Consider the following 104,841-nt stretch of genomic DNA (forward strand, 5'->3'; position numbering starts at 1 on the left):
CGTGGTCAAGCAGGCGGTGCGTTTCCCGATCACCGTCATCCTGCTCACCGTCGGCCTTCTGGTCGGCGTCGGCTTCGACTATTCGAAATATGGCGCCGGCGTCGAGTTCTTCCCAAGCGTCGAGCCTGACTACGGCCTGCTCTATGTGCATGCCCGCGGCAACCTTTCGCTGGCCGAAATGGACGCGGCGACGAAGACGGCGGAAAACCGGCTGCTCGGCTGGCCGGGCGTGAAATCGGTCTATACGCGCGTCGGCAAGACCCAAGGCGGCGGCCAGGACATCCCGGAAGACGTGGTCGGCGTCATCCAGTACGAGTTCGTCGACTGGCGCGAGCGCAAGTCCGCCAACCAGATCCTCGACGACCTGCGCGGCGTCATGGCCGGCATTCCCGGCGTCGATGTCGAGGTGCGTGTGCCGGAAGCCGGTCCGCCGACCGGCAAGCCGATCCAGATCAGGCTGTCGGCCGCCGATCCGGCCGGGCTCGACGACAAGGCGCGCGCGGTGGCGGCACGCATCGCCAAGGTGCCCGGCGTCATCGACATTTCCGACGGCCTGCCGCCGCCCGGCGTCGACTGGGCGATCGAGGTCGATCGCGCCAAGGCGGCGCAATACGGCATCAGCCCGACCTCGGTCGGCACGGTGGTGCAACTGGTGACCAACGGCCTCAAGCTCTCCGAATACCGGCCGGCCGGCGCCGACGACGCGGTCGATATTCGTCTGCGCCTGCCCGAAGACCGGCGCACGCTGTCGACGCTCGACGAGCTCAGGGTGCAGACCTCGCAAGGGTCGGTGCCGATCTCGAACTTCGTCGTGCGCAAACCCGAGCCGACCGTTGGTATCCTGAACCGCATCGACGGCGCGCGCACCGTGGTCGTGCAGGCCAATGTCAGCGCCGGCGCGCAGGTCGCGGCGGTGCAGGAGCAGGTCACCAAGGCGGTCACCGACATGGATCTTGGCAGCGGCATCCGCTGGAAGCTTGCCGGCTCCAACGAGGACAGCGCGGAAGCCAGCGCCTTCCTCGGCAAGGCCTTCGGCGCCGCGATCTTCCTGATCTTCCTGGTGCTGCTTGCGCAGTTCAACAAGTTCACCAGCGTGTGGCTGGTCTTGTCCTGCGTGGTCATGGCGACGATCGGCGTGTTCCTCGGATTGCTTTTGACCGGCGAAGCCTTCGGCATCGTCATGTCCGGCATCGGCGTCATCGCGCTCGCCGGCGTGGTGGTGAACAACAACATCGTGCTCATCGATACCTATGACCGGCTGCGCGAAGAAGGCTGGGACAAGATGGATGCGGTGCTGCAGACCTGCCGCGAGCGCGCCCGCCCGGTGGTGCTGACGGCGGTGTCGGCGATCCTTGGCGTGCTGCCGATCGCCTTCGGCCTCGGCCTCGAAATCTTCCATCACGAGACGACGATCAACGCGCCGTCGACGCAATGGTGGATCTCGCTGTCCTCGGCGATCGTGTTCGGCCTGTCCTTCGCCACCTTGCTGACGCTGGTGGTGACGCCCTCGATGCTGATGGTGTTCACGCGTGGTAAGAACAGCCGCTTCTATGCATTCTTCCGTCGGGTCTTCCGGCGCGGCAAGACCGTCGGTGCCACTGTAGAGGCCTCCGTGAGGCCGGGGTTGCTCGACGAGCTGGCGATCGCCTTCCCGAAGGCCGCAGAATAGGTCAACCTTGCTTGGAGCGCCGCGCGTATTCTAGTAGCGCGAAGAAACAAGGCTGCCCGGGACAATCCAGCGGCCTTTTGTATTGTCCTGTCATGCAACACCTCAAAGCGGCGAGTTTCTCATGACGCTCAGCCAAAAAATATCAGAAAACAAAGTTGCAGTCATGAACCCCACCCCCTGCCACTTAGCTTCATCCTAGAACAATACACGCCCGGATCAAGTCTTTCGGCCGCGCGTTCAAGCACATAAGCCCAGCAGCTCTTGCCACTCGATGGCGAAGACAGAGGCATCCTACCTGCCAAAACGGCACATGGCATGGCGACAAGTAGATCGTTCCACAACGTGTCGGTGTAAGACTTCTCAGTGCCGATCACGCGAAGGCAGCAAAGAAACATCGACTGACGCCGATCGACCACATCGTTGGCGGCGCGACGGCTGGCGTCGCGCCGCACATCATGGGCGTCGGCCCGGCGCCGGCGGAAACTCTGCGCTCGCCTTGCCCTCGCCAGGATCTATTCAATGTCGTCGAATCGAATGAAGCCTTCACCTCGCAAGTCATGGCGGTGCTCCGCCAACTCGGCACCGCCGAGGATGCCGCGCACGTCAACTCGAACGGTGGCGCGATTGTGCGCGGCCACCCGCTCGGCATGTCCGCCGCGCATCACCGGCACGGCAGCGCTCGAGCTGAGCGAAGGCGGTGGCAAACTCACGCTCGCCACCATGTGCATCGGTGTCGACCAGGGTATTGCGATCGAGCTGGAACGGGTTTCACGCTCGAGAGGACCGGATTTATCGTATTCGATCCGCATGAAAGGCAACGAAGTTCGCGGACCAAGTTTGTAAAGCGCCGACCAACACCGTCGCTTCGAGCTGGTACAGTCCCTGGCTAGTCATCCGTGGCGGTTTTGACAACCGCTTTGAGCCGTTCTGTCGAGGCCTTTGCAGCTTTTAGCAGCGCATTGAAATCGTCAGGAGGATTGCCGCTGCTTAGCATGCTTTTGAAAGTCGCGTAGGCATCTGTCTTGCTACCATAGGCTCGCAATGTCTCGTCATCGTTCACCCAGGCCAGCACGATGATTTTGCTGGCGCTATCAAACCGGAAAAACAAACGATACTGCTGAAAAAACTTCGCTCGGAACCAGTGCTTGCGGTTGCTGCCCAGGGTTTCACCCTGTCGATATTGCGCCGCGCCGGGTTCGCTCGGAATATCTGTCGTCACCAGTCTGGCAATTGCGGCCAGCCGCTTGGTGCAATTCTTTTTCCGATAATTTGCCGGATCGCGCGCCTTACGGTTCTCGACTTCCTCGATCAACTCTTCGAGTTGATCGAGGAAGAGCGAATGCGCATAGATCGACCACCCATTTATGACGAGGGGACCACTCGCTGGGGCGCCTGGTCTTGTCATTCGTCATCGGCAGACAGTGCTGCGTCGAGATCAACATCGACATCCCCGACCAACGCCTTTAACCGATCATAGAGCCCCCCCTCGAACGTCTTCAGCCGCTCGGGGTGAGCTTTTATATCCGCCTCAAGGGTATCCAGGAAGGCGCCGAGCGCCGGGTCGGCAATCTCACGCACTGCCTCGATATAGACCCGACCGCTCGGTTCTGTGAAATACCGGATCTGATCGCCCTTCCTAAGCCGCAACTGCTTTCGCACGCCGCTCGGTACGGTCGTCTGATAGCGATCGGTGAGCTTCGAAACATCCTCAGCGAGTGCAACCATGTCAGCCTCCTGAGTTCTGACTTTCACGATTCTGATGACAGGTAATGCAAATGCATTGTCTCGTCAAGAGCAGCCAAGTCGCGAAGATTCAGTCGGGCCCATCCTCCACTAGATCGCTGCTTCGGCACGAGGCGCTGCCACCCCCCGGCGGGCCGCTCTTGGAGCAGGTTCTGTCACCGACAGCTGCCTCGTTGCCGTCGCCTTATGGGCCAATCGAGCACGGCCGGAAGGTTCAAATCATGGGCCTTCGAAACGCATGATTCTAACATCCACAGGGTGGATGCTCGCGATCTAAACAATCAATTTTACCAATCTGGGCGCGTCGTCCATAGACCGCTCACATGACATGCACCGCCGCCGCACCACCGCGTCAGGTGCACAAAAGAACCCGAAAAGAGGAAGTCTTCCCATGCGCTCTGACGTGCAGTGGAGGTTGTGCTGGGAAAATGAGTTGCGGCTTTCCGATCACCTCGAACTCTCTGAGTTCTTCCGGAAGGTCTATGAGCCTGTCGGAGCCTTTAGTGCAAAGCAATTCGCAGGCGGTCGAAGTTGGGCCGGTGCAAGGCCAGAGGTCCGCGCCATTGGCTATGATGTGCACGGGGTGGCGGCTCACCTGGGCGTGCTGCGCCGATACATCAAAGTTGGCGACGCTGATCTGCTTGTCGCTGAACTCGGTCTATACGGGGTGCGTGCGGATCTTGAGGGGCTGGGAATCGCCCATTCGATCAGCGCGATGTATCCGGTGCTGCAGCAGCTTGGCGTTCCATTCGCTTTCGGCACGGTTCGGCACGCCCTCCGGAATCATGTTGGCAGGTTCTGCCGTAAAGGCTTGGCGAGCATTGTGTCGGGCGTTCGCGTGCGTTCAACCCACCCGGACGTGTACCCCGATCTGCCTCCCACCCGAGTCGACGACGACGTACTCGTCATGGTGCTCCCAATTGGACGCTCAATGAGCGAGTGGCCAGCCGGCACTTTGATCGATCGGAACGGTCCAGAGCTATGAAGAACTCCCGCAATCATATCAGCCAGCGCGACCCGCCCCTCATCGCTGATCGGCCCGAATCCAGCATTGGCCGCGGATTTGTTGTCCGCTCGCTTCCTCAAATTCACTGAAGAACCTGACATCTCATGAACCTATTTGCCTCTGCCAGTACTGTTGCCATCTGCTCTTACGCGCTGCTGTCGACCGTCTATAAGACCGCGCAGGTGCTTTATACCCTGCCTGCAAACGTACCGCCGACCGCGGACGAACCGGCCGACTGTGAGCCTTGGCCGAGCGTCGATGTCATTATCCCGTGCTACAACGAGGCACCTCGCACCCTCTCGGACTGCCTGGCTTCCATTGCCAGTCAGGATTATGACGGAGAACTGCAGGTCTATGTTGTTGATGACGGTTCTGGAAACCGCGATGCCCTCGTAGGTGTACACGAGGAATACGCGCACGACCCGAGGTTCAACTTCATTGCGCTCCCAAAGAATGTCGGAAAGCGCAAGGCACAGATTGCGGCGGTTCGCCGATCGTCCGGAGATTTGGTGCTCAATGTAGATTCGGACACGATACTTGCGCCGGACGTCGTCACAAGGCTTGCGCTAAAGATGCAAGATCAAGCGATCGGTGCCGCCATGGGCCAGTTGGCTGCTAGCAATCGCAGTGAAACTTGGCTGACGCGGTTGATTGACATGGAATACTGGCTCGCCTGCAACGAAGAGCGGGCAGCGCAGGCTCGGTTCGGTGCCGTCATGTGTTGCTGCGGTCCGTGTGCCATGTACCGGCGATCCGCGCTTGTTTCGCTGCTGGATCAGTACGAGACGCAGCGCTTTCGAGGCAAGCCGAGCGACTTCGGTGAGGACCGCCACCTTACGATCCTGATGCTGAAAGCAGGCTTTCGAACAGAGTATGTCCCGGAGGCCATCGCGGCAACAGTCGTTCCCAACAGCATGGGTCCCTATCTGCGCCAACAGCTTCGCTGGGCCCGGAGCACGTTCCGTGACACGTTGCTGGCGCTCAACCTGCTGCGCGGCCTTAATATTTATCTCACATTGGACGTGATTGGGCAGAATCTTGGCCCATTGTTGCTCTCTTTGTCGCTCCTGGCGGGACTCGCGCAATTCGTAACGACAGGTACTGTGCCTTGGACGGCATGCCTGACGATTGCGGTCATGACTATGGTTCGCTGCAGCGTGGCAGCGTTTCGTGCGCGCCAAGTTCGATTTCTCGGATTCTCGCTCCACACACTCATCAACATCTTTCTCTTGCTCCCATTGAAAGCATACGCGCTGTGTACATTGAGCAATAGCGATTGGTTGTCGCGAAGCTCTGCGGCCAATGTGCCAAACACCGGCGGCGCCATTTCAAAGCCCGCCTTGGTGGGATCTGACGCAACTTACAGCGAACAGCGATAGTCACGTGATCGCAGGTGGAAGAGTCTTGAGCCAGGACCAGAAAGATCAAGTGTTGAGTCGGAAGTTGGACCCAGAGGATTTGCGGCGCATCGAGACTCCTCCGATCGAACGGGAGTCTCACGGGCAAACAAGCGCGAAGAGCGCCGTGCCTGACTCTCTGTCGACCGCGGCAGTCGATTTCGCCGGCGTAACCAAGTCGTATGGGAACAAGGTCGTTGTCGACGAACTGTCGTTCACCGTTGCGTCGGGAGAGTGTTTCGGCCTCCTCGGACCAAACGGGGCGGGCAAAAGCACGATTGCGCGTATGCTCCTCGGCATGACATGCCCTGACGCCGGCGCGATCACGGTGCTCGGCGTCCCGGTGCCGGCGCGCGCTCGGCTGGCACGTAGGGGCATCGGCGTGGTCCCGCAATTCGACAATCTCGACCAGGAATTCACCGTACGCGAGAACCTGCTGGTGTTCGGCCGCTACTTCGGCATGAGCACACGCCAGAGCGAAGCGGTCATCCCGTCGCTTCTCGAGTTCGCTCGCCTCGAGCGCAAGGCGGATGCGCGCGTCTCGGAACTGTCCGGCGGCATGAAGCGATGCCTGACGATGGCGCGGGCGTTGATCAACGACCCCCAGCTCATCGTGATGGACGAGCCGACCACCGGCCTCGACCCGCATGCGCGCCACTTGATCTGGGAGCGGCTGCGCGCCCTGTTGGCGCGCGGCAAGACGATTATCCTGACGACGCATTTCATGGAAGAGGCTGAGCGATTATGCGATCGGCTGTGCGTGCTCGAAAGGGGTCGCTACATCGCCGAAGGCCGCCCGCAGGCGCTGATCGACGAGCATATCGGATGCCAGGTCATGGAGATTTACGGCGGCGATCCGCATGAGTTGCATTCGCTGGTCAAGCCACATTCTCAGCGCATCGAGATCAGCGGCGAAACCCTCTATTGCTATGCGCCAGACCCTGATCAGGTGCGCACACAACTCCAGGGGCGACCAAATCTGCGCCTTCTTCTGCGTCCAGCCAATCTCGAGGATGTTTTCTTGCGGCTGACCGGTCGCGAGATGGAGGAGTGAACGATGATTGAAGGTCTTGCGGCGGTGCTGCCCGCCAATGCGTGGAACTGGGTTGCGGTGTGGCGCCGCAACTATCTGGCATGGAAGAAGGTCGCGTTCGTCGCGATTCTCGGTAACCTCGCCGATCCAATGATCTACCTTTTCGGCCTCGGTGCCGGCCTCGGCATAATGGTCGGCCGCGTCGACGGTGCGCCCTACATCGCCTTTTTGGCGGCCGGCATGGTCGGGGTCGGTGCGATGACCGCCTCTACCCTCGAAACACTGTACGCGGCTTTCGCTCGCATGCATTCTCAACGCACATGGGAAGCCATGCTATATACGCACGTTACCCTCGGCGACATCGTTCTGGGTGAACTGGCGTGGGCAGCCACCAAGGCCTTCCTGGCCGGTATGGCAATTACCATTGTCACCGCAGGGTTGGGCTATACAGCCTGGCCGTCCGTCCTCTATGCGCTGCCATTCATTGCTCTGACAGGGTTCGTATTTGCCAGCATCGCGATGGTCGTCACCGCACTTTCGCCCAGCTACGATTACTTCGTATTCTACCAGACGCTTATCCTTACACCCATGCTGTTCCTGTCGGGCGCCGTCTTCCCATTGAACCAGCTGCCTGCCACCTTTCAGCAGATAGCGCGATGCATGCCGCTGGCACATGCGATCGAGCTTATTCGTCCGGTAATGCTTGATCGCCCGATCAGCGGCATGGCCCTGCACATCGGTGTGCTCGGCCTGTACGCTCTGTTGCCATTCTTCCTCTCGATGGCGCTGTTGCGCCGCCGACTGATGCGCTGACGCGAGAGAGAAGGAGATAAACTATGCGCTATGGACGCAAATAAAAACGACATCGCCAGCATGCGCCGCGAAGGTTTTTGGCTGGCGTCGATTCGATCTCACAACGCTATGGAACGCCCGGGGTATCGAGCACAGGGTCTTATGTTGATCCCGGCGGACCCAAGAGAATTTCCTTGTGGTCAGTAATGTCTGAGTGGCGTTCGCCGGGCGAACGACAACGCGGCCTTCTTTCTGACCGAGCGGCCTCGAGATAGGCCAATTTAGTATTCCTGTACGACAAATGGAGAGCGAGATGCTGTGTCTAGGATTGAACGGCGGATTGGACAAAGTCTATGAAAACAGGTTTCAGATTCCAAACTCGTTCATGCACGATGGCGCTGCGGTGCTCGTCCGGGACGGACAGGTCATTGCGGCCGTAGAAGAGGAGCGCCTCAATCGGATCAAACATTCCAACAAGCTCCCAATTAGTGCGGCTCAATACTGTCTTTCAGCAGCTGGGGTTCAGCTCAGCGAAATCGATCGTGTAGCGTTCTACGCCAGCGAAGATTATAGCAACGCCATGCTCGAAAACATGCTTGCTTCCCAGCCGGACGCCTCCATTCCGTTGGATGCCAGACTGTTGATGCAGAGGCTGCTGGCGCAGGAGTTCGGTACCGAGATCGACCCTTCGCGTATCTCATTCGTAAGTCATCATCAGGCGCACGCCGTGAGTGCTTTCGCAATGTCGGGCTTCGAGCAAAGTCTGATCTTCGCGGTTGATGGCTCTGGTGATTTCCTGTCGGGCCTTGTGGCGGTAGGATCTGGTACTGAAATTACGCAACTCGCGACTTTCCCGGAGAACAATTCTCTGGGGCAATTTTATCTCGAGACGATCCGGTATCTCGGCTACGGCTTGTTCGACGAATACAAGGTAATGGGGCTTGCCCCCTACGGCGATCCCGCTCCCTATCGCGAGCTTTTCGAGCAGTTCTATGAACTCTCCGCAAACGGCGCGTATCGCGTCCACCTGGACCGCATCGGTCCGACTTTGCTCCGCAGCATTCAGGTCCGGCAAAAGGGAATGCCATTCACTCAGCAGCATAAGGACGTGAGTGCGTCGTTACAGGAAGCGCTCGAACGCATCGTGTTTCACATTCTTCGCCATTATCGTGAGGCCACCGGGATGACTCGGTTGTGCCTGGCCGGCGGAGTTGCGCACAATTGCTCCATGAACGGCAAGCTGCTCTATTCAGGACTTTTCGAAGACATCTTCGTGCAGCCAGCATCGCATGACGCCGGGTGCGCATTAGGCGCAGCACTAATCGTGTCTAACGAGCTGGGCCGCCCCGCGCCGCGTGCGCGATTGCAGGAGGTTTATTGGGGGCCGGAACTCGCGAGCGATCACGCCGTCGAAGAGGAACTAAAGGCATGGGCGGGGCACCTGGAGTTTGAACGCACCGAGGAGGTGGCGGATAGGGCAGCCGAGTGGATGGTCGGTGGCGCCGTGATCGGCTGGGTGCAAGGTCGTTCGGAGTTCGGGCCGCGAGCGCTCGGAAATCGCAGCATTCTTGCCGACCCCAGGCCCGCTTCAAACAAAGACCGGATCAACGCTATGGTCAAGAAGCGGGAAGGATATCGCCCGTTCGCCCCATCCGTGTTGGAGGAGGATGCGCGCGAATTTTTCGATCTCCCGGGTAGTGCGTGCGAATTTCCCTTCATGAATTTCGTGGTTCGTGTGCACGATTCCAAGCGTGATTTGCTCGGCGCCATCACGCATGTCGACGGTACGGCTCGGCTGCAAACAGTCTCGCGCAAAGCCAGTCCGGCCTACTGGGACGTCATCAATGCCTTCAAGCAGCGGACAGGCATCCCAATTCTGCTCAATACGTCCTTTAACAACAATGCCGAGCCGATCGTAGATTCAGTTGCAGACTCGATTGCCACGTTCCTGACGACAGAGCTGGATGGACTTGTGGTCGGGCCGTACCTCGTCAAAAAACGGGCCGCAACGCTGCAGGATTGGACTGCGCTCGCGGTTTCATTGCCGCCTTATGTATCCCTGCATAAAGTCCGCGAATACACGGCGCAGGATCGCCACGAGACCGTCTGCGAAATCCGAACGGATCACCGTGACTGTGCGCGTATTTCACATGACTTGTTCGATCTGCTGACGCGGATCGAAGGCGAAGCCGTCCTCGCGGATCTCCTCGACACAATTACGCAGGATCAAGCCCAGCGCGACGCTCTCACAGGAGAGCTGCGACGATTGTGGGAGCAGCGCCACGTTCGGATGCATCCCTCGCAAGCTGCTCGCGCCCACCAAAACTGATGCCAAGCCTGCACGACCGATAACGGCTGCCGAAATACCGGCGTGTCAAGCACCATATGACATGCCGCTGCTGCGGAGATCCGGAGCAATTGGCCGAACACCCGGATCCTGATCCAGGCCGGCAGGCATTTATTGCAGTCAGCAGGTCATCGACTGGTGCCGAGCCGGCAGTTGGAGCCGCGTCGAGCGCGTCATCGCCCGTGTCGAGGAAAGCGAATGAGGGGGTGGCCAAGCGAGCTGTTCGATTCGTCAGGCGCATTGGACGTCGAGGTTAAAACCATTGATGTCGAGAGGGATTTGGTCGGTGAGGCTGTGAAGCGAACAGTTTGGGTTAAAGCGATCCGTGGCGGCATAAAGCCAGGCGATAAGGCGGCGCAGACTCCGATGTCTGGCGGACGCGGGCCAAGCCGGCCGAGTGATTGATCAGACTGTCGGCATCGCCAAGCCTAAGGCGCGCACGACGGGGCGCCTCGCCGTTGGTCGATCTTGTCGCCACTTACCGGTTTCGTTCCGGTGATGCGATTGGTTTCCTGAAAAAACCAGCCGCATCGTAGCAATGATGGATCGCGCGGGTAGCCGAATTGGCCGTTCGCAAACTGTGCCAGTTTATCAGTCTTGGATCGGTGGACGGGCCTCGGAGTGTGCTCTTGGCTTTCGGAAAGAGTGGCTGCAAACTGATTCAGTTGCAGGAAAAGAAATGGTCCAGTCTCCAGGTCCCGATGGCTCAACCCGTTCGTACGGCATGGGTGCGCGCCAGATCTACGAAGCGCTTCGCGAACAGATACTGAGAGGCATCTACGACAGCGGCAGCCTACTGCCGTCCTCACGTGGTCTCGCCGAGGAACTTGGGGTCTCGCGAACGACCGTTACCGCTGCCTACGAGCAGCTGGCTGCGGAAGGTTTCATCGACGTCCGTCAAGGCGCACGCCATCGTGTCACATCCTCACTGCTGGGACATGAGCTAACCGCCAATGCCCCAAAACGGGTCGGCCCGGATCACTTGTCAAGCTATGGCGAGCGGCTGCGTGGCAGTCCGCCCTGGCCGGATTACCTGCCGAACACGCTGAAGGTCGATTTCCGATATGGCGACCTGGCGCCCTCAGATTTCCCTGCATCGGTTTGGAAGCGCGCTATGAACGCGGCGATGGCGCAGCGGCCGGCACGGCTCGCCTACGACCATCCGTGCGGTTCGCGCCGGCTTCGCCAGGCGCTTCAGGGCTATCTCTGGCGCGCCCGCACTGTGCGCTGCGACCCTGAGCAGATCGTCATCGTCAATGGTTCCCAGCAGGGGCTCGATCTCTGCGCGCGCCTGCTGCTCGACCCAGGGGACAGCTTCGTCATCGAGGACCCCTGCTATAGGATGGCGCGCCAGGTCTTTGCCAGTACAGGTGCCACGCCCGTTCCCGTCGAGGTTGACGAGCACGGCATGCAGACGGAGCGACTGGCGGGGGTCGCGGCCCGGCTGGCCTATGCGACGCCGTCGCATCAGTTTCCGCTCGGCGGCGTCATGCCGATCGCGCGGCGGCATCAGCTTCTGGAATGGGCGCGCCACGAGAGCGCCTACGTCATCGAGGACGACTACGACAGCGAATACCGCTACGATATCAGCCCCGTTCCCCCGCTGCACAGCCTGCAGGATCATGGGGCCGTCATCTACCTTGGGACCATCTCCAAGACGCTCTCACCGATGCTGCGCATCGGCTATCTCGTCGTCCCGGTGGAATTGCAGCAGGTTTTCGAAACCGCCAAGCAGTTTGCCGACCGGCATTCTCCGGCGGCGGAGCAGGAGTCATTGGCCTCCCTGATCGAGAGCGGCAGCTATGAAAACCATGTGCGCCGCGTGCGCCGCCTTAACGGCGAGCGCCGGGAGGTGTTGCTAACCACCATGAAACGGAGGTTTCTAGATAGGATTGCCGTCCAAGGGGCAGAAGCTGGACTGCACGTCGTCATATGGTTCAACGACCTGCCGCGATCGCGCGAAACGGCGTTGGTCGAAGCCGCGCAATCCGCGGGTCTGGGTCTGCACCCCATTTCCCCGCTTTATTATCGGCAGTCGAGAGCCGGCGAGGCCGATCGCGTCGGGCTTGTCATGGGCTATTCCGCCTTGAGCATCCGGCAGATCGAAAGAGGCGTCGACATGCTGCGGGACGTCGTCGCTCAACTCTGAGACGCTGACGGTTCCCGCACGCGGGGGTAGGGCACGTTCGCGGGGTGCTCATCGTAAACAGTTCATCGCCGAAACAATTGTGCAACGGCCGCGCTCATGGCCGGCTTACTTGGGTTGATGCTACTTGCCCCTTGACGTTGCGCTCGGCCGGTGCGTCGCACTACCAGGAGGTTCAGATCAAGGCCTTTGCCTCATGTATCCGCAACGTGAATGCTTGTCATCGAAACAATCGATTTTGCGGATTGGAAAGGACGTCGCATAGGAAGAATTCAAGGATGCAGCCCTAAGGTGTTTGTCGATGCATGCGTTGGCCCCGAGGAGCATGTCGGCTCTTCGCGACAAGCTCCCTCAGGGAGCGTAGGCGCCTACCTCAGGGATCAACAACAAGTCGAGGTTTTCCATGCGCTCTCAAATGCGGTGGAGGTTGTGCTGGGAAAATCAATTGCAAGCAGCCGATCATGTCAAACGCTCCGACTTCTTCCAAAAAACCTATCAAGGACTAGCCTTTTAGTTCAAAGCTGTTCGAAGCCAATCGAGGTTGGCCTGGTGCTTCGGGCGATCGGCTACGACACGCCGGGCGTGTACCCGGCGTGTCCGCATCTTGATCGACTCGGAACCAGCAATTCATTTTGCGTTCCATATCCGCTGCGTTCGCCACGGCGGGGCACGCGCTGCGCAACCAATTTGAGGGGCCTGCAGAGACGGCGGGGCGGCGATTGCGTCGACGTTCGCGTACGGTCCACTCAGGAGTGCCGAACCTCGAACTGCCGTCTCGCGCATTGACCACGTGCTCCTCGTGCCTAGGCCGATTGCGAGGCCGATGAGCGAATGGCCGGCCGGTACAACAATTGACCGTAAGGATCCGGAGCTATGAAACACCGTGATGAAAGATGGGAGGTGCAGAGTGAATGCGCTGATGGAACCGGCCGTCGGAGCGTTTATCTGACCTTTGACGACGGTCCCGATCCATTTTTCACGCCACAGATACTCGATGTGCTGGCGCAAAATCGGGTGCCCGCGACTTTCTTCGTCATCGGTGCCTACGCCGCAGAGCACCCGGATCTCATCCAGCGAATGATCGCGGAAGGGCATGTGGTAGGCAATCACACGATGTCTCATCCGGATTTGTCCAAATGCGACTTGGGTGAAGTGCAACGTGAGGTATTTGAAGCCAACCGTGCCATTATGGCAGCATGCCCGCAGGCCTCGATCCGCTACATTCGCGCGCCATACGGCGCCTGGAGCGAAGAAGTGTTCACTGCGTCAGAGATCGCCGGGCTGGCCGCCCTTCATTGGTCGATAGACCCGAAAGACTGGTCGCGCCCCGGCGCCGACGCGATCGTCGATGCAGTGCTCGCCGCGGTCCGGCCCGGCGCAATCGTGCTCCTGCACGACGGTTGCCCTCCCGACGAGTCGAGACGGAGCACTCAAGCCAGTCTGCGCCACCAGACCGTTATGGCGCTGTCTAATCTGATTCCGGCATTAGATGCCTGCGGATATGAAATTCGCCCCCTTCCAGAACATCACTGAAATCCGGGACCTGTATGGTCTAGCTTATGAAGGCTTACAGGCCGGTTTACGCACTGCGGACAAGCGCTTTGTCGACTTCGGACGAACTGGTCGGCTCCGCTGTTGGCTGAACGGCTGCTGCCACCTGCTACAACCGAGATCAAGGTGATCGCAGCGGCGCAAGTCGCTAATCCAGAGCTGGTTCCGCAAGGATGGGGCGGCCCGCTGCTATCTCCGGCGACCATACCGTGCCGGCTATGCGCTTTTGGGCCTACACGAGAGCCTTTCCCGCTGGGAAAAGAATTGGAGATCGCTCGGGCGCGCCACCGCGCCTCCGTGAACGGCTGGTCGGCATTGCAAGGGCTCGGCGTACTCTTCGCTTTAGCCAAGGAGCACTGACCGCCGCAGTTGAATAGGGTTGCATCCCGTAGCCTTCGGCGAGAGCTGGGGTCCTAGGCAGCCGTCACCGTTTGCGGGATTACGCCCCACCACTCGGCTGCGAAGACCGCAGCCCCTCGGCTCGCACACCCCCCGTGGATATGCTCCTTGATCGTCACGACGATCCGGCGCGCAGTGCCATCCTTCACCAACTGGACCACTTCGATAGCTTCTGACTGGCGGTGTCCAACGGGCCAGATTGCCAGTATTTGACTTGGCTACGCAAGAAGTTTCGCGATGTACACCCCTCCCGCTTTCCGCGGCGGAAGGATTGCCTGCGCGCTTGATTGGCGGATTACTATGAGGAAGCAGATGAATGGCTGCGAGGCAGCTTCGGTCATGCACGTATTCCGGTCATTTCTCAGAAGTCGCGGCAACACCCGTCGCGTGAAAGTCGGCTCATAAGTGAGAGAAAAACATAGCGTGACAGAGACGACTTCGACTGACTCGCTTCCCGCATGACCATCATTTCCGCCCTCGTGAATTAACGCACCATAGAAGCCAGTCAGCCGAGAATGACGGCCGCTTCATTGAAGGAAAGCCAAGCCATGCGCCAAGCAGCGCCCCGCTTTGCACTCGACCACATGGCGACGCCAGGACTCGACGTTAGGGCACTTTTCGCTTTTGCCCGTGACCAGGGGCTGACCGACGTCCAGATCCGCAGCCAACCGCGTAGCAATGCTATTGCACTCGGCATCCCGGCGGCGGTCGTCCGGTCTGCCGCCGCCGAAGCAGGCGTTGGGATTATTTCCGTCAATGCCTTGCAGCGCTTCAATGAGTGGACACCCGCCCGCAAGGCCGAGGCGAGCAAGCTCGCCGATTATGCGGCGGCCTGCGGAGCCAAGATGCTCATGCTGGTGCCGGTCAACGACGGCTCCTGGCCAGCCAATGGCGAGCGCCGCGGCGATCTCCACGTCGCCTTGAAGGCGCTCAAGCCGATCCTCCAGTCGCGCGGTCTGATCGGTCTCATCGAGCCGCTGGGCTTCCAGACCTGCTCGCTTCGATCGAAGAACGAAGCGGCTAAGGCCATTGCCGCTGTTGATGGCCAGTCGGTCTTCCGCCTCGTGCACGACACGTTCCACCACACGCTCGCCGGGGAGGCCTTCTTCTCCTGCGACCTGACCGGTCTCGTGCACATTTCAAGAGTGAACGATCCAATCCACTGGATCTACCCGGATCGCGTCCTGGCAGGTTCCGACAATGGCAGCCAGATCCGGGCGCTGCTTGATGGCGGTTATGGTGGCCCCTTCTCATTCGCACCGTTTGTCGATGCAGCCCACCCGCTCGACGACTTCGCAGGCGCACTTGCCGCGAGCATCGATCTGGTCCGACACGGCCTATTGACGCGACTGGCGGCGTGAGACGCGGGAGCAAATCAGGGGCGCCTGCGACGCCCTTTGGCGTCCCGGGGAGAAATCATTCGAGACGCCTCCTGTAACAACACCTCTCGCATCCAGAGGCTTGCCGGATCGCTGTTGTGAAGGGCGGGCCATTGGACGGCCTCGGTGAATGCGGGAAGCGGCAGCGGAAGTTGATATCGACCGAAATTTCTTCGATCAGCGCTCTCTCTGCCCGCCGACGAGCAATCGAGCGGCCCGCGAGCCCTACTCGCTCGACCGTCTCGGTCATCGGAAGCAGGGAACCGTGTTCCCGAAAGGACGCCGCGATGGCTTCGCAATCCCGACGCTATCGCCGGATATTGTTGCCGCTCGAGTCGCAGCCAGTAGCGCCGCTTGACGGTCCTCCCCGTCACGCTCTTTGTATCCAGATAATCATCGAGCGCGCGGCGTGGTCGCGACGGGCTTCTTCACGGCGCGCATAGAGCGCGAACGTTCCGAGGTCGGCGCAGACCTGATCGGCAACATACTTTAGCATTGCGCGAGGCGGAGCCCCTCCGGCGGCGAGCACTCTACCTGGGGGCCATCAGACAGCGGAGCACCCTGGCCAGCCATCGTGCTCCAATCCGTGCTCATTCCTTGCTTTTGCAGCAGCATGCAGCGCCCTTCCAGCATCGTAGGCGACCTCAAGGCGAACGGACCCTACGAGCTGTCAACGAGATCCGCCGATGATTGCGTCTGACTGACCCCTCGTTTTTGTTTTTGCTCCACCTTTCCTAAGCCCGCTGCAGTTCTCGCACCGGCTCTGGTCTTGCCGGCTGAGGCCGTGAATGCGCCTCAGACGCCACCGTCATAAAAGCCTGAAGTGCCGCGGAGAGATACTCGTCGCTACGCGTCACAAAAACAGTCGGCGCCGACCGCAGGTTGTGAGGTAGCTGGTGTATGATGACCTGTCCGTCCGCTGCCGCATCCTGAACGACCCCCCGAGGTAGCATGGCCACCCCAACCCCGGCGGCGACGCAGCCGATGATCCCGTCCATTGTTCCGAGTTCCATCCAGCGGCCATGCGTTACCCCAGACGCCGCCAGGAACATGTCCATGCGCCGGCGGTAGGAACAGCCCGATCGAAAGGCGAGGACCTTCAGAGCCGGTGATGCGGCCAAGGCCTTCAGATCCGAAAGCTCGCGAAAGCGCGGCGAGGAGATCACAACGAGCTCCTCTTCGACGATCGATAGGCTTTTCAGTCCGGGATGAGCGATGGGGCCGGAGACGAACGCGCCATCCAGGTTACGTGCGACGACCTCGCTGACGAGCTTTTCCGTCGGGGCAGCCTCCACCAGTACGTCGACCTCTGGATAGTCTGCAGCGTAGCGGATCAGGATCGGCGGAAGGCGAAGCGCTGCAGTAGTCTCCATCGTGCCGATCCTGAGTAAACCGCACGGCGTACCGCGGTCTGTGACGACGCGCTTGGCTTCATCCAGAAGCTCTCCGACGCGCTCGGCATAGGGAACGAGCTGAATGCCGGTGGCTGTCAGTGTAACCCCTCGCCTGGAGCGATGAAAAAGCGGAGCACCGATTTCCTCCTCAAGCGATTTTATTCGCGCGGTGACGTTGGACTGCACCGTGTTGAGTACACCGGCAGCCCCTCCGATACTGTTTGCTCTCACAACCGCCTGGAAAAACCTGAGGTCAGCGCTGTTCATCAGCCATCTCCTTTTCAGATGAAAAACATCTGATCTAATCGTTTGTCTTAAGTCAAGTGTCGCAATAGCGTCAAAAAAATTTCCGGGAACATTGAAGGAAAGCCAAGCCATGCGCCAAGCAGCGCCCCGCTTTGCACTCGACCACATGGCGACGCCAGGACTCGACGTTAGGGCACTTTTCGCTTTTGCCCGTGACCAGGGGCTGACCGACGTCCAGATCCGCAGCCAACCGCGTAGCAATGCTATTGCACTCGGCATCCCGGCGGCGGTCGTCCGGTCTGCCGCCGCCGAAGCAGGCGTTGGGATTATTTCCGTCAATGCCTTGCAGCGCTTCAATGAGTGGACACCCGCCCGCAAGGCCGAGGCGAGCAAGCTCGCCGATTATGCGGCGGCCTGCGGAGCCAAGATGCTCATGCTGGTGCCGGTCAACGACGGCTCCTGGCCAGCCAATGGCGAGCGCCGCGGCGATCTCCACGTCGCCTTGAAGGCGCTCAAGCCGATCCTCCAGTCGCGCGGTCTGATCGGTCTCATCGAGCCGCTGGGCTTCCAGACCTGCTCGCTTCGATCGAAGAACGAAGCGGCTAAGGCCATTGCCGCTGTTGATGGCCAGTCGGTCTTCCGCCTCGTGCACGACACGTTCCACCACACGCTCGCCGGGGAGGCCTTCTTCTCCTGCGACCTGACCGGTCTCGTGCACATTTCAAGAGTGAACGATCCAATCCACTGGATCTACCCGGATCGCGTCCTGGCAGGTTCCGACAATGGCAGCCAGATCCGGGCGCTGCTTGATGGCGGTTATGGTGGCCCCTTCTCATTCGCACCGTTTGTCGATGCAGCCCACCCGCTCGACGACTTCGCAGGCGCACTTGCCGCGAGCATCGATCTGGTCCGACACGGCCTATTGACGCGACTGGCGGCGTGAGACGCGGGAGCAAATCAGGGGCGCCTGCGACGCCCTTTGGCGTCCCGGGGAGAAATCATTCGAGACGCCTCCTGTAACAACACCTCTCGCATCCAGAGGCTTGCCGGATCGCTGTTGTGAAGGGCGGGCCATTGGACGGCCTCGGTGAATGCGGGAAGCGGCAGCGGAAGTTCGACGATCCGCAGGGGCAAGATTTTTTCGAAATATTTAACCAGCCGGAACGGCATGCTCGCTATACGCGATGTGCCTGAGACCATCGGCGGGATCATGCTAAAAGCCTGTACGACGATCTCGACACGTCTCTTGAGACCATGCTCAAGCAAAAACCGTTCCTCCATGGATGGCGTCTGCGCACGGCCGAACTTGACTGCAACGTGCCTCATGGACATGTAGCTCTCGAATGTAAGCTGCCCTGGCAGCTGCTTGTTCGTGGGGCAGCATACGCACACCAGTCTCTCGTCGAACAGCGCCACTCTTGGATGCGCGCTCGACATGAACAATTCCGGACAAATCAGGAAATCGACGTCGCCGCGCCGGAGAAGCTCATCGGGCTCGTCGTCGAGCGGCAGCAATTCGAAGCTGACGGCGGGTGCTTCGCGTGCAACACGCTCCACGATCTTTTCAAAAAACACGAGTGTGACGAAATCGGAAAGCATGATCCTGAAGCGGCGATCGGATAGAGCCGGGCTAAACGGATCCCAAGAAATAATCGAGGACTGGATTTTCAGGAGTGCGCCGCGAACTGCGGGAGCGAGTGTCTCCGCACGCTGCGTTAGAATCCGTTCGCGGCCGCTCATCGTAAACAGTTCATCGTTGAAATAATCGCGCAGCCGGCCGACGGCCGCGCTCATGGCCGGCTGACTTAGGTTGATGCTGTTTGCCGCCGCCGTGAGGTTGCGCTCGCTCAGCAGTGCGTCGAGCACGACGAGAAGGTTCAGATCAAGGCCCTTGAAGCGCATAGCTTTCACTTATCCATAGCATGGATGCTCGCGATCTAAACAATCGATTTTACCAAACTTCCAGGGGGCTGCATAGACGACTGACATGCACCCGATCACGACACAGCACGGCGTAGCGGCTCACTTGGACCTGCCCCCCGTTTCCTCACGGTTGGCGAGGTTGATTTCTTGGTAGGCGAACTCGGACTGAACAGGGCGCATTCGGATCTTGAGAGACTCGGAATGAGCCATTCTATCCGCGTCATGCGTCTGGTGCCGCGGCAGCTTGGCATTCCATTCGCTTTTGGCACGGTTCGGCACACGCTGTGGAACCATCTTGGGAGGTTCTGCAGAGACGGCCTAGCGGCCATGGTGCCGGGCGTTCGCGCCGCCACACATGATCGCGACCGCCACTGCGATCGAGGTAGCGGTCAGGCGCTGAGATTTTGTCCGCCCGGTTGCAGCCAGTCGCCCGACGATATTATGCCGCGATCCGCGCCCGGAAACAGCAAGTAGCAACCGCGACAGATAGGCTGAGTCTGATGCTTGAACACATAACAGTCGGAGCGAAGGCACGCGGCTCGCGCCCGGCAGGCACAAAAAACCGAGACCTAAGCCTTGATTTCGCCAAAGGTATACTCATTATCTTGGTGATAATTGGGCACCTACTACAATATTGTATTTATCGAGGCACTGACGCTTTCTGGATGTCGCCGTATTACAAGTCGATATACATATTTCATATGCCTCTCTTTATGGCGATAAGCGGATACCTTTCTTCTGGGGCAATTTGGCGAAAACCGTTCATTCAAGGGGTCGGCAATCGAGCAACCCAGTTACTCCTACCAATGCTTTTTTGGTGTGCGTTGATTTGGACGCTAAAGTCCGCCGTGATAGTTCCGGCGAAAAGTTTAACTGGTGGATTGTCGGATCTGTCGACCGAGGTCATTGGAACATACTGGTTCATATGGGCGGCATTTATTTCGTTCGTCCTAGTTAAGTTTTTTACAACTTTCAATCGTCTATCGATGTGGATCATAAGCGCATCTGCAATTGCGGTCGCATTCGCGCCCATCACATCATCGATAATCCCGTCGTTAAGATACACATATCCATTTTATTGTCTGGGGTTCTTTTTCGCCCAATCGAAAGGATGGCAAGAAAGTATCATATGGACTCACAAATCGATTGTGTTGGTTTTACTTTCGATAACAGCTCTCCTATGCTTCCTCTGGTGGGACAAGCAGACCTACGCCTTCAACAATCTTGTGCTAATCAACGATGAAGGGTCAGCTAAACAAGTATTGCTGATGTTCGCCGGCTCTGCAGCGGCTTCTGCAGTGGCAATGCAGTTCATGTTCCAGTGCTGGAGAGTTGTCGCTTCGACCAGAATGGCTCACTTTGTCGCGGTCGAACTCGGTCAGAGCACGCTGCTGCTTTATCTGGTTCAGGGTGCCGTGTTTCGCCTCACGGATTTTATACAGTTTGGAGAAGCCTGGAATCTCACGACCAGAATCGCGTTCGCAAGTGTTCTTGGAGTGGCCATTGTCGTCACAGCGATGGCAATTCGCAAGATTGCGCGGGACCTTGGATATATGTCGCAGATCGTTGTCGGAGCCCCGCCACGCCAAAGTCTGCTCAAATCTCAATCTGTAATCAATTAGCCAGTGCAAAATTCATTTCATAGCTCCGGAGCCATCCGCTCAACTGTTGTGCCCGTCGGCCATTCGCTCATCGACAGCGCAATCGACATAAGCACGACGCGCACGTCCTTCATGGGCGGCAGGGCGAGATACAACACCTCTGAGTGGGACCGTACGCAAATGATCGCGATGACAAGCAATCACGTTACGGATGGATGAGGCATGCGTTTCAAAGGCCTTGATCTGAACCTTCTCGTCGTGCTCGATGCACTGCTGACTGAGCGCAACCTCACGGCGGCGGCAAACAGCATCAACCTAAGTCAGCCGGCCATGAGCGCGGCCGTCCGCCGGCTGCGCGATTATTTCAACGATGAGCTGTTTACGATGAGCGGCCGCGAACGTGTTCTAACCCCACGTGCGGAAACACTCGCTCCCGCAGTTCGCGGCGCGCTCCTGCATATCCAGTGCTCGATTATTTCTTGGGAGCCGTTTAGCCCGGCTCAATCCGACCGCCGCTTCAGGATCATGGTTTCGGATTTCGTCACACTCGTGTTTTTTGAAAAGGTCGTGGAGCGTGTTGCACGCGAAGCACCCGCCGTCAGCTTCGAATTGCTGCCGCTCGACGACGACTCCGATGAGCTTCTCCGGCGCGGTGACGTCGATTTTCTGATCCTTCCGGAATTGTTCATCTCGAGCGCCCATCCAAGAGCGGCGCTGTTCGACGAGACATTCGTGTGCGTAGGCTGCCCCACGAACAAGCAGCTGCCAGGCCGGCTTACATTCGAGAGGTACGTGTCCATGAAGCACATTGCGTTCAGGCGCGGCCGTGCGCAGATGCCATCCATCGAGGAACAGTTTTTGCTTGAGCATGGCCTCAAGAGACGTGTCGAGATTATCGTTCAGGCCTTTAGCATGATCCCGCCGATGGTCTCAGGCACATCGCGTATAGCGACCATGCCCTTCCGGCTGGTTCAACATTTCAAAAAAAGCTTCCCCTTGCGGATCATCGAACTTCCGCGGCCACTACCCACGTTCACCGAGGCCGTTCAATGGCCCACCCTTCACAACAGCGATCCGGCAAGCACCTGGATGCGGCAGATAATGTTGCAGGAGGCATCCCGTATGTGAAGTCGCGGCGCTCCTGGGTAAGGTCAGGCGGCGATTGAGATCCCGCCGCTCGCGATCCGAAGCCTGCAACCGACAAAAAATCGTGCGCAGGATCGGACCGCCCGGCGGTCTAGGGTTCGCGCTTCGGGCCGAGCAAGACCACTGTCAGGGCAGCGACGAACGAGGAAACGGCGCTGTAGGCAAAAACACTGGCCACGCCGGCATTGTCCACGAGTAGTCCGCCGAAAATCGCGCCGGCTGCGATGGCCACTTGGAACGTTGCGGCCATCAGCCCACCGGCGTTTTCGGCATGCTCGGGAGCGGCGCGCAGCACCATCCATGTCTGCAGTCCCACCGGCACCGCCCCGAAGGCAAAGCCCCATACGGCAACAGCAATCACCGCGGCCCAGGCCGATGTTCCCAGCGTCAGCAGCGAGACAGCGGCCAGCGCTATGATCAGGGGCGGCAGGGCCGCGACTGCCTTGAGGCTGTGCTCGGTCAAGAATCCGCCGGCCAGATTGCCGAAGAAGCCTCCGATGCCAAAGGCGAGCAACACGAGCGAGATCGTCTCGATATTGAGCGCGGGAACATCCTCGAGGAAGGCGCGCATATAGGTGTAGCCGGCGAAGTGCCCGGAAGCGGCCAACAGGACCACCAAAATCGCGACTTTGATCGTCGGATTCCTGGCCACATCCAGCAGACTGCGAAAGCTGGCCGCTCCAATCGGAGGCAGCCTCGGAAGGGCCACGATTTGCACTAGCAGTGTAACGGCGCCTACGACCGCAGCGATCATGAAGGCGGTTCGCCATCCCCAGATGTCGCCGACATACGCGCCGATTGGAGCCGCGCAAACGGTAGCGACGGTAACGCCTGTGAGGATGATCGACATGGCGCGCTGCAGGAGGTGACCTGGAACGAGCCGCATCGCCAGCGCTGCCGAAATCGACCAGAAGCCTCCGATCGCTATTCCGAGCACGACGCGGGCGGTCAGAAGAACCGGCAGGGACCCCGCGGCGGCCGACAAAACGTTCGACAGAATCAGCAGCAGCGTCATCGCCCACATGACGATCCTTCGGTCCAGGCGATTTGTGATGATGGCCATCGTCGGCGCCGCGATAGCACCGACGATTGCAGTCGCTGTCAGCGCCTGTCCAGCTGTACCCTCGGTGATACCGAGATCATGCGCGAGCGGCGTCAGCACGCTGGCAGGCAAAAACTCTGCCGTCACAAGCCCGAAGGTGCCTAAGGCAAGCGAAATGACCGCACCCCATGCGGGACGCGACCGTTGATCTGGCTGTTCTGGGTCATGCAGAACTCCGTCCATGAAGCCAGTCGCGGATTCGGTCATGAACCGGGTCTCCAGTTTCGATGCGCCGCAACGTCGGCGAGGCTGCGCTGACCCGCATGAACCCCAGAAGCGCCTTCCCCTGCGGCGTTGCACTAAGTTGGGGATGTTCATCGTTTCGCGATATGTTTCGACGCTGCGGCGCTCGATATCGACGGCCCTTTCCTTGAGCCGGACGATGTCATCGTGAGAAAGCACGTCATCTGGCTATTCTCCGGCGGCGATTGTCGACTTGATCCGAGGGCGGACAGCTTCGACGCAGTGCGTGTCGCCACCTTGTGAGGAGGCGATCGCGACGGTGAAAAAATGACTCCAGTTTGACCAGGCCGCGGGTAGTCATGTATTTGCTCGACGCTTGGCTTGCCGTCGACTGATGCACCTTGATCGCATCCGCGACAGTCCTGAGATTGAGAGGCCGCAGGTGGGCGACGCCGTATTCCAAAACGACATCCTGCTCGCGGAGACGTGTGAACGACAATTGGGCGAGCGCCACGCCTTGGTTCGTCAGTCTCGAACCAGTCATGCGCAAAGCAGCTACCGAGCAGGAACGTCCGGAGGAAACGTTCGGCGCAAATGTGCACGGTCTCCTTGGGCGCTCGCGTTTTGCCATGGTTCTGTTTTGTAGCTTTCTACGTGCTTTGATGGGCTCTAACCGATGACAGCAAGCGCCATACCATTCGGTTGCAGGCGCCGAACCTGACCATGTTTTGCCGAAGCCCTGTTGGCTTGAGCAGGGCCGCCGTGCCTTGACCAGACCGAGCGCCGCACAATTGCTTGGGCACCCGAACCGACCAAAAGTGCTGTATTGTCCGGGGCAATCGCCACTTGCGTCCCGGCTCGGGAAGACGAAAACCTTTCCGGCCGCGCCGAGCCCGATGCATTGCCGCACGCCGGCGGGCCCTGCATCGACCGCGTTCTTCAGTGGGTGATTGCGTGCGCAGGCCGGCGATCTGGGAGACGCGGCCGTCGCACCTGTGTCATCGCGCTGTTGCCGCTCCCCAGTCGAGCAAGATCTTTGGGTCCGAAGGCGGACAAGAATGTCACAAGCGCGACCAAAAGATCGCCACGGCCCGTCTGCCCGTACTGGGCAACGGTGCAAGGCAAACGGCACGGTGATCGGCGCGCAACTTGCTCCGACAATTTGGTCAGTGGGAGGCGTCAGCAGTGCTGCATGGAGCTCAGCGGTGATTGACCAACGACTAGCGGCGTGGGGGTTGTCGAATCCTGACGCGAAATACCGTGAGGAGAGCCTTGATGCCCTATCCTTCGACGAACATGGGCATGGAACGCAGGCTGCTCTGCCTGATGCTGCCGCGTGCACGCGCCAAACCAGGCGTGATCGACCCTATCACACACAGCCAGCCTTATGATGACCGGAGCGGCGACTAGTCCGTCTTGGTCAACAGCAACCCATTGCACCAAACGTGGTCCACGCACCCCCACTCACACGCTGCCGACGCATCCGGAAAGAATCCCCGTCCGTTTAGGTTGGCACTCGTGTTGCAGAGCAGCGGAATGCCAGTGAGTTGTTCGTATTCGACCAGGAGCTCCGCAATTGGGTGATCGGATTTTCTGGAAACCGTCTGTAATCGTGCAGTCCCGTCGAGATGAATGACTGCAGGGATTTTCTCTTTCCACTCCGAACGTGTTCGGTGATCGAACAGCATGTAAGGATCCGGCGTGCCAGGTTCGAATATCTCAACTGCGCGATCCTCCAAGCATATTGGCGCTACCGGCCGGAAGTGCTCTCGACGTTTTACTTTGTTGAGGTGGTCCTTCATTTGGGGCGAAGTCGCGGCCGCCAGGATGCTTCTGCCTCCCAAGGCACGTGGACCAAGCTCTGCACGGCCTGTGAGGAAAACGACCGGCTTGCCGTCGGCGAGCACGCTGGCAAGTTCTGCCACGCTGCATGGAGCAGCCTGCCATCCCGGCGACACGGCGCCATCCTTCATGTTTGGTCCGCTGTAGACCGACCAATCGAGGTCGACGAAGCCTTTGCCGGCAGCCAGCGCGCAGCAGGCGGCACCGATCGCCGACCCGCTGTCGTTTGGGAACGGAGGCACCCAGACTGCATCGAACAAACCGCTCGCGCGAAGTGCACTGTTCCATTTTATATTCAGCCCGCATCCGCCCGCGATGCACAGGTTTCGCGTTCCGGCAACCGAGAGCCCACGCAGCGCGACTGTCATCTCGCGAACGAGAAGACGCTCGAGAAAGGCATGAAACGAGGCGAGTATGTCCTCGGGTGTCTGGGCGACCAGCCGTGACTCGGCTACATCGAAGAAATCATGCACCGCCGTGAGTAACGCGTCTTCGGAGCGGCTGTTGTGTCTGTATTCAATAGCAAGCTTCGTGTCGCCGGAGAAATGTTGGTCGTAAAGCTCCTCAAACACTGTCACGATCTTTTCGTTGACATCTCCGAGCGCGATATAGGCCATCAGCTTGCCGGCTATATCCAGGTTCCAGCCCGTCCTCGTTTCCTGCCTATAAGGACCGAAGTGTTGGCCCGCGGCGGCATAGGCATGACCCATCAGCGGAAACAGGCATTCGATAAACCGCACTCCGCTTGGCTCCACGTGGTAAAGCCGCGGGAAAATGAAGCCGTCCCATACCAGGCAAAGGGCAGGTTCTTTGGCTTTGGCGAATGAACTGGTGCAGTATGCGGAAGCTACGTGGCCAAGGACATGCGGATAGCTTTCATAAGAAAATGTCGCGCCGCCCAGCACGAGGCCTGAGCCGTGATAAGCTGCCAGGGGATTTTTAGGATCCCGCTCCACATATGGTGCCCCGTTGAGAGTGACCGGCGTGCCCTCACTGACAACGTGGAATTCCGACTCGATCTCACCGTCCCAGCCATCGATGACGAACCGGTCAACATCGCGCGGATCCAGGCCATTTTCCGCCAAGGCGGCAACAATCGTTTCAAGACGATCAATGGATTGATATCGTGGATTATTGTCGAGTTTCTCCTGCTCGATGCAAAAGACCAATCGGCCGTCCTCGACGACAGCGATCGCTCCGTCGTGCGTTAGCTTGATACCGCAAATTCGCATAATAGATCCGTGTCAAGGTTAGCTGTGGAGCAACTGTAGAAGAATTGAGGAAACGTGGGCTGGAAAGCACGGGGTATGGGCTTTTAAGCAATGCGCTATGCAATATGATGACGAATCGGTAAACTTGTTTGTTTGGATATACTGTATCCATGGCATGGATATGCGGCCCGTGCCCACAGGCGTCATGCAGGCGAAGGTGCGTCCGACGAGCCAACGGCGCGGAATGACTTCGACGCCCTTCGCCGCGTCTGAGCGCCTGACGATCTCGACGGTGAGTCGAGGAAGGGCTGCCTTGTCCGTGAGCTTAGTGCGGTCATAGCCGCCGTCGGCGAACATGCTTCAGCCAGGCCCAGCGCTGCAGACGCTGTCGAGGATCATCTGCACTCCGGCACGTCGGAAATGTCGGCGGGCGTCACATTGACCGTTAACAAGCGGCCGTCGGTGTGGACCGCGATGTGACGCTTGCGTCGCACGATCTTCTTGCCCGCGTCGTAACCCCTTGTCTTTGCTTCCCGAGCTTTGACCGACCGACTGTCGAGGATGCCTCGAACCCCGCCAATCCGCTGCCCGCATTGCAGCACACCCTTCTTCGGCCGGCAGTTGATCCTGCTTGGTCTGAAATTCGCTACGAGAACGCGATATCATTGCGACGACCAACCTGGATTGACCACTAAGTGGCCGATATCGCCATCGAACACGACGACAAGGCGCGCGGCCATTCCGAACCTCCGGGCCGGCCGCCGCACAATCGTGCGGTGATGAAGCACTCCGATGTCCTTGGCGGGCTCGATTACCTGGCGGCGGATTATCACCGGCAGGATTTCTCCAAGCATGTCCACCACGAGTATCTGATCGGGTTGATCGAGCGGGGCGTCCACGATGTCTGGTGCCGGGGCGAGATTTGGCACGCCGGTAGCGGCACCATCGCGACTTTCGCTCCCGGCGAACCGCATTTCGGGGGTGCCGGTGACGACCTTGGCTGGAGCCAGAAAATCTTCTACCTGCCCGAACGCCTTGTCCGGCAAGTTCTTGAGGACAGCGGCCAGACCGAACCCGGAACGATCGACTTCAAAAGCCCGTTCCAGGAGAATGCCCTCGTTGCGCAAGGCCTCGGCGCGCTTTGGCGCCTGCTCGAACATGAGCATAGCTCAGCACTGGAGATCGAGGAGCATCTGATCCGTTTCCTGCCCCGTGCCTTCGCGCAAGTGGGCAGGTCGCGCGTCGCCGAGAAAAAATTGGTGCCGCCGAGGTTCCGCGACGTGCGTGACTTCATCCATGCCCACTCGGACGAAGCCCTGCAGCTCGCCGCTCTCGCCGCCCTCGCTGGATGCTCCAAGGCGACGTTGATCGACGGCTTCAAGGCGCATTTCGGGGTGCCCCCCACCCGCTACCTGATCCAGGTTCGCATCGACGAGGCGCGACAGCTGCTGAGGCGAGGTCAGCACGTCGCCGAGGTCGCCGTGGCGGTCGGGTTCGCGGACCAGAGCCATCTGACCCGACACTTCAAGGCCGTGTTGGGAGTGACGCCGGCACGTTATCTCTTAGCTTGAATATCGTTCAATAAAGCGCGCAGCGAACCGTCTAGCCTGGACGCTCAACGGATGAAACGAGCGTCCAGACCATGAGCGACAGCAAGCAGACCCGCCCCCGCGGCTTCACCAGCGACAACATCGCCGGCGCCTCTCCCGAGGTGATCGCAGCCATCACGGCGTGCGCTTCGGGTCAGGCGCTTCCCTACGGCAACGATGAGCTGACCCACACCGTCGAGCGCCGGCTTGCCGAGGTGTTCGAGCATGAGGTCGACGTGTTCCTCGTCTCGACCGGGTCGGCGGCGAACGCGTTGGCGCTCGCGGCGATGACGCCGCCATGGGGCAGCATCCTTTCGCATGCCGAAGCACACATCAACCGCGATGAGTGCGGGGCGCCGGAATTCTACACCGCCGGTGCGAAGTTGGTGCAGCTCCCGGGCGAGGCCGGCAAGATCGACATCGACGCCTTGGCGGCCAATGCCAAGCGCATGGTGGGCGACGTCCACTCGGTCCAGCCCTCCAGCGTCAGCATCACGCAGGCGACCGAGGTGGGATCGGTCTACGCGCTCGATGAGATCAAGGCGATCGGCGATATCTGCCGATCGGCGGACCTGCCGCTCCACATGGACGGCGCCCGCTTTGCCAATGCCCTCGTCACTCTCGGCTGCTCGCCGGCCGAGATGACGTGGAAGGCCGGCGTCGACCTTGTGTCGTTTGGCGCCACGAAGAACGGAACGTTGGGGGTCGATGCGGTCGTCTCATTTCGCAGGGATCTCGCGAGCACGATCGCCTTTCGCCGCAAGCGGGCCGGCCAGTTGAGTTCCAAGATGCGCTTCATGGCGGCGCAGATGGACGGCTATTTGCGAGACGGCGTCTGGCTTCGTAACGCGGCCCATGCCAATGCGATGGCGTCGGCGCTCGCACAAGGTTTGGCCGCCGTGCCGCGTGTGGAGATCCAGCAGCGTCCCGAGGCCAATATCCTGTTCTGCCGACTTCCCACGCCCCTGATCCGGGGGCTGCTCGACATGGGATTCCACTTCTACCATGATCGCTGGGAGCCCGGGATCGTGAGGTTCGTTACCTCGTTCGCGACGACCGAGGCCGACGTGTCCGACTTGATCGGCGCAGCGGCCGGCCTCTCCACACCGATCGCCTCGGCTCGTGTTCCGGCTGGCGCAGAATGAGTGTGGCGATCGTCAAGCGCTCTCGCCGCGCGTCGTCATTTTCAAACGGTGTCTCAGCCAATCGGACCTCGCGAAGGCCACTGGAAGTGAGAGGTCTAGTCCGTCGAACGGAGCGTTGGCCCGAGTTCCACGAATAAGGAAAACATGGCTCTGTTCCTGCGGCCACCCGGCCACGTCGCGGGCGCGAAAATCGCGGGTGAAAGTCTTCTCGCCGGTAGCAATTTTCTGTGCAGCCGAGCTCGCGCCCATGCTCGACACGGGGGACCGATCCTGTCCCGGGTCGTGAACTGTTCGACCCCGCCGGGATGCCTGGTGACTTTGTGATGTCGGTTTTCGGCATTCGAAACGGGCATCGTCAAGGCTTGCGGGCCTTGAACAGCGTCGCGGACCTGCCCCGGCGTTGGATACTCCCCAAAGTCGGTGTCCTATGAACCACCTTACGGGCACCGCTGAGTCCCCAAGGGGCGCCTGCCATCTGCAAACGCGATGGTCTCTTCCGAAATATTATATTAGCGAAACGGACACCACATCGCGCATGCTAGCAGCTAGCGGGACAAGCGCCCATGCGCCCTGCAGATATGCTTGGGCGCCTGCACTAAGCGCATACGCAGTTATCTTCGATCTCGAGAGGCCTGGTGACCGGGGCCTGCTTGTCTGCGGTGACGAGGACGCGGCGACTTGTCTTTCGGCTGCAGTACCCGGCTGAGGCTCCGGAAAAAACTGCTCGCTGCCGGGGAAGCCCGTATGGTGGATCGAGCGATCTTGCATGATGAGGCGTCGCGAGGAGGGGGGTTCAACTTTGTCACGAAAAGGTCGCGCCTGCTCACCTGGCCAATGTGGTGCGCAATAGTGAAGCATGTATGCGCCACTGAAGGGCATAAGGTCGCAATAAATGTGCAAAATGTTCGATTTGTGCAGAAGTAAAGTGTCAAAATAGTTGCATAAAAGCAACGTCTGAATCATATGACGCTGAAGATAAACTTTGCGCTTGCGCAAATTGGCGCCACGGATACCGTCGCGCTGCGCATAATGCATTGCGATGTGCATCCGTTTGGTCGTGGGGGCAAAGATGGTCGTCAATCGACTTCGCCCCCTTTTCGTTGAGAGGCACAGGTTGAGACCTGAGACGGCTGCTAGGTCGCAAGCATGCGAAGACGCAATACATCGCCGTCCCTCCAAAATCCATGTCTTCAACGCTCTTTCGGCGGCCTGCTGAAGGAATGCTATTGGGAAACCGACATATGTCTGGAGCGAGTGATCTTGCGGATGAAAAGCGCCAGAGCGAGCTTTCAAGCTTTGTCATGAGCGAGGTGCGGCGCATTCTCGCCCAATGCGACGAGGCGAGGCAGGGTGACAAGGCTGCTGTTGCGCCTTCGTATTCTGCTGCCGAGGATTCGACGGCCGTGGCTGCCGAATTTCTCTGTAGACTTGAGGCCGAAGCGGCGCGACGACTAAACGCCCAGGCCGTTGAGATCGCTTCACGACCGCGGGCAGCCGACCATCCGCTCGGTCATCCGGTTCTGAAAGATTTTCCGAGAGAAGGCGCACGCATTGCGGAGTGGGCCGGTCCAGTTGCGGGGTCGACGCATCTCGAGAGACGTTTTGGAATACCGCGGTCAACGCTGCATTGGTGGCAGCGGCACAACGATGTGGTTGCCTTTCGCAGAGGCTCCCGCAAGCATGTATTTCCCCTGGCTCAGTTCATCGACGGCAGGCCAATGCCAGGAATACGGCAGGTCCTTTCCTCGATTTCCGATCCCAGATTGGCTTGGCTATGGCTGATCAGTCCCTCGCCTCTTCTCAAGGATCGGCTTCCTATCGAATTGCTCAGAGACGGCATGAACACAGAAGCCGTTGGATCGGCCGCCCAGGCTATTTCTCTGATTGGATCTGTCTGACCATCGGTCCGACGTCCGTGGCTGTTTGCCTGCATCTGGATGCCTATGCAAACAGTCGATGTACCAGTTGTGCGATTTGTACAAATGTATAGTTGTTCAATTTGTACAAGTAATATTGGAAATTTAGTGGTAAAAATGCCACTAATACTGGTACATGTAGCTGACAAACGGATTTTTACCTTGCACTATTCCATCCGGTGAATAGCTTCCCAGCCGGGAAGGATGCTTCGCGACGCGCATCTTTTTCGATCGTGGGGACAGGGAGCGGTTCGTTCATCGACGTCCTCGCCCTTTTCAAATCATCAAGGAGATCAAGTATGAACATCAAGAGCCTTCTTCTCGGCTCAGCTGCGGCCCTGATCGCAGTGTCCGGCGCCCGCGCCGCCGACGCGGTGACCGTCGCCGAGCCGGAACCGGCCGAATACGTAAAGATCTGCGACCTGTACGGCTCGAGCTACTTCTATATCCCCGGCACCGAAACCTGCCTGCGCATCGGCGGCTATGTCCGTTATGATATCAGCGCCGGCGACGTCGGCAGCTTCGATGGCGCTCGGTCGACGGACGTGCTCAACCGCAAGGACCAGGGCACCTGGCACAAGAACGCCCGCTTCAACCTCAAGACCTGGACCGGCCAGGAAACCGAGCTAGGCACGCTGAAGACCTACACCGAGACCCGCTTCAACTTCGGCAACAGCGCCTACTATGCTGGCGAAGACGGCAATCAAGCCCACAACAAGGGCGCTTCGCTGAATTTTGCCTGGATTCAGCTCGGTGGGCTCCGCGTCGGTTTGGACGATTCGGCCTTCGATACGTTCATCGGCTATGCCGGAAACGTTATCAACGACACCATCGTTCCCTACGGTGATTTCTCCACCAACCTCATCCAGTACAACTTCGATGCGGGCAACGGTTTCTCGGCTATCGTGTCGCTCGAAGAAGGCTCGCTGGACACCAACAATGTCTTCTACGTGGGCACGATCGACAGCTATGTTCCGCATGTCGTCGGCGGTCTGAAGTACACGCAGGGCTGGGGCGCCATCACCGGCGTCGTCGCCTATGACAGCAACTACGAAGAATGGGCCGGCAAGGTTCGTGCTGACTTCAACGTGACCAGCGAGCTGTCGCTGTTCGCCATGTTCGGCTACGGCACCGATAAGAATACGCTCGATTTTGCCAGCGGTCGTGACTTCTACAAGCAGTGGGGCGGTCACTGGGCCTGGTGGGCCGGCGGCACCTACAAGTTCAACGAAAAGACTTCCTTTAACCTGCAGGTATCGGGTGATGCAGACAAGAATTATGGCGTGGCGGCTAACGTCGCTTACGACATCGTGCCCGGCCTCACGGTCACCGGCGAAGTTGACTACGATCACTTCGGCCACTTCAACGACGGCACGCCGTTCGGCAACTGGACCGCTGCCGACAAGAAGAACAACGTTGGCGGTTTCCTTCGCTTCCAGCGCTCGTTCTGAGAATTGATGGGCCCGGCCGCCGCGTTCGAAGCGCTAACTCCTAGCCTCCAATCTGCGGCTGAACCACTGACAATAGGTTGCCGGCGAATTGCTTGATCACGGACCTCCAATCCGAGCATTTCGTCGCTGAGAAGGGCGCCCTGTTCCCGGGGCGCCCTTTTTAGTGAATCATCATCGGACTCGCGCAAGCGAGGTAGATCGGCAGCATTCCGCCAGCCGCAAACCGGGCGATCAAGATAGCGCATCGCATGATTGCCTGACGGTATCGCGTGCGGCTCAACGTCTGGGAATAGGGGGCCCATCTGTTCCCGCTCTTCGCGTCAGATGGGTAGTGCTTGGTTTTCTTGGCAATCCTGGCCGTCCACCAAGCATTCGGCGTTCATCCCTGCGAGCTTACGCAAAGCTCGGCATTCGCGATCAGCCTCGGCAGGGAACCCAGGCGGCTCCTTAATGGCGCCCGCGCGCCTGAAGGCGCGCGCCGGGTGCTCGTGAACCGAGCCCGCTTTTTCTTCGCCAGGCTCAGGCGGTCTCGGCCATCCGGCTTCGCCCCCTGGCGCGGGGCAGCCTGTCGGCTGCTGACGGTCGCCGGCCTGTCGGCCGGCGTGGTTTCTTGTCGTGGCCTTCCCCGGTGGCGCGCGGTGGGCGGCACTCCCTTCTAGGCCCGCCGCGGCGTCCCGAAACCCTTCGCTTCGCTTCGGGTCCTCCTCTTCGTTCCGGTCCTGCGGATGCGGTCCGCCTTGGACGTCGGGCCTTTCCGGTCGCTTTCGCCGCCCACCCCGCTTCCGGGGAGGGCGCGGGATTAAAAGAGCGGAGGACCAGACGATGGGTGCAAAATACAAGCGTTCCGGTAGCCGAAAGGCTGGCGCGGGCAGGGGCGGGCGCACGGGCGCCAGCCTTTATCAGGAAATCACGGATCGCATCATCGCCGAGCTCGAGCGCGGCACCGTGCCTTGGGTCAAGCCGTGGGGCAGCGCCAAGGCCGGCCTCGGCCTGCCCAGCAACGCGGCCACCCGTCGCGTCTATTCCGGCATCAACATCCTGATCCTTTGGGGCGCTGTCTTCGAGCGCGGGTATGCCAGCCAGAACTGGCTGACCTTCCGGCAGGCGCTTGCGCTTGGCGGCAATGTCAGGAAAGGCGAGCACGGCACGACCATCGTGCATGCCGACCGCTTCGTTCCCAAGGACGAAAGGGAACGCGCAAAGGCCGATGGCGATGAGCCGAACGCCGTGCCTTATTTGAAGCGCTTCACCGTCTTCAACGTCGCACAATGCGACAACCTGCCCGAACATCTCTATGCCGCCGCCGAACCGCTGCCCGAGCGTCAGATCGTTCCGCAGGCCGAGGCGCTGATTCACAGCTGCGGCGCTGACTTCCGCATCGGCGGCGATCGCGCTTTCTACATGCCGGGCAGCGACTTCATCCAGGTGCCGCCGCAGCCGGCATTCTTTCACCAGATCGACTATTACCGCACCTGCTTCCACGAGCTTGGCCACTGGACCGGCCATCCAACCCGGCTTGCGCGCGACCTTTCCGGCTCCTTCGGCTCGAAGGCCTATGCGCGCGAGGAACTGGTCGCAGAAATCTGCGCAGCCTTCGTCTGCAGCAGCCTCGCTATCGAGCCGACCGTGCGCCATGCCGATTACATCGGCTCATGGCTGACCGTGCTGCGCGAGGACAACCGCGCCATTTTCCGCGCCGCCAGCCAAGCCTCGAAAGCCGCCGATCTGCTGCTCGGCTCTATCCCCAGCGCTGAAGGCTCCGACCGTGCGGAGATCGCGGCGTGAGGCGCGCGTGATCCCCACGCGCTGCCGACTGAGACGACACCGGAAAGCGAGCAGACGCTCATTCCCGGTGTCCGGCCCCTCACCACGCGCGACCGGCTTGCGCTCCTCATGGACGCGCCGATGCGGCCGCGCAAGGCGCAGAAGCCCGCTCGACATCGGCCTCTTTGATGAGTGCGCGCGCAACCAACTCGACCTGTTTTGACAAGGAGTTTCCCCATGATCCTGATCACCGACGAATTGCGCGTCCGGCTGCTCGCCAATGGCGCTGCCGACACCGAAACCGACCATGTCCCGGTGGTAAAACTGTTCGATCCGACCGGGCCGGCAACCTGGCTTCTCACCGAGCTCGATGCGGACGGCGACACGCTGTTCGGCCTTTGCGATCTCGGCTTCGGCTTTCCCGAACTCGGCAGCGTCAGCCTTGCCGAACTGCAAAGCGTCAAGGGCCGGCTTGGCCTCGGCATCGAGCGCGACCGCTATTTCAAAGCCGAGTTCTCGCTCTCCGTCTACGCCGAAGCCGCTCGGCTGTGTTGCCACATCACCGAGGACGAGCGGCTGCTGCGACAGGCGGCAGAGGCGCTTGCCCCATCCCATTCCGAGCTTCCGCCGGACACGGCGGAACAACCGCGCCGCTAGGCGCGAAAACCGTCCCGCCGCGCCGGCCTTCTAGGCCTTTGCGGCGGGAGAACCTCAACCAAACCGAAGGAGACAAATCATGCAGCTTGCTCATATTCCGCTTGATAGGCTCAACATTTCCGCCGCCAACATGCGCCACGGCAAACGCGCGCCGGATATCTCCGATATCCTGCCGTCCGTTCGCGCGCGCGGCGTTCTCGTGCCGCTTCTGGTGCAGCCCAACGGGACGCCGGAAAGCTTCGAAATCGTCGCCGGACGGCGACGCTATTTCGCCGCCAAGTCGCTCGCCGACGAGCGCGGCGAGGGCGAGCCCTTGCCCTGCGCCATCATGGAGGACGGCGACGACGCCGATGCGCTCGAAGCCTCGCTGATTGAAAACATCGCCCGCCTCGACCCCGACGAGGTCTCGCAATGGGAAACCTTCTCGCGGCTGATCAGGCAAGGCCGCTCCATTGCCGACATCGCCGCCACCTTCGGCATCACGGAGTTGATGGTGAAGCGCTCTCTGGCGCTCGGCGAGCTTTTGCCCAAGATCCGCGAAGCTTACCGCCGCGAGGAGATCGACGCCGAAACCGTGCGCTATCTCACCATGGCATCGAAAGCGCAGCAGAAGGACTGGCTGGCGCTCTACGCCGATCCCGAGCAATACGCGCCGCACGGCTTCCAGCTGAAGCAATGGCTGTTCGGCGGCCAGTCGATTTCCACCAAAGTGGCGCTGTTCGCCGTCGAGGACTATCCCGACCTCATCGTCTCCGACCTGTTCGGCGAGGACAGCTATTTCGCCGATGCCGACCTGTTCTGGCTCAAGCAGAACGAGGCGATCGCCGCCAAGCGCGACGCATATCTAGAAGCCGGTTGGAGCGAAGTGACCGTGCTCGAACCGGGGCAATATTTCCACTCATGGGACCACGAGAAAACCCCGAAGAAGAAGGGCGGCAAGGTCGTCATCACCGTCTCGCATCGCGGCGAGGTCGAGTGTCACGAGGGCTGGCTGTCGCGCAAGGAAGCGCGCCGCGTCCGCGCCGATGAACAGGGCGGCGAGCAGGAAGAAACGCCGGCCAAGCCGTCGCGGCCTGAACTCACCGGCCCGATGCAGAACTATGTCGATCTGCACCGCCACGGTGCCGTGCGCACCGCCTTGCTCGATCATCCCGCCATTGCCCTGCGCCTCATGCTGGCGCATGCGATTGCCGGGTCAAGCCTGTGGCAGGTGCGCCGCGAGCCGCAACGCGCTGCCAACGAGACGGTCGCCGCCAGCCTCGCCGCCTGCAAGGCCGAAGCCACCTTCGCCGAAAAGCGACGCGAAATTTTGGCATTGATTGGGCAAGCGGACGAGGACGGCAACGTCGCCGCCGGCCATGGCGACGCCTTTGGCACGGCAAGCGTCTTTGCCCGTTTGCTGGCGCTCTCCGACGATGATGTCCTGCGCGTACTCAGCCTTGTCATGGCCGAGACGCTTGAAGCCGGCAGCGCCGTCATCGAGGCGCTTGGGCATAATCTGGACGTCGACATGGCTGCTTTCTGGCAGGCGGACGAGGCATTTTTCGAGCTTTTGCGCGACAAGGAAATCGCCAATGCCATGCTCGCCGATATCGGCGGCAAGCATGTCGCCGACGGCAATGTTTCGGAGAAGGTCAAGACGCAAAAGAAGATTATTCGCGACTTCCTCTCCGGCGAGAACGGCCGCGAAAAGGTGGAAAGCTGGCTGCCGCGCTGGATGAAATTCCCGGTCGAAAGCTACACAGCACGCGGCGGCTTCCGCACCGCCGATCAGTGGGCCAAGGTCCGGCACCTGTTCGTGTCGGAATAATAGAAGGCGCAGGACCGGCTGGTCGCCGGATATGGACACGGCCCCGGTCGGGGCCGTGGGCTATCTCTCTCTGACTGCCCATTGTAGCACCGCCTCTCCGGCGTCAAGGACGTGCGGTCCTCCCAATTTTGCCGCCGGACGCTGAAGCGCCCGACAACAAAATCGGCTCCCCCGCACGCCGCGTAGCGGTCGCTAAAGCGATCCTTGACCCCTCGATGCGTCGGTGCGGGCTCCTTCCGTCAGAGAGCGAAAGGAGACTTCCATGACACATCGCAACATCCTCACCATCGACGGCGGCAGCGCAGAATACTGGCGGCAGCGCAAGCTTGGCTTCCGCCTCATCCGCGAGGCGGAGTGGGCGCTTTCGCGCCTGGAGCGGGCGCCGATGTATCTCCACGGCGGCTATGACGAGTACGGCGACGTCATTCCCATCGAAAACCTCCGGCCGTATGCCGACATGGAGGACGCGATCCTGGCGATCGAGGCGAACGAGACGGCCGTCAGCATCCTGGTTGCGCAACGCCGCACCAAGATCGGCGACTATCAGGTCAAAGCGGTGATCCGGCAGCTTAAGGATCTGGACCGCGACTAACGTCGAAACGAGAGGCGGCATCCGCCGCCTCTCGTCCTTATGTCGCTACCGCAGAACGCAGATCGCGCGGCCGCATCTCAGCGCGCGTTGCCCGCCGTAAACCTCATGCGGCGACACGCTCGCGAAGATCAGGACTTCATCGACGCCGTGTCGGATTGGAACGAATGAGGCGCGGCAAGGTCTGGACCGGCCTCAGGCGCTAAGGACTATACGGGCAAAGCCGCGTCCCGAAATGGCGCGGGGACATTTGGGACGGCGCCGCTCGTCCGCCGCCGCGGCGCATCGAGGGCTCGGCAGGTGCCTGCGATGGCGGCGCGGCGTTCCAGTTTTAGCGCGCGCACCACCCATCGACCTGCAACGACACCCGGCCGCTGGAAGTGGTTTGGCGCTTGTCGCGTAGGCACGATTGGCGTTGGCAGGGCACCGGAGCATCCGCGATCCTGACGCCGCCTTGACCCCCTGCTTGGCGTAGCCACCGCGTCTCCAGGTTGTCTCCTGTTTTGCTGTCGCCGGGGACCATTCCCCTGCGGCTGGCTTGATGACCTATGGGCGGATCCGGCCCGCCCGAAACCCTCGTCCGACTGCTTTTTTCCCCGCCGCCTGCGGCGGCTTCCTCGCGCCGCTTCGCTTCAAAAAAGCCGTCCGCTCGGGTCCTCCGCTGTCGCTGCGGCCCTGTCGGGTTCAGGCGGGCCGGACGCGCCCATCACGGTCCGCCATCGCAGGGGAATGGTCCCCGGCGAGAGCAAAACAGGAGACTAACATGACCGCGATCGGATACGTCACCAAGCAGGAAAACGGCGGCTACAAGGGCCAGCTCAAGACGCTCAGCGTCCGCGCCGACATCGACATCGTGCCCAACCAGGGCAAGAGCGCCGACAACCATCCAGACTTCCGGGTGCTGACGCAAGGCGTCGAGGTCGGCGCCGGCTGGATCCGCACCGGCGAGGCTTCCGGCAAGGACTATGTGAGCCTGTCGATCGCCGCCCCCGAGTTCGGCCCTCGCAAGCTCTACGCCAATCTCGGCCGCGCCGCCGGCCAGGACGATGACGACACCTACGCCATCATCTGGAACCCCGTCGACTGAGCGGCGGAGCTCGAGCCCCGCGCCTTAACCGGCGCGGGGCTCATCTGACAAGAGCGGCGAAAACTCGCCCCCGACTCTTCGCCCGTCCCCAGAGCGACCTCGCTCGCCCATCCTCGCCGTCGCTTCTCCTTAAGCGACACGAGGACAATCATGGACGACGAAAACGAACGCGCCGCCCGCGCCAAGAAGGGCAGCCCGTTTCTCAACACCGCGCAAGCCGCCTTCTATGTCGGGCTCTCCCAGCGCACGCTCGAAAAGATGCGGCTCAACGGCGGCGGCCCGAAATTCCGCAAGCACGGCCGCTATGTCCGCTACCACATTGACGAGCTCGACGAATGGTCGAAAGGCCATCCGCAGCGCGGCGCTCCCGAAGCCGGTTCCACGCCGGCAGACGAGGGAGGCCGCTCATGAGCCGGCGTCCTTTTCTCGGCATGATCGGCTCCGGCCTGCGCTGCGTTCGCGCCCTCAAGACGATCGCCATTGCCGCGGTTGGCCTGAGCCTTTTGGGCTTCACGGCACTCGCAAAACCCACGCCCTGGCTGGTCTGGAACGCGTCGGCCAGCGCGCCGATCGGCCTCTACCGCATCGCTGCGGGCACGCCGGCGCGTGACGATCTGGTGCTCGTCCGCCCGCCTGATTACGTGGCATATCTCGCCGCCGAACGCGGCTATCTGCCTCGCAATGTGGCGCTGGTGAAGCGGATCGCGGCGCTGCCAACCAAGCATGTCTGCGCCTTCCACGACGCCATCATCATCGGCGGCGACATCGTGGCGCGCCGGCTCAAGATCGACACCGAAGGCCGGCCCTTGCCATGGTGGAACGGCTGCCGGGCGCTCACCAAGGACGAGGTGTTCCTGCTCGGCAGCGAGACCAATCGCTCCTTCGACAGCCGCTATTTCGGGCCGGTGCCGGCCGCCAATGTCATTGGGAGGCTCGTGCCGCTATGGACCGAGTGACCCTCCTGCTATTCGGCATGATCGCCATTGCGCCATGCGCCTGTTCCGCCTCGACCGGCGCCGAGCCGGTCGCCATCTCCTTGACTCCGCAGCTTCGAAACTGGCAGCAGTTCGTAGCGGAAGCGAGCGGTCGTTTTCGTGTTCCACAGGCCTGGATCTACGCCGTCATGGATGCCGAAAGCGGCGGCAAAACGATGCGCGATGGCCGCCCCATCACCTCGCGCGCCGGTGCCATCGGCCTCATGCAGGTGATGCCCGGCACCTATGATGAGATGCGGGTCGAATATGGTCTCGGCCCAAATCCGCATGATCCGCGCGACAACATTCTGGCTGGCACCGCCTATCTCCGCGCCATGTATGACCGCTTCGGATTCCCCGGCCTGTTCGCCGCCTACAATGCAGGCCCCGAGCGCTACGAAGGGCATTTGAAGCACGGCAAGCCGCTGCCGAAAGAAACCGTCGATTACCTCGAGCAGCTCAGGGCGGCCGGGATTTCGGCCACCGACATGAAACAATTCAAGGGCAAATCTGTCGCTCCGGAGAGGCGAAAGGCACGCTTTGGGCGCTCGCTATTCTTCCTCCACGACGGTGCTCGCGCCGGCGCGCGAAACGGCGATCTGTTCGTGCCGCTTGGTAAGGATGACATGCGGCCGAAGGAGCCGGATGGCTAGGAGTTCGGGGGCCGTACGCGCGCGACATGGGCAGGGCGCGTAAGGCAAGATAAAGGCACCGCCTCCGAGAGGCGGTTAAGTATCTGTCTGCACATCGTTTTTCCAGGAGGCTGCCAGCAGCACCAGGAGGCTGGGGCGCGCAAGCGGCTGATTCTGCTGCAGTTATCCGGGAGGCTGGAGTGAAAGACGACGAGTTCAGGCCAAAGCTTGGCAAAATCGGATCGCGGGGCTCGAAGGCAGGGAAGCGGTTCACCGGTCAGCTTCGGGCCGCGATCAACCGAGCCGGTGGCCGGCCGCAGCGCGGTCGTCGCTTCGCGGGGAGCCGGACAGGGCAGGGCGGGGCGGCGGCTGCGCTGCTGAAATCGCGCGGCCGGTACGCCGCCTTCCGCCAGCGCCGGGTCGTCGTCAAGGCCCGGATCGTCAAGCTCGCCGGCAAGGGTGTGAAGGGAGCGCGTGCGCATCTGCGCTATATCCAGCGCGACGGCGTCACCCGCGAAGGCGAACCTGGCGAGCTCTATGGCGCCGACAGCGACCGCGTCGACGGCAAGGCGTTTGCCGATCGCGCTGATGGCGACCGGCATCAGTTCCGCTTCATCGTCGCAGCGGAAGACGGCATCGAGTACGAGGACCTCAAGCCGCTGACTCGACGCCTCATGGCGCAGATGCAAGAAGACCTCGGCACGAGGCTCGACTGGGTTGCTGTCGATCATTTCAACACCGGCCATCCGCACAGCCACATCATCGTGCGCGGCAAGGACGATCGCGGCGAGAATCTCGTCATCGCGAGGGACTATATCTCGAGCGGCATCCGCGAGCGGGCGGCTGAACTGGTCAGCCTCGATCTCGGTCCGCGCACCGATCGCGAGATCGAGCAGCGCCTGCGCCAGGAAATGGAGCAGGAACGCTTTACCAGCGTCGACCGTCGGCTGCTCAGCATGCGCGACCATGACGGGCTTGTTTCGCCGGACGGTCGCGACGCGTTTCGGCAGACGCTGCACCAGGGTCGCTTGCGAAAGCTCGAGCGCATGGGTCTGGCCGAGGAGGTCGGTGCTGGCTCCTGGCGCCTCGATGATGACCTCGAAACGTCGCTGCGCCGCATCGGCGAGCGCGGCGACATCATCAAGACCATGCATCGCGAGCTGGCCGGCAAGGGGCTCGCGCGCAGTGCCGCCGACTGCGTGATCCACGATCGATCCGGCGAGCCGGCCCAGCCCGTCGTCGGCCGCGTCATCGCGCGCGGGCTCGCCGACGAAATCAATGACCGGCAATACCTTGTCGTCGACGGAGTTGACGGTAAAAGCCATTGGATCGATATCGGCAAAGGTGAGGCCACCGAACCGACGCCCGAAGGCTGCATCGTGCGTGCCACCCCGAAGAGCACCGAGCCGAGGCAGGTCGACCGTACTGTCGCCGAGATCGCCGCCGCCCATGGCGGCCGCTATGACGCCGATATCCACCTGAAGCATGAGCCATCCGCCACCGAGAGCTTTGCGCAAACGCATGTCCGGCGGCTGGAGGCGATCCGCCGGGAGACCGGCGGCGTCGAGCGAGAGCCGAACGGGACCTGGCTCGTCGCGCCGGACCATCTCGATCGTGTCGCGGAATACGAGCGCCAGCGGGCCAGAGCCGAGCCTGTGATCGTCGAGAAGCTCTCCTCATTGTCACTGGAAGGGCAGGTGAGCTTTGAAGGTGCCACCTGGCTCGACCGGGAACTGGTTGCCGACGGACCAGTGCGGTTGCGCAACTCAGGCTTCGGGCATGAGGTCCGGGAGGCGCAAGCCCGCCGGCGGCAGTGGCTGATCGCGCAAGGCCTCGCGCGCGAAGAGCAGGATCGGATCGTCTACCGCGCCAACATGCTTTCGATCCTGCGCCAGCGCGAGTTGAACCGTGTGGCTGGCCAACTTTCGGACGAACTTGGACTGTCGTATTCCGAAGCCAAGCCTGGGGTTGGGATAGAAGGCACGCTGCGCCGAAAAGTGGAGCTTGCCAGCGGCAAATATGCCGTCATCGAGAAATCGCGCGAGTTCACGCTGGTGCCATGGCGGCCTGTGCTCGATCGGCATCTCGGCAAGGAGGTGTCCGGGATCATGCGCGGGGAGGGGATTTCCTGGACCTTCGGCCGGCAGAGGAGCGGGCCAAGCGTTTCGTAAAAAACCTACAAATTCCTCGACCATGTGTTGGGATAGTTGCTCTGTGGAAAGGTGTACACACGCTAGCCGGGCGCGAGAGCTAAACGGCTGATAATGCAACATTATCGTTCATTATATCTGCACGACAGGCTGTGCGTTTCGGCGCGAAATTCATGGCGCAAAGCGCACGGGCGTTTTACCCTCCAAATGATGATTCGCCTCGATCCCGCGACCGCCAGCTCCTCTGCGCCGACCGTGCCGACCTGGGCGCTGGCGTCCGGCCGTGACGCCAGCGAGATCGACGCCGCTTTCCAGGCCGGGGCCGCCTTGGCGTCGCTGGACGCACTTGCCCGGGCGCAGCCCGCCTGGGCCGGCGCCTGGCGGCAGCGGCTGGCGCTTCGCTGCGCCGCCGCCAGCATGCGGCTCGCCGGCCGCGCCGAGGACGCGGCCGCCCTGCGCGATGCCTGGCACTTCTGCCCGGCCGGCGCCGATCCCGGTCCCGCCGGCGCTATTTTGGGCGCCTGGCGGCAGCTGGCGCTGCAGCCGCCGGCAGCCAGCGCTGATCGGCTCGAAAAGATCGTCGACCAACTAGGGCTCCATTGGGACGGCGCGGCTCTCGCCGACCTTTGCACGGAGATCGAAAAACTGGCGGGATTGCAGCGGCCGGCGCCGTTCGCCGCGGCGGCGATCGCCGCCCGCGTCGTCGCCATGCGCCCCGACTCCGAGCTTTTTGCCTGGTGGCTCGCCGACCTGATGCTGGCAAAAAGCCTGCGCTGGCCGCGGTCGCTGCCGCTGCCGATGGTTCAGGCCTTCGGTCCGGCTTTTCGCGATGAGGCCGGCGGCAAGCGCATCCGACCCGGCGAAAAAGGTTTTGAGCGCGCGGTCTGCGTCGCGCTGGTTCCAGCGGCAGCGGAAGCCTGCCGGCTGGCCGCCGAGCTGTCGCGTCGCGCGGAGCGGCTTATCGCCGTCGCACCGAAGCTCAGGGCAAAGGGCGCCGGCGATGTGATTTTTTTGCTCCTCAATGAAGACGCCGTGCCTGGCTCGCTGACGACCAAAAACCTGTCGCGCTTTGCGGCGCGGCGCCTGTTCGACCGGCTGCAACAATTGGATGCCGTGCGCGAGCTTTCGGGCCGCACCACCTTCCGGCTGTTTGGGCTGTAGCGATGAGTGAAGCGTTCGCCCGCCGCAAGGCCAACGATCAGCCGGGCCTGCTGGACACCGAACTGGACCACCTGCCGCCAGAACTGCGCTGGCGCGAGTGGATGGGCCGCGTCGAAGCGGTGATCTTCGCGGCAAATGAACCGGTGACCCGTAGTGTGCAGGCGCGGGTGGTGGGAAGAAACTGCAATATCGAGCTGATCATCGACGACATCCGCGCCGAGCTCGCCGGCCGCGCTTACGAGCTGGTCGCAGTCGCCGGCGGCTGGCAGCACCGAACCAAAAAAGTTTTTGGCGACGTCATCCGCGCCGCCTTCGGTATGGCCGCAGGGGAGGGGACAAAAGAGCTGTCGCAGTCGGAGGCTCTCGTTTTGATGTGCATTGCCTATTTCCAGCCGATCACCCGCGCCGAACTATCGTCCTTCTTCGGCAAGGAGGTGTCGCGCGACCTGATCGGCGTGCTGCGCGCGCAAGAGCTGATCGCCTCGGGGCCGCGCAGCCCGCAGCGGGGGGCGCCCTACACCTATGTGACGACCAAAAACTTTCTCTCGCAGTTCGGGCTCGACACGCTGCGCCAGCTGCCGGATTTCGAGGCGCTCGAGGACGCCGGGCTGCTGTCGAAGGAGAAGCTGCTGGCAGGGGTCATCCCGCTCGCAACAGAAATGACCTCGCTCGATGACGACGATATGGTGTGAGCCATCTCGTGTCGCTGCTTGCCGCCACGAGTCCTCTGTCGACTGATTGCGCACGTGTGATGCAGAGCGGGGGCGAGGGAACTTGTATCTCGGGTGGGTGGATATCCTCCTCAGGCCAATCCGGCGGTGCCAAACAGAACGATGTCATGAGCTTCGCGCAGCACCAGCCTACGATGCTGTAGTGCTCTAATATCCAAATTGACGACGGTGGGGCGAACGCCATCGGCGACCATCCGGATCGTTTGCGAAATCAGGACGGTAGCAGCAATCATACCGACAAAGGGAGCGCCCACCGCCACTTGTCCCAACCGCGTCAGGCCGCATTCGTCGAGATCGCCGCGATCATGAAGATCCTTATAAGCAGGCGGGCGCCCCGCCAGGGCAACGGGCGCGTTTCCTTGATGCCCCGCTTCGTCCATCTCCGGGTCGTCGGCCCAGATATCGAGCGCCTTGTTTGGTGCCGGGAAGCTATGGGTTCTGATCAGGCGGAAATCCTCTACGCCGCTACCGAGGCCGGCCTCGAAAACCGTCGCAAAGCCCGCGCCTTCGAGGATAGCCCGCGCTTGGGGGTTGTCCACCCCGCAAAGCGCCAGCAGGGGTTCGTCGTGGCCAACACGCAGGTCGGAAGCGAACCTCCGCTCGACCAGCCTGGACTGGAAGCCGCGGGCCTCAACCCAGTCAGCGCAGACGCGGGTCTTCAGCCGCCCGGCGTCTGTAGCGAAAGTGAGAACGGATGTACTCTCGGTCGACGGTCCGGCCCGGTCGACGTCCTGAAGGAAGATGCGGACATTTGACGGATCGGCAAAAGGCAGGAGCCCGATCGTCCATAGAAAAGCCTGGCCGAGATGGCCAAGCCCTATCACCCAGAAATCCGATGGGACCTTTGCCACGGCGGGTCCATCAGACGTCGGCGATCTCCAATCGGCGGACCCTTTGAGGTCCCACAGCGACATCCCAATCGGTCGGTGTCCCGCCATCGGCTCGCCATCGAAATGGGCGAAGACTTCCGACACGGCCAGCGCCCCAGCAACCACGCCAGAGGGAGCAAACTCGGCACAGTCGGCGAGGGCAGGGGCGCCGAAGGGCACTAGGCCGGCTCGCCAGCCTTCGAATGTTGTTCTGATAGCAAAACCCGCGCGATCGACCGCCGGCGGAGCTCCGATGCTGACAAGCGGAACGTCTTGCGGGATGTTCTCGACGACGATGCCCTGCAGGTGTCCTACTGCGTCAGCCAGGGTCGCACCGGCAACGATCGGCACCGTCAAAGGCGCGTGCAGGAAGCCCGACACCGTAACGCCGCCAAGGAAGGTGCGGCGAGCGCAATTGAGAGCGGTAAGCAGCGCCGCCAGATGGGTCGGGCTCGACGCTGCGCTCTCGCCGATGAAAAGATGCATCCGGAAAGAATGCAACCGCTGCTCGGCTTCCTCCGCGGTAGCGGCCGTGCCGCGGTCCATGAACAGCTTGGCGGACCTGTTCAGGGTGTCAATGATATCTTCAGCCATGGATTGTTCCTTCAATGCGCAGTGTGGGCCGCAGAAGCGACCGTTTGAGTGCGGTCCAGCGAAAACGGCCCAGGTAGCGATAGAGCCCGATCTCCTCGAACCTGATCGGCTCGGCGGCAAAGCGAGGCAGGATCATCGCGATGTGACCCGGCTCGGCGATCATTGGGTGCAGCCGATCAGATTCGCTTTGCCCGGCACTGCCGGGGTGGGTGTGAACGTCGGCCGCGACAACCTCGCCACGTTCACGGCAGATGTTCCACAAATCCGCCATCGAGCCGCCGTCGATCTCGATGATGCCGGTATCGAACGCGTGAGGATCGATCTCGTCGTAGAACACGATAGAGGTGATCCTGCGGTGCGCAGTATTCGGTCCCAGAAGGAAAGCGCCGCTTTCCCGGTGGTTGCCGCCACGCGCTCGCAGTCCGTGAAGAAGTTCGAGCCACAACTCGACCGGGATCGAGAGATCAGGCGGCTGGCCGAACAGGCGCGAAATAAGCGAACGAAGCCAAAAGGTCATGAATGATCTCCACATAATGAACAATTCCGCGGGCGGGCTTCCAGATCAGTTCTGGATGCTCCACGATCCATTGCTCGTGCCCGGGCAACGCCATTCGGTCACACGGCAAATAAAGGGCCGCAGCGTTCCAGTTTGGATTGAACGCCGCCGCCACCCGGCCCGAACCCTTCGGCCAATATTCTGCGGCAAGCGGCACGCCGGTCTCCATGTCGCAAGGCCTGGCGTTCGGCAGTTGCGCTGGATAGCCGTCCAGAAGAAAACGGAACCCCCACTCGCTGCCGTCGCGCGCTCTTATCGCGAAGTCGGCAGTCGGCCACGCCACGCGCAGCAAGCGCCATTGTTGTTTGATCGTGCCGAGCTGGAAATCAGGGCGCTCCAGGTGTTCCTGGAACGCCCTTTCCTCGGCTGTCGGCAAGGCCGCCATCAGCCCTGCACCAGCTTCTTGCGGACCAGGTCGAACACAACGGCGCAGGTTTCGCCGGTGAAGCTGCCCAGATGTGCATTCTGCGGCGGCTGGACGCGGCTACCATGGATCTGGAGGACGTGCTCCTCGGCCTCCTCCTTGCCAAGGCCAGCCTTTTCCACGGCCCAGCGCGTCACCTTGGCGATCGTCGCCGAGGGCGCGAACTTGTGCTTGAAGGCTTCCATCTTGTAGTGGACCGTGACGTCGACCTTGCGGCAGCGGTGGGCATGGAACACCGGGTGGTCATGGCCATGGAGCGGGTGGTGGTGCTCCAGGGGCTCGTCGTCGTCCTCTTTGAAAATCAGGAGCTCGGCGACATCGATACCGCGCTCCTTCACCAAGGCAAGGAGATCCCCGACGACGGCAGCCCCTTCCAGTTCGAGGCGATCGGGAGGCTCGGCTCCGGCCGTGAAAAAGATTACAGTCTTCATCTATCAGTTTCCTCTGTTCCGGCACGGCAACAGGCCGCCCTTGAACATTGGATCGGCTGAGCTCAATGAAAGCGGAAAGGCCGCTGCCAAGATTTTTAGAGGATTGATTTCGCCGCCGGTGCTTCGGCCGCCAAACGGTGCTCGCGAGGAAAGGTCCCGGTCAGGCTTCGGCGTTCGGCGCGGCGCAAATGAAGAGGTAAGGACAGCGCGGGCAGCGGAAATCGTCCTTCCTTGGCTCGTAGAGCCCGTCCCGAATATCTGCGATCGCCGCCTCGCAGTCGTCCAGACGCTTGTCGAACTTCGCCTTTGTCTGGCCAATCTCAAGGACGGAGCCCAGGAGCAGGTAATGGTTCTCGACACGCGTCTGTGGGCCGAGCGTCTCTTCGACGGCTTTGAGAAGAAGGGTCGCTGACAGCCGATCCGCATCACCGGTCGATTGCCGCCCCGAACGGATTGTCTTGACAACGTGGTTGTCGCCGTCGCGAACGACGCGGTCCACCTCCAGGCCGACGATCTCGCCACCAATGGCCGTGGAGAGGCGGCCATTGGTGGCGGCCGCTCCAGCCGCCGAAGCGTGCAACCGATCAAGCATCGACATGGTCAGCTTGCGATATGCAGCGCCAAACATGTGCTCTTCGAGCTCGCTTTCACGCCACGCCTGGTCAAAAATTGCAGCGGCTTCGGCGCGATCATATTCGACGCCTTCGCCGAGTTGGCGAACGAAGGCGATCACCTTTTGCACGCAGCCATGCGCGGCAAGATATGCGCCCGCCTTGGATCGCTGTGACAAGCCCAGGACGCGGGCGTAGAAGAAGCGGCGCGGACATTGGGCGTAGCGCTCCACATCATCTGCTGTCAGCTCATCAGGGGCAGTCGGAAGACGAATAGGGTGGTAGCTCGGCGGGGGCAATTTGCGGATCACACCGGCGAGAGAATGACCCGGGCCGACGGGAACCCGCTCGAGAAATTTTGATGGATTGGCCTTCCGGCCGTTTCGCATGGTCGGCCGATAGAGTCTGAGGTGCCTCTTTGCCCTCGACATGGCAACAAAGAGGACGCATTCCTCCTCCGCCTCGTGAGCGTCCTCCTCCTCGGGGCCTAGCATTCCGACCGGCGCGGGGCAGGCCGGCGGTCGGTTTGGCGCGGGAACCGCTCCAGCGTAAAGCCCCGGCAGGTGGACGGCCTCGAACTCCAGGCCCTTGGATGCGTGAACGGTCATAAGGCGCACCCCGTCCAGCCCGCTCAGTTCAGGTGGAAGCTGTCTGAGGTCGCGCTCGTCGGCAAGCATGATCATGTGGCGGATGCGATCAAGGGCGCGGCGGATCGGTGTTCCCTTACCGTGGAGGGGCATGGCGCGCAGCGCATCGAGGAGTTGGCGCACAGCGACCCGACGCAGGTCATCGGACGGCGACTGACCCGACAGAACCGTCCTTACATAGTCGCTTGTGTCAAAAAGAAACCGGCTAAGCGCTAGCCAGGGTGTCGTGCCTTGGGTGGTCCCTTGCAGGTGGCGGGCCAACATCATCAGTCCGGCAAGCCCGGCCGGTGAAATTTCCTTAAAGCTCTCGATTTTTCTGAGAAGATCGAAAATCCGTTGCTCGGTAGTGCGTGCGGCCCCAACGACCTTCAGGACGTCCTCTAGGGGAATGCGATACTCCGGAAGACCAGCGATTCGCACCAGGCCGGTGCCTGCGCTGTCGGAAATGATCGAAAGTAGGGAAAGCAGATCGCGAACCTCTGCGCGCTCAAAAAGTGGTCCGAGATAAAGAACGGGTACTCCCCGTGCCTCGAGCTCTTCGGCAACAGTGGCAAGCAAGCCGTTGCTTCTGGCAAGAACAGTCTGGGAGCGAAGCGAAACGCCTCTTGCCTCGAGCTCGCGGATTGACCCGGCAAGGACGTCCATCTCGGCCTGGGTGTCGGCGCATGGAAAAATGGATGGGCTCTCACCGATCGAACCGATTGCGGCGTGCAGCGTGCTGGTGCCTGCGACGGCGCTGACTTTCATGGTGGCGCCAAAGGCGGTGTAAGCCTCGACGATCTCTTCGCTTGAGCGATAGTTTTCGTCCAGGCCATCCCTTGTTCCCGCAAAGTAGTCAGCTTCAAACCTGGCTATGTTTGCCGCGGATGCGCCACGGAACCGGTAGATGGACTGACGGGCGTCGCCTACGACCCACAGATTGCTGCCTTCTGCAACGATTTCCTTGACAAGCATCGCGCTAGCGCGGTTCACGTCCTGGTATTCATCTATGTGGACATGAGTGAAGCGCTTGCGCATTCCCTCCCGGAAATCCTGGTCCGAGCGCATCAACAGTGTCGGTCGCATGATCAGATCGCCGTAGTCGACCGCCCGGTCCTTGATGAGCTGGTTCTGATAGTGCTCGTAGACCAGCGCTACTTCGCGAGCTTTCTCGGCAGCCACCACCTCGTCATCAGACTGTGCCCTCGCGCGCATCTGTTCGGCAGCCCGCGCGTAGTCTTTCCAGCTCCACAATTCGTCCTTGGCGCGTGCGATCGCTCGCAGTATGTCGCGAAGCACCAGCGCCGGCTCGAAGAGATTGAGGTAGTGCTTCAGATCCAGCGCTGGCAGGACCTCCTCAAGCATTGCGACGCCTTCACTGGCGTCGACGATCTTTGGATCGTCCGAGACGCCGAAGAGCGCATGGTGCTTGCGGATCGTGTCCAATCCGAAAGCATGAAATGTTCCGGTCCAGACATTGACGGCACTTGAGCCCGCTACGCGCTGGACCCGTTCGGCCAGTTCTAGTGCCGCTCTGTTCGAAAACGTGAGAGCCAGGATCTTCTCTGGCGGGACCTTGTCCTCAATCAGGGAGACGATCCTGGCGGTGAGGGTCTTGGTCTTTCCGGTTCCAGGCCCGGCCCCAAGCAGGAATGGCGACCCGCGATGATCGACTGCGCGGGCCTGTGACTCATTGCAATTGTCGTTTGCGGGACTGGACGTCTCGGCCGTGGGCTGTACATCAGGCAGAAGCAGGCCGTCGGCAAGTTGCTGCAGCGTGGTGTCATAGCGCACCTTGAGGTTTTCAGAGATGCGGCTCGCGTTCATTCCTTGCAGAAATAGTTGCTTGGCAAGCGGCCGCGGCAAAACCAGCTCTCGTCCGAAACTGTTGGCCTGGGCCTCCCGGCGCTCCTTGATGCCATAAGTCTCAATGCGCTGGTTGGGATCCCCGCCATTCGCTTCCGAGCGGGGATAGTAGCCCTTCTCCACGCCATCATGGACTTTGAAGTGACCAATCTCATGGGCGAGCACCTCGGCCAGTTCGTCATCGGCCAGGTCATTGCGCACGAAGATGTATTTGAACTGACGGTCGAGCGCGCCATGGGCACCGTCCAGCTCATGGTAGTCCGGATCATGTGGTCGGATGGTGAGCCGGAGATGTTTTGCCGCCCCGCGAGCAACCTCGATCGCAGTCAGAGAATCCGACAGTGCGGCTTCATTCCTGAGCGCCCGAGCAAGTGCGCGAATTGCTGCAAACTGGTCCAATCAAGCTTCCAAGTGCGCGAGCCAAAACTGTTTGTCATCTGCACTGAGGTCCGAACTTCGAATCGCTTCTGCGAAGCTTACCTTTGTGCCCGTGCGCCTGCCGGAAGGCGCGAAATAATCGGCCGCGGCGTTGATCTGACTCGATGCCAGATGTGACCAGACGTCTGCCATACTCGCGCCGGTGGCGTCTGCAAGCCAGGCAATCAACTTTCCCGGAATGGTGGTCTCGTCAATGCGGCCCCTGACAAGCTGACGCAGGATAATCAGGTCGACGCGGCATCGTTCAGCCAATGCTTGCAGGTCATCAGTTGACAGTTTCTCGAACGGGTCGATCGCAGCAGGCATCGTCAGCTGCCAAAACCGCTCCAACAATATTGTATGCTCCGAAACCGTCTGTTGAACGGTAAGGATGTCGTCCGACAAATCACTTCCATCCGAAGCGAACCATTCGGCGGCAAACGCCAGAATCTCGGCGCGCAGTTGCGGGTTCTCGTTTGCGATCTGATTGATGCGGTCGGCGGTGGCGCCATCCTCGAGCTCGAGATGCACGCCGGCCAGTATATCGTCAAGCTGATCCATAGGGATTGGGTTGCTATTCATGGCCTCACTCTTTCCCGCGCCTTTGGCGTGGCGCGCTCTCCTCGCTCGCCCGGGCCTTCCGGCTCGCGCTCTTGATCAAATATCGGACGTTGCGGTCGGTGCAGCCCATCTGCTCGCCTGCTTCCTTCTCGGTCAGGCCAGCTTGATGAACGTAGAATATGGCCAGTCGCTCCTTTTCGGTGAGCAACTCGTAGATCTGGTTCAACATAGCCTTGGCTTCCGCCAAAGGCATCGACCCACCTTTGGCCAGACTCAGCGAATCCGCAGCCTCCTCGCCGGTCAGGTCCGAGCCCGGTTCGATCAGGTCCTCGCGCGAGACCTCGGTTCTCGTGCGAAGCCGAACGGCGGCCCTTGCAGTCAGATAGAGCCGTTCCGCACCGAGCTTGAAACTCATCTCGAAAATGTCCAGGCGGTCGGTTTCTATCAACTTCAATGCCTTGTCCTTGACCAGATCGTCCACGCGTTCCCTGTCCAGGTCCGACATATCCCTTGTCATTGGAGCGCCGGCCCGCTGCAGCCTTGAGAAGAACGCAACGATCAGGGCATCATACTGCGCAGTAGGTCGGTTCGGCCTGCAGTTTCGCATCAGGTAGACGAGCGTCTGAGGCCGCAGCTTGCCCGCCGCAGCCAGAGCGAACGCCTTTGGCAGCGGCCATTCAAGGACCGCCTCTATCTCGGCCGCCACCACGTCCGGCCGGACGTAGCGCTCGCCTTGTTTGTTCGATCCCGCCAGTGGCTTCACCGGGTTCTCCCTTGGCAATCCAGTCATCTGGTACTCTTTGATCTGACGAAGAGCGAAAAAGCGGAAAGAGGAATTTTCACTTTTTTCAAACCCACGTTTCCGCCCCGGCCAACTTGAGTTCCGCCAAGGCCTGCCATCTTCGGTGATGCAGGCCCAGAAACAGGCTGTCTGAAACGATTCGACCTTGCAGCCAATTTTCACGAAATGAAGTTATTGAAAATGCACTCGTTTCGCCGGATCAATATTTTCCACGGAATATTTCAAAACTATAGCGCCGAATAACAGGCGGGACATTGTTTTCAACCAAAAATCGGACCACGATCCGGTCAGCTGCTTGCTATTGCGAATTCTGAAGGGAGTCGGACCAGGCCTTTGCTCCGTGGGTGTGAGCGACATATGTTCCACGAGAAGATGGGGTGCGACAGGAGTGCAGCGCTTGCATCCCCGCACAATGCCAGAATGGATAGCGACTTTCCTAATCGACGCATCGAAACTGTTGCTCAAGGCAGACGGACTTTGCTACCGAAAACCAAGGGGCTTTCGCCGCTTGCCAAAGCGGTTCTGCAAAAATTTGACTTGGCGTCGGCTTTCGCTTGAGCTTCCGTTCGCCAGGGGAGCATTTCGAATGGCATTTCGATTTATCCACACGGCGGACATCCATCTCGATTCGCCTCTGCGCTCGCTTGCGCTGCGCAATCCCGAGGTCGCCGAACTCGTCGGAGATGCCAGCCGACAGGCATTCGCTGCAATAATGGACATTTGCCTGGCGGAGCGCGTCGACGCTCTCGTGATCGCCGGCGATCTTTACGATGGCGACCAGACTTCGATGAAGACGGCACGCTTTCTGGGATCCCAGATGACGCGTCTCCATCAAGCTGGGGTCAGGGTCTACATGATCCGCGGCAACCACGACGCCATGTCGCGGATTACGAAGCAGCTCGTGTTGCCCGACACGGTGAGCATTTTTGGCGGCCGCTGCCAATCCGTGATCCAGTCTGGCGCTGGGCTAGATGTCGTGTTCCATGGCCTCAGCTTCGCCAGTCCCAGGGCTGCCGAAAGCCTGCTGCCGAAATATGCAGGCCCGCAAGAGGGAGCTGCGAACATCGGCATCATGCACACCAGCCTGGCTGGCTCCCCCGGCCATGATGTTTATGCACCTTGCAGCGTCGCCGACCTGCATGGCCACGGCTTTGACTATTGGGCGCTTGGCCACATTCACGTTCGCCAAGTGTATTCCGGTGCAAGCACGCTCGTGATGCCGGGAATACCTCAGGGGAGGGACATCAATGAGGCGGGCGAGAAATCGATCACGCTGGTCACCATTCGCGACGATCGCTCGGTCGAGATCGAGGAGAGGCTCACCAGTGTCGCGCAGTTCGAGCGGGTGAGCGTCGATCTGACCGGGGCATCGGAATGGAGTGAGGCCACCGTCCGTATCCGAGCAGGACTGGAGCAATCCAGGGAGAGTGCCAGATCGCGCTACCTTGTTGCTCGCCTTTGCTTGCTCGGCACTTCTGCCCTTTCGTGGTCGCTGATGCGCGACCGAGACTTGGCCGTCGCAGAAGCCGAGCAGGCAGCCGAGCTGGTGGGCGACACCTGGGTGGAGAAGCTGGAGCTCGATCTTTCGGCTCCCGCTGTCGGAGATTCGGGAAGTGTTGCCGATCCCACCCTGGAGCTCGCACAGTCTATGCACGCCAATGCGGGCTCGGAAGCGTTTCGGTCCGAAGCGCGGGAATTCGTGTTGAAGACGATCGCGGACTTGCCGCCCGATGCCCGTGGTTTCGCCGGCAGGGACGAAGCGGGGCTCGAACAGTTTCTCGACGATGTGCTTGCCGGAAGCGTCGACCTGGTCACGGCAAGGCTCAAGGCCGGTGCAACGCGATGAGATTGCGGCGCCTTGATCTGACCCGCTACGGCAAGTTCACCAACAAGGCGATCGACTTCGGACAGAAACCGGCTTCAAGTCCCGATCTGCATATCGTTTTCGGGCTGAATGAGGCCGGTAAGTCGACGGCGCTTTCCGCGTATCTTGATCTGCTGTTTGGCATCGAGGAGCGCAGCCGCTACAATTTCCTGCACGAGTACAGCTCGATGCGCATCGGCGGACTGCTCGAATTCGAGGGGAGGGCACTTGCCGTTTCCCGCACCAAAAGCCGCGGCAACTCGCTGCACGATGCTGAAGGCCGGCCCCTGAGCGAGATTGCCATCTCGGCGCACCTCGCGGGCTTGTCTCGCGATGCCTACAGCAGCATGTTCTCGCTGGATGACGAGACGCTGGAAGCAGGAGGCAAGGCGATCCTTGAATCGCGCGGCGATCTCGGTAAGCTTCTCTTCACTGCCAGCGCCGGACTCGGGCACGCCAGCGATGTCTTAGCCGCATTGGAGTCGGAGGCAGACGGGCTTCACCGAAAACAGGCCCAGACCACAGAAATCGCGCTGCTGAAGAAGCGGTTCGCGGAGCTCAAGTCACGCAAGGAGACGATCGACACCTTGGCCTCGACATTCGAGGCCCTCGAGGCGGAACGGGTGGAAGCCCAGGAGAACTATGATCGCAGCCTCGCTGAACGATCGGTGTTGTCGGCGCGACTGGCTACAATCGACCGATATGTGCGCGCGGCTCCGCTCCTGGCAGAAATCAGACGCAAGGCGAGCAGATTGGCTGAGTTGCCCGACATCCCGTCACCTCCCAGAACATGGAATGGCAGCATCGCGGAATTGATCGATCAGGACGCGGGCTTAAGAACTCGTCTTCACGCAAACACCGATGAGATCGATCGGGCGAAGGCAAAGATCCAAGCAATTGCTGTCGACGACGCCGTGCTGGCGATTTCCGAACAGGTGCGCGGACTCGCCGATCGCAAGGCTCGCTATGTGTCCGCGGCCATGGATTTACCGACCCGCAAGATGGAAGTTCAGATGCTTGACCAAATCGTGGCGAACTGTCTCGCCGCGCTCGGAAGATCGGCCGAACAGGATCCGTCCCGACTCATCCTCCCTGCCTTTGTGGTCGGCACGCTTCGCAACATAGTTGAGCAACGCTCCGGCATCACGACGAGCTTGCGGATGGCCCGCGATGAGGCCACTGCCGCGCTCGACGGGCTCAACGCTGCGCGAGGTCGCGTTGGCGAGGAGAGGGCGGTGCCCGAGCCTGCAAGAGCCAGGTTGATGGCAGCGGTGTCGGAGGCGAAGGGCAGTAGCTACACACGGGAGATAAGAGAGGCGCGCGCCTTGGAGGACGAGCGTCAAACAAAGCTGGTGGATGCGATGCGGCGCCTCCAGCCGTGGTCCGGAGATGCGGACGCACTTTCGAAAATATCGGTTCCGTCATCAACGCAGGTGGCTGCCTGGAAAACACTGACCGCGGAGCTTGAAAGGGACAAGGCAGTCTTCTCTGAGCGCCTGGCTGAGCATGAACAAAGCCTGGTATCTACTTCATTGCGCCTGGCTGCTGTCCGCGCCTCAGTCGATCTAGCCGACGATGACACAGCGGCAGCTATACGACGTGAGAGAGATGAGGCGTGGCGAAATCACCGGGCCGACCTCAAGGCCGAAACGGCAGATGCCTTTTCCGCAGCATTGGCCAGGGACGATGATGCCGACGCGGCTCGATTGGCCCATGCGGGCGAGCTGGCGGATCTGCGCGCAATCAAGCAAAAGGCTGCCGAGACCGAGGCGGCAATAGAGCGCGTAAGCTGCCAACTCGCGGGGGTAGCCCAGCGCGCAGAAATGGCGTTCGCTGAAATCAAGCGAATGGCCAGCGCCTTGCTTGAGGATTGCCAGGGGCAGTCGCTCGACCTGCTGATCGGACTTCTCGAGGAGCGCCTTTCCGCGCGCGCTGACGCATTTGCCGCTTGGGACGAAACCCTCCTCGCTCGCGCAACGATTGAACGCGAAACAGCCGAAGGCGAGCGGATCCATCTCGGATTGGCCTTGTCTCTTCAAAGCGTTGGAATTCAGCCGGAAGCTGGTGAGGTTCTGGAGGCAATGGTGGTCGCCGCCGACCGCTTTCTCGATAGGCAGGCGAAGGTCGACGCGGAACGTGCGGAAGCGCTGAGGAGCGTCACCGCGAAGGAAGAGGAGCTGGCCGCCAGGCGGCTCGCTGTTGAAATTGCCGAGCGGCGAGAGGGTGCATGGCAGGCCGAGGTCAAGGAAACGCTGAAGGGCACCTGGCTCGAAGAAGGCACCGCCGGGACTGGCCTCGGCAGCGTGCTCGATCAGTTGGCGGAGCTGTCAAAAGCCCTGCAGGATCGTGAGGCCATGCGTATCCGCATCCGCAAGATGGAGGCGGACAGGACTGCATTTTCTGAAGAGGTGGCCCGACTTGGCGAGCAGGCCAGCGAGCATGCGAGCGATGAGGCGCCGGAACAAGTGAGCGTCAGGCTAACAGAACGTCTAGAGCAAGCCGAGCGTGCCCGTCAGGCGAGGATAAATCTCCTCCTTGATGTTCAGAAGTTACAAGAGGTTCGAGAGACACTGAACGCTGATGTCGCTGCACACGAGACCACAAAGCAGGAAGTGCTCGATGCCTTTGGCGTGAAAACTCTGCCGCAGGTTGCAGAGCGCGATCAACAGCTTCGTGAGCGAGATGGCCTGCAGAGCACCATGGGCGAACTTGAGGAACGACTGACGAGCGAGATCGCCGTCGCCGGCTTTACCCAAGCGCGGTCCTTGCTGGAGGGCCTTGATCTCGATGGGCTCGCAATTGAAAAGGCCGAAGTCGAGCGGCGCCTCGCCGACCTCGATGACTCACTGCAACAGCAGCTCGTCCGGCGAACCCGGGCGACCGACAAGCTCGATGCAATCGGCGCCGACAGCCAAGTTGCCAGGATCGATGCCGAGCGCCGCACTGTTCTTCTCGAAATCGAGGAGAAGGCAGCCCGCTACATCGAGTTGAAGCTCGGGGTGATGTCGGCGGCGAGCGCGCTCCGGGCTTATCGCGAACGTCACCGCTCTGGAATGATGAGCGAGGCGTCCGACGCCTTCGCACTGATAACGCGCGGCCAGTACACAGGCTTGACGACCCAACCGGTAAAGGGCGGCGAGGTCCTCATCGCGACACAGCGGGATGGCCAATCGAAGGTCGCAGACGCTTTGTCGAAAGGCGCGCGTTTTCAGCTCTACTTGGCTCTACGCCTCGCCGGATATTACGAGTTTGCCATGCTCAGGCCGTCTGTTCCGTTCATTGCCGACGACATCATGGAGACTTTCGACCATCTCCGGTCGGAGGAAGTTTTCCGATTGTTCGGCGAGATGGCTAGTGTGGGCCAGGTGATTTACCTCACGCATCATCAACACCTGTGTCAGATTGCGAAGTCGGTTGTCCCTAACGTGGCCATCCACGAGCTCGGGTAATTCAAACGGCATTGTTGCCGGCGCGTTATCGAGATAACTGGCATCGCCAATGACCGCTTCGCGTCTGATGTCGGTCATTGGGCGTTTGTGCTGGCGGAAATCGATAGGAAACATGCTGCAGTAGCGGCAAATCCTTGCGAGATCGATGATGTCATTCAAATTCGAGGACTTTGGGGCGCGTAGATGTTCCCGTGATCCACTACACGTACGAATTCGTTCCCGCTCCTTTCGGCAACGCCCACAGGGGTCGCAGAACATTCCTTGAGCAACTTTGTTTGACTGTAGATTGGCGATGTGGTCAAAAGCCGAAAACCTTACAACGGCAGGCGAGAGTTTTCTGAATGGCGAAGATTGGGTTTCAAAAACGAGTATGAGCCAGAATGCCGCTTCAACTGACAACCTGACGCATATTACTGATCTGATAGAGTGGTCATCCACGCGGGATCACAATGAGGCAGATACGCGCCACAAGGTAATTGATACCATCCTGCATGAATTCCTAACCTGGCCAAAGAACCGGGTGGCAGCAGAGGAATACATCCGGCCTGGATTCGCGGACTACATCCTCAAAAAGGCCAACGGCGACGATCTGATATTTATCGAGGCAAAGAAGGATGGCGTGTTCTTTGAACTTCCGGCTGCGACCAATGCCGGCGAGGTATCAAGCTACATATCGATTCAAAAGCTGCTTTCCGACCCGAACATAAATGACGCGATGGGACAGGTTCGCAGATACTGCTTTGACACAGGCTGCGAATATGCCTGTATCACGAACGGCATTCAGTGGGTGTTTTTCAAGACGTTCGAGAAGGGAAAGCGCTGGGAGACACTCTCGGCCTTTGTTGTCAGGGACCTTACATTTTTCGCGAAAGAGTACACGCGCGCGGTGAACGCGCTCTCATTCAAAGCGATAACGGAAAACTCATCCCTCGTTTCCCTGTTAACAAGTTCTCCTCCTAAGGACCGGCAACTCTATTTCCCCAAAGACGATATTCCGGCCTATTCGCACACAATTACCGCCAATCGGCTTGCCGCTACCCTCCGCCCCATCATCAATCACTACTTCGGCATCATCGGAGACGACGACACAGAATTCATGGAGCGGTGCTACGTTTCACAGAGGGATTCGCAGGCGTCCTATGACGGGATGCGCACGCTTATTCACGACTCCCTTTCTCCCTACTTTCAGTCGTATGGCGTTCAGCAATTGGATGAGACCGGCAAAGGCGGACAACTTGGCGGCCGGTTGACCAAGAACATTAAGAAGGGCCGCAAAGGCGAGGTGCTGGTTCTCTTCGGCGGTAAGGGGTCAGGCAAGTCCACCTTTATCAAACGCCTATTGCACCACAACCCGCCGCGGTGGCTGAAGGACCACTCTGTGGTCGCGATAGTGGATCTCCTAAAAATACCAGAAAACATAGAGGGCATACGCGTCGCCATTTGGGATATCCTTGTACAAAGCCTCGACGTTGACCGCATACTGGAATCGGATCGCTCGGCTCTCATCGGGAAGCTGTTTTCCGATCGGTTCCTAACTGCCTCAAAACAAGAGCTATCCGGCCTGCCAAAGACCTCCGAAGCATACAATCTGCGACTCAACAACCTGATCAGCCAATGGAAGGCGGATAAGACATACTGCGCGCGTCAGTTGGTGGATTACTGGAAAGACCGGGCTAAAGGTATAATCGTCGTTGTCGACAATACTGACCAGTATGCTGGTCCAACTCAGGATTTCTGCTTCGCATCAGCGCAGCAAATCGCGGACGAGCTTGGCTGCGTCACGCTGATTTCGATGCGTGAGGAGAGATTTTACAACTCCAAAATCCACGGTGTTTTGGACGCGTTTCAGAATGCTGGGTTCCATATCAGCTCACCCAAGCCCGCAGAGGTCTTCAAGAAGCGTCTTGCCTACACGGTCGGCCTTCTGGAGAATGAGGCGCGGCGAAGCGACTTTGTCCATGGCGCTGACAAAGCGACGGTCGACGACTGTGGCAAATACCTCAACATTCTCTGTCGAGAGTTTATGGGTTCGACCTCGCCCCTGAACAGCTTCCTTACCGCCTGTGCGCATGGGGATATCCGCCTGTCACTTGACCTGTTCCGAAGCTTCCTTCTGTCTGGCTACACCAATGTTGAAGAAATGCTCGCAGCCGGCACCTGGAATTTCTTAATTCACCAGGTCATCAAGCCGGTGATGATACCGACTCGGTACTTCTACGACGAGGGGCTGAGCGATATCCCGAACATCTATCAGATTCGATACGCTCGCCACGGCTCCCATTTCACCGGGCTGCGGATCCTTCGCAAGCTGTCAAAGAACATTGACGGCTCTGCGCCGTCGTATATGTCGGTTGCCGAGTTGAAATCGTACTTCGCCGAGACATTCAACATGTTGGACGATTTCGTGAAGAATACCGACATGCTGCTCAAGCATGGGTTCGTGGAATCTAACAACAGGGTAGATGCCTATTCGGATGACGTGGACTCGATCAAGATCACGAACTACGGGCTCTACATGTATGAAGAGCTCGCCTACGATTTCACCTATCTCGACCTGATTTGCACTGACAGTGCCGTCTTCAATGAAACTGTGAACAACTATCTCGCTGAAGCCGCTCGGCGTGAGTACGGCCTTTTCCTCAAGGGAGACCGGCTGGATCGGGTAAAGGTTCGATTGGAGCGCGTCGGCGAATACATCAACTACCTCAGATCCGAAGAGGATCGCGAGCGATCGCTCTATTCGCTGGGCATGCCTGAAGCCGAAATGTTTGCGCACAAGTCCCAGCAGACGTTCAAGGTCGCCAAGCCGCGCGTGCTTGCCAGCGCGAAGCGGCAGTCCGATATCCGCGGAAGGCGCCCTCGGGCAGGTCGATAGCCAGACTGGGGCGCGCACTGCTTGCAGACTCCTAAATCGTCGAGCTCAAATAGCGTCTAAGATCCGTGATGCTGGAATGGGACGGCTACGGGTCAGAGAATTATGGCTGCTCGGCAAATAGTTGGTAGCATTGCTTGGTAGTGAGATGGCAACGTTCGGTCCACAATTCGGCGATGACGATAAGGGCAGGCTCGAGGTCGAGCCGCACGGTCCGGGACGGGTCGACGTGTTCTTCACGCCATCCGAAGCGCGCCTGCGCGCGGCCGGCCGCTTCGGTGATCCTACCGCCCGGGTCCAGCTTCTGCGGTTCGATGCCAAGAAGGAATCGACGACCCTCTTTCCGGTAAACACGATGCCTACATCGGGGAACTTTCTAGGGCCGAAGCACGACCCGATCATCTCCATCGAGCTCGTTGAAGCAAATGGCCTGGCTAGCATCGTCGACGATTTCGACGACAGCGAACACTTTGTCCTGCCGACGACCATCGAAGACGTCGAGATGTATCTGAACGAGTGCATGCCTTCCGGCTTCACCAAGGATCCGAATTTCGGGCTCGGGCTCGATCGAACCCTCACCTTCATCATCCAGGCCTTGGCGCAAATCGATGACATCGAGCATCTGCGCCTCACCGGCGCAAAGACACTCGAGGTGTCCCGCTCCGAGGACGGTAAGACGTATGAGATGGGCTTTCAGCTGTTCGATGAGCTGCGCCGCGGAGCGGGCCGCTTCGACGACAAGGCGCGCATCTCCAGCCGCAAGAAGAAGAAGCAGCTTGCCTACTCAAACTTGCTGCACCGGCTCGACAAGGACACCTTCCCGCTGAAGCTCTTCGAGCGCGAGCCCGATGAAATTGCCGAAACGATCGGCCGCACGATCGTCGATGCGAAACTGTCGGAAAATGACCGCGCGGCCGTGGTCGGACTGGCGAAAGTCGCGGTACGCAGCTCGCTAAACACTCAGCGCGGCGCGATCATCAAGCTTCATGATGAGATCGAACTCGCGTCCATCGACGAGCTTATCGCCCATGTTGAAGCGAAGCTCGCGGTGAAGACGAGCGAGCCACAATGGCAAAAGCTTTTCGAGGCGAATCCCTTCATCCTCGATATGGCGTTCAACGTCCCTGTCCTAATGCTGCAGGGACAGGCGCATGTCGGCGGAAAAAAGCTCACGGGTGCCGGCGAGAAGATCACGGATTTCCTCTTCGCCAACCAACTCACCGACAACCTGGCGATCATCGAGATCAAGACGCCGGGTATGCCTTTGCTCTCCAGCAAAGAATATCGCAGCGGTGTTTACGGTCCATCGCCGGATCTGGTTTCGGCCGTCACCCAGGTTCTTGATCAGATGAACCACCTTCAGAGCGACATATTCAGGCTGAAGGCGCTGAACCCTGAGCACAGGATGGAGTCCTTTGGCATTAGGGGCGTACTGGTCGCCGGTGTTATTCCCGAGCCTGCGCGCAAGCGTTCGTTCGAACTGTACCGTAGCGTGCTTGCGGGCATATCGATCATCACGTTCGACGAGCTGTTGGCCAAACTGAGGTCGCTTAGGGCGCTGCTAGCATCCGATCTGTCAGTGTAGTTGTGCCGAAAAGCCTGATTTGGCCGCGACCAGCGTCCCCTGAATGTCACACGCGACCGCCCCACCTCCCGGTAGAGTAGGGCGCTGTCAGACTGTCGGCGGTCGCGGGTTGGTTAGGCATATGTCTCATCCGGCTCGCGATGAACCAACTACCCGCGTCTCCAAAGGCATCAGGTGGGGCGCGCCTGCCTGTCCCCAACAGGCTGATAGGGTATAATCCGGTCACAAGCACGGGGGCTCGTTCAATGGCGGAACAATCAAAAAAGAAGAAGACGCAGATCGCTATCCTCGGATGGGGATCGCTTATCTGGGATGTGCGGCCTGAATTCGACAATTATCACGATGAATGGCTACCTGACGGCCCGGTCCTACCGCTGGAGTTCTCACGAATATCGGAAAGCCGCAAAGGCGCACTTACCCTCGTGATTGACCCGCAGAACGGCGCGCCCTGCACCTTAGCCTATGCGGCCGGACTGCTAAGTGGATGATATCCCGCCGCTTTCGGCCGAAGAGGTTGCCAATGCCCTTCGGGCAACTGGTTACCAATGTCCCCCACCGACAATCAAGTCCCGACTGGCATTAAGCAGCCGTCTTAATTGAGCTTGTTTCGGCCCCGATTGGGGACCTAGGGCCACCCAACACGCGCAGGGTAACCCCCCAGCGACAGGTTTGGTAACCCTCATCGAGGGAGTGCCGCTCTGTACCTCTCGGCGGCTTCGTTTCAGTTCCGCTGCGGTTTTGCCGTGGTGCGCACAATACCGCACACGACCTCCGACGCCCGGCTTAATTCCGGACAACGATAGATAATTCTGGACGGCATAGTGGAACTTATGGCTATCGGGCCGGCATGCCGGACAAGCCAGCACAAAAGGGCTTACTCGACCCGAAGCTACGCCAACTTGCGGAAGCATTCGAGAACTGCACGGCTTGTTCTCCTTGGAGGGGTATAGCGACGTTTTGCGCGGCAAAGCGGCGGGCAATCTCCGTTTGCGCGCCATTGCCGTGGAAATGGCCTGGCTCTGGCTGCGGCATCAACCGGATTCGGCCTTTGCACCCTGGTGTCACGAGAGAGTCCGCCGGCTCGGCCCACGCACCAGGAAAGTCACGATCGTCGCTCTGGCGCGCAAACTGCTTGTCGCTCTGTGGAAGTACGTGACCGGCGGTGCCGTGATCGAGGGCGCCGGAATGCGGGCCGCCTGATCGCTACCTGAAGTACTTAGCCAGCCAGTGGCCGAGACGCCGGGCTTGCGGCCAGATCGCCAGTCTTGGTCGCCGCTTCATGCTCGCGCACCGCGTGATCTGCCGGCCGACCCCATACTATCCGAGACTGTTCTGTCGCTTTTGTCGGGTCCGCGACACGGCCTTTTTCGCCGAGTTCTTGTCTAGCCTTAGGCTAATCCACTGAAAAGCAATCACAATGTTTTTCTTCTGCTGGGTCGGCCAAATTGGCACGAATTTTGAACTCCTTCGTGGCGAGCCGGGAGCGGCCGGCTGACCTTCATTTGGTGGATGACACCGCGATCGATGGAACGAAGAAAGAAAAGCATGTCAAATCCGCATCAGACAGCATTCTACGGCAAGGGGCCTCGGCGAACCCCCTATCAAACAGGCTGCCGCCCTTGTCGGCCCTTGCAGAGGAAATCTTGATGGCCGGCTGCGACTCAAAGGCCGCTCCACCACAATTGCCTTATGCTGACTTCGAAGGCGCAGGATAAATTCTGCATCTCGCCGCGCGGTATGCCCAGACAGTTACACGTTGGCCGATCTCGATAACCAAGTCGGCTACGCCGCGGAGGACGTCTACATGCCGTCTTACGTCATTCGCTGCCCGCAGCGCCTTCCGCCCTCCATCGCTTAGAGAGTGAAGTGCCACCATGTCCGAACCACCCTTGCCGACGCTGCCGATGTGGCGCGTCGATCACATCGAGCCCTCGCCCGAGATGTTGGCGCTACGCGCCAATGGTCCGATCCACCGCGTGCGCTTCCCCTCCGGGCACGAAGGCTGGTTGGTAACAGGCTACGACGAGGCCAAGGCGGCGCTATCCGACGCGGCGTTCCGGCCCGCGGGAATGCCGCCAGCGGCATTCACCCCGGATTCGGTGATTCTCGGTTCGCCGGGGTGGCTGGTCTCGCACGAGGGGGGCGAGCATGCCCGGTTACGCACGGTCGTGGCCCCGGCCTTCAGCAACCGCAGGGTGAAGCTGCTCGCGCAGCAGGTCGATGCGATTGCCGCGCAGTTGTTCGAGACGCTGGCGGCCCAGCCCCAGCCCGCCGACCTGCGGCGCCACCTCTCCTTTCCACTTCCGGCCATGGTCATCAGCGCGCTGATTGGCGTGCTCTATGAGGATCACGCCTTTTTCGCCGGGCTGTCCGACGAGGTGATGACACACCAGCATGAAAGCGGTCCACGCAGCGCGTCTCGCCTGGCCTGGGAAGAACTGCGCGCCTACATTCGCGTCAAGATGTGGGACAAGCGCCAGGATCCGGGCGACAACCTGCTGACGGATCTGCTCGCGGCGGTCGACCAGGGCAAGGCGTCCGAGGATGAGGCGATCGGCCTGGCGGCAGGCATGCTGGTGGCGGGGCACGAGAGCACTGTCGCGCAGATCGAATTCGGCCTGCTGGCCATGTTCCGCCATCCGCAACAGCGCGAACGCCTTGTCGGCGATCCGTCCCTGGTGGACAGGGCGGTGGAGGAAATCCTGCGCATGTACCCGCCGGGCGCGGGCTGGGACGGCGTCATGCGCTATCCGAGGACCGACGTGACTATCGCGGGCGTGCATATTCCCGCGGAAAGCAAGGTGCTCGTCGGCCTGCCGGCGACGTCGTTCGATCCGCGGCATTTCGATGACCCGGAAATTTTCGACATCGGGCGCGACGAAAATCCGCACCTCACGTTCTCGCACGGGCCGCACTACTGCATCGGCATGGCGCTGGCCAGGCTGGAACTCAAGGTGGTGGTCGGTTCGATCTTCCAGCGCTTTCCCGCGCTGCGCCTGGCCGTGGCGCCCGAAGAACTGAAGTTGCGCAAGGAGATCATCACTGGCGGGTTCGAGGAGTTCCCGGTGCTCTGGTGATGCGCGGACGCCGCCCGGAATCGCGATCTTCTCCGCAATTTGCCGGCGCGCCTAGCACGCGCCGGTCAGATCAGCCAGCCAACGGGTAACCAAGATGGACGTGCAAGAAACCATCCCAGCATGCCGGGACGCCTTCGCCGAACTGACGTCGCCAGCGTGCATCCACGACCCGTATCCGTTCATGCGGTGGTTGCGCGAGCACGATCCGGTGCATCGCGCGGCGTCGGGCCTCTTTCTGTTGAGCCGCCACGTCGATATTTACTGGGCGCTCAAGGCCACGGGCGATGCGTTTCGGGGACCGGCGCCGGGCGAACTGGCGCGCTATTTCCCGCGTGCGGCGACCAGCCTGTCGCTCAGTCTTCTGGCGTCCACGCTAGCGATGAAGGAACCACCGACGCATACGCGTCTGCGCCGGCTGATCTCGCGCGATTTCACTATGCGCGAGATCGACAACCTGCGGCCGAGCATCGCGCGCATCGTCGCAGCGCGCCTGGACGGCATGGCACCCGCGCTGGAGCGCGGGGAGGCGGTGGACCTGCATCGGGAATTCGCGCTGACCTTGCCCATGCTGGTCTTCGCCGAACTGTTCGGCATGCCCCAGGACGGCATGTTCGGGCTCGCCGCCGGCATCGGCGCCATTCTGGAAGGCCTGAGCCCGCACGCCAGCGATCCCCAGCTCGCCGCGGCGGACGCGGCCAGCGCCAGGGTGCAGGCCTACTTCGGCGACCTCATACAGCGCAAACGCACCGATCCCCGCCACGACATCGTGTCGATGCTGGTCGGCGCACACGACGACGACGTCGACACGTTGTCGGATGCGGAGTTGATCAGCATGCTGTGGGGCATGCTGCTGGGCGGCTTCGCCACCACTGCCGCGAGCATCGACCATGCGATCCTGGCGATGCTGGCGTTTCCCGAACAGCGGCACTGGCTGCAGGGGGACGCCGTGGGGGTGAAGGCATTCGTCGAAGAAGTCCTGCGCTGCGACGCGCCCGCCATGTTCAGTTCCATTCCGCGTATCGCCCAGCACGACATCGAATTGCGCGGTGTGGTAATCCCGAAGAACGCGGACGTGCGCGTGCTGATCGCGGCCGGCAATCGCGACCCGGACGCCTTCGCCGATCCCGACCGCTTCGATCCCGCGCGGTTCTACGGCACCAGTGCTGGCATGTCGAACGACGGGAAGATCATGCTGAGCTTCGGCCACGGCATCCACTTCTGCCTCGGTGCGCAACTGGCCCGGGTGCAGTTGGCCGAGAGCCTGCCGCGGATCCAGGCGCGCTTCCCCACGCTGGCATTGGCCGAGCAGCCGACCCGGGAGCCCTCCGCGTTCCTTAGGACGTTCCGCGCGCTGCCGGTGCGGCTGCATGCGCAGGGGGGCTGAGATGCGCGTCGTGGTCGACCAGGATCTGTGCGGAACCACCGGACAGTGCGCGCTGACGCTGCCGGGCACCTTTCGCCAGCGCGAACTGGACGGAGTGGCCGAACTGTGCGTGGCGACGGTTCCGCAGGCGCTGCACGCCGCCGTGCGGCTCGCGGCCAGCCAGTGCCCAGTCGCCGCCATTCGGGTCATCGAAAGCGACGTTGGCGACGAGGAGCGCGCCAGCGCCGACCCTGCGCCTTCTCCGGAGAAGCCCGAGCGGCATGCCGCGAAACAACGCCATCCAGGGGGACACGATGGGACGGTTTGAAGGCAAGGTGGCCGTGGTGACCGGCGCCGGCGCCGGCATCGGCAAGGCATGCGCCCTCGCCATCGCGCGCGAGGGTGGCAGGGTGGTGGTGGCCGACATTGATGCCTCGGCGGCCATCGCCTGCACCGCGCAGATCGCGGCCGAAGCGGGGCTCACGCTGGCCCTGGCCATGGACATCGCCGATGCGCAGGCGGTGGCAGCGCTGTTCGAGACGGCGGAGCGGCACTTCGGTGGGGTCGACCTGCTGGTGAACAACGCGAGCGCCATGCATCTGACCCCGCGCGACTCCGCGATCCTCGACCTGGACCTGGCGGTCTGGGATCAGACCATGGCGACCAATCTGCGCGGCTCGCTGCTCTGCTGCCGACAGGCCATCCCACGGATGATCGCCCGCGGCGGTGGCGCGATCGTCAACATGTCGTCGTGCCAGGGGCTCAGCGGTGACACCGCGCAGACGTCCTACGCCGCGTCGAAGGCGGCGATGAACATGTTGTCGGCCTCGCTCGCCACCCAGTACGGTCATGCGCAGATCCGCTGCAACGCGGTTGCGCCGGGTCTCATCATGACCGAGCGTCTCCTCGCCAAGCTGGACGAGTGCATGCAACGGCATCTGCGCCGGCACCAGCTTCTGCCGCGCGCCGGCCGCCCCGAGGACGTGGCCGCGCTGGTGGCGTTCCTGCTCTCCGACGATGCTGCATTCATTACCGGCCAGGTCGTGTGCATCGACGGCGGCATGCTGGCGCATGTGCCGACGTACGCCGACGGTGGCAACCGCGCCGCGCGGCCTGCCATCGGCCTCGCCGAAGCGGCCGCGGCGCCGCGCTGCTGATGGCCATGCTGCTCAACCCGCTGGACCGTCGGCACCGGCTGCGGCACGACATCCCGGTCATGCCCGGCGCTTTCCCCCTAGTCGGGCATCTTCCCGCCATCGTCTGCGACCTGCCGCGCCTGCTGCGGCGCGCGGAACGGACGCTGGGCAGCCACTTCTGGCTGGATTTCGGCCCTGCCGGACACCTGATGACCTGCGTGGATCCGGATGCGTTCGCACTGCTCCGGCACAAGGATGTGTCCTCGGCGCTGATCGAAGAGATCGCGCCCGAATTGCTTGGCGGAACGTTGGTCGCCCAGGACGGCGGCGCGCACCGGCAGGCGCGCGATGCGATCAAGGCGGCCTTCCTGCCCAAGGGGCTGACCCAGGCCGGCATCGGCAACCTGTTCGCGCCCGTCATCCGAGCGCGGGTGCAGGCGTGGCGCGACCGCGGCGACGTAACCATCCTGCGCGAAACCGGCGACCTGATGCTCAAGCTCATCTTCAGCCTCATGGGAATCCCCGCGCAGGACCTGCCGGGGTGGCATCGCAAGTACCGGCAACTGCTGCAGTTGATCGTCGCGCCCCCGGTCGACCTGCCCGGACTGCCCTTGCGGCGCGGCCGCGCGGCCCGAGACTGGATCGATGCGCAGTTGCGCCAGTTCGTCCGCGACGCGCGCGCGCATGCGGCGCGCACCGGGTTGATCAACGACATGGTGAGCGCCTTCGATCGCAGCGACGATGCGCTCTCCGATGACATACTGGTCGCCAACATCCGCTTGCTGCTGCTTGCCGGTCACGACACCACCGCCTCGACGATGGCCTGGATGGTGATCGAGCTGGCGCGGCAGCCTGTGCTGTGGGACGCCCTGGTCGAGGAGGCGCAACGCGTGGGCGCGGTGCCGACCCGGCACGCGGACCTGGCGCAGTGTCCGGTCGCCGAGGCGCTGTTCCGCGAGACGCTTCGCGTGCATCCGGCGACCACGCTCCTTCCGCGTCGCGCGCTGCAGGAATTGCAGCTCGGCCAACGGCGCATTCCCGCGGGCACCCATCTGTGCATCCCGCTGCTGCATTTCTCGACCTCGGCGCTGCTGCACGAGTCGCCTGATCAGTTCCGCCTGGCGCGGTGGCTGCAACGCACGGAGCCGATCCGGCCGGTGGACATGCTGCAGTTCGGTACCGGCCCACACGTCTGCATCGGCTACCACTTGGTATGGCTGGAAATGGTGCAGTTCTGCATCGCCTTGGCGCTGACCATGCACGCGGCCGGGGTGCGGCCGCGGTTGCTGAGCGGCGTCGAAAAAGGCCGGCGCTATTACCCGACCGCACATCCGTCCATGACAGTCCGCATCGGATTCTCATGAGCTGGCATCGCATGCCCCGTGTGGCAAGGCAGCGGCGCCGGCGATGCGCAGCATTGCTTCACTCGGCGCAAGCGCTCGGCGCCGGCAACACCGCGGCGGCTCGGCGCTCGCAGTGGCCCTAGTCAGGTACAAGGACTATGAACAACATGCAGACCGGTTCCACGCCGCACGACGACCGAACTGGCGTTTCCGCGCTCGGCGAATTGGGCGCGCAGGCGCGCGGCGCATCCGGCGGGCTGCCGCCGGAGATCTGGATGCAGGACGGCGCAAAGCGGGTCGAACAGGCGCTGGCGCGTCTTCTCTGCGGCGAAGATGACGCTGAGACCGAGCTGATGGCGGCGATGCGCTACGCCACCTTGCACGGCGGGAAGCGCACCCGCGCCTTGCTCTGTCTGGCTGCCGGCGCACTGGCCGGCACGCCGGCGCACATGCTCGACGACGTCGCCGCCGCCGTCGAGATGATGCACGCCTGTACCCTGGTCCACGACGACCTGCCCGCGATGGATGACGACGTGCTTCGCCGCGGCCTTCCGACCGTGCACGTCAAGTTCGGCGAAGCCACCGCGATCCTGGTCGGCGATGCGCTGCAGGCGCACGCCTTCCTGACCCTGGCGAGGCTGGATGCGCCGGGCAACAACCGCATAGCGCTCGTGCGCGAACTGGCGCAGGCGGTGTCCGCCGAGGGTGCCGCAGGCGGGCAGGCCATGGATCTGTCGCTGGTCGGAAAGCACGTCGAGCTGGACAGGATCGTGGCGATGCACCGGATGAAGAGCGGAGCGCTAGTGCGCGCGTCCGTTCGCATGGGCGCGCTATCCGCCATCGCGGAGGATTCTGCGCACGCTGCGCTGTACTATGCGCTCGATCGCTACAGCGCCTGTTTCGGCCTGGCGTTGCAGGTGGTCGACGACGTTCTCGACGCGACAGCGGATACCGCGGCGCTGGGCAAGACCCCCGGCAAAGACGCGGCAGCGCAGAAGCCGACCTGCGCGTCGATCATGGGGCTGCAGGCAGCGCGCCAGTTCGCGCTGGATCTGTTGCGCGACGCCGGGGAGGCCATCGCCCCGCTGGGGCCGCGTGCGGACCGGTTGGCGCAGATGCTGCAGCGGGCCAAAGCGTATCTCTTGAAGCACGCGCCATGCGCATGAGTGCGCGCGTCCGCATGGAGTCGCCCCCGTGCCGCTGCGATCGGCCGGCGGCAGTGGTGCATGCTGCACTGTGTCGGTGTCCCTCCGATGAGCGGTTGCCCAGCACGGCCGCGGCGCACGCGGCGCGCTGCGCGCAAGCCTATACGGCGGACCGGCACCAGCATCGGGGCGCGTCGCCGCGCCGGAGCAGGGCGGCCGTCCAGCGCTGCACATGCGCCGGCCGCGACGGGCCTGCGGCGAGGCGCGCGGCGTCTGCCCGATCCTTAATTCTCGTCAACCGTGTGCAGAAGGAACATCTCGCGTGAACGCGCTGTCCGAACAGATCCTTTCCGAACTGCGCCACCTGCTGAGCGAGATGAGCGACGGCGGCAGCGTCGGTCCGTCCGTCTACGACACGGCGCGAGCTCTGCATTTCCATGGCAACGTCACCGGTCGGCAGGACGCATACGCGTGGCTCATCGCGCAGCAACAGGCCGATGGGGGATGGGGAAGCGCGGACTTCCCGCTGTTTCGCCATGCGCCCACGTGGGCGGCGTTGCTGGCATTGCAGCGTGCCGATTCTCTTCCCGGCGCTGCCGACGCAGTCCAGGCTGCAACCCGGTTCCTCGAACGCCAGCCCGATCCCTACGCGTATACGGTGCCGGAAGACGCGCCGATCAGCGCGGAGCTGATTCTGCCGCAGTTGTGCGGCGAGGCTTCATCCCTGCTGGACGGCGTGGCGTTTCCGCGCCACCCGGCGCTGTTGCCGTTGCGGCAAGCGCGCCTGGCCAAGCTAGGGGCTGTGGCGACGTTGCCGAGCGGCCATCCGTTGCTGCACTCCTGGGAAGCCTGGGGGACATCGCCGACCACCGCATGCCCGGATGAAGACGGCAGCATCGGCATCAGTCCGGCGGCCACCGCCGCGTGGCGTGCGCACGCCGTGACACAAGGGGACACACCGCATGTCTGGCGCGCCGACGCGTATCTGCAGTCAGCATCGCGGGCGACGCGCAGCAGCATCGAAGGTGTAGTTCCCAACGTCTGGCCGATCAATGTATTCGAGCCATGCTGGTCGCTGTACACCCTGCATCTGGCCGGGCTGTTCGCGCATCCCGCGCTCGCCGAGGCGGTGCGCGTGATCGTTGCGCAGCTCGACGCCCGCCTAGGCTTGCACGGTCTGGGCCCGGCCTTCCACTTCGCGGCCGATGCGGACGACACCGCCGTTGCGTTGTGCGTCCTGCACCTTGCAGGCCGCGCCCCGGCGGTCGATGCGTTGCGCCATTTCGAAATGGGCGAGCTATTCGTCACCTTCCCCGGCGAGCGCAATGCCTCGGTCTCGACCAACATCCATGCCCTGCATGCGTTGCGACTGTTGGGAAAGCCCGCCGCCGGCACCGGCGCCTACGTCGAGGCCAATCGCAACCCGAACGGTCTATGGGACAACGAAAAATGGCACGTTTCTTGGCTGTATCCCACCGCGCATGCGGTCGCTGCGCTGGCGCAAGGCAAGCCTCAGTGGCGTGACGAGCGCGCGCTGGCGGCGCTGCTTCAGGCGCAGCGCGATGACGGCGGCTGGGGCGCCGGTCGCGCATCCACATTCGAGGAAACCGCCTATGCGCTGTTCGCGTTGCACGTGATGGAAGGGAGCGAAGAGCCGACAGGGCGCCGGCGGATCGCGCAGGCTGTGGCGCATGCGCTGGAGTGGATGCTCGCCCGCCATGCGGCGCATGCATTGCCGCAGATGCCGCTGTGGATCGGCAAGGAACTGTATTGCCCCACCCGGGTTGTGCGCGTGGCCGAACTCGCCGGGTTGTGGCTGGCGCTTGATTGGGAGCGGCGCGTGCTGGCCGAGGGAGCAGGAGAGGCGCCATGATCCAGACCGACCGCGCGCTGCAGCAGGTGCTGGAGTGGGGGCGTTCCCTGACCGGGTTCGCCGACGAGCATGCCGTGGAAGCGGTCAGGGGCGGCCAGTACATCCTGCAGCGCATCGACCCGAGCCTGCGCGAGACGAGCGCCCGCACTGGCCGCGATCCGCAGGATGAAACGCTGATCGTGGCGTTCTATCGCGAACTGGCGCTGCTGTTTTGGCTTGACGATTGCAACGACCTTGGGCTGATCGCGCCGGAGCAGCTCGCCGCGGTGGAGCAGGCGCTCGGGCAGGGCGTGCCGTGCGCACTCCCCGGATTCGAGGGCTGCGCTGTGCTAAGCGCTTCGCTGGCCGCGCTCGCCTATGATCGTCGCGACTATGCTCAGCTTCTCGACGATACCCGGTGCTACTGCGCGGCGCTGCGCGCCGGGGACGCGCAGGCGGCAGGGGCGGAACGCTGGTCCTACGCCGAGTACCTGCACAACGGCATCGACTCGATCGCCTACAGGAACGTGTTGTGTTGCCTGTCGTTGTTGTGGGGGCTGGACATGCCGACTTTGCGCGCACGTCCGGCGTTTCGCCAGGCCCTGCGGCTCATCTCCGCGATAGGCCGCCTGCAGAACGATCTGCATGGACGCGACAAGGACAGGTCGGCCGGCGAGGCCGGCAACGCGGCGATCCTGCTGCTGCAGCGCTATCCGGCTATGCCTGTGGTGAAGTTTCTCAACGACGAGCTGGCCGGCCATACGCGCATGCTGCACCGAGTGATGGCGGAAGCACGCTTTCCCGCGCCGTGGGGACCGTTGATCGAGGCCATGGCCGTCATCCGCGCGCAGTACTACCAGACCTCGACCAGCCGCTACCGCAGGGACACTGCGGGGTAGGCCAGCGTGGGCCGGCCTGAACGCGGGGGAGGCGGCGACGTGCGCGAGCTCTGCCGTCGGTCCGATCCGACGCAACGCCGTCGTCCGATGCAACGGATGGAGCGAGCATGAACGACACCACCCTGAGCCGGCGCAAGGACGACCATCTTGGCATCGTGCTGGATCGGCGAACGGCGCCGGCCACGGTCGCCGCCGGCTGGGAGTACATCCGTTTCGAACACTGCGCATTGCCCGAATTGGACCTGACGAAGATCGATCTGCGCGCCTCGCTGCTGGGCAGGACCATGCGCGCGCCGCTGCTGATCAGCTCCATGACCGGCGGCATGCCGCGCGCCGAGGCCATCAACCGGCATCTGAGCGAGGCAGCGCAAGCCTTGGGGATCGCCATGTGCGTCGGTTCGCAGCGCGTGAGCCTGCAATCCCGCAACTCCCAGGGGCTGACGCGCGCGCTGCGCCGCGCGGCCCCAGACATCCCCCTGCTGGCCAATATCGGCGCCGCGCAACTGCGCGAGGCCGACGGCCTGGACTTGGCGCGCCGGGCGGTGGATGCGCTGGAGGCCGATGGACTCATCGTCCATCTCAATCCGCTGCAGGAAGCGGTACAGCCGGAGGGCGACCGCGACTGGCGCGGCGTCCTGGCGCAGATCGCTCGCGCCGCGCGCAGCGTGGGCGTGCCGATCGTGGCCAAGGAAGTGGGGTCGGGCCTATCCGCCTCGGTAGCCTCTGCGCTCGTCGAGGCGGGCGTGGCGGTGATCGATGTCGCCGGCGCCGGGGGCACCAGTTGGGCCGCGGTGGAGGGCGAGCGCGCCCGCGATGCCGCCGACCGTGCAGTGGCGATGGCGTTCGCCGATTGGGGGATTCCGACCCCGGCCAGCGTACAGGCGGTACGCCGAGCGCTGCCAACGGTGAAGCTGATCGCGTCGGGCGGTATCCGCGACGGCGGCGACGTGGCCAAGGCCATCCGCCTGGGCGCGGACTTCGCCGGGCAGGCGGCCGGCGTGCTGAGCGCGGCGACGGTGTCCACCGAGGCGGTTGTGACGCATTTCGAGATCGTCATCCGCCAGTTGGCAGTCGCCTGCTTCTGCACCGGCTCGGCTGATCTGGCGGCGTTGCGTCAGGCGCGCTTGTTGCCCTCGGCGCATCTGCCCGCCGGTTAATGCCGGCGTCGTCCGCACGTGTTCAAGAGGCCGTTGAGCAGCGATCCAATTCTGCGCCGCCCAAACTTCCATCTCGAACAATGCGCGGAACACCCGCGCGCCGGCTGCCTAATCTAGCAGTTGCACTGGGCATGCTGTGTGTTCGGCTGTCTCGAGCTTCTCCAGTGCCTGCCTGATGTCATCTCCGGCGTCGTCCGGCAACGGCAAAATAGGGCGCGGTGGCTGGACGTGCGCCAGACCGAGGTATTCGGCGATGACGAACATAACGCGGAAGCTGCCGTAGTGTTTGAACAAGGTCCAGAGCGGCTCGAAAGCGCGGTTCAACCGAGTGGACTCCACCGCGTCGCCGGACTGCGCCGCACGCGTCAGCGCAAGCGCCGGGACCGCCAGCAGACCTGCCGCAACGCTGTACCAGGTGTCACATCCGGCGAGCAGGGCATCCGCCGCGCCCCAATCACCGCTGTATCCGATTGTGAAAGTGTCAGGCGTCATCGACCGCAAGCGTGCCAGTTCTCCCGTGTAATCCTCATTCGCCGCCAGAGGCATTTTCACAGCGACGATGTTGGATACCTCTGACAGCCGGGCGATCAATGCGTCGCTGAATGTGAAGCGTGTGGTGCTTGGATTGTTGTATATGCACAAAGGCAGTTCCCCCGCCTCGGCAACCGCGACGAAGTGCTGGAAGACTTCGTCCTCGTTCAAGGGAACGTAGGACATCGGTGCCAGGAGCAGGCCGTCAGCGCCAGCGGATTTTGCATCGCGCGCCAGAGCCTGAGCTTCGTCGGTACGCAATGCACCCACTCCCACGACAAGAGGCGTTTTGCCGCCGATGCATTCCACGGCAGCCTGAACGGCACGCTTGCGTTCTTCCCTCGTGAGGTAAGCATAACCGCCCGTGCTCCCCAGAAGGCCGATGGAGTCCGCTCCCGCGTGTTGGATACGCTCGAGAAAACGAGCCAGTGCCTCGGTGTCGACATGCCCTTCCGCATCGGTTGGCGTGAGGGGGAACGCCGACAGGCCACGAAACAAAGTCATCATCCATTCCTTTCGAAATTACACACGGGCATTTTGCAGCCAGGCATCAAGGCATTCAGCCTTCCGACCAGGCCATCCGTCGCTCCGCCAATACGTCGTCCGGCATGGTTCCAACGCCTCCAGGGATCCTCAAACACCTAGGCACCTTCATCAATTCGAGCGCAAGCGATCCATGAGCAGCGCGACCAGTCACGATCGCTTCCCTGACTGCGAGCCAATATTGCAGTTCACTGGTCCAAACTAAACTGCCACTTTTGGAGCTTTTAAGTGGTCCAGTAAAAGGAGGGCTCTCGCAGGACGGGAGCGACGCGTCGAATTTGTCAATCCCTGCTCAAGCAGATCCAGCCGGAGTCTACGGTGTCGGTGACGCCCCTCAGTTCTCCGCTCGCGGCCCACAAGGTCCCCATTGCTCATGCTGTTGTGAACCTAGCGCACTATGGTCGATGTCAGCGCCACCAGGCTGGCGTCGTCTGTTCGAAACCGGTTACCGCAGTTTTGCTTTACGCCGCGCGATGACCTTAGCTGAGGCCTACAATGAAGCGCCGATTAGAGGGATGGATCGGCCACGCGTTAGACCGGTAAAGCGCGTTGCACAACCCGCGGTGGCCTGAGGTTTAGTTCATTCATGGCGTGGATGATAGTTATCCCAACAATCAATTTTACCAATCCTACTGGATTTCATTAGAAGATTCTAACCGAGCGAGCTGCGGGCGGGTGTTCGTCCCTCGTCTGCGTCGGCTGAGGCTGCTGGGAAGAATTCGGAGAAGAACATGTGCGGGATTGTTGGCATCGTTGGGCAACAGCCGGTGTCGGAGCGCCTGGTCGACGCGTTGAAGCGTCTGGAATACCGCGGCTATGATTCGGCCGGCATTGCGACGATCACGGAGGGCACCTTGCACCGCCGGCGCGCCGAGGGCAAGCTCATCAATCTCGAGACGAGACTGAAGGAAGAGCCTTTGAGTGGCACCATCGGCATCGCCCACACCCGCTGGGCAACCCATGGGCCACCGACGGAACGCAATGCACACCCGCACTTCACGGACGGTGTGGGCGTCGTCCATAACGGCATCATTGAGAATTTCGCCGAGCTGAAGGACGAATTGGCGGCGACGGGAACCGAGTTCCAGACCGACACCGACACCGAGGTCCTTGCGCATCTCTTGGCAAGACACCGCCGGGAGGGCATGGGGCGTGGTGAGGCGGTACATGCCATGCTGAAAAGCGTCAGGGGTGCCTACGCGCTTGCCATCCTCTTTGAGGATGATCCGTCGACCATCATTGCGGCGCGCAATGGACCACCGCTGGCGATCGGTCATGGCGACGGCGAGATGTTCCTGGGCTCCGACGCGATCGCGCTTGCTCCATTCACGAATGAGATCACCTATCTCCTCGACGGTGACTGGGCCGTTGTCGGCAGGACGGGCGTCGATATCTTTGATTACGACGGCAACCCCGTCGCGCGTCCGCGCCAGACCTCGATGGCCGCGGCCACTCTGGCCAACAAGGGCAACCATCGCCACTTCATGGAGAAGGAAATCCTCGAGCAGCCCGAGGTCATCGCCGATGCGCTCGGTCATTATATCAATTTCATAGAAAATGGCGCCGATGCGGTATTTGGCATCGACTTCGCCAGGATCCCGAGCTTGGCGATCTCTGCCTGCGGCACCGCCTATCTGGCCGGACTAATCGGAAAGTACTGGTTCGAGCGTTATGCGCGCCTGCCGGTCGAAATAGATGTTGCATCCGAATTCCGCTATCGCGAGATCCCGTTGTCGCCGCAGTCTGCGGCTCTTTTCATTTCACAGTCGGGCGAAACCGCCGATACGCTGGCATCGCTGAGGTACTGCAAGCAGCTTGGGCTGAAAATTGGCGCCGTCGTCAATGCGCGCGAATCGACCATCGCTCGGGAGGCCGATGTGGTCTTCCCGATTCTTGCCGGCCCCGAGATCGGCGTCGCCTCCACCAAGGCCTTCACCTGCCAGCTCGCCGTTCTTGCAGCACTCGCCATCCACGCAGCCAAGGCCCGCGGAACCGTGACCGAAGATGAGGTGCAGGCGCTCGTCGGGAGCCTCACCGAAATGCCGCGCCTCATGAGGCAGGTACTGGACAGCATCCAGCCGGAGATTGAGCTTCTGTCGCGCGAACTGTCAAAGTGTCATCATGTCCTGTATCTCGGCCGTGGCACAAATTTCCCACTGGCGATGGAAGGTGCGCTGAAGGTCAAGGAGATTTCCTACATCCACGCCGAGGGCTATGCGGCAGGTGAATTGAAGCACGGTCCTATCGCATTGATAGACTCGAACATGCCAGTGATCGTCATCGCGCCACATGATCGCTTTTTCGACAAGACCCTCTCCAACATGCAGGAAGTGGCCGCCCGCGGAGGGCGCATTATCCTCATCACCGATGTAAAAGGGGCAGCCGCATCGAAACTCGATACGATGCACACGATCGTGCTGCCGGCCACGGATGAGATTATCGCGCCGATGATCTTCTCGCTGCCGATACAGCTCCTTGCGTACCACACGGCGGTCTTCGTGGGTACAGATCTCGACCAGCCACGCAACCTGGCAAAATCAGTCACCGTCGAATGATTGTAACGCTTTCATAGGTCGCAACGCTCGCCGATTGGGAAAACTCCAAGCACGGTGTTCACGATGGTCTCGACGGGAAACTCATGGCGCTTGTCGCTGGCCTGCGCGTGCTCATACCGTCGCTGTCCAGCCAAGGCTGAACGGCGCTTATCGCTGCGAAATAATCGGACCCAAAGCGGGACGGCCTGATATAGCGCAAAGACTCAGGAGAGCGCAGTGGTAAGGATGGAAGGCATCAACATGGGACGGTAACTGTTGCAGACCACATGTCGCGAGGCCCGCCTGCCTTGGTACACCATCTATCCGACTGTCTCGGAGTTCTCTGGGGCGGTCGGCGCCGAGGCTTATGAGGAATGGCTCAGGAACCTACCGGCTGACGATCCGGCGTCACTCTACTTGCATGTTCCGTTCTGCCGATCAAAGTGCTGGTTTTGCGGCTTCCCCACCGCCATCACTCGCCATGATGCGCCGATCCTCAATTATCTGGTGGCGCTGTGTGACGAGATACGTTTGGTCTCGGAGCACGCGCCGCAGGCGCTGCCCGTGAGCGATGTGCATTTCGGCGGCGGAACGCCAACTCTCATGGGGCCAGTAGAGTTGCTCGCCCTGATGGATTTCCTGCGCCGCCACTTTGCGCTCGCGAAAACAGCTGCGATCGCCGTCGAGATCGATCCACGCACGTTCACGGCCGAGATGGCCGAAGCCTTGCAAGCAGCTGGCGTGAACCGCGCGAGCCTCGGCGTACAGAGCTTCGATCCCATTGTTCAAAAAGCGATCAACCGGGTCCAGAGTGAGGCGCAAACGGCGGCTGCCGTCGAAATGCTGCGTCGCCATGGAGTGAGAAGCATCAACTTCGACCTCATCTTTGGTCTCCCGCATCAAACGGTACAGTCCTGCGTCGAGACCACGAGGGCGGCGGTCGCCATGCGCCCCAACCGACTTGCGGTGTTCGGCTACTCGCACATTCCGTCCTTTATTAAGAATCAGCGCCTCATCGAGGAGGCATTTCTTCCAGGCAGCGCTGCCCGCGCCGAACAGGATGCGGCCATTGCCGTGACGCTGATTGCCGCCGGCTACCGAGAGATCGGGCTCGACCATTTCGCCTTGCCGGACGACGATCTCGCCCTGGCACAGAAGACCGGTCGCCTGCGGCGCAACTCGCTGGGTTACTCGGCCGACACCTGCAAAACCCTGCTCGGTTTCGGCGCGTCGGCTATCGGGCGTGTCGGCGAGGGTTACGTCCAGAACGAGGTTACACGGGATTCCTACTGCCGGCACATCGCAGCTGGCCGCCTGGCGACGTCAAAGGGCTACCGTCTCACCGACGAAGACCGCGTGCGCGCCGCAATCATCGAGCGACTCATGTGCGATCTCGAGGCCGATGTGCCGGCAATCTGTGCCGCCCACGGGTCTGATCCGATCCATTTTCTCGAATCAGCTGAACGCTTGGCGATGCTTGCCAAGGACGGGATTGTGGACATCGAAAAGGGTTTTGTCCGCGTATCGCGGCAGCATCGCTTTGCGATTCGCGCTGTTGCCGCCGCATTCGATGCTTTTCTCGACCGGGTTGCCCCGCAAGTCAGCCAATCAGTGTGAGGGAGGCCAAGGCGACGCAGAAGGGAAATCGACGCCCATGCGTTTCCCTTCTTGTAGGTGAGGATTTCATAGCAGTCGCCGACGTAGCGGCACTCGAGCGCCTTCCCGCCCTCGCGGAAGGGCACAGTGAGGGCCCAACGAGGCTCGAGATCTGCGTCCGATAAGCGGACGGCTGCACAGGCGACGCGCAGATTGGCGAAGCGGCGGGGAAACAAAGAGTTCCTCAAGGGTAGTGCAGAAGCCCGGCCTCGTTGACGCCCGCGCGCCCGCCTCAGGAGCGGTAGCCAAGGAGCAGCCGTCTGTCGGCGGCCGACTAAAACGGTCGGTCGTGTGGAGTGGGCCGACACCTGTGAACAAGCCGTGTGCGACATTGCAATCATCCACCTATTGGCTCAACTGCCACATGACCGTGAATGAACTGGATTTGTTGGTTTTTCAGATGGCAGTGGAAAGCGTCCGCACACTCTGCTTGAGCTTCAATGACAAAGCGGCGGAAATAGCCGCGAGGAGCCGCGGAATCCTGCTTTTCGACGTGCGGGTCGACGATGACGCCGACATCCAGCGGGTTGCAGCCATCCGATATCGAGGCGACCAGATTGGTGTGGTGGCGTTGGACAGACAAGGCCTTATTAGCCGCTACTGCCTCGTCAACAGTACCTTCTCCCGCTTCATTGCACCGTTGGAGAATTGGACCAGCATGCCGGTGTCAATGCAGGCCAAAATCGTTGTCACTCACCATGCCGGCCTCTTCATAGGCGCGTTGCGAAATGCGGGTCATATGCTTCGCAACTAGCGCTTGGCATGGATCTTTGCATCCGCCTGGGCGTTTGGGCCGGTCGCCCATCGAGGTTCTGCAGCGCGCGGATGTGCGCAGATTCCTGCCCTGAACGGTAACCCGTCGCTCGAAACGCTCCAAAGCGCCGTCGTAACCATGGGCTACGGCTCCGATCTGCTCGGCGAGATGCATGGGCACCAATCAGGGGAATTTGTTCTGCGCGGCCGCGTTCTCAGGCCTCGCGATGTGATCCGATCCGCAACGGTCGATGCTGCCCGCGTGCTGAACATGGAAGGCTTTGTAGGCACGCTCGCGCCTGGCGCTCGCGCCGACCCTCATCGCGGTGTACGGCAATCTGTTGAACGAGGGGTTTTGGCCGACCCCAGTTCCCCGACCAAATATCCGACGTGCTCACGACAAGCATGTCCCCTCCGACATAGCAGTCAAGACTCGCTCGGGAATGCGGCGCGCCAAACAGCCTCTCATCGCACCAAGTCGTACATAGGGCGCATTCCTGTTCCGGCCGCCCCGGGCGATGCTCGATCCACCTCTCCAGAACAGCGGAGCAAGCCAGTGACGCCCACAAAGCTTCTGATTGGGCAGATCGCTATTGTGTTCGCCATCGTTCTCCTCGGCGTGTGGGCCGCCACGCAATGGTGCGCTCATATGCTGGCCTTTCAGGAACAACTCGGCGCGCCATGGTTCGTCGCGGCTGGCTGGCCGATCTACGAGCCGTGGAAACTGTTGGAGTGGTGGTTCCAATTCGATGCCTATGCGCCGGAGGTCTTCGACAAGGCCGGTATGCTTGCGGGCACCAGTGGATTCATGGGCTGTGCCGCTGCAATCGCTGGCTCCCTATGGCGCGCGCGACAGCGCGGGTTGGTCACCACCTATGGCTCCTCTCGATGGGCGGCGACGCGGGAGATCGAGAAAGCAGGGCTGTTTCAGCCGGCAGGCGTCTTCCTCGGCAAACTGAAGGATCGGTATCTGCGCCATAACGGGCCGGAGCACGTGATGGCTTTTGCGCCGACACGTTCGGGGAAGGGCGTCGGACTCGTTGTTCCAACTCTTCTTTCCTGGACCGGATCGGCTGTCATTCATGATATCAAAGGCGAGAACTGGCAGCTAACCTCCGGCTGGCGTTCGAAGTTCTCCTATTGCCTTCTGTTCAATCCCACCGATTCCAGATCGGCGCGCTACAATCCGCTACTGGAAGTGCGCAAGGGCCCAAACGAGATCCGCGACGTCCAGAACATTGCCGACATTCTCGTCGATCCGGAAGGCGCGCTCGAGCGTCGCAACCATTGGGAAAAGACCAGTCATTCGCTTCTGGTCGGCGCCATCTTGCACGTGCTCTACGCCGAAGAGGAAAAGACACTTTCCCGTGTCGCCACCTTTCTGTCGGACCCGCAACGATCGTTTTCCGCGACACTGCAGCGAATGATGACAACCAATCACCTCGGCGCGGCGGACAATCCTCGGGTCCATCCCGTCGTGGCGTCGGCGGCGCGCGAGGTGCTGAACAAGTCGGAGAACGAGCGTTCTGGCGTTCTTTCGACTGCGATGTCGTTTCTCGGGCTCTATCGCGATCCTACCGTGGCGGCGGCAACATCGGCATGCGACTGGCGCATTGCCGACCTTATGGATGCACAGCGACCGACGTCTCTCTATCTGGTCGTGCCGCCATCCGACATCTCGCGCACCAAGCCCCTGGTGCGCCTGGTGCTCAATCAGATCGGCAGGCGGTTGACGGAGCGGCTGGAGGGCGATCCAAAGAAGAGCCGCAAGCACCAACTGCTCATGATGCTGGACGAATTCCCGGCCCTCGGGCGACTCGATTTCTTCGAGACCGCGCTCGCGTTCATGGCCGGATACGGCATTCGCGCCTATCTGATCGCGCAATCCTTGAACCAGATTTCAAAAGCCTACAGCGAGAACAACGCCATTCTCGATAATTGCCATGTGCGCATTGCCTTTTCCTCGAATGACGAGCGCACCGCCAAGCGGATCTCCGACGCTCTTGGTACGGCGACAGAGCTCAGATCCATGCGCAACTATGCAGGTCATCGGCTGGCACCCTGGTTGTCACACGTCATGGTGAGCCGACAGGAGACGGCCCGCCCTCTACTAACACCGGGTGAGGTGATGCAATTGCCGCCCTCGGACGGACTGGTGCTGGTTTCGGGTTTGCCCCCCATCCGCGCCAAAAAGCTGCGCTACTACGAGGATCAGAACTTCGCCGAACGGGTGCTGCCTGCGCCGGTGCTGCAGGACGGTCTCTACGCAGACTGCCCTGCGCCGCGCCAAGACGACTGGACTGGCCAAGTACGCGGCGTCGACCGTCGTCTTGCCTCTGACGACGAAAGCGCAGGCGCCGCGCTTGCGGACGAGGGAGGTGTTCAGCAGCAGCGCCATCCTGGCCTGCCCGAAGAGCGCAGCGTCGTCAGCCAGGCGCCTGATGAGGACGATCTGTCCAAGCCCGTCGACGATGACAGCGAGGCGGTCGCCGACAAACGTGTGATGGATCGAATTTCCACCGCGGTGCGTGCCTACGGCATCAACGAGGGAGGGGGGGATGACAAGGATATTGTCCCCGGCTTCTGAACGCCGCTCAAAGCAAAGCGTATCTCAGCGTAGATAACGGCCATAAGCAATTTCGAGCGCCTGGCCGATGCTTGTTCCCGTCGCCGGCGCAACGCCGGCTTCGTCGGAACGAGCCGCATGAAGACCCACCGCATTCGTCATCAGTTTCTGCTCGAACCCGAGTTGAGCGAGAAGCTGGAAGACCTGAGCCGCGATCCGTCGACCACGAAATCCGCGATCATTGCGAAGGCGGTAGAGGCCTTTATCGAGCGGTGTGGCGAGAGCGAGCTCGATCGTCGCTATGGCATGAGGCTCGACCGTATTTCCCGCGAGCTCGCTCATGTCAGGCGCGATGCCGAGATGATCCTGGAGAGCCTGGCGCTCTTCATCCGCTTTTCGATCACGCTTCACGCCCACACCCCGGTCCCGGACAAGGCGACGCAGGCCGTCGCCCAGGACCGTTTCGACAAATTCGTCGAACAGGTCGGTCGCCAGATCGCTTCCGGGAAACGGTCGCTCGGCAAGGAGAATGGCATGGGAGGGGAAGGATGACCTCTCATCCGGAGGCCGACCATCGTCGCCGCGCGATGCTGCGCACCGCCATGGGCCCTGCGATCACCGAAGCGCTTTCCGATCCATTGGTCATCGAGGTGATGGTCAATCCCGACGGCGCGCTGCGGCTCGATAGACTGGGGGAAGGACGGGTCGACATCGGCGTGCATATGCATCCTTCCGAGGCGGAACGCATCATTCGCCTGGTCGCCTCGCATGTGCGCGCCGAGGCGCATGCCGACAACCCGATCGTCAGTGCCGAACTGCCCTCGGGCGAGCGCTTTGAGGGCTTGCTGCCGCCTGTGGTGCTGGCGCCGTGCTTCGCCATTCGCAAACCGGCGGCAAAGCTCTACACGCTGGCCGACTATGTCGCCGACCGGATCATGATGCCGCTGCAGGCCGATGCGCTTAAAAAGGCGGTGTGCGAGCGGCGCAATATCCTGGTCGCCGGCGGCACGTCCTCGGGCAAGACGACGCTTGCCAACGCGCTGCTGGCCGAGGTCGCTGAGTGCGACGAGCGGGTGATCCTGATCGAGGATACACGCGAACTGCAATGCGCGGCCAAGGATTGCGTTGCCCTGAGAACGAGGCGGAGCTCGACCACGCTTGCCGATCTCGTGCGCTCGACGCTGCGGCTCCGGCCCGACCGGATCATCGTCGGCGAGGTGAGGGGCGCCGAAGCCCTCGACATGTTGAAGGCGTGGAACACTGGTCACCCTGGTGGCATCGCTACGGTTCATGCCAATTCGGCGCGCTCCGCACTCTACCGTATCGAGCAGCTCGCCCAGGAAGCCGTCGTCACCGTTCCACGCCGCCTCATCGCCGAAGCAATAGATCTGGTCGTCTTCATCGCCGGACGCGGATCCGCGCGCCGCATCGATGCGATCGCTGAGGTCACGGGTCTCGATGGCAGCGGCGACTACACCGTTATCCCGCTCACACTCCCGCAACTCCAGCAGTTCTGAAAGGTCTCCTCATGCTCAAGAAGCTCCGCTTTCTTTCGTCCACCGCGCTCGTGTTCTGCCTCACGGCTCCGGCTTTCGCCGCAGGCTCCGGCATGCCTTGGGAACAGCCGCTACAGCAGATCCTGGAGTCGGTGCAGGGACCGGTCGCCAAGATCGTCGCGGTGATCATCATCATCACCACCGGCCTGACGCTTGCCTTCGGTGACACCGCAGGCGGGTTCCGCCGACTTATCCAGATCGTCTTCGGGCTGTCGATAGCCTTCGCGGCATCGAGCTTCTTCCTGTCCTTCTTCTCCTTCGGCGGCGGAGCACTCATCTGATGGTCGCCGCACAGCAGCATATCGAAGGCTTCGAGATCCCGGTTCATCGAGCATTGACGGAGCCGATCCTGCTGGGCGGCGCGCCGCGATCGGTGGCGATTCTCAACGGCACGGTGGCCGCGGCAATAGGCCTTGGCTTGCAGCAGTGGATTGCCGGGCTGGTGCTCTGGACCGCCGGGCACACGCTCGCGGTCTTTGCCGCAAGACGCGATCCCGATTTCGCCAGCGTGCTTGTCCGCCACCTTCGCCTGGAGGGCTGGCTTGCATGCTGAACCTTTCGGAATATCGCGGCAAAGCCGACCGGCTTGCCGACCATCTGCCTTGGGCTGCTCTTGTCGCTCCGGGCATTGTGCTCAATAAGGACGGCAGCTTCCAGCGGACCTTCCGGTTTCGCGGCCCCGATCTCGAAAGCGCGACGGAAGCCGAGCTCGTCGGCATCTGCGCGCGGGCGAACAATGCGCTCAGACGACTTGGCTCTGGCTGGGCATTGTTCTTCGAGGCGGAGCGCATCGAAGCGCTGGGCTATCCGCAGTCGCGTTTTCCCGACGCCGCGTCGTGGCTGGTTGACGAAGAACGTCGCGCGGCTTTTGAGGGCAAGGTGGCGCATTTCGAGAGTCGCTACCACCTAACGCTGCTGTTCATGCCGCTATCGGACGGTCAGGCGCGGGCGGAAAGCGCGTTTGTCGACTCCGATCGTTCCGAAGGCGAGAGAGACTGGCGCCAGGAGCTGTTGCGCTTTCGCGACGAGACTGACCGTGTGCTGGATCTCTTGTCGGGCTTCATGCCCGAAGTGCGCGCGCTCGACGATGCCGAGACACTGACTTATCTGCACGGCACAATCTCGACCCGTCGCCATCCAGTCGTCGTGCCTGAGACGCCGATCTATCTCGACGGCATCCTGGTCGATGCGCCGTTCACCGGCGGTTTGGAGCCGATGCTGGGTGAGCAGCACCTGCGTACGCTCACCATTCTCGGCTTCCCGAACCTCACCCGGCCCGGGATCCTAGATGCGCTCAACCACCAGGATTTCGCCTATCGCTGGATGACGCGTTTCATTCCGCTCGACAAGGAAGAGGCCACGAAGGCGCTGACCCGGTTGCGGCGGCAGTGGTTTGCCAAGCGCAAATCGATCGTCGCAATCCTGCGAGAGGTTGTCACCAACGAGCCGGTCCCGCTAGTCGACAGCGATGCCGACAACAAAGCGCTCGATGCCGACGAAGCCCTTCAGGCGTTGGGCGGTGATCATGTCGGCTTCGGCTATCTCACCACCTCTGTGACGGTTTGGGACGAGGGCCGTCAGGCTGCTGCGGAAAAGCTTCGCGCGGTCGAGCGCATCGTCAACGGGCTCGGCTTCACCACGATTCGCGAAGGCGTCAATGCGGTCGAGGCCTGGCTAGGATCGTTGCCCGGTCATGTCTATGCCAACGTTCGCCAGCCGCTTATTCATACACTGAACCTCGCCCACCTCATGCCGCTGTCGTCGGTCTGGGCTGGTCCATCCGCGAACGATCATCTCGCCAAGGTCACCGGGACAAAGGCTCCGCCGCTTCTGTTCGCAGAGACCAGCGGGTCGACGCCGTTCCGGCTTTCCACCCATGTGGACGATGTCGGCCACATGCTGATCGTCGGCCCGACAGGCGCCGGCAAGTCGGTGCTGCTTGCGCTGATAGCTCTGCAGTTCCGACGCTATGCCGGCGCGCAGGTCTATGTCTTCGACAAAGGCAATTCGGCCCGCGCGGCAACGCTTGCGATGGATGGAGAGCATCACGCGCTTGGCGCAGACGGCGCGCTTGCCCTCCAGCCGCTGCGCAATATCGGCGAGCAGGCTACCCGCAGTTGGGCGGCCGAATGGATCGCCGGCCTCATTGCCCATGAGAACGTCACCATCACGCCTGAAGTGAAAGAGGCGATCTGGTCGGCGCTCACCAGCCTAGCTACCGCGCCGGCACAGGAACGCACGCTAACCGGCCTCTCGGTCCTGCTTCAGTCCAATGCGCTGAAGTCGGCACTGATGCCCTACACACTCGACGGTCCCTACGGCCGACTGCTCGACGCCGACGACGATCGGCTGGCTTTGTCGGATGTGCAGTGCTTCGAGACCGAGGAGCTGATGCACAGCCAAGGCGCTGTGCTCCCGGTGCTCACATATCTCTTCCATCGTCTCGAAGAGCGGTTCGACGGACGGCCGACGCTGCTCATGCTCGACGAAGCGTGGGTTTATCTCGACAACCCGCTCTTTGCCGCGCGCATCCGCGAATGGCTCAAGGTGCTGCGAAAGAAGAACGTGTCGGTGATCTTCGCCACGCAGTCGCTTGCCGACGTCGCTGGCTCAACAATCGCGCCCGCAATCCTCGAGAGCTGCCCGCAGCGCATTTTTCTTCCCAACGATCGTGCCGTGGAACCGCAGGCGCGGGCAGCCTACGAACGCTTCGGTCTCAACGAGCGGCAGATCGAGCTCGTCGCTCGCGCCATACCGAAGCGCCAGTACTATCTGCAGTCGCGCCGCGGCAACCGTCTCTTTGAGCTCGGCCTCGGCCCGATTGCTCTTGCCCTTTGCGGTGCCTCCGATCCTGCCAGCCAGACCCTAATCGATAGCGTGCTGTCCGAGCACGGGCAGGACGGCTTTGCCGCTCGGTTCCTGAATGCGCGCGGACTCGATTGGGCCGCCGAGCTTCTCAAGCAATTCCCTCAACCATACAAGGAGCAATCATCATGATGCGGCGCCGTTTTCTCTCCACCCTGATCACCCTTTCCCTCATCGCCAAGCCGATGGCCGACTACGTCCAGCCGGCCTATGCCCTGATCGTCTTCGATCCCTCGAACTATGCCCAGAACGTATTGTCGGCGGCGCGCGCGTTGGAGCAGATCAACAATCAAATCCAGTCGCTGCAGAACCAGGCGACCATGCTGCAAAACATGACCCGCAACCTTGAGCGTCTGGATTTCTCTTCCGTGGGCCAGCTGACCGGTGCGCTCCATCGCATCGACGGGCTGATGGACCAGGCGAGTGGCCTGAGCTTTGATCTCGACAAGCTTCAGGACCAGTGGCGCAACCAATATCCGGAAAGCTACGACGCCACGATCAAGGTCAGCGACGTGGCGAGCGCCGCGCGCGAGCGCTGGCAAAGTGCCATGCAAGCATTTCGCCAGACCATGAGCGCGCAGTCGCAGATCGTCGAGAACGTTCGCGCCGACGGTGACCTGCTTGCCAATCTCGTCAACCGCAGCCAAGGGGCGGCCGGCGCGCTTGAGGCAAGCCAGGCCACCAATCAGCTGATCGCGCTTTCGACCAAGCAGCAGATGCAGATCCAGACTCTGCTTGCGACGCAGTTTCGCGCCGAGGCTGAGGATGCCGCCCGCAAGGCGCAGTCCGAGGAAGCCGCCCGCGAAACGACGAAGCGCTTTCTGGGCACCGGCACCGCCTATCCCGGCAACTGATCACCAGTTCTTCAACATAAGGGAGGTGGCGGCGTGAACGACCTCGGAGTCATTGATCGCTTCATGGAGACCTTCATCCGCTATATCGACAGCGGGTTCGGTCTGCTTTCGGGCGACGTCGCCTTCCTCACTACGACTCTAATCGGCATCGACATCGCGCTTGCCGGCCTCGCTTGGGCTTTCGGCGGCGAGCCCAACATTCTCGCCCGCCTCATCCGCAAGGTGCTCTATGTCGGCGTCTTCGCCTTTATCCTGAACAACTTCAAACGCCTCGCCGACGTCATCTATCGGTCCTTTGCCGGCCTCGGCATCACTGCGTCTTCCGGCAACCTCTCCGCCGACAATCTGATGCATCCAGGCCGCATTGCCGCGACGGGCTTCGAGGGCGCATGGCCGCTGCTCGATCAGGCGAGCCAGTTGCTTGGCTTCCCCGAAATCTTCGGCAATGCGCTCACCATCTTCGTGCTGCTCGTGGCCTGGTTCCTGGTCATCATCGCCTTCTTCATTCTCTCCATCCAGCTCTTCATCACCATCCTGGAATTCAAGCTCACCACGCTGGCAGGCTTCGTTCTCGTGCCCTTCGCGCTGTGGAACCGCTCGTCGTTTCTAGCCGAGCGCGTGCTCGGCAATGTGATCTCGTCGGGCATCAAGGTCATGGTGCTCGCGGTCATTGTCGGCATCGGTTCGACGCTTTTCGGCGAGTTCGCTTCCGCGCTGCAGGGCAAGGAGCCGGATCTAGCCGCCGCCATGTCCCAGGTGCTTGGCGCGCTGTCGCTGCTTGGCCTCGGTATTTTCGGTCCAGGCATCGCCTCGGGCCTTGTCTCTGGTGCACCGCAGCTCGGCGCCGGCGCCACGCTTGGAACGGGCGTGGCCGCAGCCGGCGCATCGCTTGTTGCCGGCGGCGCAGCGTTCGCCGGCACACGCATTGCAACTGGCGGCGGGCTTGCCGCCATCCGAGCCGGCACGACCATGGGGTCTGCTGCTTCTTCGGCGTGGCAGTTGGGGCGGGCGACCTCGCCCGACTCCGGTCTGTCCGGTGTGGCTGCTGGAATGCAGGGCGTGGTCGGTGCCGCCGGCGGCGCCGCGATGCGAGCAGCACGATCTGCCGCGGGAGGGTTCGCGCGCAGCGCCGATGCCGGGCGCGAAGCCGCATGGACCGCGAGCGGCGGTGCGCCGACCACCTCGATGACCGGAACTCCGGCCGGTGCCGGCCCGGATGCCGCGCCCATCTGGGCGAGGCGCTTGCGTTCCGAGCAGACCGCTCGTGCTCATCGCCACGCCGCCGTGCAGGCCGTTCGCGAGGGCGACAGGCCGGGCGGCAGCGCCAATCCCTCTCTCAATGACAAGGACGACTAGATGCTCTTCAAGCGACCCGTTCAACGTTACGGCAAGACGCCCGAGCCGGTCACGCCGTATCAGAAGGCCGGCCAGCTCTGGGATGAGCGAATCGGCTCATCGCGGGTGCAGGCCCGGAATTGGCGGCTGATGGCTATTGGCTGCCTGGCTTTGACGACTGGGCTCTCCGGCGGACTCATGTGGCAGTCGATGCAGAGCCGCGTCGTGCCCTACGTCGTCGAGGTCGACCGTTTCGGCGAGGCGCGCTCCGTTGCGCCGGCAATCCGGGACTACGAGCCGTCCGATGCACAGATCGCCTGGCACCTCGGCCGTTTCATCCAGAATGTCCGTTCCGTCTCCACAGATCCGGTGCTGGTGCGGCAAAACTGGCTGGCAGCCTATGATTTTGCCACCGACCGCGCGGCGCTTTTCCTCAACGAGTACGCCAAGTCGAACGATCCCTTCGGTCAGATCGGCACGCGCAGCGTGTCGGTGCAGGTGACCAGCGTGGTCAGGGCCTCCGACAGCTCGTTCCAGGTCAAATGGACCGAGCAGGTCTTTGAGCGCGGCAGCTTGGCCAGCACGACGCGCTGGACTGCGATCCTCACCATCGTGATCCGCCCGCCGAGCAATACCGACCAGCTGCGCAACAACCCGCTCGGCGTCTTCATCAATGCCATCGACTGGTCGCGTGAGCTCGACAGCGCCGCGCCAACATCCATTTCCCCGGAGGAGCCTGCCAATGACAAATAGAGCCCCATCATTCCGTGCCGCGTTGATCCTGTCGGCGTCCACAGCAGTCCTCTCTGCCTGCGCATCGAAGCCGGTGCCACCGCCTGATATTTCCTACGATGCTACCGACTTCAAACCAGCCGCGATCGAAAAGCCGCCGGAGAAGCCGGTGAAGATTGTCCAGGTCCCAAAGCCGCTACCGCTCCCTGGCCAGTTGCAACCCGATCCAGGTAAGGTCGCTGAGGAAAAGCGCTCCCCTGAAGAAAGGGTGGCCGATGCCAACAAGGCGGCTACGCAGCAACCCACCAGATACGGCTATGTCAATGCGGTCCAGGTCTATCCCTTCACAGACAGCGCACTTTATCAGCTCTATGCCGCGCCGGAGCGCGTCACTGATATCGCTCTACAGCCGGGCGAGAAGCTAACAGCCGTGTCGGCTGGCGACACCGTGCGCTGGGTCATCGGCGACACCGTCAGCGGCACCGGTGACAATCAGCGCACCCATGTGCTGGTCAAACCGTTCGCGCCGGGGCTTAGCACCAATCTGGTGATCACCACGGAACGCCGGACGTACCACCTGCAGCTGCAAAGCACCGAGAAAACTGCAATGGCGGCGATCTCCTGGACCTATAGCGAAGACCAGATCATTGCGCTACGCCAGCGCAATGCGCAGGCCGACGCCGCCATGCCGGCAGCTTCAAATGTGGCGCTCGAAAACATTCGCTTCCGCTACTCGATCAGCGGCGACACACCGCCCTGGAGGCCGACGCGTGCCTTCGACGACGGCAGCAAGGTTTACATCGAGTTCCCGCGCCGCATCGATCAGGGCGAAGCACCACCTCTCTTCATCGTTGGTGCTGACGGCAACAACCAGCTCGTCAACTACCGCATGCGCGGCAACTACTACATCGTAGATCGTCTCTTTGCTGCCGCCGAACTGCGCCTCGGCGTCAAGCAACAGCAAGTGGTCCGCATCACCAGGATCGACGGCCGGCAACCGCCGCGGCGAATACCGCTCTTTGCGCGGTCCAGCAGGTGAGGGGAGCGCTCATGACCGATACTTCCCGATCAGATGCACCGCCGAAACTCGATCCCGAGCAGCTGCAGTTGCGGGCTTCCCCCCGCCGCGCGGTGCGGTTCAGGCGCGGCGTGATCGTCGCTATCGCTGCAGTTGGATCCGGCGCAATTCTGGGCGTCACTATGATAGCGCTTCAGGGGCCGGCGTTGCGCATCAAAGAGCAGGCGGAAGACCTGTACAACACCGAACGTAAGCCAACCGCGGAGGGACTTGAAACGCTTCCCAAGGACTATTCCGGAATGAAGCTGAAGCCTCCCTTGCTTGGGCCACCTCTGCCCGGCGACCTCGGCCGCCCCATTCTTGAACGGCAGCGACAGCTCGGCATCGCGCCAGGGCAGGACGCCTCCGCCGAGGAGCAGCGGCTTGCCCAGCAGGCGATCGAGGCACGTGAGTCGCAAGTCATGTTCCGGATCGAAAACCGGCCCAGGGAAACGAATGTCGCCGACAATGCGCAGGGAGCGCGGCCGCCGTTTGAAGCACCACTTGCACAACCCGGTGCGGGAGACGCAAGAGCTTCCGTTGCACCGGCTGAGGGTGATCAGAACAATCAGCAGCGCAAGCTCGACTTTGTCGGCCAGCAGAGCACAAATGGGATCTACAATCCGCACGCGCTGCAGACTCCGGCTTCGCCCTATCAACTGATGGCCGGCAGCGTCATCGCCGCAAGTCTCATCACCGGCATCAATTCCGACCTGCCCGGCCTCGTGGTTGCACAGGTCACCGAGAATGTGCACGACACAGTCACCGGCAGCACCTTGCTCATCCCGCAGGGCTCGCGGCTCATCGGCACCTATGACAGTGTCGTCGCTTTTGGACAGAAGCGCGCGTTGTTAGTCTGGCAGCGCATTCTGATGCCCGACGGGTCGTCGATTGAAATCGACAATCTGCCAGCGACAGATACTGCCGGCTATGCAGGGCTGGAGGACCAGGTGGATTTCCATACTTGGCAGCTGATCAAGGGAGTTGCTCTAGCCACGCTGCTGGGCGTCGGCACCGAGTTGAGCTTTGGGGATAACGAAAGCGATCTGGTCAAGGCAATCCGCGAATCCACTCAGCGAAACGTCAGTCAAGCTGGCCAGCGCATCACCGAAAAAAACCTCAATATTCAGCCCACCATCACCGTCCGCCCAGGTTGGCCGCTGCGGGTGATTTTGTACAAAGACGTCTTGCTCCGGCCGTACATGGGTTGAAGGGGAATAGTCATGGCCAGCTTAAAACTGGGAAAGCTTCCCGACCGGACGCCTTCCAAGATCACCATCACTGTCAGCGCCGATCTGAGCCAAGCACTCAACGATTATGCGGTGCTTTACCGTCAAACCTATGGTGAGGCTGAAACTGTGGCCGAGCTCATCCCGTACATGTTAGCAGGATTTCTGGAAGGCGATCGAGCGTTTGCCAAGGCCAGAAAGGATGGCCTTCCGGCTGCCGGCATGTCGGAGAAACCGCGACGCGGGTCAGGTTCAGGTTCCGAGTAACGGAGCATAAAGTTTGGTCTGTGGCGCAAGCCGCCCGATTGCCCACTTTCCCGGCGGTCGCGGCCTACCGATCCGTCATGGTGAGAACCCATGCGCGAAGTTCGAGCAGCTGGAGGTCAAGTAACTGCCTGGGCGGCCCGCACCGCGAACAGGCGCAGGGCATACTGGCCGCACTGATGCATAGGTTCAGACACGTGCCGTGCAGTTGTTACTCAGCTCATCTCAAAGAGGGCGTTGAAGAGCCGCAGCGCTGAGCAGCGGAAGCCGCAATGGTGTGCGTCGCTGATATTCAGTGAAAGACTGGGCCGAACAATCGAACCTCCTTGGGCGAATACAAAGCGGAGCGCTGCCTGCAGATTCCGGCGGGTCCCAGCCCCCTGCCATGCGACCCTCCGTCATCCGCGATTCAGCCAAGCAACAACGCGCAGTTTGGCAGAGCTGCAGATTCGCCGTCCGGTTCGGTCGACAGCGGCCGCGATGCACGTGGAAGGCGCTCGATCGTGCCGTCATATTTCGCTTTCGCCGCCACGCTCAAGCCGATGTGAAGTCCTCCATTGCTGGCAACCTCCGTTCGTCTGGGCTCCTGCGAAGTCGAAGCGCTCTACAACCGTTCTTGAATCCCCAATCTTGACGCGACGGCCGCCGATGATTGGCGCAGTCGGTTCGCGATCGACTGAAGACGGCGACGTTCGTCTGTGGCACTCAGACTGCCACCGAGTGCCTGGCCGTTCCACTTTCGAAATATGTGTCAAACTTCGCTGCAATGCTCCTTACAAAGGGACGACCTTCCGCCGATACGACGTAACTGTCACCCTGGAGTTCAAGCAGTCGAGCAGAGTCGCCAATGGCGATGGAGCTTGCTTGGAGAAGAAGCTTTCGTCCGGCTGCCCCGAAGCGTTCCACCAGATCGGTTGCTGAAAAGCCGAAATCGCACATCAAGCGCTCGATGATCCAGCCGCGAACACGGTCATCTTCGGAAAACGCGATGCCGCGGACCGCGGCCAGCCCGCTATCGGCGACCATGCGCCCGTACTCGGCGGTCCACGGCATGTTCTGCACGTAGCCCTGGCGAAAATGACAGATGGAGGAAGGGCCAAGGCCGATGAGCGTTTCGCAGCTATCCTCGGTATAGCCTTGGAAATTGCGGCGGATTGTTCCCGCGCGAGCCGAGATTGCAAGCGCATCATCGGGCCTAGCGAAATGGTCTATTCCAACCGCTTCGTATCCGGCGTCAATGATCAGATGGGCGGCAATTTGCGACTGAGCGAACCTTTCGGCCGGACCTGGCAACCATGCCTCGTCGATCATAGTCTGATGTTTCTTGAACCAGGGCACATGCGCGTAGCCGAACAGCGCCATGCGGTCCGGCTCCAGACTCAGTGCCTGCGCCACGGTGGAACAGACGCTCCCCCTGGTCTGATGCGGCAGGCCGTAAAGCAGATCGAGGTTCACGGGCCCTACGCCGCGAGAGCGAATGCCGTCTACAACCGCCTTGGTCTGGAAAAAGCTCTGCTCGCGGTTAATCGCCTTCTGCACTTTCGGATCGAAATCCTGCACGCCGAGGCTCGCCCGTGCCATGCCGATCTCGGCAAGTGCATCAAGGCGGGCTTCGTCCATGTCGTTGGGGTCGATTTCGACGCTGATCTTCGCATCGGCAAGAAAATCGAAGCTATTCCGCAGGACAGTTCCCAGGGCTATCATATCGACGGGCTTCAGCATGGTCGGCGAGCCGCCGCCGAAGTGCACGGCGCGGACAGGGGCCTTGCCGCTGACAAGACCGGCGACCGTCGCGATCTCCGCGTGAAGCGAGCGGAGATACGCAGCCACCGGCTCGTAGTGGCGGGTCTGCTTTGTATGGCACGCACAGAACCAGCAGAGCCGGTCGCAATAAGGAATGTGCAGGTAGAGCGAGACCTCGTCACCGATTTCGAGCGCCTTTAACCAGCTTCGATAGACATCAGCGTCGACGCCGGGATGGAACTGCGCCGCGGTCGGGTAACTGGTATAACGCGGGACGTTCTCGCCAAGCTTGGCAGCTAATTCCGGTCTCATTTGGTGGTCCGTGGTTTTTGTCTCGCCGGAAGTCTGGACGCGTTGAAGAGCCAAAGCCCTGATTTCGGTCAGCCTCCAGCACGGACAAACTGCCGCAAGGATTTCTCTGCCGTCGCTTGCTATCCTGCCGAAACTTGGGATCGGTAGCGCGAGCGTAATGACAGTACGGCAGGACATTCACAGTTCCGGCATTCCCGTTCTTTGCCTTTCTTGCGCCGCACGGCATCGCGGGGTCTGCGGTGCGCTCGATCCAAACCGTTTGGTTGGGCTCGCCAAGACTTCGTCGCGGCGCAAAATCGAGCCGGGCGTCGAACTGATCGCCGACGCCGAGGCCGTCGACAGCTATTCGAACATGCTTTCAGGCGTTGTGAAGCTGACGAAGTGCCTTTCGGACGGCCGCCAGCAGATTGTCGGTCTTCGGTTCGCACCGGATTTTCTGGGACGGCCCTTCAAGGTGAAAAGCACGATCAACGTGGAAGCGGCAACCTCCGTCTCGCTGTGCTCGTTTCCGAAGGCGGCCGTTGAACGGATAATGAAGGAATCACCGGAACTCGAGCATCGCCTGCTCAAGCAGACGCTGAACGAACTCGACGATGCACTTGAATGGATGGTGACTCTCGGGCGCAAGACCGCACCCGAAAAGGTGGCGAGCTTTCTCCTCATGATCGCCCAGAATATGGATTCCAGTATCGACCCGGCGGCTAGGTCCTCATGCTTCGATCTGCCGCTGACACGTGCCGACATCTCGGATTTCCTTGGAGTGACGAACGAGACCGTGAGCCGCCAGCTTACGCGATTGCGGGCTGACGGCGTGATCCGGATCGAGAACAAACGCCGTGTAACGGTGGACAGCATGAGCCGGCTGGAGCAGCGCTGCGGCGGCCGAGGTGCCCGGCAACCGGCGTTTGAGTGAGACTAAGCGTCGGGGCCAACGTCGCTTGTTGCGATCCGCGGCAGGACATGCTCGCGTTCGAAAGCGATGTGCCGCCGCAAGCCTTCGAAGAAGCCGCGTAGCATGAACCCGACAGCTTCCGGGCTCTCTATCGGATCACCATGACCGATCGCTAGGAGCGTTTCGGCCACCTCGCCAGCGAAGCATTGATCCTCAAGGTGCTCGACGCGCAACCGGCTGGTAGAGGCAAGTTTGGCCTCGGCCGGGGTCAAGTGCGCCTCATACGCAGGGAAAATCACCGTCTCTTCAAACCCATGAATGTCACGGAGCAGCGGAACGATTTTCTTGCCCGTTCCAAGACATTTGAGGCGATCGGCGTTCGGCAATGCATCGGCAATGCTTTCCAGCGAGTCGCAGAGCTTCAGCTTTTCCCGATGGGCACGCTTCATGACCTCGACCGGAATCGCCTCTGTGCGGGCCCGGCGCGAGGAAGCCGCACTTGTCCATGAGCGAGGCGGCCCGTGCTGCGTTTCCTTGTTCAAATCGCCACCTTCTGACTGCACCGAACTCGATGGTGCCCGAAGCAAAATCGTGCGGCTCTGACATGGATCAGTGCGAGCAGGCGGCAACTACGGAATTAATGCACCGCGGATTTGGCGTCCGCGCATTGGGATCCTGGTCGGGGACATGTCATGAAATTCGGCACGGAGATCGTCGTTCTAAGCCTCTTTGCTTTTGGTGCCCTTGTGGCCGCCGGCTTTGGCGTAGAAGGACCCTTTCGCCAGCACATGTGGGTGTTGTTCTTCGCAGTGGCTGGTTTCATCGCGATCCTGCTGCGCAATTGGGATTTCAAGCCGGCAACCCCAATTGATTCCTCCGCATATATGGACGGGCCGATTCGCTACGGCGCCATCGCAACGGTGTTCTGGGGCGTGGTGGGTATGCTGGTTGGCGTGGTCATCGCGCTTCAGCTTGCCTATCCGGACCTCAACATCCAGCCCTGGTTCAATTTCGGCCGGCTGCGGCCCGTCCACACCTCCGGCGTCGTCTTTGCCTTCGGCGGCAACGCGCTGATTTGCACCTCGCTTTACGTCGTCCAACGCACCTGCCGGGCACGCCTCTTCGGCGGCAACCTGGCCTGGTTCGTCTTCTGGGGCTACCAGCTTTTCATCGTCATGGCCGCGACCGGCTATCTGCTGGGCATCACCGAAAGCCGCGAATATGCGGAGCCGGAATGGTATGTCGACATCTGGCTGACCATCGTCTGGGTCGCCTATCTCATTCTGTTCCTCGGCACCATCCTGAAGCGCAAGGAACCGCATATCTACGTCGCCAACTGGTTCTACCTATCCTTCATCGTGACAATCGCGATGCTGCATGTGGTCAACAACTTGTCGATGCCGGTCTCCTTCCTGGGCTCGAAGAGCTACTCCGCCTTCTCCGGCGTCCAGGACGCCTTGACGCAATGGTGGTATGGCCACAACGCGGTCGGCTTCTTCCTTACCGCCGGTTTCCTCGGCATGATGTATTATTTCGTGCCCAAGCAGGCGAGCCGGCCGGTCTTTTCCTACCGGCTGTCGATCATCCACTTCTGGGCGATCATCTTTCTCTACATCTGGGCCGGGCCGCACCACCTGCATTACACCGCCTTACCCGACTGGGCGCAGACGCTCGGCATGGCATTCTCGATCATGCTGTGGATGCCTTCCTGGGGCGGCATGATCAACGGCCTCATGACGCTGTCCGGCGCCTGGGACAAGCTGCGCACCGATCCGATTATCCGCATGATGGTGATGGCGGTCGCCTTCTACGGCATGTCGACCTTCGAGGGTCCGATTATGTCAGTCAAGACGGTCAATTCGCTCTCTCACTACACGGACTGGACCATCGGGCACGTCCATTCGGGCGCGCTCGGCTGGGTCGGCATGATCTCATTCGGCGCGATCTACCACATGGTGCCGAAACTGTGGAACCGTGAGCGGCTCTATTCGCTGCGGCTCGTCACCTGGCACTTCTGGCTGGCAACGCTCGGCATCGTTGTCTACGCGGCAGTGATGTGGGTCTCGGGCATCATGCAGGGGCTCATGTGGCGCGAGTACGACGAGCAGGGATTCCTGGTCTACTCCTTCGCCGAGACGGTCGCCGCCATGCATCCCTACTATGTCATGCGCGCCGCGGGTGGCGCCATGTATCTCACTGGCATGCTGATCATGGCCTGGAACGTCACCATGACCATTCGTGGCTACCAGCGCGAAGAGCAGCCTTTGCCTGGTTCCGTCCCCGCCCTCCGGCCTGCCGAATAGGGAGCCAGACAATGGGCTTGACGGACAAACACGCGATCATCGAGAAGAGCGCCACGCTTCTACTCGTTGGCTCACTTCTTGTCGTGACCGTCGGTGGTATCGTCGAGATCGCGCCGCTTTTCTATCTCGACAACACGATCGAGAAGGTCGAGGGCATGCGCCCGTACTCGCCGCTCGAGCTCGCCGGACGCAACATCTATGTGCGCGAGGGCTGCTACCTCTGCCACAGCCAGATGATCAGGCCTTTCCGGGACGAGGTCGAACGCTACGGCCACTACAGCCTGGCGGCTGAGTCGATGTACGACCACCCGTTTCAATGGGGATCCAAGCGGACCGGACCGGATCTTGCTCGAGTCGGCGACCGCTACTCCAACAGCTGGCACGTCCAGCACCTTACCGACCCGCGTTCCGTCGTGCCTGAATCCATCATGCCGAGCTATGCCTTTCTGAAAGACAAGCTGATCGAGGTGAAGGACTTCTCGACGCATCTGCTTGCGAACGCGCGTGTTGGCGTCCCGTACTCCGATGACATGATAGCGCACGCCAATGCCGATCTGATGGCCCAGGCCGACCCGAATGCCGACAGCTCCGGCCTCGAGAAACGCTATCCGAAAGCCAACGTCGGCGATCTGGACGGCAATCCGCAGCAGGTGACCGAGATGGATGCCCTCGTCGCCTATCTGCAAATGCTGGGAACGCTGGTCGATTTCAAGACCTATGACGATGCAGCCGGCTACCGCTGAGGGGGACCCGATGAGCTATGATTTAATGCGGGAATTCGCCGACAGCTGGGGCCTGCTTACCATGGCGCTCTCCTTCGTCGGCTGCATTGCCTTTACCTTGCGTCCCGGCGGCAAAACACAGGCCGATCAAGCCGCCCAGATTCCACTTAAGGGCGACTGATCATGAGCGACGAGCACATCGACGAAGTCTCGGGCATCTCAACGACCGGTCATGAATGGGACGGGATAAAGGAGCTCAACAACCCATTGCCCCGATGGTGGGTAATAACCTTCTACATCACCGTCGGTTGGGCGGTGGCTTATACAATTGCGTATCCGGCTTGGCCCATGTTGTCTTCCGCGACCAAGGGTGTGCTTGGCTATTCCAGCCGCAACGAAGTCAAGAATGAACTGGCGGCGGCGGAAGCGGCGAAAGGCAAATACGCCGCGGCTGTGGAGTCGAAGAGCCTCTCTGAAATCGCCTCGGACTATGCCTTGCGCGAATTCGCGGTCGCGGCCGGCGGAGCTACCTTCAAGGTCAATTGTGTGCAATGCCACGGCTCGGGCGCCCAAGGGTCGAAGGGTTTTCCAAACCTGAACGACGATGACTGGCTGTGGGGCGGCACTACTGACCAGATCCAGCAAACGATCGCGCACGGCATCCGTTTCGCATCCGACCCGGATACGCGGCAGTCGGAAATGCCCGCCTTTGGTGACATCATCACGCCCGAACAGATCGCACAGGTCGGTGCCTATGTCGCCAGCCTCTCAGGCAAGGTCCAGGATGCAAGTCTTATCGAGCCTGGCGCCGAGATATTCGCGGAAAACTGCGTCGCCTGTCATGGCGATAACGCGAAAGGCAACAAAGAACTCGGCGCGCCCGATCTGACCGATGCGATCTGGCTATACGGATCTGGCGAGACAGCCATCGCCGCCCAGGTCCGCGCGCCGAAGCACGGTGTGATGCCGGCCTGGATCGGGCGTCTCGGCAAGACCAAGGTCAAGGAACTTGCGGTTTATGTCCATTCGCTTGGCGGCGGAGAATAGGAACGGAAGCCTATTCTCGGCCCTCCCCCGCCAAGCGACGAGGCCCGGCTTTGCCGGGCCTCGACACCATTCCGGCATGCGGCGATTGACCCTTCTGCAAGGCGGAGCGGCCCGATCCGGCGAAACGGGCTCACTGCGGAGCGGACGTCGGTCGAAGCCGACACGTCCGTTGCACAACGATGTCCTAGGCCGCGCGCAAGTGGAGATACACGTGCTGGATAAAACGCAGATGGAGCGGCTCGAGGCAAAAGCGGTCAACTCCCCCAAGGCACGGCAGCCGCTCTATGCACGGCGCAAGAAGATCTTCCCCAGGCGCGCCTCGGGTAGCTTCCGCCGCTTCAAGTGGCTGGTAATGGTGATCACACTGGGCATCTACTATCTGACCCCCTGGCTGCGCTGGGATCGAGGTCCGTTTGCTCCTGATCAGGCCGTGCTGATCGATCTTGCCAACCGCCGCTTCTACTTCTTCTTCATCGAGATATGGCCGCAGGAATTCTACTATGTCGCCGGCCTTCTGATGATGGCCGGCATCGGCCTCTTCCTGCTCACGTCCACCGTCGGCCGCGCCTGGTGCGGCTATATTTGCCCGCAGACGGTATGGGTCGATCTTTTCCTGGTGGTGGAGCGGGCGATCGAAGGCGATCGCAACGCTCGCATAAAGCTCAACGTCGGCCCATGGACGGTGCGCAAACTGGTACTGCGGGTATCGAAGCACGCCATCTGGCTGGTCATAGCGGCAGCCACCGGCGGCGCCTGGATCCTCTATTTCGCCGATGCGCCAACGCTGATCAGCGAGGTATTCACCGGCACCGCCGCTCCGGCCGCCTACGTCACCATCGCGGTGCTGACGGCGACCACCTACGCGTTCGGCGGGCTGATGCGCGAGCAGGTCTGCACCTACATGTGCCCGTGGCCGCGCATCCAGGCTGCCATGCTCGACGAGAATTCGCTGACGGTGACGTATAACGACTGGCGCGGCGAACCTCGTTCGCGGCACGCCAAGAAGGTCCAGGCGGTGGGGCAGGGGGTCGGCGACTGCGTCGATTGCAACGCCTGTGTTGCGGTGTGCCCGATGGGGATCGACATTCGCGACGGCCAGCAGCTCGAATGCATTACCTGCGCGCTGTGTATCGACGCCTGCGACGGCGTCATGGACAAGCTCGGGAAGGAGCGTGGGCTAATCTCCTACGCGACGCTCTTCGACTACAACGCCAACATGATGCTGGCGACAGCAGGCGGCTCCAGTTCGATCAATCCGTCGCTGGTCAGGACTGCTGTCGGCACCTTCTGCGATCAGGTGGCGTATTTTCACATTCGCAAGATCTTTCGGCCGCGCACCTACGTCTACATAGGCCTGTGGTCGCTGATCGGGCTGGGCCTGCTCTATTCGCTGCTGACGCGCGATCGGCTCGAACTGAACGTGCTGCATGACCGCAATCCACAGTTCGTCACGCTGTCCGACGGTTCGATCCGCAATGGCTATACCGTCAAGCTGCTCAACATGATCCCCGAGCCAAGGACGATCATTGTTACGATGCAGGGCTTGCAGGGAGCCGAAATGAGCGTCGTCGGCAGTGATCTGCCGGCAGATCGCTTCTTCAGCATCGCGGTCGAACCCGACCGGCTGAAGATGCTGAAGGTTTTCGTGCGCCAGCCAGCGGGTGAGGTGCGGCACGCTGCACAAACCTTCAAGTTCCGGGTCGAGGACAGGGCGAACTTCGAATCGGACGAATACACGGCCACCTTCAACGCACCGGAGATCGCCAGATGAGCACCAATACGCACAAGACGCGTGAGTTCACCGGCAGGCACATGCTGCTCACCGTTCTCGGCTTTTTCGGCGTGGTCATCGCCGTCAACCTGACCATGGCGACGCTCGCCAGCAAAAGCTGGACCGGCCTTGTCGTCGAGAACACCTATGTGGCCAGTCAGCAATTCAACAAAAAGGCCGAAGAAGGGCGCGCGCAGGCGGCACTCGGCTGGACCGGCAACCTGACGATCGCTCGGAGTGAGGTCCGCTACAGCTTGAGCGATGCCACCGGCAAGTCGGTCCCCTTGCATGGCGTGAAGATACTGTTTCGTCATCCCGCTTATGAGGCCGAGGACAAGTCCGTCACTCTTGCCCTTGCTTCGGCTCAGGAGTTTGCAGCACGGGACGTGCCCAAGGATGGCGTCTGGATCGTCGAAGTCGATGCCGACGCCGGTCTCGCGGAGCCCTATCGCGACGTTCGCCGCATCATGATTTTGCAAGGAGCGCTGCAATGAGCTGCTGTGCACCCGGCGCGGAACTGGCGCTCGACCTGACCGGTACCACATCGGTCCTGCCGTCTGGCCAGGAGATCAGGTTGGCGAGCCGCTTGGTTGGCGATGGTCTTCGCCAGACCGATCTTTCAGTACCGACGGTTCATTGCGCAGCCTGCATCCAGACGATCGAGACGGCGTTGGGAAAGCTCGATCGCGTCGAGAGCGCCCGCGTCAACCTGTCGACGAAACGGGTCTCGGTCAGGTGGCGTGGTGACGAGGTGCCACCGTTCGTCGTCGCGCTTGGGCGGCTAGGCTACCAGGTGCATCTGTTCGACCCCGAGGTCGGCGACAAGAACAAGACACTATCCGAACTGATCCGCGCGGTCGCGGTTGCTGGTTTTGCGGCGGGCAACATCATGCTGCTTTCGGTCTCGGTCTGGTCCGGCGCCGAAGGCGCGACCCGCGACTTGTTCCACTGGGTCTCGGCGCTGATCGCCATCCCGGCGCTTGCCTTCGCCGGCGGCATTTTCTTCCGCTCGGCCTGGAACGCGCTGCGCCACGGCCGCATGAACATGGACGTGCCTATCGCGGTCGGGGTGTCGCTCGCCTACGCTATGAGCCTCTATGAGACGATCAATCATGGCGATCACGCCTATTTCGACGCGTCGGTATCGCTGCTGTTCTTCCTGTTAATCGGCCGTACGCTGGATCACGTCATGCGCGAGCGGGCTCGGACCGCCGTAAGCGGCCTGTCGCAGCTGGCGGCGCGTGGTGCCCTGGTGCTGCGCGGCGACGGCGCGCGCGACTACCTGCCGGTGGTCGAGATCGAACCGGGAATGCAGCTGCTCATCGCAGCGGGCGAAAGGATTCCTGTCGACGGAAAGATCATTCGGGGATCATCTGATCTCGACTGCTCCCTGGTCTCCGGCGAAAGCACGCCCAGAAACGTGGCGCCAGGCGTACCCGTGCAGGCTGGCGTACTCAACCTTACCGGCTCGCTGACCATCGAGGCGACAGCCGCCGCGAAGGACTCGTTCCTGGCGGAAATGGTTCGGATGATGGAGGCGGCGGAGGGCGGCCGCTCGCCCTATCGACGCATCGCCGATCGTGTCTCCGCCTTCTATGCGCCGGTAGTCCATCTCACAGCCTTAATAACGTTCATCGGTTGGATGGTTGCGGTCGGCGATTGGCACCTGGCAATGACGATTGCAATTGCCGTTCTCATCATCACGTGCCCATGTGCGCTCGGCCTCGCCGTGCCGATCGTGCAGGTGGTCGCGGCGCGGCGTCTGTTCGAAAGTGGCGTCATGGTCAAGGACGGTTCGGCCATGGAGCGCCTGGCGACGATGGATACGGCGGTGTTCGACAAGACCGGAACGCTAACGCTCGGACAGCCCCGGCTCGTCAATACGTCATCGATCGATCCGGCCGCGCTGGCAATCGCCGCCGATATGGCCGCGCATTCGCGTCATCCGTTTTCAAAGGCCATAGCCGGTTTTGCCGCTGCTGGCGGGCAGCACAAGTTCGATGCCGTCACAGAGCATCCGGGGTTTGGAATCGAAGCCACTGTCGCCGGAAGTATCTGGCGACTGGGCCGGCGCGGATGGGCTGGATGGAAGGCCCGAACCGATGGCGAAAGCGGGCATGGCGAAACAGTCCTGACGAAAGACGGGGGCATTGTCGCATCCTTCGTTTTCGAGGATGCGTTGCGGGCCGATGCCGCTGCCGCCTTGGCGCAGTTGAACGATGCCGGGGTCTCGGTCGAAATGCTGTCGGGCGATACCGCGGACGCCTGTGGCGATGTCGCAAGAATATTGGGCATCGACCGTTTTGTTTCGGCGCTGCTGCCGTCCGGGAAGGCTGAGCGGATCGAAGTGCTCATGAAGGCCGGCCACAAGGTGCTGATGGTGGGCGACGGGCTCAACGACAGCCCAGCACTGGGCGCGGCGCACGTCTCGATCGCTCCCGCCACCGCCGCCGATATCGGCCGCAACGCCGCCGATTTCGTGTTCCTGCGTGAAAGCCTTTCGGCAGTACCCCTTGCGCTGGACGTCTCGCGGAAGGCAGGGCGGCTGATCCGCCAGAACATAGCTATAGCGATCATCTACAATGCCGTTGCCGTTCCGACCGCCATTCTCGGCCACGTCACACCGTTGATTGCGGCGGTCGCGATGTCCGCTTCATCGCTGCTGGTGATCGGAAACGCGCTGCGGCTGCAGGGCTTTATGCTCGCCGAGCTGACGAGGGCTCCTTCGGCAACGCGTTCCGGCCGTCGCTCATCAGCGCGGCCGTCATGACGACCCTCGTCTACCTCATACCAGTCGCCCTATTTTTTGGTGCACTGGGCCTGTCTGGCTTTCTATGGGCATTGAGAAGTGGCCAATATGAGGATCTAGATGGAGCCGTTGAGCGCATCCTCATCGACCGGGACGACAAGCCGGGACGCTGAGATTGCTGTCCCGACGCTGTCGCATGGCGGTGGCGAGATTTGCCGCTTCGGAGAGCCGCAGTCCGGTATTGGCGATCAGACGGACAACAAGGCGTTCCTCGTCATTGAGCCCGTCGAGCGCCATTGGCGAGAATCTTCTGCTGTTAAGTCCGCCGTGAACGCAGCACGTTGCGCCGTCGCAGTGCCGGGAAGTCGCAGGTTGTGCAAAAACCGGCTCCGGCTTGAGCTGATGCGTCAGATCGATGACGCGCAGCATCTTTGAAACATGACCGATGTTCCTTATTGCGCGTTGTTCGTGCCGCGGGTTGGTTTTCCAGGTGGCAAGTTGCCTCCAGTCTGCGATTCACTTCGGTTACCGATGATCGTGATGTACGGAAGAAAATCGAAGCCTTAGAAGGGCAGTCCTTGCTCAGGTCAGACGAATGCCAGTTGTTGGGCGGTCTGGAACAAAGCGAGGAGCATGATCAGGCAGCCGACGAGCCGCAAAAGCGCGCGCTCAGCAATCGACTTGAGCATCCATGCGGCAAGCGGAGCGGCGACTATGCCGCCCACGATCAGCCCCAGCACCGAGCTTGCACGTGTCGACAGCGCCCCCGCTTCCTGCCAGTGCCCAGTAAAGAGCGCGACGATGAAGGTAACGGACACCGAAAGGGTGATCAGGAACTCGGCCGCATTGACCGTACCGATCACGTAGCGGGGGGGCGCGCCGGCGCCGAGCAGCCCGGTCACGACCATAGGGCCCCATCCGCCGCCGCCTGCCGCGTCGAGGAAGCCGCCGACGGTGGCCAGCGGCGCCACAAGACGAGTAGGAACAGGATTGCTGGGGATCTTGCGGAACGACCGGAGGAACAACCAGAGCCCGATCACAGCGAGATAGGTCGTGACAAAGGGTTTCACTATGTCGCCGTCGAACGAGGTCAGCACAAAGGCTCCCAGGCATCCGCCGAGAATGCCGAACGGTGCAAGCCGCCAGAACAGCTTCCAGTCGATATTGCGGTGGTAGTGGTGCGCCGTGCCGGAAGCGGCCGTGGTGAATATTTCCGCCGCGTGCACCGCGGCGGAAGCCTGCGCCGGCGGAACACCGAAGGAGAGCAGCACGGTGGAGGAGACCGCGCCATAGGCCATGCCTAATGCGCCGTCAACCGCCTGGGCGAGGAAGCCGACTATGGCGAACAGAATGAAGTCAGTCATTGGCGTCCGCCGTGAAAGTGCCGCCGTATATAGCCTTGTGGATGGGCGATCGGACTCGGCTCTGCGTCAGAGAAAAGGGCGGCATCGCTGCCGCCCCTCGAGATTGTTGAGGTGCGTGGAGCTTAGAAATCCATGCCGCCCATGCCGCCCATGCCGCCGCCGCCCATGCCGCCAGGCATGCCGCCGCCAGCCGACTCC

The 104,841-nt window shown here is 61.4% G+C and carries 89 protein-coding genes and 7 pseudogenes; 71 read left to right on the forward strand and 25 right to left on the reverse strand.

Annotation, left to right across the window (positions count from 1 at the left end; translation table 11 throughout):
- Together AC0L2L_RS28295 and AC0L2L_RS28300 are read left to right on the forward strand one after the other, a co-directional pair.
- Positions 1-1,669 (forward strand): efflux RND transporter permease subunit (locus AC0L2L_RS28295; protein ID WP_473583185.1); only part of this gene is annotated, 1,669 nt, incomplete at its 5' end.
- Between the two features lie 374 nt (positions 1,670-2,043).
- Positions 2,044-2,437, forward strand: a pseudogene (locus tag AC0L2L_RS28300) (3-oxoadipyl-CoA thiolase); the annotation flags it as partial.
- A gap of 118 nt (positions 2,438-2,555) precedes the next feature.
- Here AC0L2L_RS28300 and AC0L2L_RS28305 read toward each other — a convergent pair.
- Complete coding sequence (locus AC0L2L_RS28305; protein WP_473583186.1) at positions 2,556-3,074, reverse strand: type II toxin-antitoxin system YhaV family toxin; 519 nt, start codon at positions 3,072-3,074, stop codon at positions 2,556-2,558.
- A complete protein-coding gene (locus tag AC0L2L_RS28310) occupies positions 3,071-3,394 on the reverse strand; it encodes a type II toxin-antitoxin system PrlF family antitoxin (protein WP_473583187.1) in 324 nt (107 codons plus the stop codon). The genes AC0L2L_RS28305 and AC0L2L_RS28310 overlap by 4 nt, the downstream gene beginning before the upstream one ends.
- Before the next feature lie 409 nt (positions 3,395-3,803).
- Between AC0L2L_RS28310 and AC0L2L_RS28315 the strand changes: the two genes are divergently transcribed.
- The 10 genes from AC0L2L_RS28315 (at position 3,804) to AC0L2L_RS28360 (ending at position 15,444) form a co-directional block, all read left to right on the forward strand.
- Entirely contained in the window at positions 3,804-4,397 is a 594-nt protein-coding gene (locus AC0L2L_RS28315) for a NodA family N-acyltransferase (protein WP_473583188.1), read from the forward strand.
- A gap of 125 nt (positions 4,398-4,522) precedes the next feature.
- Positions 4,523-5,797 carry a chitooligosaccharide synthase NodC gene (nodC, locus tag AC0L2L_RS28320; RefSeq protein ID WP_473583189.1) on the forward strand — a complete coding sequence of 425 codons (1,275 nt, stop codon included), beginning with the start codon at positions 4,523-4,525 and terminating at the stop codon, positions 5,795-5,797.
- Between the two features lie 49 nt (positions 5,798-5,846).
- The gene (gene nodI, locus AC0L2L_RS28325) at positions 5,847-6,869 is read left to right on the forward strand and encodes a nodulation factor ABC transporter ATP-binding protein NodI (protein WP_473583264.1); all 1,023 of its coding nucleotides are present in this window, start codon (positions 5,847-5,849) and stop codon (positions 6,867-6,869) included.
- A 3-nt stretch (positions 6,870-6,872) separates the two neighbouring features.
- Complete coding sequence (locus tag AC0L2L_RS28330) at positions 6,873-7,661, forward strand: ABC transporter permease (protein ID WP_473583190.1); 789 nt, start codon at positions 6,873-6,875, stop codon at positions 7,659-7,661.
- A gap of 292 nt (positions 7,662-7,953) precedes the next feature.
- A complete protein-coding gene (locus tag AC0L2L_RS28335) occupies positions 7,954-9,969 on the forward strand; it encodes a carbamoyltransferase family protein (RefSeq protein ID WP_473583191.1) in 2,016 nt (671 codons plus the stop codon).
- Between the two features lie 697 nt (positions 9,970-10,666).
- Positions 10,667-12,136 (forward strand): MocR-like pyridoxine biosynthesis transcription factor PdxR, encoded by a 1,470-nt coding sequence (gene pdxR / locus AC0L2L_RS28340; RefSeq protein ID WP_473583192.1) that lies wholly within the window; start codon positions 10,667-10,669, stop codon positions 12,134-12,136.
- A 412-nt stretch (positions 12,137-12,548) separates the two neighbouring features.
- The gene (locus AC0L2L_RS28345; protein WP_473583265.1) at positions 12,549-12,647 is read left to right on the forward strand and encodes a hypothetical protein; all 99 of its coding nucleotides are present in this window, start codon (positions 12,549-12,551) and stop codon (positions 12,645-12,647) included.
- 285 nt (positions 12,648-12,932) lie between these two features.
- Positions 12,933-13,010 (forward strand): hypothetical protein, encoded by a 78-nt coding sequence (locus AC0L2L_RS28350; protein ID WP_473583266.1) that lies wholly within the window; start codon positions 12,933-12,935, stop codon positions 13,008-13,010.
- A complete protein-coding gene (nodB, locus tag AC0L2L_RS28355; RefSeq protein WP_473583193.1) occupies positions 13,007-13,666 on the forward strand; it encodes a chitooligosaccharide deacetylase NodB in 660 nt (219 codons plus the stop codon). Before AC0L2L_RS28350 ends, nodB begins: the two co-directional genes overlap by 4 nt.
- Before the next feature lie 965 nt (positions 13,667-14,631).
- Positions 14,632-15,444 carry a TIM barrel protein gene (locus tag AC0L2L_RS28360; protein WP_473583194.1) on the forward strand — a complete coding sequence of 271 codons (813 nt, stop codon included), beginning with the start codon at positions 14,632-14,634 and terminating at the stop codon, positions 15,442-15,444.
- Between the two features lie 14 nt (positions 15,445-15,458).
- On the opposite strand, the pseudogene AC0L2L_RS28365 reads toward AC0L2L_RS28360, so the two are convergent.
- The 3 genes and pseudogenes from AC0L2L_RS28365 to AC0L2L_RS28375 all read right to left on the reverse strand — a co-directional run.
- A pseudogene (locus AC0L2L_RS28365) lies at positions 15,459-15,617 on the reverse strand (LysR family transcriptional regulator); the annotation flags it as partial.
- Between the two features lie 2 nt (positions 15,618-15,619).
- Positions 15,620-16,000, reverse strand: a pseudogene (locus AC0L2L_RS28370) (DUF4158 domain-containing protein); the annotation flags it as partial.
- A 196-nt stretch (positions 16,001-16,196) separates the two neighbouring features.
- Complete coding sequence (locus tag AC0L2L_RS28375; RefSeq protein ID WP_473583195.1) at positions 16,197-17,123, reverse strand: LysR family transcriptional regulator; 927 nt, start codon at positions 17,121-17,123, stop codon at positions 16,197-16,199.
- Positions 17,124-17,232: 109 nt separating this feature from the next.
- Between AC0L2L_RS28375 and AC0L2L_RS28380 the strand changes: the two genes are divergently transcribed.
- Positions 17,233-18,045, forward strand: a complete 813-nt coding sequence (locus AC0L2L_RS28380) for a TIM barrel protein (RefSeq protein WP_473583194.1) — start codon at positions 17,233-17,235, stop codon at positions 18,043-18,045.
- Positions 18,046-18,059: 14 nt separating this feature from the next.
- Here the strand turns inward: AC0L2L_RS28380 and AC0L2L_RS28385 are convergent, their stop codons facing one another.
- Positions 18,060-19,004, reverse strand: a complete 945-nt coding sequence (locus AC0L2L_RS28385) for a LysR family transcriptional regulator (RefSeq protein ID WP_473583196.1) — start codon at positions 19,002-19,004, stop codon at positions 18,060-18,062.
- Positions 19,005-19,172: 168 nt separating this feature from the next.
- Here AC0L2L_RS28385 and AC0L2L_RS28390 point away from each other — a divergent pair, with 168 nt between their 5' ends.
- Positions 19,173-19,499 (forward strand): GNAT family protein, encoded by a 327-nt coding sequence (locus AC0L2L_RS28390; RefSeq protein WP_473583197.1) that lies wholly within the window; start codon positions 19,173-19,175, stop codon positions 19,497-19,499.
- A gap of 26 nt (positions 19,500-19,525) precedes the next feature.
- Positions 19,526-20,647 carry a nodulation factor fucose acetyltransferase NolL gene (gene nolL / locus AC0L2L_RS28395; protein WP_473583198.1) on the forward strand — a complete coding sequence of 374 codons (1,122 nt, stop codon included), beginning with the start codon at positions 19,526-19,528 and terminating at the stop codon, positions 20,645-20,647.
- 17 nt (positions 20,648-20,664) lie between these two features.
- On the opposite strand, the gene AC0L2L_RS28400 is transcribed toward nolL, so the two are convergent.
- Complete coding sequence (locus AC0L2L_RS28400) at positions 20,665-20,826, reverse strand: hypothetical protein (RefSeq protein WP_473583199.1); 162 nt, start codon at positions 20,824-20,826, stop codon at positions 20,665-20,667.
- A 22-nt stretch (positions 20,827-20,848) separates the two neighbouring features.
- On the opposite strand from AC0L2L_RS28400, the gene AC0L2L_RS28405 reads away from it, so the two are divergent.
- Entirely contained in the window at positions 20,849-21,754 is a 906-nt protein-coding gene (locus AC0L2L_RS28405) for a LysR family transcriptional regulator (RefSeq protein ID WP_473583200.1), read from the forward strand.
- 109 nt (positions 21,755-21,863) lie between these two features.
- On the opposite strand, the gene AC0L2L_RS28410 is transcribed toward AC0L2L_RS28405, so the two are convergent.
- The 3 genes and pseudogenes from AC0L2L_RS28410 to AC0L2L_RS28420 form a co-directional block, all read right to left on the reverse strand.
- Positions 21,864-23,081, reverse strand: a complete 1,218-nt coding sequence (locus AC0L2L_RS28410; RefSeq protein WP_473583267.1) for an MFS transporter — start codon at positions 23,079-23,081, stop codon at positions 21,864-21,866.
- 135 nt (positions 23,082-23,216) lie between these two features.
- Positions 23,217-23,276 (reverse strand): annotated as a pseudogene (locus tag AC0L2L_RS28415) (hypothetical protein); the annotation flags it as partial.
- Position 23,277: 1 nt separating this feature from the next.
- Positions 23,278-23,688, reverse strand: coding sequence for an RNA polymerase factor sigma-54 (locus AC0L2L_RS28420; protein ID WP_473583201.1), 411 nt, complete (start codon positions 23,686-23,688; stop codon positions 23,278-23,280).
- Positions 23,689-24,332: 644 nt separating this feature from the next.
- Between AC0L2L_RS28420 and AC0L2L_RS28425 the strand changes: the two genes are divergently transcribed.
- Complete coding sequence (locus tag AC0L2L_RS28425) at positions 24,333-24,467, forward strand: hypothetical protein (RefSeq protein ID WP_473583202.1); 135 nt, start codon at positions 24,333-24,335, stop codon at positions 24,465-24,467.
- On the opposite strand, the gene nodU is transcribed toward AC0L2L_RS28425, so the two are convergent.
- The gene (gene nodU / locus AC0L2L_RS28430; protein WP_473583203.1) at positions 24,464-26,131 is read right to left on the reverse strand and encodes a nodulation protein NodU; all 1,668 of its coding nucleotides are present in this window, start codon (positions 26,129-26,131) and stop codon (positions 24,464-24,466) included. The genes AC0L2L_RS28425 and nodU overlap by 4 nt on opposite strands.
- Before the next feature lie 180 nt (positions 26,132-26,311).
- Positions 26,312-26,676: pseudogene (locus tag AC0L2L_RS28435) on the reverse strand (transposase); the annotation flags it as partial.
- A gap of 129 nt (positions 26,677-26,805) precedes the next feature.
- Between AC0L2L_RS28435 and AC0L2L_RS28440 the strand changes: the two are divergent.
- From AC0L2L_RS28440 to scpB, 15 genes are all read left to right on the forward strand, one after another.
- Positions 26,806-27,681 carry an AraC family transcriptional regulator gene (locus tag AC0L2L_RS28440; RefSeq protein WP_473583204.1) on the forward strand — a complete coding sequence of 292 codons (876 nt, stop codon included), beginning with the start codon at positions 26,806-26,808 and terminating at the stop codon, positions 27,679-27,681.
- Positions 27,682-27,752: 71 nt separating this feature from the next.
- Complete coding sequence (locus AC0L2L_RS28445) at positions 27,753-28,844, forward strand: threonine aldolase family protein (RefSeq protein ID WP_473583205.1); 1,092 nt, start codon at positions 27,753-27,755, stop codon at positions 28,842-28,844.
- Positions 28,845-30,085: 1,241 nt separating this feature from the next.
- The gene (locus AC0L2L_RS28450; RefSeq protein WP_473583206.1) at positions 30,086-30,742 is read left to right on the forward strand and encodes an antitoxin Xre/MbcA/ParS-like domain-containing protein; all 657 of its coding nucleotides are present in this window, start codon (positions 30,086-30,088) and stop codon (positions 30,740-30,742) included.
- Positions 30,743-31,059: 317 nt separating this feature from the next.
- Positions 31,060-32,211 (forward strand): porin, encoded by a 1,152-nt coding sequence (locus tag AC0L2L_RS28455; protein ID WP_473583207.1) that lies wholly within the window; start codon positions 31,060-31,062, stop codon positions 32,209-32,211.
- Positions 32,212-33,033: 822 nt separating this feature from the next.
- Positions 33,034-33,996 (forward strand): ArdC family protein, encoded by a 963-nt coding sequence (locus tag AC0L2L_RS28460; RefSeq protein ID WP_473583208.1) that lies wholly within the window; start codon positions 33,034-33,036, stop codon positions 33,994-33,996.
- 216 nt (positions 33,997-34,212) lie between these two features.
- Positions 34,213-34,632 (forward strand): DUF2958 domain-containing protein, encoded by a 420-nt coding sequence (locus tag AC0L2L_RS28465; RefSeq protein ID WP_473583209.1) that lies wholly within the window; start codon positions 34,213-34,215, stop codon positions 34,630-34,632.
- A gap of 79 nt (positions 34,633-34,711) precedes the next feature.
- Entirely contained in the window at positions 34,712-36,442 is a 1,731-nt protein-coding gene (locus AC0L2L_RS28470) for a ParB/RepB/Spo0J family partition protein (protein WP_473583210.1), read from the forward strand.
- A gap of 262 nt (positions 36,443-36,704) precedes the next feature.
- A complete protein-coding gene (locus AC0L2L_RS28475; RefSeq protein ID WP_473583211.1) occupies positions 36,705-37,034 on the forward strand; it encodes a hypothetical protein in 330 nt (109 codons plus the stop codon).
- Positions 37,035-37,794: 760 nt separating this feature from the next.
- Positions 37,795-38,118: a DUF736 domain-containing protein gene (locus AC0L2L_RS28480; RefSeq protein WP_473583212.1), complete on the forward strand. Its 324-nt coding sequence runs from the start codon at positions 37,795-37,797 to the stop codon at positions 38,116-38,118.
- Positions 38,119-38,268: 150 nt separating this feature from the next.
- Positions 38,269-38,529 (forward strand): helix-turn-helix transcriptional regulator, encoded by a 261-nt coding sequence (locus AC0L2L_RS28485; protein WP_473583213.1) that lies wholly within the window; start codon positions 38,269-38,271, stop codon positions 38,527-38,529.
- Positions 38,526-39,074, forward strand: a complete 549-nt coding sequence (locus AC0L2L_RS28490; protein WP_473583214.1) for a S26 family signal peptidase — start codon at positions 38,526-38,528, stop codon at positions 39,072-39,074. Before AC0L2L_RS28485 ends, AC0L2L_RS28490 begins: the two co-directional genes overlap by 4 nt.
- A complete protein-coding gene (locus tag AC0L2L_RS28495) occupies positions 39,062-39,745 on the forward strand; it encodes a lytic transglycosylase domain-containing protein (RefSeq protein ID WP_473583215.1) in 684 nt (227 codons plus the stop codon). Before AC0L2L_RS28490 ends, AC0L2L_RS28495 begins: the two co-directional genes overlap by 13 nt.
- Before the next feature lie 179 nt (positions 39,746-39,924).
- On the forward strand, positions 39,925-41,895 hold the full coding sequence (gene rlxS / locus AC0L2L_RS28500) for a relaxase/mobilization nuclease RlxS (RefSeq protein ID WP_473583216.1): 1,971 nt from the start codon (positions 39,925-39,927) through the stop codon (positions 41,893-41,895).
- A 189-nt stretch (positions 41,896-42,084) separates the two neighbouring features.
- Complete coding sequence (locus AC0L2L_RS28505; protein WP_473583268.1) at positions 42,085-43,035, forward strand: DUF1403 family protein; 951 nt, start codon at positions 42,085-42,087, stop codon at positions 43,033-43,035.
- Positions 43,036-43,037: 2 nt separating this feature from the next.
- The gene (gene scpB, locus AC0L2L_RS28510) at positions 43,038-43,727 is read left to right on the forward strand and encodes an SMC-Scp complex subunit ScpB (RefSeq protein WP_473583217.1); all 690 of its coding nucleotides are present in this window, start codon (positions 43,038-43,040) and stop codon (positions 43,725-43,727) included.
- Between the two features lie 110 nt (positions 43,728-43,837).
- Here scpB and AC0L2L_RS28515 read toward each other — a convergent pair whose 3' ends face one another.
- The 7 genes from AC0L2L_RS28515 to AC0L2L_RS28545 form a co-directional block, all read right to left on the reverse strand.
- Positions 43,838-45,229 carry a hypothetical protein gene (locus tag AC0L2L_RS28515; protein WP_473583218.1) on the reverse strand — a complete coding sequence of 464 codons (1,392 nt, stop codon included), beginning with the start codon at positions 45,227-45,229 and terminating at the stop codon, positions 43,838-43,840.
- A complete protein-coding gene (locus AC0L2L_RS28520; RefSeq protein ID WP_023774349.1) occupies positions 45,222-45,746 on the reverse strand; it encodes an MPN domain-containing protein in 525 nt (174 codons plus the stop codon). Before AC0L2L_RS28520 ends, AC0L2L_RS28515 begins: the two co-directional genes overlap by 8 nt.
- Positions 45,694-46,170 carry a DUF7665 family protein gene (locus AC0L2L_RS28525; protein WP_473583219.1) on the reverse strand — a complete coding sequence of 159 codons (477 nt, stop codon included), beginning with the start codon at positions 46,168-46,170 and terminating at the stop codon, positions 45,694-45,696. Before AC0L2L_RS28525 ends, AC0L2L_RS28520 begins: the two co-directional genes overlap by 53 nt.
- Positions 46,170-46,640, reverse strand: coding sequence for a hypothetical protein (locus AC0L2L_RS28530; protein WP_473583220.1), 471 nt, complete (start codon positions 46,638-46,640; stop codon positions 46,170-46,172). Before AC0L2L_RS28530 ends, AC0L2L_RS28525 begins: the two co-directional genes overlap by 1 nt.
- 160 nt (positions 46,641-46,800) lie before the next feature.
- Positions 46,801-50,142 carry an ATP-dependent helicase gene (locus tag AC0L2L_RS28535; RefSeq protein ID WP_473583221.1) on the reverse strand — a complete coding sequence of 1,114 codons (3,342 nt, stop codon included), beginning with the start codon at positions 50,140-50,142 and terminating at the stop codon, positions 46,801-46,803.
- Positions 50,143-50,742: a hypothetical protein gene (locus AC0L2L_RS28540; protein WP_473583222.1), complete on the reverse strand. Its 600-nt coding sequence runs from the start codon at positions 50,740-50,742 to the stop codon at positions 50,143-50,145.
- Between the two features lie 4 nt (positions 50,743-50,746).
- Positions 50,747-51,484, reverse strand: a complete 738-nt coding sequence (locus tag AC0L2L_RS28545) for a sigma-70 RNA polymerase sigma factor region 4 domain-containing protein (RefSeq protein WP_473583223.1) — start codon at positions 51,482-51,484, stop codon at positions 50,747-50,749.
- A 625-nt stretch (positions 51,485-52,109) separates the two neighbouring features.
- Between AC0L2L_RS28545 and AC0L2L_RS28550 the strand changes: the two genes are divergently transcribed.
- From AC0L2L_RS28550 to fni, 15 genes and pseudogenes are all read left to right on the forward strand, one after another.
- Complete coding sequence (locus AC0L2L_RS28550) at positions 52,110-53,369, forward strand: metallophosphoesterase family protein (RefSeq protein ID WP_473583224.1); 1,260 nt, start codon at positions 52,110-52,112, stop codon at positions 53,367-53,369.
- Entirely contained in the window at positions 53,366-56,836 is a 3,471-nt protein-coding gene (locus AC0L2L_RS28555; protein ID WP_473583225.1) for an ATP-binding protein, read from the forward strand. Before AC0L2L_RS28550 ends, AC0L2L_RS28555 begins: the two co-directional genes overlap by 4 nt.
- Positions 56,837-57,128: 292 nt before the next feature.
- Positions 57,129-59,711: a hypothetical protein gene (locus AC0L2L_RS28560; RefSeq protein WP_473583226.1), complete on the forward strand. Its 2,583-nt coding sequence runs from the start codon at positions 57,129-57,131 to the stop codon at positions 59,709-59,711.
- A 145-nt stretch (positions 59,712-59,856) separates the two neighbouring features.
- Positions 59,857-61,293, forward strand: coding sequence for a Shedu immune nuclease family protein (locus tag AC0L2L_RS28565; RefSeq protein ID WP_473583227.1), 1,437 nt, complete (start codon positions 59,857-59,859; stop codon positions 61,291-61,293).
- A 245-nt stretch (positions 61,294-61,538) separates the two neighbouring features.
- On the forward strand, positions 61,539-61,781 hold the full coding sequence (locus AC0L2L_RS28570; protein WP_473583228.1) for a hypothetical protein: 243 nt from the start codon (positions 61,539-61,541) through the stop codon (positions 61,779-61,781).
- 484 nt (positions 61,782-62,265) lie between these two features.
- Positions 62,266-62,493: pseudogene (locus AC0L2L_RS28575) on the forward strand (IS110 family transposase); the annotation flags it as partial.
- A 674-nt stretch (positions 62,494-63,167) separates the two neighbouring features.
- Positions 63,168-64,370 carry a cytochrome P450 gene (locus tag AC0L2L_RS28580; protein WP_473583229.1) on the forward strand — a complete coding sequence of 401 codons (1,203 nt, stop codon included), beginning with the start codon at positions 63,168-63,170 and terminating at the stop codon, positions 64,368-64,370.
- Positions 64,371-64,464: 94 nt separating this feature from the next.
- A complete protein-coding gene (locus tag AC0L2L_RS28585) occupies positions 64,465-65,754 on the forward strand; it encodes a cytochrome P450 (RefSeq protein ID WP_473583230.1) in 1,290 nt (429 codons plus the stop codon).
- A 1-nt stretch (position 65,755) separates the two neighbouring features.
- Positions 65,756-66,061, forward strand: a complete 306-nt coding sequence (locus AC0L2L_RS28590; protein ID WP_473583231.1) for a ferredoxin — start codon at positions 65,756-65,758, stop codon at positions 66,059-66,061.
- A complete protein-coding gene (locus AC0L2L_RS28595; RefSeq protein WP_473583232.1) occupies positions 66,048-66,890 on the forward strand; it encodes an SDR family oxidoreductase in 843 nt (280 codons plus the stop codon). The genes AC0L2L_RS28590 and AC0L2L_RS28595 overlap by 14 nt, the downstream gene beginning before the upstream one ends.
- Positions 66,890-68,233, forward strand: a complete 1,344-nt coding sequence (locus AC0L2L_RS28600) for a cytochrome P450 (protein WP_473583233.1) — start codon at positions 66,890-66,892, stop codon at positions 68,231-68,233. The genes AC0L2L_RS28595 and AC0L2L_RS28600 overlap by 1 nt, the downstream gene beginning before the upstream one ends.
- Before the next feature lie 146 nt (positions 68,234-68,379).
- Positions 68,380-69,378 (forward strand): polyprenyl synthetase family protein, encoded by a 999-nt coding sequence (locus AC0L2L_RS28605; protein WP_473583269.1) that lies wholly within the window; start codon positions 68,380-68,382, stop codon positions 69,376-69,378.
- Between the two features lie 301 nt (positions 69,379-69,679).
- Entirely contained in the window at positions 69,680-71,230 is a 1,551-nt protein-coding gene (locus AC0L2L_RS28610; RefSeq protein ID WP_473583234.1) for a hypothetical protein, read from the forward strand.
- A pseudogene (locus AC0L2L_RS28615) lies at positions 71,227-72,128 on the forward strand (terpene synthase family protein). Before AC0L2L_RS28610 ends, AC0L2L_RS28615 begins: the two are co-directional and overlap by 4 nt.
- Before the next feature lie 87 nt (positions 72,129-72,215).
- Entirely contained in the window at positions 72,216-73,265 is a 1,050-nt protein-coding gene (fni, locus tag AC0L2L_RS28620; RefSeq protein WP_473583235.1) for a type 2 isopentenyl-diphosphate Delta-isomerase, read from the forward strand.
- Between the two features lie 108 nt (positions 73,266-73,373).
- On the opposite strand, the gene AC0L2L_RS28625 is transcribed toward fni, so the two are convergent.
- Entirely contained in the window at positions 73,374-74,300 is a 927-nt protein-coding gene (locus AC0L2L_RS28625) for a dihydrodipicolinate synthase family protein (RefSeq protein ID WP_473583236.1), read from the reverse strand.
- A gap of 770 nt (positions 74,301-75,070) precedes the next feature.
- On the opposite strand from AC0L2L_RS28625, the gene glmS reads away from it, so the two are divergent.
- From glmS to AC0L2L_RS28700, 15 genes are all read left to right on the forward strand, one after another.
- Positions 75,071-76,894, forward strand: coding sequence for a glutamine--fructose-6-phosphate transaminase (isomerizing) (gene glmS, locus AC0L2L_RS28630; RefSeq protein WP_473583237.1), 1,824 nt, complete (start codon positions 75,071-75,073; stop codon positions 76,892-76,894).
- 255 nt (positions 76,895-77,149) lie between these two features.
- A complete protein-coding gene (gene hemN / locus AC0L2L_RS28635; RefSeq protein ID WP_473583238.1) occupies positions 77,150-78,490 on the forward strand; it encodes an oxygen-independent coproporphyrinogen III oxidase in 1,341 nt (446 codons plus the stop codon).
- Positions 78,491-78,893: 403 nt separating this feature from the next.
- Positions 78,894-79,283, forward strand: a complete 390-nt coding sequence (locus AC0L2L_RS28640; protein WP_473583239.1) for a hypothetical protein — start codon at positions 78,894-78,896, stop codon at positions 79,281-79,283.
- 555 nt (positions 79,284-79,838) lie between these two features.
- Positions 79,839-81,869, forward strand: a complete 2,031-nt coding sequence (locus tag AC0L2L_RS28645; protein ID WP_473583240.1) for a conjugal transfer protein TraG — start codon at positions 79,839-79,841, stop codon at positions 81,867-81,869.
- Between the two features lie 117 nt (positions 81,870-81,986).
- Complete coding sequence (locus AC0L2L_RS28650) at positions 81,987-82,400, forward strand: CopG family transcriptional regulator (RefSeq protein ID WP_473583241.1); 414 nt, start codon at positions 81,987-81,989, stop codon at positions 82,398-82,400.
- Complete coding sequence (gene trbB, locus AC0L2L_RS28655; protein WP_473583242.1) at positions 82,397-83,365, forward strand: P-type conjugative transfer ATPase TrbB; 969 nt, start codon at positions 82,397-82,399, stop codon at positions 83,363-83,365. The genes AC0L2L_RS28650 and trbB overlap by 4 nt, the downstream gene beginning before the upstream one ends.
- 11 nt (positions 83,366-83,376) lie before the next feature.
- Positions 83,377-83,685, forward strand: coding sequence for a TrbC/VirB2 family type IV secretion system protein (locus AC0L2L_RS28660; RefSeq protein ID WP_473583243.1), 309 nt, complete (start codon positions 83,377-83,379; stop codon positions 83,683-83,685).
- Positions 83,685-83,957, forward strand: coding sequence for a VirB3 family type IV secretion system protein (locus tag AC0L2L_RS28665; RefSeq protein ID WP_473583244.1), 273 nt, complete (start codon positions 83,685-83,687; stop codon positions 83,955-83,957). The genes AC0L2L_RS28660 and AC0L2L_RS28665 overlap by 1 nt, the downstream gene beginning before the upstream one ends.
- Complete coding sequence (trbE, locus tag AC0L2L_RS28670; RefSeq protein WP_473583245.1) at positions 83,951-86,401, forward strand: conjugal transfer protein TrbE; 2,451 nt, start codon at positions 83,951-83,953, stop codon at positions 86,399-86,401. Before AC0L2L_RS28665 ends, trbE begins: the two co-directional genes overlap by 7 nt.
- Entirely contained in the window at positions 86,398-87,123 is a 726-nt protein-coding gene (gene trbJ, locus AC0L2L_RS28675; RefSeq protein ID WP_473583246.1) for a P-type conjugative transfer protein TrbJ, read from the forward strand. The genes trbE and trbJ overlap by 4 nt, the downstream gene beginning before the upstream one ends.
- Before the next feature lie 33 nt (positions 87,124-87,156).
- Complete coding sequence (gene trbL, locus AC0L2L_RS28680) at positions 87,157-88,479, forward strand: P-type conjugative transfer protein TrbL (RefSeq protein WP_473583247.1); 1,323 nt, start codon at positions 87,157-87,159, stop codon at positions 88,477-88,479.
- Positions 88,480-89,211, forward strand: coding sequence for a conjugal transfer protein TrbF (trbF, locus tag AC0L2L_RS28685; RefSeq protein ID WP_473583248.1), 732 nt, complete (start codon positions 88,480-88,482; stop codon positions 89,209-89,211). It begins immediately after the preceding gene.
- Positions 89,201-90,229, forward strand: coding sequence for a P-type conjugative transfer protein TrbG (trbG, locus tag AC0L2L_RS28690; RefSeq protein ID WP_473583249.1), 1,029 nt, complete (start codon positions 89,201-89,203; stop codon positions 90,227-90,229). Before trbF ends, trbG begins: the two co-directional genes overlap by 11 nt.
- 11 nt (positions 90,230-90,240) lie before the next feature.
- On the forward strand, positions 90,241-91,458 hold the full coding sequence (locus AC0L2L_RS28695; protein ID WP_473583250.1) for a TraB/TrbI/VirB10 family type IV secretion system protein: 1,218 nt from the start codon (positions 90,241-90,243) through the stop codon (positions 91,456-91,458).
- Positions 91,459-91,470: 12 nt separating this feature from the next.
- On the forward strand, positions 91,471-91,743 hold the full coding sequence (locus AC0L2L_RS28700) for a DUF2274 domain-containing protein (RefSeq protein WP_473583251.1): 273 nt from the start codon (positions 91,471-91,473) through the stop codon (positions 91,741-91,743).
- 702 nt (positions 91,744-92,445) lie between these two features.
- Here the strand turns inward: AC0L2L_RS28700 and hemN (AC0L2L_RS28705) are convergent.
- Entirely contained in the window at positions 92,446-93,795 is a 1,350-nt protein-coding gene (hemN, locus tag AC0L2L_RS28705; RefSeq protein ID WP_473583270.1) for an oxygen-independent coproporphyrinogen III oxidase, read from the reverse strand.
- A gap of 157 nt (positions 93,796-93,952) precedes the next feature.
- Between hemN (AC0L2L_RS28705) and AC0L2L_RS28710 the strand changes: the two genes are divergently transcribed.
- Positions 93,953-94,708: a Crp/Fnr family transcriptional regulator gene (locus tag AC0L2L_RS28710; protein WP_473583252.1), complete on the forward strand. Its 756-nt coding sequence runs from the start codon at positions 93,953-93,955 to the stop codon at positions 94,706-94,708.
- A gap of 2 nt (positions 94,709-94,710) precedes the next feature.
- Here the strand turns inward: AC0L2L_RS28710 and AC0L2L_RS28715 are convergent, their stop codons facing one another.
- Positions 94,711-95,250: a hemerythrin domain-containing protein gene (locus AC0L2L_RS28715; RefSeq protein WP_473583253.1), complete on the reverse strand. Its 540-nt coding sequence runs from the start codon at positions 95,248-95,250 to the stop codon at positions 94,711-94,713.
- Between the two features lie 129 nt (positions 95,251-95,379).
- Between AC0L2L_RS28715 and ccoN the strand changes: the two genes are divergently transcribed.
- From ccoN to ccoS, 8 genes are all read left to right on the forward strand, one after another.
- Positions 95,380-96,990 (forward strand): cytochrome-c oxidase, cbb3-type subunit I, encoded by a 1,611-nt coding sequence (gene ccoN, locus AC0L2L_RS28720; RefSeq protein WP_473583254.1) that lies wholly within the window; start codon positions 95,380-95,382, stop codon positions 96,988-96,990.
- Positions 96,991-97,001: 11 nt separating this feature from the next.
- Complete coding sequence (ccoO, locus tag AC0L2L_RS28725; RefSeq protein WP_473583255.1) at positions 97,002-97,733, forward strand: cytochrome-c oxidase, cbb3-type subunit II; 732 nt, start codon at positions 97,002-97,004, stop codon at positions 97,731-97,733.
- Between the two features lie 10 nt (positions 97,734-97,743).
- A complete protein-coding gene (locus tag AC0L2L_RS28730) occupies positions 97,744-97,893 on the forward strand; it encodes a cbb3-type cytochrome c oxidase subunit 3 (protein WP_473583256.1) in 150 nt (49 codons plus the stop codon).
- A gap of 2 nt (positions 97,894-97,895) precedes the next feature.
- Entirely contained in the window at positions 97,896-98,759 is an 864-nt protein-coding gene (gene ccoP / locus AC0L2L_RS28735; RefSeq protein ID WP_473583257.1) for a cytochrome-c oxidase, cbb3-type subunit III, read from the forward strand.
- Positions 98,760-98,970: 211 nt separating this feature from the next.
- Positions 98,971-100,530: a cytochrome c oxidase accessory protein CcoG gene (ccoG, locus tag AC0L2L_RS28740; RefSeq protein ID WP_473583258.1), complete on the forward strand. Its 1,560-nt coding sequence runs from the start codon at positions 98,971-98,973 to the stop codon at positions 100,528-100,530.
- The gene (locus AC0L2L_RS28745) at positions 100,527-101,024 is read left to right on the forward strand and encodes a FixH family protein (protein ID WP_473583259.1); all 498 of its coding nucleotides are present in this window, start codon (positions 100,527-100,529) and stop codon (positions 101,022-101,024) included. Before ccoG ends, AC0L2L_RS28745 begins: the two co-directional genes overlap by 4 nt.
- Positions 101,021-103,300: a heavy metal translocating P-type ATPase gene (locus AC0L2L_RS28750; protein WP_473583260.1), complete on the forward strand. Its 2,280-nt coding sequence runs from the start codon at positions 101,021-101,023 to the stop codon at positions 103,298-103,300. The genes AC0L2L_RS28745 and AC0L2L_RS28750 overlap by 4 nt, the downstream gene beginning before the upstream one ends.
- A complete protein-coding gene (gene ccoS / locus AC0L2L_RS28755) occupies positions 103,297-103,452 on the forward strand; it encodes a cbb3-type cytochrome oxidase assembly protein CcoS (RefSeq protein ID WP_473529558.1) in 156 nt (51 codons plus the stop codon). Before AC0L2L_RS28750 ends, ccoS begins: the two co-directional genes overlap by 4 nt.
- Here ccoS and AC0L2L_RS28760 read toward each other — a convergent pair.
- The 3 genes from AC0L2L_RS28760 to AC0L2L_RS28770 form a co-directional block, all read right to left on the reverse strand.
- On the reverse strand, positions 103,421-103,708 hold the full coding sequence (locus AC0L2L_RS28760) for a hypothetical protein (protein WP_473583261.1): 288 nt from the start codon (positions 103,706-103,708) through the stop codon (positions 103,421-103,423). The genes ccoS and AC0L2L_RS28760 overlap by 32 nt on opposite strands.
- A gap of 158 nt (positions 103,709-103,866) precedes the next feature.
- Positions 103,867-104,643, reverse strand: coding sequence for a sulfite exporter TauE/SafE family protein (locus AC0L2L_RS28765; protein WP_473583262.1), 777 nt, complete (start codon positions 104,641-104,643; stop codon positions 103,867-103,869).
- The coding region (locus tag AC0L2L_RS28770; RefSeq protein WP_473583263.1) for a hypothetical protein at positions 104,636-104,841 on the reverse strand (206 nt) is incomplete at its 5' end. The genes AC0L2L_RS28770 and AC0L2L_RS28765, both read right to left, overlap by 8 nt.

The sequence above is a fragment of the Mesorhizobium sp. WSM4832 genome (genome assembly GCF_055811115.1).

Bases quoted from the DNA above. Each gene is read 5' to 3' on its own strand.
- AC0L2L_RS28490 (WP_473583214.1), top strand. From the start codon at position 38,526: ATGAGCCGGCGTCCTTTTCTCGGCATGATCGGCTCCGGCCTGCGCTGC.
- AC0L2L_RS28375 (WP_473583195.1), bottom strand. From the start codon at position 17,123: ATGAACAGCGCTGACCTCAGGTTTTTCCAGGCGGTTGTGAGAGCAAAC.
- nodU (WP_473583203.1), bottom strand. From the start codon at position 26,131: ATGCGAATTTGCGGTATCAAGCTAACGCACGACGGAGCGATCGCTGTC.
- AC0L2L_RS28445 (WP_473583205.1), top strand. From the start codon at position 27,753: ATGAGCGACAGCAAGCAGACCCGCCCCCGCGGCTTCACCAGCGACAAC.
- AC0L2L_RS28450 (WP_473583206.1), top strand. From the start codon at position 30,086: ATGTCTGGAGCGAGTGATCTTGCGGATGAAAAGCGCCAGAGCGAGCTT.
- AC0L2L_RS28330 (WP_473583190.1), top strand. From the start codon at position 6,873: ATGATTGAAGGTCTTGCGGCGGTGCTGCCCGCCAATGCGTGGAACTGG.
- AC0L2L_RS28600 (WP_473583233.1), top strand. From the start codon at position 66,890: ATGGCCATGCTGCTCAACCCGCTGGACCGTCGGCACCGGCTGCGGCAC.
- trbG (WP_473583249.1), top strand. From the start codon at position 89,201: ATGACAAATAGAGCCCCATCATTCCGTGCCGCGTTGATCCTGTCGGCG.
- AC0L2L_RS28625 (WP_473583236.1), bottom strand. From the start codon at position 74,300: ATGACTTTGTTTCGTGGCCTGTCGGCGTTCCCCCTCACGCCAACCGAT.
- AC0L2L_RS28305 (WP_473583186.1), bottom strand. From the start codon at position 3,074: ATGACAAGACCAGGCGCCCCAGCGAGTGGTCCCCTCGTCATAAATGGG.
- AC0L2L_RS28540 (WP_473583222.1), bottom strand. From the start codon at position 50,742: ATGAATAGCAACCCAATCCCTATGGATCAGCTTGACGATATACTGGCC.
- AC0L2L_RS28710 (WP_473583252.1), top strand. From the start codon at position 93,953: ATGACAGTACGGCAGGACATTCACAGTTCCGGCATTCCCGTTCTTTGC.
- AC0L2L_RS28425 (WP_473583202.1), top strand. From the start codon at position 24,333: ATGCCCTATCCTTCGACGAACATGGGCATGGAACGCAGGCTGCTCTGC.
- AC0L2L_RS28665 (WP_473583244.1), top strand. From the start codon at position 83,685: ATGGTCGCCGCACAGCAGCATATCGAAGGCTTCGAGATCCCGGTTCAT.
- AC0L2L_RS28410 (WP_473583267.1), bottom strand. From the start codon at position 23,081: ATGACCGAATCCGCGACTGGCTTCATGGACGGAGTTCTGCATGACCCA.
- AC0L2L_RS28465 (WP_473583209.1), top strand. From the start codon at position 34,213: ATGATCCTGATCACCGACGAATTGCGCGTCCGGCTGCTCGCCAATGGC.
- AC0L2L_RS28560 (WP_473583226.1), top strand. From the start codon at position 57,129: ATGTGGTCAAAAGCCGAAAACCTTACAACGGCAGGCGAGAGTTTTCTG.
- AC0L2L_RS28550 (WP_473583224.1), top strand. From the start codon at position 52,110: ATGGCATTTCGATTTATCCACACGGCGGACATCCATCTCGATTCGCCT.
- AC0L2L_RS28585 (WP_473583230.1), top strand. From the start codon at position 64,465: ATGGACGTGCAAGAAACCATCCCAGCATGCCGGGACGCCTTCGCCGAA.
- ccoN (WP_473583254.1), top strand. From the start codon at position 95,380: ATGAAATTCGGCACGGAGATCGTCGTTCTAAGCCTCTTTGCTTTTGGT.
- trbE (WP_473583245.1), top strand. From the start codon at position 83,951: ATGCTGAACCTTTCGGAATATCGCGGCAAAGCCGACCGGCTTGCCGAC.
- AC0L2L_RS28595 (WP_473583232.1), top strand. From the start codon at position 66,048: ATGGGACGGTTTGAAGGCAAGGTGGCCGTGGTGACCGGCGCCGGCGCC.
- hemN (WP_473583270.1), bottom strand. From the start codon at position 93,795: ATGAGACCGGAATTAGCTGCCAAGCTTGGCGAGAACGTCCCGCGTTAT.
- AC0L2L_RS28650 (WP_473583241.1), top strand. From the start codon at position 81,987: ATGAAGACCCACCGCATTCGTCATCAGTTTCTGCTCGAACCCGAGTTG.
- AC0L2L_RS28380 (WP_473583194.1), top strand. From the start codon at position 17,233: ATGCGCCAAGCAGCGCCCCGCTTTGCACTCGACCACATGGCGACGCCA.
- AC0L2L_RS28750 (WP_473583260.1), top strand. From the start codon at position 101,021: ATGAGCTGCTGTGCACCCGGCGCGGAACTGGCGCTCGACCTGACCGGT.
- AC0L2L_RS28695 (WP_473583250.1), top strand. From the start codon at position 90,241: ATGACCGATACTTCCCGATCAGATGCACCGCCGAAACTCGATCCCGAG.
- AC0L2L_RS28590 (WP_473583231.1), top strand. From the start codon at position 65,756: ATGCGCGTCGTGGTCGACCAGGATCTGTGCGGAACCACCGGACAGTGC.
- AC0L2L_RS28495 (WP_473583215.1), top strand. From the start codon at position 39,062: ATGGACCGAGTGACCCTCCTGCTATTCGGCATGATCGCCATTGCGCCA.
- AC0L2L_RS28310 (WP_473583187.1), bottom strand. From the start codon at position 3,394: ATGGTTGCACTCGCTGAGGATGTTTCGAAGCTCACCGATCGCTATCAG.
- AC0L2L_RS28700 (WP_473583251.1), top strand. From the start codon at position 91,471: ATGGCCAGCTTAAAACTGGGAAAGCTTCCCGACCGGACGCCTTCCAAG.
- AC0L2L_RS28565 (WP_473583227.1), top strand. From the start codon at position 59,857: ATGGCAACGTTCGGTCCACAATTCGGCGATGACGATAAGGGCAGGCTC.
- AC0L2L_RS28470 (WP_473583210.1), top strand. From the start codon at position 34,712: ATGCAGCTTGCTCATATTCCGCTTGATAGGCTCAACATTTCCGCCGCC.
- nodB (WP_473583193.1), top strand. From the start codon at position 13,007: ATGAAACACCGTGATGAAAGATGGGAGGTGCAGAGTGAATGCGCTGAT.
- AC0L2L_RS28760 (WP_473583261.1), bottom strand. From the start codon at position 103,708: ATGCTGCGCGTCATCGATCTGACGCATCAGCTCAAGCCGGAGCCGGTT.
- AC0L2L_RS28335 (WP_473583191.1), top strand. From the start codon at position 7,954: ATGCTGTGTCTAGGATTGAACGGCGGATTGGACAAAGTCTATGAAAAC.
- fni (WP_473583235.1), top strand. From the start codon at position 72,216: ATGAACGACACCACCCTGAGCCGGCGCAAGGACGACCATCTTGGCATC.
- nolL (WP_473583198.1), top strand. From the start codon at position 19,526: ATGCTTGAACACATAACAGTCGGAGCGAAGGCACGCGGCTCGCGCCCG.
- ccoP (WP_473583257.1), top strand. From the start codon at position 97,896: ATGAGCGACGAGCACATCGACGAAGTCTCGGGCATCTCAACGACCGGT.
- AC0L2L_RS28480 (WP_473583212.1), top strand. From the start codon at position 37,795: ATGACCGCGATCGGATACGTCACCAAGCAGGAAAACGGCGGCTACAAG.
- AC0L2L_RS28360 (WP_473583194.1), top strand. From the start codon at position 14,632: ATGCGCCAAGCAGCGCCCCGCTTTGCACTCGACCACATGGCGACGCCA.
- AC0L2L_RS28765 (WP_473583262.1), bottom strand. From the start codon at position 104,643: ATGACTGACTTCATTCTGTTCGCCATAGTCGGCTTCCTCGCCCAGGCG.
- AC0L2L_RS28640 (WP_473583239.1), top strand. From the start codon at position 78,894: ATGACCGTGAATGAACTGGATTTGTTGGTTTTTCAGATGGCAGTGGAA.
- AC0L2L_RS28745 (WP_473583259.1), top strand. From the start codon at position 100,527: ATGAGCACCAATACGCACAAGACGCGTGAGTTCACCGGCAGGCACATG.
- AC0L2L_RS28455 (WP_473583207.1), top strand. From the start codon at position 31,060: ATGAACATCAAGAGCCTTCTTCTCGGCTCAGCTGCGGCCCTGATCGCA.
- nodC (WP_473583189.1), top strand. From the start codon at position 4,523: ATGAACCTATTTGCCTCTGCCAGTACTGTTGCCATCTGCTCTTACGCG.
- AC0L2L_RS28420 (WP_473583201.1), bottom strand. From the start codon at position 23,688: ATGGCAAAACGCGAGCGCCCAAGGAGACCGTGCACATTTGCGCCGAAC.
- AC0L2L_RS28555 (WP_473583225.1), top strand. From the start codon at position 53,366: ATGAGATTGCGGCGCCTTGATCTGACCCGCTACGGCAAGTTCACCAAC.
- pdxR (WP_473583192.1), top strand. From the start codon at position 10,667: ATGGTCCAGTCTCCAGGTCCCGATGGCTCAACCCGTTCGTACGGCATG.
- AC0L2L_RS28530 (WP_473583220.1), bottom strand. From the start codon at position 46,640: ATGAAGACTGTAATCTTTTTCACGGCCGGAGCCGAGCCTCCCGATCGC.
- glmS (WP_473583237.1), top strand. From the start codon at position 75,071: ATGTGCGGGATTGTTGGCATCGTTGGGCAACAGCCGGTGTCGGAGCGC.
- AC0L2L_RS28730 (WP_473583256.1), top strand. From the start codon at position 97,744: ATGAGCTATGATTTAATGCGGGAATTCGCCGACAGCTGGGGCCTGCTT.
- scpB (WP_473583217.1), top strand. From the start codon at position 43,038: ATGAGTGAAGCGTTCGCCCGCCGCAAGGCCAACGATCAGCCGGGCCTG.
- AC0L2L_RS28520 (WP_023774349.1), bottom strand. From the start codon at position 45,746: ATGACCTTTTGGCTTCGTTCGCTTATTTCGCGCCTGTTCGGCCAGCCG.
- trbB (WP_473583242.1), top strand. From the start codon at position 82,397: ATGACCTCTCATCCGGAGGCCGACCATCGTCGCCGCGCGATGCTGCGC.
- ccoS (WP_473529558.1), top strand. From the start codon at position 103,297: ATGACGACCCTCGTCTACCTCATACCAGTCGCCCTATTTTTTGGTGCA.
- AC0L2L_RS28580 (WP_473583229.1), top strand. From the start codon at position 63,168: ATGTCCGAACCACCCTTGCCGACGCTGCCGATGTGGCGCGTCGATCAC.
- trbJ (WP_473583246.1), top strand. From the start codon at position 86,398: ATGATGCGGCGCCGTTTTCTCTCCACCCTGATCACCCTTTCCCTCATC.
- AC0L2L_RS28385 (WP_473583196.1), bottom strand. From the start codon at position 19,004: ATGCGCTTCAAGGGCCTTGATCTGAACCTTCTCGTCGTGCTCGACGCA.
- AC0L2L_RS28485 (WP_473583213.1), top strand. From the start codon at position 38,269: ATGGACGACGAAAACGAACGCGCCGCCCGCGCCAAGAAGGGCAGCCCG.
- AC0L2L_RS28660 (WP_473583243.1), top strand. From the start codon at position 83,377: ATGCTCAAGAAGCTCCGCTTTCTTTCGTCCACCGCGCTCGTGTTCTGC.
- AC0L2L_RS28505 (WP_473583268.1), top strand. From the start codon at position 42,085: ATGATTCGCCTCGATCCCGCGACCGCCAGCTCCTCTGCGCCGACCGTG.
- AC0L2L_RS28345 (WP_473583265.1), top strand. From the start codon at position 12,549: ATGCGGTGGAGGTTGTGCTGGGAAAATCAATTGCAAGCAGCCGATCAT.
- ccoO (WP_473583255.1), top strand. From the start codon at position 97,002: ATGGGCTTGACGGACAAACACGCGATCATCGAGAAGAGCGCCACGCTT.
- AC0L2L_RS28405 (WP_473583200.1), top strand. From the start codon at position 20,849: ATGCGTTTCAAAGGCCTTGATCTGAACCTTCTCGTCGTGCTCGATGCA.
- AC0L2L_RS28525 (WP_473583219.1), bottom strand. From the start codon at position 46,170: ATGGCGGCCTTGCCGACAGCCGAGGAAAGGGCGTTCCAGGAACACCTG.
- AC0L2L_RS28515 (WP_473583218.1), bottom strand. From the start codon at position 45,229: ATGGCTGAAGATATCATTGACACCCTGAACAGGTCCGCCAAGCTGTTC.
- AC0L2L_RS28460 (WP_473583208.1), top strand. From the start codon at position 33,034: ATGGGTGCAAAATACAAGCGTTCCGGTAGCCGAAAGGCTGGCGCGGGC.
- AC0L2L_RS28475 (WP_473583211.1), top strand. From the start codon at position 36,705: ATGACACATCGCAACATCCTCACCATCGACGGCGGCAGCGCAGAATAC.
- AC0L2L_RS28315 (WP_473583188.1), top strand. From the start codon at position 3,804: ATGCGCTCTGACGTGCAGTGGAGGTTGTGCTGGGAAAATGAGTTGCGG.
- trbF (WP_473583248.1), top strand. From the start codon at position 88,480: ATGCTCTTCAAGCGACCCGTTCAACGTTACGGCAAGACGCCCGAGCCG.
- AC0L2L_RS28605 (WP_473583269.1), top strand. From the start codon at position 68,380: ATGCAGACCGGTTCCACGCCGCACGACGACCGAACTGGCGTTTCCGCG.
- AC0L2L_RS28570 (WP_473583228.1), top strand. From the start codon at position 61,539: ATGGCGGAACAATCAAAAAAGAAGAAGACGCAGATCGCTATCCTCGGA.